Raw genomic sequence first — 111,703 nt, 5'->3', positions numbered from 1 at the left:
AGGTCGGCGACCGCGGCCTCGCGGTCCACCGCGCCGTGGCCGCCGGCGAGCTGCCAGTTGCCGCGGATGACGCGCGAGATGCGGTAGCCGGGGGCGAGATCGGCGGTCTGCATGGGGCCTATCCTCAAGTCTCGGGCGAGTCGCAGCGGGCGGGCAGGGGCACCGCCGTCGTCTCGGCATGGCTGAACGTCCGGGCGCGAAGCCGCGTGATGCGAAGGCGCGTCGCGCAGTTCGGGTCGGGGCAGGCGACCTCGGCGTCGGAGGTCATCCAGTCGTTCGCGTGGGTCCGCCGCTGCTTGGCGGCCAGCAGCGGCAGGACCGCGGCGAGCGAGTAGATCGAGAAGCCCTGGCCCTCGGGCAGGTGCAACATCTCGCCGCGCAGCTCGAAATGGTCGCCGGGCTCGGCGCCGCAGTAGACGGGGCCGTCCTCCGGCACCACGACCTCGACCCGAAGGTCGAAGAGCTCGAAACGGTCGTCGGTCCGGCTCACGGGCGGCTCTCCTCGGGAAAGGGCAGGCGCTCGCGCAGGAGGTCGAAGGCGCGGTTGATATCCGCGCCGACGGCCCGGCGGGCGGCGTCCGGGTCGGCGCGCTCCAGCGCCTCGACGATCTGCCAATGATGGTGCGTGGCGCTGAGGCCGTCGTCGCCGTCGTAGATCTCGGCGGCCGCCCGGATGAACGGGCCGGACTGCAGCCACAGGCTCTCGATGATCGGCAGGAGGACGCTCGACCCCGCCGTCCGGTAGATCGCGAAGTGGAAGGCGTGGTTGTAGGCGGCGCGGTCCGAATGGCTGCCGACCTTGGCCATCAGCCGGTCGTAGGCCTCGGTGATCCGCTTCAGCTCGTCGAGCGCGGCCCGGTCGATGCGGGCGCTGGCGATCGCCGCCGCCTCGCCCTCGACGAGGGCGCGGGCATGGGCGACCTCGTCGAGCCGCAGGCGGGTGAGGAGCGGCACGCGGATCGAGCGGTTCGGCAGGGCTTCCAGCGCCCGCTCCGAGACGAGCCGCCCCAGCGCCTCGCGCACCGGCATGGTGCTGACCTCCAGGCGCTGGGCGACGTCCTGGATGCGCAGCACCTCGCCGGCGTCGAAGGTGCCCTCGATCAGCGAGCGCCGCAGCGCCTCGTAGACGCGGTCGAAGACGGTTTCGCGGGCGATGCGCGGCAAGATGGCGAGCGGCGAGGCGACGAGGGCGGGCGCCGCCTCCAGGTCCTCCGTCTTCGCATCTGCACACTGCGTGGGCAAATTCGCACCTGCTCAATTATTCGCTTGTCTTCCGAAGATTAGGCACATAGCCTCGCCGCTGTAAAGTTTGATCACAAATCAAACATCACGAATTCCGGGACGCCGCGATGTCCGCTTCCGCCCCTTCCCCCTTGCCCGTGCCGCCGGGCGTGCCCGCCCTCGCGGTGGAGGATGTCGGCCGCTCCTTCGGCGGCGTCGTCGCGGTGGACGGGGTCGGCTTCACGCTTCGCGCCGGCGAGATCCTCGGCGTCATCGGGCCGAACGGCGCGGGCAAGTCGACGCTGTTCGGCCTCGTCGCCGGAAGCCTCGCGCCCGATCGCGGCACGATCCGCATCGAGGGCGTGGCGGTCGAGCGCGAGGGCGCGCACAAGCGCGTCGGCCGGGGCTTGGCGCGCACCTTCCAGATCCCGAAGCCCTTTCCCGAGATGAGCGTCCTCGACAACGTCGTCACCGCGGCGACGGGCCAGAGCGGCGAGCGCGTGCTCGCGAGCCTCCTCGCTCCCGGCCGCGTGCGGCGCGAGGAGGAGGCCGCGCGCGAGAAGGCCTACGCCCTCGTGCGCTTCCTCGCGCTCGACCACCTCGCCGACCGGCCGGCCAAGGTCCTCTCCGGCGGCCAGCGCAAGCTCCTGGAGCTCGCCCGCGCGCTGATGGCCGAGCCGCGCGTCCTTCTCCTCGACGAGCCGGCGGCGGGGGTGAACCCGGCGCTTCTCGACTTCATCATCGAGCGCATCGCCGAGATCAACGCGCGCGGCATCGCCGTCCTCCTGATCGAGCACAACATGGACATGATCCGCCGGCTCTGCCCGAGCGTCCTCGTCATGGCTTCGGGCCGGCCGCTGGCCTCCGGCACGCCCGACGCCGTGATGTCGGACCCGCGCGTCGTCGAGGCCTATCTCGGCGGGAGCGTCCATTGAGCGTTTCGCAGCGTCCATCGAGCGCGACGCCACCCATCCTGGAGGTGCGCGGCCTCGTCGCCGGCTATGAGGAAAGCCTGCCGATCGTGCGCGGGATCGACCTCGACGTTTCGCCCGGCGAGATCGTCGCGGTGCTCGGACCCAACGGCGCGGGCAAGTCGACCTTCGTGAAGGCCGTCGCCGGGGTCGTGCCGACCTTCGGGGGGCGCGTCTCGCTTCGCGGGCGCGACGTCACGGCCCGGCCCGCGCACCTGCGCGTCAGCGACGGCCTCGCCTTCGTGCCGCAAACGGAGAACATCTTCGCCTCGCTCACGATTCTCGAAAACCTGCGCCTGTGCGCCGGCATCCTGCCGGCCGCCCTGCGCCAGCCGCGCATCGACGCCGCCTTCGCCATGTTCCCCGATCTCGGAAGCCGCCCGAACCTCGTCGCGGGCGCCCTGTCGGGCGGGCAGCGGCAGATGCTGGCGACGGCGCGCGCGCTCATCGTCGACCCCGCCGTCCTGATCCTCGACGAGCCCTCGGCCGGCCTCTCGCCCAAGCTCGTCCACGACGTCTTCGAGACGCTGGAGCGGGTGCGGGAGACGGGCGTGGCGATCCTTCTCGTCGAGCAGAACGTGCGCGCCGCCTTGTCCATCGCCGACCGCGGCGTGGTGCTCGCCGAAGGGCGGCTGCGCCACGCCGCGCCCGCCGCGGAGCTGCGCGCCGACCCGAACCTCGGCGCCCTGTTCCTCGGCAGCTACGACCACGCGGAGGCGACCCCATGAACCCGCAATTCGTCGTCGACGGCCTCGTCGCGGGGGCCATGATCGGCCTCGGTGCGATCGGGGTGACGCTGACCTATTCGATCCTGCGTTTCGCCAACTTCGCCCACGGCGAGTTCATCACCGCCGGCGCCTACGCGGCCCTCGCGCTGTCCGGCCTTCTCGGTGCCTTCGTCGGCTCGGTGCCGGTCGGCGACTTCTCCTTCGGCTGGAACGTCCTTCTCGCCGTGCCCCTCGCGATCCTCGTCACCGGCGGGCTCGCCATCCTTCTCGACGCGATCCTGTTCGGCGTCCTTCGCGCCAAGGCCTCGGCGGTGATCATTCTCGTCATCGCCAGCTTCGGCGCCTCCATGGCGCTGCGCAGCCTCCTCGAATTCGTCTTCACCTCGCAGCCCGCCTACTTCACCAACGAGCTGCAGATCGCGGTCCGCTTCGGCTGGGGCCTTCGCGCGACGCCGGACCAGCTGTTGATGCTGGCCGCCACCTTGGTGCTCATCCTCGCCGTCCACCTCCTAATGACGAAGACGCAGGTCGGTCGGCGGATGCGGGCGGTGTCGGAGAACCCGGCCCTCGCCCGCCTCTCCGGCATCGACGTGCGCGGCGTCGTGCGCACCGCCTGGTTCCTCGGCGGCGGCTTGGCCGCGGCCGCCGGCATCATGGCCGGGCTCCTCGTCCAGATCCGCCCCTATATGGGCTTCGACCTCCTTTTGCCGCTCTTCGCCGCCGCGATCCTCGGGGGCATCGGCTCGGTGCCGGGCGCCGTGCTGGGCGGGATCGTGGTCGGGCTCTGCGAAGCGCTCGCCGTCCAGACGGTCGGCGCGGAATGGCGCGCCGCGGTCGCCTTCCTGATCCTCACCCTCGTCCTCCTCCTTCGCCCGCAGGGGCTTCTCGGGCGGGCCCGCTCATGATCGAAATCCTCGGCTACGCCGCCTTCTTCCTGACCATCGCTCTGAGCTACGCGGTGATCGCTCTCGGCCTCAACGTCCAGTGGGGCCAGACCGGCCTCTTCAACGTCGGCGTCGCCGGCTTCGTGGGCATCGGCGCCTATGCCTCGGCGATCCTCACCGCCCCGGACGCGGCGGACCGCATCGGCGGCTTCGCCCTGCCGATCCCCCTCGGCTGGGTGGCCGCCTTCGCGGCTGCCGCGCTCGCCTCGCTGGCGCTGGGCTGGCTGACGATCCGCCTGCGGGCCGACTACCTCGCCATCGCCACCTTCGGCTTCGCCGTGACCGTGCAGCTCGCGGCGCTGAACCTCGAGCCGCTGACCGGCGGCCCCTTCGGCCTCGGCTTCATTCCGCGGCCCTTCAACGGCTTCGCCGGAGACCCGCTGGTCTTCGGTCTTCTCAACCTCGCCCTCGTCGCCCTCGTCCTCGCCTTCGTCTGGTGGGTGCTGGAGCGGCTCGTGCGCTCGCCCTGGGGCCGCGTCCTGAAGGCCGTGCGCGAGGACGAGGAAGCGGCGCGCGCGCTCGGCAAGCCGGTGACGCGCTTCCGCCTCCAGGCCTTCGCCATCGGCGGCGGCATCATGGGGCTCGGCGGCGCGCTGCAGGCCCACTTCATCGGCTTCATCGCGCCGGAGAACTATCTGCCGACGCTGACCTTCCAGGTCTGGACGATGCTGGTCGTCGGCGGCGCCGGCAACAATCTCGGCGCCGTGGTCGGGTCGGTCGTGGTCTGGGGCCTCTGGTCGGGCTCGTCTTTCCTGATCGGCGCCGCCGTCGATCCCGCCGATCAGGCCCGTGCCGCCGCCCTCCAGATCGTCCTCATCGGCGTCGCGCTCTGCCTGATCCTGGTGCTTCGCCCCAAGGGCCTGCTCGCCGAGGTGCTGACGCATCACCGCCGCCCGGCGGGCGCCCAGGCGCAGGACCGCCCGGCGACGCGCTAAGCCGCCGGCAGCCCCGCCGCGCGGGCGGCGGCCGCCAGCTTGTGGCTCGCCTTGATCTCGCGCGTCGCGACGAAGGTGCGGGTGCGCTGGACGCCGGGCATGCGCGCCAGCTCCTCGCGAAGCGTGCGGTCGAGGCCCGCGATGTCCTTGGCGACGAGATGGACGAGGTAGTCGCCGTCGCCGGTCGTCGCGTGGCAGCGCCGCACGAAGGGGTGGCGCATCACCGCCGCCTCGAAGGCCGGCGCTTCCTCCGGCTTCAGGATGATCTGCACGAAGGCCTCGACGCCGAGGCCGAGGGCGGCGGGCGAGAGCGCCGCGTGGTAGCCGGTGAGGACACCCGCCTCCTCCAGCGCCTTCACCCGCTTCCAGCAGGGCGTCTTGCTCATGTTGAGGCCGGCGGCGAGGTCCGCGAAGGACAGTCGCGCATCCGCCTCCAGAGCCTCGGCGATCTCCAGGTCGATCCGATCCATTCGTTCTCCGAAATCATGGAATTCCTCGCCGAACGTTCTCACAAAACGGCGCTCGGGGAAATCGAGGGAACAATGTTCGGGCGGTTTCGTGAGACGCTCCGCGTCACAGCCAGATACAACCCGACGAACGAACGGGAGCCGCCTCCATGGACCGCGCCGCCTACCACGCCCTCATCGAGACGCCGAAGATGCTCGACTACGGCGTCTACCTCGATGTCGGGACGCTGCTGTCCTGTCAGAAGCCTCTGGCGGAGATGGTGAACGGCGACGAGCTGCAGTTCCAGATCGTCCATCAGGTCGAGGAGCTCTGGATGAAGCTCATCGCCTATACGCTGGTCGACGTGATGGACTTCATGCGTGCGGGCGACACGCACCGCGTCGTCACGCTGATGGGCCGCGTCCACCGCACCATGCGGCTGCTGACGGCGCAGCTCGAACTCCTGGAGACCATGTCGCCGCGCGAGTACCAGGAGGTGAGGAAGCAGCTCGGCAACGGCTCGGGCCAGGAATCGCCCGGCTTCCAGGTGCTCCTGCGCATGCCCTTCGATCTCTGGGAGGCTTATCGCGCCACCTATCTCGACGGGCGTAACAAGACCGTGGAACAGGTCTACGACAGCGCCTATGCCCACGACGATTCATACGTCGTGGCCGAGGCGCTGGTGGAATATGACGAGCTGTTCCAGAAGTTCCGGGCGCACCACGTCTACCTCATCCACCGCTCCATCGGGCTCGGCTCGAAGTCGCTGAAGGGCCGGCCGGTGGACATCCTCCAGGCCGGCGCCCGCCACCGCTTCTTTCCCGAGCTCTGGGACGTGCGCTGCGACATGACGGATGCCTGGGGCGCCAGCTACGGCGTGGTGCGCGACTCGATCTCCAAGCCGGGCGAGGAGGCCAAGGCCGCGGAGTAGGCGCCCCGGCGGCGGCGCGATCCCGCGCCGCCGCCGGGACCGAGGCTCAGGACGCGCTGGCCAGCCGGGCCGGGGCGCTCGGGCGCTCGGAGCCGGCGATGGTCTCGCCGAAGGGGCCGGTGTTCACCGTCGCGTCGCGCGAGGGGATCGGGTGGTCGAGCGGCAGGCGCGGCAGGACGAGCGCGCCGAAGCGATAGGCTTCTTCCAGGTGCGGGTAGCCCGACAGGATGAAGGTGTCGATGCCGAGCGAGCGGTACTCGTCGATGCGCGCCGCGACCGTGTCCGGATCGCCGACGAGCGCCGTGCCCGCGCCGCCCCGCACCAAGCCGACGCCGGCCCAAAGGTTCGGGCTGATCTCGAGCTTCGAGCGGTCGCCGCCGTGCAGCGCGCTCATCCGGCTCTGCCCGACCGAGTCCATGCGCGCGAAGACGGCCTGCGCCTTCTGGATGGTCTCGTCGTCGAGGCGCGAGATCAGGCTGTCGGCCGCGGCCCAGGCCTCCGCCTCGCTCTCGCGCACGATGACGTGGAGGCGGATGCCGAAGGAGACCTCGCGGCCGGCCTTCGCCGCGGCCTCGCGCACCACGGCGACCTTCTCGGCGACCTGCGCCGGCGGCTCGCCCCAGGTGAGGTACTTGTCCACCGTCTCGGCCGCGACCCTGATGCCGGCCTCCGACGATCCGCCGAAGTAGAGCGGCGGGTGCGGCGCCTGGAGCGGCGGGAACAGGAGCCGCCCGTCCTCGATGCGGATGTGCTCGCCCTGGTAGTTCACCGTCTCGCCGGCGAGCAGCGCCTTGTAGACGCGCAGGAACTCGTCGGTGACGGCGTAGCGCTCGGAATGGCTCAGGAAGATGCCGTCGCCGGCGTTCTCGGCCGGGTCGCCCCCGGTGACGACGTTGATCAGGAGCCGGCCGTTCGAGAAGCGGTCGAGCGTCGCGGTCATGCGCGCCGCGAGCGTCGGCGACTGGAGGCCGGGCCGCACCGCCACGAGGAAGCGGAGGTTCTTCGTCAGCGGGGTCAGCGCCGAGGCGGTGACCCAGGAATCCTCGCAGGAGCGCCCGGTGGGCAGGAGCGCGCCGTAATAGCCGAGCTGGTCGGCGGCCTGCGCGACCTGGGCGAGATAGGGCAGATCCACCGCCCGGCCGCCCTCGACCGTCCCGAGATAGCGGCTGTCGCCGTGGGTCGGCAGAAACCAGAGCACCTTGATCCGCTCGGGCGCGGCGGGGTGAAGGGCGGCGTCGACCATCGATGAGGCTCCCTGCGATCGTGTCGCGCGAAGCCTAGCGGCGCGTCGGGCGTGTCGCGAGGAAAAACCATCTACTTATGTCATGGATTTTGTGGGTTTGTGCTTCGGCGCACGCCGCGCCTCCGGCTAGCATTCCCCGCGACGCCGCCGAGTCCCGGAGCCCGCCCCATGCGCATCACCCGCCGCCTCTTCACCGCCGCGCTCGCCGGCGCGATGACGCTGACCACCGTTCCGCTCCTCGCCGGCTGGAGCCCGGCCGAGGCGCAGGAGAAGGTGCTGCGCATCGGCTACCAGAAATACGGAACGCTGGTCCTCCTGAAGGGCAAGGGCACGCTGGAGGAGAAGCTCTCGCCGCTCGGCTGGAGCGTCGAGTGGACCGAGTTTCCCGGCGGGCCGCAGCTCCTGGAGGCGTTGAACGTCGGGGCGATCGACTTCGGCTCGACGGGCGAGGCCCCGCCGATCTTCGCCCAGGCCGCGGGCGCGCCGCTCGTCTACGTCGCGCACGAGCCGCCCGCCCCGCGCGGCGAGGCGATCCTCGTTCCCAAGGGCAGCCCGATCCAATCGGTCGCCGACCTCAAGGGCAAGACCGTCGTCCTCAACAAGGGGTCGAACGTCCATTACCTCCTGGTCAAGGCGCTGGAGGAGGCGGGCGTCGCCTATGGCGACGTCACCGTGTCTTTCCTGCCGCCGGCCGACGGGCGCGCGGCCTTCGAGCAGGGCTCGGCCGACGCCTGGGCGATCTGGGACCCGTTCCAGGCCGCCGCGGAGGTCGCGACCGAGGCGCGCACCTTGCGCAACGGCGAAGGGATCGTCTCGAACCACCAGTTCTATCTCGGCGCCAAGCCCTTCGTGGACGCCAACGGCGAGGCGGTCGACGCGCTGATCGCGGCGATCGGCGAGGTCGACGAATGGACCAAGGCGAACCCGGCCGAGGCCGCGGCCGAGCTCGCGCCCTCCGTCGGCATTCCCGCCGACGTCCTGACGATCGCGCTGGAGCGCCAGTCCTACGGCGTGAAGCCGCTCGACGACGCGGTCGTCGCCGAGCAGCAGCGCATCGCCGACACCTTCCACGCCCTCGGCCTCATCCCCGCGCCGATCAGCATCGCCGAGGCCGTGCGCGGGGCCGGCTCGTGAGCGTCGAGGCCCTGGCCGAGGCCCCCCGGGCGCGGCGGCCCGATGTCGCCTGGCTCGGGCGCGCCCTCGCGCCCTGGGCGCTGCCGATCGCCCTTCTGATCGCCTGGGAGGTCGCGGCGCGCGCCGGGCTGGCCAATCCTCGCCTCCTGCCGGCGCCTTCGGCGGTCGCGCTCGCCGGCTGGCGTACCCTTCTCGACGGCACGCTCGCCGCCAACGCCCTCGCCTCCGGCCAGCGGGCGCTGGTCGGCCTCGTGATCGGCGGCGGCCTCGGCTTCGTTCTCGGGCTCGCCACGGGTCTCTGGCGCCCGGTCGAGACGCTTCTCGACTCCACCGTCCAGATGGTGCGCAACGTGCCGCACCTCGCCCTCATCCCGCTGGTGATCCTCTGGTTCGGCATCGGCGAGAGCGCGAAGATCTTCCTCGTCGTCCTCGGCGTGTTCTTTCCGGTCTACATCAACACCTTCCACGGGGTGCGCACCGTCGACCGGCAGCTCGTCGAGATGGCCGAGGTCTACGGCCTCGACCGGCGCGCCCGCCTCTGGCGCATCGTGCTTCCCGGCGCGATGCCCTCGATCCTGGTCGGCCTGCGCTACGCCCTCGGCCTGATGTGGCTGACCCTCATCGTCGCCGAGACCATCTCGGCCTCGTCCGGCCTCGGCTACATGACCATGAACGCCCGCGAGTTCTTCCAGACCGACGTCGTGATCCTCGGCATCCTCGTCTACGCGCTGCTCGGCAAGCTCGCGGACGCGGCGACGCGCGCCGTCGAGCGCCGGGCGCTCGCCTGGCATCCGGCCTGGCAGCCGAGCGGGGAGGACAGCCGATGAGCGCGCTTCTCGAAACCCGCGAGGGCGAGGCGACGGGCGGCCTGTCGGTCGCGTTGTCCGGCGTGTCGAAGAGCTTCGGCGAGACGTCGGTGCTGCGCGGCTTCGACCTGAAGGTGCGGCCGGGCGAGTTCCTGGCGGTGGTCGGGCGCTCGGGCGGCGGCAAGTCGACGCTCCTGCGCCTCGTCGCCGGCCTCGATCGGCCGAGCGGCGGGCGGGTCGAGATCGGCGGCCGGCCGGTCGCCGGCCTGAACCCGGCCGTGCGTCTCCTGTTCCAGGAAGCGCGGCTCGTGCCCTGGCAGAGCGTCGTCCAGAACGTCGGCATCGCGCGCGGCCCCGGCTGGCGCGAGGCGGCGGAGCGGGCGCTCGCCGATGTCGGGCTCGACGGGCGCGGCGGCGAATGGCCCTCCGTCCTGTCGGGCGGCCAGAAGCAGCGCGTCGCGCTCGCCCGCGCCCTCGTCAGCCGACCCGGCATCCTCCTTCTCGACGAGCCCTTCGGCGCGCTCGACGCGCTGACGCGCATCGAGATGCACCGCCTCCTCGACGGCATCTGGCGGGCGCGCGGCTTCACCACGATCCTGATCACCCACGACGTCGCGGAGGCCGTGGCGCTGGCCGACCGGGTGATCGTCCTGCGGGAAGGGCGCATCGCGCTCGACGTCGAGGTCGAGCTGGAGCGCCCGCGGGCGGAGCTTGCCGATCCGCGCGCGGCCGAGCTTCAGAAGCGCATCCTCGCGGCGGTTTGAGGCGCGACGCGCCGAGCGGACACGAAAGGCTCTGGGATGCCGAACGGGCAGATCGCGATCCGAAGCGAGGACGAGGCGAAGCGGCCGACCGACATCCTGTGGCCGCGGCTGCGGCGCGAAGCCGAGGAGATGCGCGAGGCGGAGCCGGCGCTCGCTCGCCTCGCCTCCTCCGCGGTGCTCGGCCAGGCCTCGATCGAGGCCGCGATGATCCATCGCCTGGCCTCGCGGCTCGGCGGGGACCTGTCGCCCGGCCTTCTCGCCCAGCTCTTCGCCCAGGCGATGGAGCGCGACGGGGCGCTCCGCCGCGCCTGGCGGCTCGACCTCGCCGCGGTTCTCGACCGCGACCCCGCCGCGGCGGCGGTCGCCGAGCCGATCCTCCACTTCAAGGGCTTCCAGGGGCTCCAGGCCCACCGCTTCGCCCACCGCTTCTGGCGCGAGGGCCGGCGCGACCTCGCCCTGTTTCTTGCCGACCGCGCCTCGGAAGTGCTGCAGGTCGACATCCACCCGGCCGCGCGGCTCGGCGCCGGCGTCTTCATCGACCACGCGACCGGCGTCGTGATCGGCGAGACCGCGGAGGTCGGGGACAATGTTTCGATCCTCCAGGGCGTCCTTCTCGGCGCGAACGGCGCGCTCCGGGACGCAAACGGCCGGCGCCATCCGCGGATCGGGCGCGGCGTCATGATCGGCGCCGGCGCCAAGATTCTCGGCCCCGTCGAGGTCGGGCGCTGCTCGCGCATCGGCGCGGGCTCCGTGGTCACCGGGCCCGTCGCCGCCAACACCACTGTCGCCGGCAGCCCCGCCCGCTTCCTCGGCCATTCCGGCTGCGCCGAGCCGGCCCGGGCGATGGACCAGATGGTGTTCGACGTCGGCCTTTGAGGGGGCCGGGAGCCGAACCGGCGAGGCCGGCGTTGAAGGACCGGCCCGTCGAGGCGCAGGGCGCGCTCGGCGCCGGCCGGACGGGATGCAGGACGAGGATGCTGGCCGCATGACCAACCGCAGACGCATGCTGAAGCTCGGCGCCTTCATGCGCCCGGTGAGCATCCATGCCGGCGCCTGGCGCTATCCCGGCGCCTGGCGCGACGCCAACTTCTCCTTCCCGCGCCTGTCCTATCTTGCCAGGAAGCTCGAGGCGGGACGCTTCGACGCCTTCTTCATGGCCGACCACCTCGCCGTCCTCAACATGGGCACGGAGGCGCTCCGGCGCAGCCATACGGTCACCTCGTTCGAGCCCTTCACCCTCCTCTCGGCGCTCGCGAGCGTCACCAGCCGCATCGGGCTCGTGGCGACGGGATCGACGAGCTTCGACGAGCCCTTCCACGTCGCGCGGCGCTTCGCCTCGCTCGACCACCTCAGCGAGGGGCGCGCCGGCTGGAACATCGTCACCACCTCCAACCCCGACGCCGCCCGCAACTTCGGCCTCGACGAGCACCTGGATCACGCCGAGCGCTACCGCCGGGCGCACGAATTCTTCGACGTCGTGACGGGCTTGTGGGACTCCTTCGCCGACGACGCCTTCCCGCGCGACGCGGCGAGCGGCACCTATCTCGACCCGTCGCGCATGCACGTCCTCGACCACCAGGGCGAGTTCTTCCGCGTGCGCGGGCCGCTCAACATCGCCCGGCCTGTCCAGGGCTGGCCGGTGATCGTCCAGGCCGGCGCCTCCGAGCCCGGCCGCCAGCTCGCCGCCGAAACCGCCGAGGTAGTCTTCGCCGCGCCCGGCGGGCTGGCCGACGGACAGGCGTTCTACGCCGACGTGAAGGGGCGCATGGCGCGGATCGGGCGCGATCCCGAGCACCTGAAGATCCTGCCCGGCGCCTTCGTGGTGGTGGGGGACAGCGAGGAGGAGGCGCGCGAGAAGCGGGCGCGTCTCGACGCCCTCGTCCACTACGACAACGCCATCGACTCCTTGTCGATCGCCCTCGGCCACGATGCGCGACGCTTCGATCCGGACGCGCCCCTGCCGGACATCCCGGACACCAACGCCTCGAAGAGCGGGCAGGCGCGGGCGCTCGCCATCGCTAGGGCGGAGAACCTGACGGTGCGCCAACTCGCCCAGCGCTTCGCCGGCTATGCCGGCCTCTCCTTCGTCGGCACGCCGGCGACGATCGCCGACGCCATGGAGGAATGGCTGGAAACCGGCGGCTCCGACGGCTTCAACGTCATGTTCCCCTATCTGCCGGGCGGGCTCGACGACTTCGTCGACAAGGTGGTGCCCGAGCTCCAGCGCCGCGGCCTGCTGCGCCGGGACTACGAGGGCACGACGCTGCGCGAGAACCTCGGCCTGCCCCGCCCCGCCAACCGCTTCTTCGCCGACGGAGCGCCTTGACCGGCTGACCGGTCCTACAGGGCGTCCGCGGCCGAAGCTCGGGCCGGCTCGGCGATGGGCGCGATTGCGGGGTCGGCGAGCGAGGCGAGGATCTCCGCCGCCACGGCCTCGGCGTGGCGCGACACTTCCGGCAGGCCCATCAGCTCGCCGAAGGTGCCGCGGGCCAGGGGGCCGGCGACGAAGAGGTCGGGCACCGGCGCGTTCGCGGCGTCGATCGCGCGGCTGCAAAGGCTCGTCGCGATGCCGAGCCCGTAAGGGTCCGGGCCGATGAAGCCGGCCGCCGCCAGGCTGCGCAGCGCCGGATTGCGGGCGAGCGCTTCGCCGTGGGCGGGGCCCGTCGTGTTGATCACCGCGTCGAAGGTCGCGGCCTCCTCCAGCGCCCGCCCGCGCGGCCGCCACGTGATGGCGATCCGGCCGCCCGGCGCCGGCGCGGCCGACAGGACGCGGCCGGCCTCCTGGCGAAGCGTGCCGTTCGCGACGCGCCCGTCGAGAACCGCCTCGACCTGGGGCGCGATGCGGAAGCGGTGGACGTCCCAGAACGGGCGCAGGCGCGAAACCAGCCGCGCCCGCTCGGCCGGCGGCAGGGCCGCCCAGATGGCGGAGCCCTGGTTGCGCAGCGCGTCGAAGACGGGGTGCCAGGACAGGCCCTCGGCGCGCGCGTTTGCCAGGGCCGTGCGGATCGAGGCGAGAAGGGCGGGCACGTCGCGCGCGGGCTCGCTCGAGAAGTCGCCGAAGGGCTCGGCCGGCCGGGGCGCGTGGCCGCGCGAGCGAAGGCCCCGGCGCGACAGCATGGTGATGGGCCCGCGATGACCGGCCGCGTCGAGGCTCGCCACCATGTCGGCCGCGGTCAGGCCCGAGCCGAGGATGAGCACCGAGGCGTTTCGGCCGATCCGCTCCAGCGCGCCGGCGGCATAGGGGTTGCCGACGAGCGCGTCGGAATCGTGGAGGGCGCCGAGCGCCCGCGGCAGGGCCGGCAGGGGATGGGTCGCGGCGAGGACGAGGCGCCCGGCCTCCACGGCCTCGCCGCTCGACGGCTCGATCCGCCATCCCGCGCGGTCGTCGAGCCGGCGGATCCGGCAGGCCAGCGCCTCGACGTGGCGCACCAGGCCGGTCCGCCGGAAGGGGGCGAGATGCTCGGCCACGTAGCGGCCGAAGACGGCGCGGCGCGGATAGGCGTCGCCGTTCGGCCGCAGCGCCTGCGCGTCGGAGCGAAGCGCCCCGGTGCGGGCCAGCCAGCGGACGAAGTGGTCGGGCTCGTCCGGCACGAGGCTCATCCGCGCGGCCGGCACGTTGATGCGGTGGCTGGGATCGGCGGTGGAATAGGCGAGGCCGCCGCCCAGCACCGGACGCGGCTCGATCACCACGCTCGGCTGCCCGGCGCGGGCAAGGTGGAACGCCACGGCTGCACCGGCGAAGCCGCCGCCGACGATCGCGACGATGTCGGCCGGGGCGATGCCCGACTTCTTCATGACGGCCATCTGGTTCATGCGGCCTCCCGTCCGTTCAGGAGGCCAGATTAATGCGACGGGATCGATGCCGCGAGCAAAATATGTCTATCAGGACAATAGATTTTGCGGAACCCGCGCGCCTCCGCGCCGATCCCGCGAAATGCTGGCGGCGTCGAGGATCCCTCGGCTCCAACCCGTCTAGACGGGGGACGGGGCGCTCCCGCGGCCTCCGGTCGGGGCGAGCCGATCCGTGAAGCCCGGTTCGTCCAGAGCCGTCAAGGCGTCGCGGCCGAGCCGCTTCAGCGCGTCGACCGACGACAGGCCCATCAGGGCGAGCGTGACGTCGATCTCCTCGGCCAGAAGCGCGATGACGCGCGCTGCGCCCGCCTCGCCGCCCGCCGCGACGCCCCAGGCATAGGCGCGGCCGAGAAGGACGCCGGACGCGCCGAGCGCGAGCGCCTTGACGACGTCCGTGCCGCGTCGCACGCCGCCGTCGAGGAGAACTTCCAGGCCCTCGGCCGCCCGGACGATGCCCGGCAGGGCGCTGATCGTGGAGCGCGCGCCGTCGAGCTGGCGACCGCCATGGTTGGATACGACGATGGCGTCGACCCCGGCCGCCTTCGCCCGCACGGCGTCCTGCGGGTGGAGGATGCCCTTGATGGTCATGCGCCCACGCCAGCGCTCGCGCAGCCAGTCGACGTCAGCCCAGGACAGGGTCGGGTCGATGAGGCGCGACAGGGTGGCGGCCTGCGCGAGGATGTTCGCGCCGAACTCCGCCCGGCCGCGCACCGCGCCGACGCCGGGCCGGCCGGCCCGCATCACGTCGAACGCCCAGGCCGGCCGCATGGCGAAGCCGAGGCCCATCCGCGGCCCGATCCGCACCGCGGCCCGGAAGCCGTTGCGCGCGTCGCGCTCGCGGATGCCGGTGACGGCCGTGTCGACCGTAAGGTGCAGCGTCTCGACCCCCGCGCGCTCGGCGGCCGCGAGGAACTCCGTCGCGAGGCCCCGGTCCTTCAGGACGTAGAGCTGGAAGTGCAGCGGCCCGTCGCAGCCGGCGCGCCGCAGATCGTCCAGCGAGGCGATCGAGAAGTTCGAGAGGCAGGCTGGGATGCCGGCCGCGTGCGCGGCGCGCGCGGCGAGAATCTCGCCCCGGCCGGCGAAGAGGCCGAGAAAGCCGACCGGGCCCAGCATGAAGGGCAGGCGCTGGCGCTGGCCGAGGTATTCGCTCGACAGGTCGCGCGGTGCAAGGCCGGCGAGGACGCGCTGGTGCAGCCTGAGGCGCGCGAAGTCGCCGGTGTTGGCTTCGAGCGTCGTCTCGGCCGAGGACCCGCCGTCGATGTAGTCGAAGAAGATCTTCGGCAGCCGGCGGCGCGCGATGCGGCGCGCGTCCTCCACGTTGGCGAAGTGCGCGGTCATGGGCTGCCCGTCGGCTTGTAGCGGCTGCCGAGCGAGTGGCGGCTGCCGGCGTAAACGAGGCGGTTCACGGTGGCGACCAGGAGCCCGGTCCAGGTCCGCCGGTGGAGGAGGAGGCACGGCTCGCCCGGCTCGAGATGGAGATGGCGGGCCATCGCCTCGTCGGCCGCGATGGCCGAGACAACGTGCTCGATCTCGGTCAGCGCCGTCACGCCCTGGAGGTAGTCGAGGGTCGAGATGCGGGTGAAGTCCTGCCGGTCGTAGTCCGGCGCGAGGTCCGGATTGACGAAGCGCTCCTCGAACTGGACGGGCACGTCGTCCTCGTAATGGACGATCCGCGAGTGGAAGACGTCTCGCGCCGCCTCGAACTCGAAGGAGGCGAGAACCGCGGCGGGGGGCGCGACGCGCTCCAGCGCGAGGACGTCGGCGCGGTGAGGGCGGCCTCGCGCGCCGATCTCGGCCGGGATGTTGGCGACCTCCACGAGGGCCGAGCGCGCCGGGGGCGCGGCGACGAAGGTGCCGACGCCGGCCACGCGCTTCAGGACGCCCTCGCGCGTCAGCTCGGTCAGAGCGCGGTTGACCGTCATGCGCGACACGCCGAGCGACTGGACGAGGTCGTTCTCGGAGGGCAGGCGCTGGTCGCGCGACCAGCGGCCGTCCGCGATGTGGCCGACGATGTAGGTTTTGACCCGCTCGTAGAGCGGCGAGGCCGCCTCGGGCAGCGCGCTCATGGAGCCCCGCCGTTCGGCCGGACGATCGTCTTCAGGTTCGTCGCTTCGCCGCGGACGAGCCGCGCATAGGTGTCCGGCAGGTCGTCGAGGGCGACCTCCGCCTCGACGAAGCGTTTGAGGGCCGGGGCCAGCTCCGGCAGGAGCCGCGCGGCCTCGTGCAGCTCGTCCGCGAAGGCGTGGCAGCCGAGAAGCGCGATCTCGGCCTCCACCAGCCGGTTCGGATCGAGGTCGAGCCGCTCGTGGAAGATGCCGACGAGGGCGATGCGCCCGCCGCCGCCGAGAAGGCCGAGCAGCGCGGACAGGACGGGAACCTGCCCCGTCGCCTCGACGGCGAAGCGCGGGGCCGCAGCGCTCAAGAGCGGATCGTCGAGGCTCGCCGGCCGGCCGCCCGCCACCTCGGCGACGGTGCGAAGGCGCGCCGCGTTGCGGTCGGCGAGAAGGACCGGGCCGTCGTGGCGCCGCGCCAGGAGAAGCGCGGCAAGGCCCCCGATCGGGCCGCAGCCGGCGATGAGCACCGCCTCGCCCGGCGGCGGGGCGAGGCGCGAGACGGCGTGGAGGGCGACGGCGAGCGGCTCCAGCATGGCGGCGACGAGCGGGTCGAGCGCGGGATCGAGCTTCACGAGGAGGCGCGCGGGCAGCACCACCTCTTCCGCGAAACCGCCGTCGCAGACCTCGCCGACGAAGCCGAGCCCGGCGCAGAGATGCCGGCGCCCGGCGCGGCAGGCCGGGCACGTCCCGCACCAAACGCGCGAGTCGGCGCCCGCGAGATCGCCGGGCGCGAAGCCCTCGACACCGGATCCGACCTCCAGGACGCGGCCGGCGAGCTCGTGCCCGGGAACGGCGATCCGCGGGCCCAGCCACTGGCCGGTCCGCCAGTTGTGAAGGTCCGAGCCGCAGATCCCCGCGGCCTCCACGCGAAGCCGCACCTCGCCGGGGCCGGGCGGCGGCGGGGACGGCAGCGTTTCGACGCGCAGGTCCCGGACGGCGTGGAGCCGCGCGGCCTTCATCGGCGGGGCCGCCCGAGGATCTCGTCGCGCACCTCGGATACGGCGTTCTCGTGCGAGGAGAAGCCCTCGTAGCGGGCCAGCCGGCGGGCATGGAGCGCGAGCTCGGGATAGCCGGTCGAGGTGACGTAGCCGATCGAGGAGCGCTTCAGGAAGTCGGTGACCGACAGGGGGCCGTAGGTCCGCGCCCAGCGGCTCGTCGGTAGGACGGCGTTGGGTCCGAGCACGAAGTTGCCGAGCGTCACCGGCGTGTGCGGCCCCATCAGGATCTCGGCGGCTTCGGTGATCCGGCCGAGATGGCGGAACGGCTCGGTCGAGAGGATTTCCAGGTGCTCGGGCGCGTAGTCGTTGATGAAGCGGTAGCTGTCCTCCAGCGACGCCGTCAGGACGATGCCACCATAGGCGCCCGTCAGCACCGCGCGGGAAAAGGCGGTGCGCTGCTCGGTCATGCGGGCCCAGTGTTCGGGCAGCGCCGCCATGGCTTCTTGCGCGACGCGGCGGTCGTGGGTCACGAGATAGGCCGAGGAGTCCGGCCCGTGCTCGGCCTCGATCAGGAGGTCGAGCGCCGCAAGCGCCCCGTCGACGGTCTCGTCCGCGAAGATCACGGCCTCGGACGGCCCCGCGGGCAGGCCCGTGTCGAGAACGCCGGACAGGAGGCTCTTCGCCGCGACGACGAAGGGCGAGCCGGGGCCGACGATCTTGATCTTGGGGCCGATCGTCTCGGTGCCGTAGGCCGCGGCGGCGACCGCCTGCGCCCCGCCGACCTTGTAGACCGTCTCGACGCCGGCGAGGCGGGCGGCGACCAGCGTCGCTGCGTCCACCGAGCCGTCGGCGGTCGGGGGCGTGAGGATGCACAGGTCCGGCACGCCCGCGACCACGGCCGGGACGCTCGTCATCATCGTGACCGAGGGGAAGGCGCCCTTGCCGCGCGGCACGTAGAGGGCGGCGGAGCCGATCGGCGTCCAGCGGTCGCCCGCGAAGACGCCGGGCCGCATCTCCTTGAACCACATGGGCTCGGGCTTCTGTTCCTCGTGGAAGCGGCGGATGTTGTCGATCCCGAAGCGGATGGCGTCCACCACCTCCGGCTCGACGGTGGCGAAGGCGGCGTCGAACTCCGCCTCGCTCGCCCGGAGGCCGCCCGCCGGAACGCTCGCCCCGTCGAAGTCGCGCGCGAAGCGCAGGAGCGCCGCGTCGCCCTCCGTGCGCACCGCCTCGATGATCGGCCGGACCGTCTCGACGAAGCTCGAAAGATCGGTCTCGGAGCGGCGCAGGAGGCGGGCGCGGGCCGCATCGTCGAGCGCGGCGAGGTCGTGGAAGGAGCAGGGAGCCGAGGAGAGAGAGGTCGAGGACATGGGGCGCCTCACTTCGATTTCAGGAAGATGTCGAGGCCGACGAGGCGGTCGAGCGCGAGGATCGCGAGCGCCGCGCAGGCGATGAAGACCACCGAGATCGCCGCGAGGTCCGGCGTGATGATCGAGCGGATGGAGTTGTAGATCTGGACGGGCAGCGTCACCGTGCGCGCGTCGACGAGGAGGAGGCTCACCAGGAACTCGTTGAGCGCCAGGATGAACATCAGGAGCGAGCCGGTGATGATGCCGGGCGCGACCGCCGGCACCGTGACGAGGAGGAAGGTCTGGAGCGGAGGCGCGCCGCAGCTCGCCGCGGCGAGCTCGAGGTCGGGGTCGAGCGCGCCGGCGCTCGCCGTCACCGCCCAGATCATGAAGGGCAGGTTGATCACGCAGGCCGCCAGGCCCACCGGCCAGAGCGAGCCGAGAACGCCCGCCTCGCCGAACAGGAGCATCAGCCCGATGCCCGAGCCGATCAGCGGGATGGTGAAGGGCAGGAGGAGGTAGACCTGCAGCGCGTTCGAAAAGCGCACCCGGTGCTTGGCGAGGGCGAGCCCGGCGAGCGTGCCGACGGGAACCGCGACGATCGTGCAGATCAGCGCCACCTGGAGCGAGCGCCAGAAGGCCTGGCGCAGGTCGCTCGCGCCCGCGACCTTCTCGTACCACTTGAGCGACAAGCCGTCCGGCGGGAAGGCGATGATGTTGCCGGCCGTGAACGACGCGCCGAGGACGACGAGGGTGGGGGCCGACAGGATCAGGAGCGACAGGGCGACGAGCGCCCCGATCACCAGCCGTTTGGCTCGCGCCTCTCTCATGGGCCGCGCCCGCGCAGCGAAAGCGTCCCCGCGCCGAAGAGCGCGAAGACGAGGCCGACCAGCGTCGAGCCGACGAGAACGAGCAGCACGGTCAGCGTCGCGCCCATGCCCTGGTCGGAGGTGCGGAAGAACTGGTCGTAGATGGCGTTGGCGATGAAGTCCTGCCCGCCGCCGCCGAGGATGGCGGGAATGGCGAAGTCGGTCAGCGTCAGCGTCAGCACCACGAGCCCCGCGCCGACGAAGCCGGGCTTGGCCATGGGAAAGACGACGTGGAGGAGCGTGCGGCCCCAGTTGGCGCCGAGCGACCCGGCCGCCGCCTCCACCTCTTCGGGAATGGCGGAGAGCGCGGGCGCGAGCATGAGGACGGCGAAGGGCAGCATGTACTGCACGAGGCCGAACAGCACCGCCCAGTAGTTGAAGAGGAGGCGATAGGGCCCGAGGCCGGCGAGGCCGAGGATCTCGTTGGCGAGACCCTGATTGCCGAGAAGGATCAGCCAGCCGTAGGCGCGCACGACCTGCCCGATGAAGAAGGGCAGGAAGAGCGCGATCAGGAGCGTCTTGCGCCAGGCGGCCGACGGTGTGCGCACCATGGCATAGGCATAAGGGAAGGCGAGGATCAGCGTCGCGAGCGTCACGAGCAGCGCGCCGCCGAGGCTGCGCAGACCCACCGCCAGCACGACCGGCTCGGAGAAGGCCCTGGCGTAGTTGGCGAGCGTGTGCTCCTCGGAGGGCAGGAACGTCGCCGTGTCGAGCGTGCGCAGGCTCGCATCGGCGATCTCGAACAGGCTGACGGCAAGGAGCCCGACGAGAAGGATCGCCGGCGCCAGCATGAGCCAGGGCACGCCGCGGGCGAAGCGCGCCGGCCAGACGCCGCGCGCCCCCGCCTCCAGCGCGTCGAGGACGCGCCAGGACAGGGGGTAGGCGGAGCGGGAGGGGCGAAGCGGCATGGGAACTGCTTTTCAGGTCGAAGGCCGGCGGCGGCGCGAAGAGCGGGACGCGAGGAGCGGGCGAAGCGCGCCGCGGCGGGTTCACCCGCGCCCCGCGCCCGCCGCCTCGTTCGAGCGGACAGGGGCGGGGACCGCCCCTGTTCCGTCCGGTCAGCCCTGCATGATCGCCTTGAACTTGCCGAACCAGTCGGCCTCGTTCTCGACCTGGATCTTGGAGGAGATCCGGATGAGGTGCTCGAAGTCCTCGGGCTTGGTCGGATAGGACGGGTCGCCGACGAGATCGGCGGGCGGCGTCAGGCCGGGCACGACGCCGGGAAGGCCGAGGCCGTCGAGCCAGACCTGCTGGCTCTCCTTGCCGATGGCCATGTCGATGTACTTCTTGGCCCAGTAGAGCTCGTTCTCGGGCAGGCCCTTGGGGATCCAGAGCCCGTCCGTGTCGAACTTCGCCCCTTCCTCCGGCACGACCCAGGCGACGTCGATGCCGTTCTTCTTGGCCTCGCGGGCATTGGTCGAGATGGTGCAGGCGAGGTCGATCTCGCCGTTCTGGAACCAGGTCGTGAAGTCCGGATCCTCGCCGAGAAGCGGCTCTTGCTCCTTGACCTTGGCGATGAAGTCCCAGGCCGGCTGCATGTTGGCCGGAATGTCCTCGAGCTTGCCGCCGCCGGCGACCTGCGCCGGGAAGTGGAAGCCGATGCCGTCGTTGTAGAGCGCGATGCGGCCCTTGAACTTGGGGTCCAGCATGGCCTTCCAGGAGGTCGGCGGGCCGTCGGGGAAGGCTTCCGGCCGGTAGGCGAGCACGTAGACGTAGCCGTAGGTGTCGACGATCGGATAGCCGTCGAGGCCGACGGGCTTGGCGAGGTCGGTCACGTGGGCGAGGTTGGGCAGGTCCGACAGGTCCTCGGTGACGCCGCGCAGCGCCGACTTCGTCGCGTTGGTGGTGGTGTCCCAGTTGACGTGGATCGGGGGCACGCGCTTCTGCGCGACGGCGGCCCAGACCTTGGGCTGGATCTCGTTGTCCTCGGTGAGGTCGTGGCGGACCGCGATGCCGGTCGCCTTCGTGAACGGATCGGACACGCCTGCTTTCAGCGCCTCGACCCAGGACCCGCCCCAGGCGCGCACGATGATCTCGGCCGGCTTTTCCGGCTCCTGCGCGAAGGCCGTGCGCAAGCCCAGCGCGGAGGCCGCACCGAGCGAGCCGGCTGCGGCGGCGCCTTGCAGGAAGCGGCGGCGGGAGAGTTGGAGGAAAAACGGCGTATCCGGCATGGGTGAGGCTCCTCTTGGGGCGGTCAATCGTTCGGAAAGACGATGAGGTCGCGGCGATTCCAGCCGAGGCGCACGGTGGCGCCGACGGGCTGGACGGCATGACCGAGCGGGTCGTGGTCGAAGACGCGCAGGGTCGCCTCCGGGCGGCCGGCGAGCCGCGCCTCGTAGACCACCCGCTCGCCCTCGAAGATGACGTCGACGATCTCGGCGGAGACGCTCGCGTCGAGTCCGCCCCGATCCTCGCCGCTCGGCGCGACGCGGATCTGCTCGGCGCGCAGCATGCCGGTCGCGGCCTCGCCGACGCGCGGGGAACGGCCGGCCGGCGCGCCCCACCGGCCCGCGCAGGGGCCGAAAGGGGTGTCGAGCGTCACCGCGTCGCCCTGCGCATCCGACAAGCGTCCCTCGATCCGGTTGGTGACGCCGATGAAGCTCGCGACGAAGGCGTTGGCCGGCTCGCGATAGGCCGAGATCGGATCGGCCATCTGCTGGATGCGCCCGCGATCCATCACGATCACCTCGTCCGACACGACGAGCGCCTCGCGCTGGTCGTGCGTGACGTTGATCGTGGTGATGCAGAGCTCCTTCTGGATGCGGCGGAACTCCAGCTGCATTTCCTCGCGCAGCTTGCGGTCGAGCGCGGCCAGCGGCTCGTCGAGGAGGAGAAGGTCGGGCTCGAAGACCAGCGCCCGCGCGATCGCCACGCGCTGCTGCTGGCCGCCGGACAGCTCGTGGATGCGCCGGTCGGCATAGGGGCCGAGATGGACGAGGTCGAGATAGCGCGCGACGCGGGCCGGGATCTCGCGCGCGTCGAAGCGGCGCATCTTCAGCGGAAAGGCGACGTTCTCCGCCGCCGTCATGTGCGGGAAGAGGGCGAGCTTCTGGAACACCATGCCGACGCGCCGCTTGTGCGGCGGCACCGCCGAGACCGGGCGCCCGTTGATGGCGATCTCGCCGCGCGTCGGCCGCTGGAAGCCGGCGATCATGCGAAGCAGCGTCGTCTTGCCCGAACCCGATGGCCCGAGGATCGTCAGGAACCGGCCGCTGGCCAGGTCGAAGGACGCGTCCGCGACGGCGGCCTGGCCGGAAAACACCATGGCGACGTCGCGCACCGACACGGCCGGAACAACGGGCGCCGCCGCGCGGTCCGGCGCCGAAGAATCGGCCGCCATCGCCCGCGCCGCCGCGCTCACGCCCGGCCTCGCTCACGCGAGTGGGGAACCTCGGTCGTCATGTCCGGTCCATACAAGTCCATACAACATGCTTGATCGAGCTGCAGGACGAGCGCAAGCCCAAATTGGCGGCACTTCGTCGTCGGCGACGGGCAAAGCCTCAGATCGAGGCCAGGAACCCGCCATCGATCGCGATGCACTGGCCGGTCATGTAGGCGGAAGCGTCGCTCGCCAGGAACTGCGCGGCGCCGGCGAGGTCGTCCAGCGCGCCGAAGCGGCCGAGCGGGATGCGGCCGAGCATGCGCTCCTGCCAGGCCGCGTTCTCGTAGAACACGTCGGTCATGGCGGTGCGGAAGTAGCCGGGCGCGATCGCGTTGACGCGGATGCCGAAGGGCGCCCATTCCACTGCCAGCGCCCGCGTCATGCCGAGAAGGCCGGACTTCGACGAGCCGTAGGGAACCGCCGTCGGCACGCCGACCATCGAGGTCAGCGAGGCCATGTTGACGATGCTCCCGCCCCCGCCCGCGCGCATGGCCTTTCCGGCCGCCTGCGCCGCGAAGAAGGCGCCCTTGAGGTTGGTGTCGAGGATGCGGTCCCAGAGCGCCTCGTCGACCTCGAAGCTCGGCCGGACCTCCTCGACGCCGGCATTGTTGAGGAGGACGTCGAGCCGGCCGAAGCGCTCGGTCGCGGCGCGGACGGCGTCCTCGATGGTCGGGATCGCCGTGACGTCCAGCGCGACCGGCAGGACCGCCGCGCCGGCCGCCGTCGCCGCTTCGGCCGTTTCTTCGAGATCCGCGATCTTGCGCGCGCCCAGAACCAGCGAGGCGCCCGCCTCCGCCATCGCGAGCGACAGGGCCGCACCGATGCCGCGGCTGGCCCCGGTGACCAGGACGGTCCGGCCGGACAGATCGAACCGCCGCATCCGCTCGCTGGCCTGCGTCATGTCTGCGTCCCCCTTGAAGTTCCGCGCGCGCGGAGCCCGCCGCCGCGTTGTCGGTGTGTCCGAAGAGCTCCGCCGGATCAAGCGCGCGAACCGTCCTGGCAGACATCCCGGAAGAGACCGCGCGCGATCGCGACGTCGCGGACGCGCCACGTCTGCTCGCGACGCCGAGGCCGCCAGCGCGCCCCTGCGCCGCAAGGCGTTTCGGCGAAGTTCCTGACCGACGAGGGGTCGGCTCCGCCGAACCGGGCTCTAGGCGGAGCCTCTCACCAGCAGACGAAGCCGCCGTCGACGACGAGGTCGTGGCCGGTGACGAAGGAGGCGGCGCGGCTCGACAGGAAGACGGCGGGGCCGACCATCTCGTCGACGGTCGCCATGCGGGCGAGCGGCGTCGTTTCCTCGAAGATCTTGCGCTGCTCGGCGACCTCGGGACGCAGGTTCATCGGGGTCAGCGTGTAGCCGGGGCTGATCGCGTTGACGCGGATGCCGCGCTCCGCCCATTCCATGGCGAGGCTCTTCGACAGGTGGATGACGCCTGCCTTGGAGGTGTTGTAGTGCGCCTGGAGGAGGCCCCGGTTGACGATCGAGCCGGACATCGAGGCGATGTTGACGATCGAGCCGCGGCCGTTCCGAAGCATCGCGCGCCCTTCCGCCTGGCAGCACAGGAAGAGGCCGGTGAGGTTGACGTCCAGCATGTGGCGCCACTGGTCCTCGCCCATCTCCTCGGCGGCGGTCGCGTTGGCGATGCCCGCGGCGTTGACGGCGAGGGTGAGGGGCCCGAGTTCGGACTCGGTGCGCTGGACGGCCGCCTCGACCTCCGCACCGTCGCGCACGTCGGCTTCGAGCGCGAGCGCCCGCCTGCCGGCGGCCTCGATCTGGGAGACGGTCTCGGACAGGCCGGGGGAGCCGGCGCGGTCGAGGCAGGCGACGTCGGCGCCGGCCTGCGCGAGGCCCACGGCGATGGCCTGGCCGATGCCCGAGCCGGCGCCGGTGACGAGGGCGGTCTCGCCCGACAGGTCGAAGAGCTTCATGGGATGAGTTCCGTTGAAAAGGGGGCGGCGCGCCAAGCGATCAGGTGGTGGCGCGTTCCATGATGGCGACGTGGGTGGCCTCGCCCCGGTCCAGGATGCCGCGGTTCTGCCCGCGCGACAGAACCATGACCCGGTGCGACAGGCCGATGACCTCTTCGAGGTCGGAGGACACGACGACGACGGCCATGCCGGCCTTGGCCAGCGCGACGATCGCCTCGTAGATCTGGGCGCGGGCGCCGACGTCGACGCCGCGGGTCGGCTCGTCCATGATGAAGAGCTTCGGAGAGCGCGCCAGCCACTTGGCGATCACGACCTTCTGCTGGTTGCCGCCCGACAGGCGCCCCGCGAGCTGTTCGGGCCGGCCCTTCACGCCCATGGAGGCGATGGCCTTTTTCGCCAGCTCCCGGGTGCGGCCCGGCCAGACCCAGCCGCTTTTGTCCATCAGGTCGAAGTTGCCGACGGCGACGTTCTCCTCGATCGTCTGTTCGAGGAGCAGTCCCTGTGCCTTGCGGTCCTCGGGGACGAGCACGATGCCGGCGTCGAGCGCGTCGCGCGGGCGGGTGAGCCGAAGGGGCTTCCCGTCGAGGCGGATCTCGCCGCCGCTCAGCGGGTCGGCGCCGGCGATGGCGCGCACCAGCTCGGTGCGCCCCGCCCCGACGATGCCGGCGATGCCGAGGATCTCGCCGGCCCGGACGCTGAAGGAAATGTCGCGGAAGGCGCCTTGGGCCGAGGTGAGGTTGGAGACGGCCAGCACCTCGCGCGCCTGGGGCGCCGCGAGCTCGGGAAACAGCCGGTCGACGGAGCGGCCGACCATCTCCTCGACGAGCCGGCGCACGGGAACGTCCGCGGTGTCGTGGACCGCGACGAGCCGCCCGTCGCGCAGGACCGCGATGCGGTCGGCGATGCGGGCGATCTCTTCCAGGCGGTGCGAGATGTAGACGGAGGAGACGCCCTCGGCCTTGAGGCGGTGGATCTGCTCGAAGAGGCGGTCGGTCTCCTCGCCGCCGAGCGCGGCGGTCGGCTCGTCGAAGATGATGAGGCGCGCGTCGAGGGTCAGGGCCTTGGCGATCTCGACCTGCTGCTGGGCGGCGACCTTCAGGGTGCCGACGCGCGTCGTCGCGGGAACGGACAGGCCGAGACGACGCAGCTGGACCTCGGCGCGGCGGTTCATCTCGGCGCGGTCGACCCGCCCGCCGCGCATCGGCATGCGCCCGACGAAGACGTTCTCGGCGATGGAGAGCTCGGGAAGGAGCCGCATCTCCTGGTGGATAAGACCGATGCCGGCCGACAGGGCTTCGGCCGGCGAGCGCGGGGCGTAAGCGCCGCCGTTCCAGCGCATGGTGCCGCCGGACGGGGGGACGACGCCGGCGATGATCGAGGAGAGCGTGGATTTGCCCGCGCCGTTCTCGCCGAGAAAGGCGAGGCATTCGCCGGGGCGGATGTCGAGGTCGATGCCGTCGAGGACGGTGATCGGCCCGTAGGCCTTGGAGACGCCGCGGATCGACAGGCCCTCGCGGGCAGTCTGTGCAGCCGGCGACGCGGCGAGGGCTTCGGCGGGCATGATGGGGTCTCCGGGGCGGATCAGGCGAAGAGGCGGGCCGGCGGCAGGGAGGTCCCGCCGGCCCGGAAAGGTCGGCCGGGGGCGAACCCCGGCCGCCCGGATCAGGGATGCTCGGTCAGGAAGGGCTCGACGTTCTCCTTGGTGGTGAGCGTCGCCGGCTGGAGCTGCATGGCCGGCACGCTCTCGCCGCTCGCGAGCTTGATCGCCGAGTCGAGCGCGAGGCGGCCCATGAGCTGGGTCTGCTGCGTCATGGTGGCGGTCAGCGTGCCGGACTGCACGGCCTCGAGCCCCGCCACGTCGCCGTCGAAGCCGACCACGACCACGTCGGTCAGGTTGCCGACCTTGGCCGCCTGCGCGGCGCCGAGCGCGAGCGCGTCGGCCTGGCCCCAGAAGATGGTGATCTCGGGGTCGCGCTGGATCATCGCCTGGGCGATGTTGAAGCCCTCGTCCTGGGCCCACTGGTTGCTCGCCTGCTTGGCGACCTCCTCGATGCCCGGGCAGTTGGCCATCGCCTTGGCGAAGCCCTCGTCGCGGTCGATCTGGGGCGTCGTGCCGATCTGGCCCTGGATCTCGGCGAGGCGGCCCTTGCCGCCGGTGGTCTTGCAGACGAAGTTGCCGAGCTCCTCGGCCGCCGCGACGCTGTCGGTGGCGATGAAGGTGTCGGCGGGGGCGTCCGGCGGGTTGCGGTCGACGGCGACCACCGGGATGTTGGCGGCCTTGGCGGCCTGGACGGGGACGCTCGCGGCGGTCGCGCCGGCCGGGATGTAGATGATGGCGTCGACGTCGCGGGTGATGAGGTCCTGGATCTGGCTGACCTGCGTGGCGGAATCGCCGCCCGCGTCCACCGTGATGACCTCGATGCCCTTGGCCTGTGCTTCCTTCTCCACCGACTGCTTGATCTGGTTGAAGAAGTCGGCCTGGAGGTTGGCGACGGCGAGGCCGATCGTCTTCGCTTCCTGCGCGGAAGCCGCGCCCGCGAAGAGGGCGGTGGAGACCGCGAGCGTCGCGGCGATCGTGGTGAGAGACTTGAGCATGTGGTTCCTCCCGTTGCTCAGTTGGACAAGGCGATGGTTGAGTGAACGGCGGGGCGCCTCGCCCCGCCGGACGGGGTTCACTTCCGATGGCGGCCGAGCGTGTCGAAGGCGACGGCGAGCGCGATCACCGAGCCGATGACCACCATCTGGAAGAAGGGCGAGACGCCGACGAGGTTGAGCCCGTTGCGCAGGACGCCGATGATGAGGACGCCGATCAGCGTGCCGGCGACCGAGCCGACGCCGCCGGCCAGACTCGCCCCGCCGATGACGACGGCCGCGATCGTGTCGAGCTCGATGCCGAGGCCGGCGCTCGGCTGCGAGGAGTTGAGGCGCGCCGCCATGGTGACGGCCGCGACGCCCGCGAGCGCTCCGGCCGCGACGTAGGTGAGGATCGTGTAGCGGCGCACGTCGATGCCGGCGAGGCGCGCGACCTCCGGATTGCCGCCGATGGCGAAGAGGTTCCGCCCCGTCGCGCGGTAGCGCAGGAAGACGCCGGCGATCACCATCAGGACGACGAAGACCGTCACCGTGACGGAAAAGAAGCCGAGGTGGCGGATGGTGGCGAGGTTGGTGAACCAGTCGGGATAGCCGACGATCTGGCGCCCGTCGGTGAGGATGTTGGCAAGGCCCCGCGTCACCGACATGACGGCGAGCGTCGCGATGAAGGGCGGCAGGCGCGCGAGCGTGACGAGGAGGCCCGAGACGAGGCCGCAGGCCGCGCCCGTGGCGACGCCGAGGATCATCGCGACCGGGAGCGGCAGGCCGGCGGTCTTGGCGAGCCAGCCCATCATCATCATCGAGAGCGCCAGCACCGAGCCGACCGACAGGTCGATGCCGCCGATGACGATCACCATGGTCATGCCGATGGCGAGGATGCCGAGCACCGTCACCTGATCGAGGATGTTCAGCGCGTTGCGCACCGACAGGAAGTATTCGGAGGCCAGTGCGAAGCCGATGCACAGGAGAACGAGGCCGATCAGCGGCCCGGCGACGCCGCCGAAGTCGATCCTGGGGACGCGTCGCTCAGCCGCGGGCTTCTCGGTGGTCGTGGTGCTCAAGGACGTGTCCTCCCGTTTCGCCGCCGTCAGGCTCAGCCCGCCGCCCGCAGGGGCGCGACGTTGCCGGCCGGCGACGCGGATTGGTTGATGCCGGCCGCCACTGCTACGGGGCGGAGCCGGGCGCGCGCCACCGCCCGCGCCCAGTCGGTGCGCGCGGCGAGGCGCCCGGCCTCGGGAGCCGCGGGACGGAAGGCGACGTGCCGGCGGTCGGTGGCCGCGAGCGCGGCGATGTCCCAGAAGCCGGCCGACAGGCCCGCCATGTGGGCGACGCCGAGCGCCGAAAGGCCGGCGACGGGCGCGCGCAGGACGGTGAGGCCGGCGAGGTCCGCCATCATCTGCATCAGCCGGTCGTTGGCCGAGGGGCCGCCGTCGGCGAAGAGCGACGCGACGCGGGCGCCCGTCGTTCGCTCCACCGAGGCGACGACATCGGCGACCTGGTGCGGGATCGACTCCACCGCGGCGCGGGCGAGCGCGGCGCGCGCCGTGCCGAGCTTGAAGCCGGTGATCACGCCTTCCGCCTCGTCGTCCCAGTAGGGCGCGCCGAGGCCGTTGAAGGCGGGAACGAGGTGGACGCCGGAGCCGGCCGGCGCGTCCAAGCCCTCGGTGACGAGGGCGTCGACCGACAGGCCGAAGAGGTCGGCGAGCCAGCGCAACGTGGCGCCGGCCGAGCGGATGTTGCCCTCGGCGGCGAGCGCCGGGGCCTCGCCCCCGATCTGCCAGCCGACGGTGAGGCAGGTGCCGGGGTCGAGCCGGTCGGTGTTCGAGCCGACGAGGCCCATGACCGAGGAGCCCGTGCCGAAGGTCGCCTTCACCGTGCCGGGCGAGAACCCGCCCTGGCCGAAGAGCGCTGCATGCGAGTCGCCCATGACGGAGAGGACGGGCGTTCCGTCGCGCAGGGGCGCGAGGCTCCGGATCGCGGGGAAGGGGCCGGTCGAGGGCAGGATCTGCGGCAGCGCCGCCATCGGCACGCCGAAGATCTCGCAGAGCTCGGGCGACCAGGTGCCGGCCGCGGTGTCGAGGAGCTGGGTGCGCGAGGCGTTGCCGATCTCGGTGACGTGGCCGCCACCGAGACGGAAGAGGATCCAGGAATCCACCGTGCCGAGCGCCAGCTCGCCGGCCGTCGAGCGGGTGCGGTCCGGATCGTGGGCGTCGAGGAGCCAGCGCGCCTTGAGGGCCGAGAACATCGGGTCGAGCGGCAGGCCGCTGATCCGGCGCACGGCCTCGCGAACGACCGGTGTCCCGATGTCCTGCGCCAGCGCCTTGGTGCGCTGGTCCTGCCAGGACAGGAGCGGCGAGACGGCATGTCCCGTTGCCTTGTCCCAGAGGAGCATCGATTCGCGCTGCGTCGAGAAGCCGACGCCGGCGACCCGCGCCGGATCGAGGCCACCCGCGAAGGTCGCGGCGACGGCCGCGGCGACGCTCGCCCAGATCGCCTCCGGATCCTGCTCGACCCAGCCCGGCCGCGGGCAGCTCTCGCCGAGCATGGCCGAGCCCTGCCCGACGACCGCGCCGGTCCGGTCCAGGACGAGGCACTTGGTCGAGCTGGTGCCCTGGTCGACGGCGAGGATCAGGTCGGGCGCGGCGCTCATGGCTGTCAGGCCGCCAGCTCGCGGGCCGCCGCGGCGATGCCGGCCGCGTTCAGCCCGAAATGGTCGAGAAGGAAGGATGCGTCGCCCGTCGGCGCGAAGCTGGTGACGCCGAGGATGCGCAGCTTCACCGGATGGTTCTGCCCGACGATCTCGGCGACGGCGCCGCCGAGCCCGCCCTGGGGCACGCCTTCCTCGGCGGTGACGATGCCGCGGGTTTCCTTCGCCGCGCGGATCAGGGCGTCCGCGTCGATGGGGCTGAGCGAGGACACGTTGAGGACGCGGGCCTCGATGCCGTCGGCCTTGAGGGCCTTCGCCGCCTCGACGGCGCGCGAAACCAGCGTGCCGGTAGCGACGATGGTGACGTCGGAGCCGGCATGCAGCTCGTCGGCCCGGCCGACCGCAAAGCCGGCGGCCTCGTCGGAGACGGCGGGAACCGCGTAGCGGCCGACGCGCATGAAGACGGGGCCGTCGGCCCTGGCCGCCCAGCGCACCGCTTCGCGGGTCTGGAACGGGTCGGCGGGGACGAGCACGGTCAGGTCGTGGATCGCCCGCATCCAGGGCAGGTCCTCGATCGAGTGGTGCGTCGGGCCCAGCTCGCCATAGGCCATGCCCGGGCTCATGCCGCAGAGCACGATGTGGTAGCCGTTATAGGCGGCGTCGACCTTCACCTGCTCCATGGCGCGGCCCGTCAGGAAGGGCGAGGCGCAGCAGACGAAGGGCACGAGGCCGGCATTGGCGAGGCCGGCGGACACGCCCACCATGTTCTGCTCGGCGATGCCGACATTGATCAGCCGGTCCGGAAATTCCTTCTGGAAGGCCTTGAGGTTGGACGAGCCGACCGAGTCGTTGACGACGGCGACGATGCGCGCGTCCTCGCGGGCGAGCTCCACGAGCGTCTCGGCGAAGGCCTTGCGGCAGTCGAAGAGGCCGGAGGCGACGGTTTTCTCGCTCATGCCGAGAGCTCCTTGAGGGCGGCCTCGATCTGGTCGGCGGTCGGCACGCCGTGATGCCACTCGACGCCGTGCTCCATGAAGGAGACGCCCTTGCCCTTCACGGTGCGGGCGAGGACGAAGACGGGCTTGCCGTCGCCCGGACGCGACAGCGCGTCGAGGAGAGCGGCGTGGTCGTGGCCGTCGATGTCGCGCACCTCCCAGCCGAAGGCGGCGAACTTCTCGCCGAGCGGCGACAGGTCGTTGGTGTCGGCGACCTTGGCGCCCTGCTGGAGGCCGTTGCGGTCGACGATGAGGGTGAGGTTCGAGAGCCTGCGGTGGCCGGCGAACATCGCGGCCTCCCAGTTCGAGCCTTCCTGCAGCTCGCCGTCGCCGGTGACGCAGAAGGCGCGGAAGGGCTGGCCGGACACGGCCGAGCCGAGCGCCGCGCCGAGTGCGATGGGCAGGCCGTGGCCGAGCGGGCCGGTGTTCGCCTCGACGCCCGGCACCTTGCGGCGGTTCGGGTGGCCGTTGAGGCGCGACATGGGCTTCATGAAGGTGTCGAGCTCGGCTTCGGGAAAGAAGCCGCGGCGGGCGAGCACGGTGTAGAGCGCGGCGGCGCAGTGGCCCTTGGACAGGACGAAGCGGTCGCGGTCGGCCTTGAGGGGATCGGCCGGATCGACCTTCAGGACGTTGAAGAACAGCGTCACGAGAATGTCGGTGACGGACAGGTCGCCGCCGACATGGCCGAGCCCGGCCTGGCCGATCGTGGTGATGATGCGCTTGCGGACCTCGGTCGCCTCGGCCGCGAGACGGGCCGGGTCGAGGGGCAGGTGGCGCGTTTGTCCCGGATCGGGCGCGACGGCTCGGGCAAGGCCCATGAGCTCAGCTCCGTGAATATTTATTCAGTGATGTATTGATATTCAGGCTATGGGCTGCTCTAAAGGGTGTCAAGTGCCGTTCTGTTGTGCATTGCATCCGACGGAAGAAGCCCGCTCGATGATCCTTTCGCCGCCCGATCCGGCCGCCGAGCCGCGCCTGCGCGCGGGCCGGGCGACTTTTGCCGGCGGCCGAGGACTGGTAGTCACGACAGCATCGTCGCGCGGCCCGGCCGGCGGGGCGGTGGCAGGCGAAGGGGGGCGGGGACTTGGCGCGCATCCACGATCTGAGGCTGATGGGGCGCGTCGCGCAGCTCTACTACCTGGAAAAGGCGACGCAGGCCGACATCTCCAAGCGCCTCGGCATCAGCCAGGCCTCGATCTCGCGCCTCCTGAAGCGGGCGCAGGAGGAGGACCTCGTGCGCATCACCATCCACGCCCCGCGCGGCACCTTCTTCGACCTCGAAGCGGCGCTTCGCGAGCGCTACGGCCTGTCGGAGGCCTTCGTGGTGGAGGCGGGCGAGAACTCCGAGGATTCGATCCTCACCGCCATCGGCGCGGCGACGGCCCATTTCGTCGAGACCTCGCTGCGGGAAGGGGAGGTGATCGGCCTGTCCTCCTGGAGCGCCTCGCTGCTGCGCACGGTGGAGAGCCTGCATCCGACCCGCGTCTCGGCGGCGCGCGTCATCCAGCTCCTCGGCGGCACGGGCAATCCGGGCGCGGAGAAGCACGCGACGCACCTGACGCTGCGCATGGCGCAGATCACCGGGGCCAAGCCCCAGCTTCTCGCGGCGCCCGGCCTCACCCAGTCGGCCGAGGCGCGCGCGATCCTGATCCAGGACCCGTTCGTGCGCGAGACGCTCTCGCAGTTCAAGGACGTGACGCTGGCGCTCGTCGGCATCGGGGCTCTGGAGCCCTCGCAGATGATCGCCGATTCCGGCAACCGGCTGCAGCCGGCCGAGCTGCGCGAGCTCGGCGAAGCGGGGGCGGTGGGCGACATGGGCCTGCGCTTCTTCGACCGCGAGGGCCGGCAGGTCCGCTCCTCCTGCGACGAGCGGATCATCGGCATCGACCTGCCCGAGATCGCGGCGATCCCGCGCGTCGTCGGCGTGGCCGGCGGCCAGCGCAAGGTCGAGGCGATCCGCGCCGCCATGCTCGGCGGCTTCGTCTCGATCCTCGTCACCGACAACCACACCGCCGCGGCACTCGTCGCGGACTGACGATCCATCCATCGCCGGACGCGGGGAGGCGGCGCGCTCGCGCCGTCCGCTTCCGCGCGCCCGCGACCCTTTCCCGACGCTCACACCGGAGGACATGATGAGCCGTTTCGAGAACAAGACCGTGGTGATCACCGGCGGCAGCCGCGGCATCGGCGCGGCGATCGCCAAGCGCTTCGCCCGCGAGGGCGCCAGCGTCATGGTCAGCGCCAACGAGGATGCGGGCGCGACCGTCGAGGCGATCCGCAGCGCGGGCGGACGGGCGGAAAGCTTCACTGCCGACGTCACCGACAAGGATCAGGTCGTCGCCCTCTACGACGCGGCGGAGCGCGCCTTCGGCGGCGTCGACATCTCCGTCCAGAACGCCGGCGTCATCACCATCGCCAAGGTCGAGGAGCTGACGATCGAGGAATGGCGGAAAGTGCTCGACGTCAACACCACGGGCGTCTTCCTGTGCTGCCAGGAGGCGATCGCGCGGATGCGCAGACAGGGGCGCGGCGGGCGCCTCGTCAACACGGCCTCGGGCCAGGCGCGCCAGGGCTTCATCTACACGCCGCACTACGCCGCCTCGAAGTTCGGCGTCGTCGGCATCACCCAGAGCCTCGCCAAGGAAGTCGCCAAGGAAGGCATCACCGTCAACGCCTTCTGCCCCGGCATCATCGAGACCGACATGTGGGCCTACAACGACGAGGCCTGGGGCAAGCTCCTCGGCAACTACGCGCCCGGCGAGCTGATGGCCGAATGGGTGCGCGGCATCCCGGCGGGGAGAGCGGGCAAGGGCGAGGACGTCGCCGGCCTCGTCGCCTTCCTCGCATCCGAGGACGCCAGCTACATCACCGGCCAGACGATCAACGTCGACGGCGGCCTGTTCATGTCGTGACCTGAGCCAGATCCCGGCGGCGTCCGCCGCCTTCGGCGACGCCTCGTCTTGGGTTCGCTCGGGACGATTTCAGTCCACCTGCCGCGCGACCGGGCCGATGCCCGGTCGGCTCACTCCGCCGGCTGGTTTTCGGCCGGCGCCTTCGCGAGCCCGGGCGAGCCCTGCAGCGCGAAATGATCGATGGCCATCCGGGCGCAGTCGGCGAAGCGGCTGCTCGGCCCTTCGTCGCCGCTGGCCTGCCGGCTGACGCGAGCGCCCTCCACCATCAGGCCGAGCGTGTCCGCCAGGCGATCCGCCTCGCGGATGCCGGCCTGCCGGCAGATGCCCGCCAGCCGCTCGCGCTGGGTGCGCTTGAAGCTCGCGATCGTGTCGCGCACGACGCTGCAGGCTTCCGGCAGCTCCACCGCCGCGTTCGAGAACTCGCATCCCCGGTCATGCTGCAGCCCGGCCTCGACGAGCCGGATCCAGGTGTCGAGCTGCCTGCGCGGCTCGCCCGGCGCCGAAGCTTCCACCGTCCGCCAGAGTTCCTCGGCGTCGCGCGCCGCGTCCTCCAGGCAGGCGACGATCAGCGCGTCCTTGGACTGGAAGTGCCGGTAGAGCGTCATCTTGTTGGTGCCGGCCGACTCCGCGATCGTGTCGACGCCCGTGCCGCGGATGCCGCACTTGCGGAACAAGGACCGGGCCGTTCCGAGGATCCGATCCTTCGGCCGACCGGTAGCTGGCACCGAACCCGACATCGCTCTTTTCGCACTCCCGCTTTCGTCGGCCCCTTGACGGAATGTTACCGACCTGTCACTTCAGGGCGGTACTGACCAGTAACACCCGACGCTCCGCGTTTCAAGACAAGTGGGATGTCGGGTGCTCTCGGAAAAGGGTCGGGACGATCAACCACCGCAGCGAAGAGGTGCCGCGATGCCGATCTGCACGCATTATGAGCCCACGATCGACGAAATTCTCGCCGACTCCGCGGTGAAGGCGCTGATGCGGGCCGACGGCGTCGATCCGAACCGCCTGCGCGACAAGCTCCTCAGGATCCAGGCGCGCCGGCTCGAAGCGGAGGCGCCGCCACCGCGCCGCCGACCGGCCGCCGCAGAAGCGTCGCCGCGCTTCGCCTGAGGGCGCGGCCGGGCGCCATAGACTTTCCAAGCACGTTCCCGATCGATCGGAATCGATATGGTAGACTTCTTCACGCGTCGGCCGATCTTCGCGTCCGCCATTGCCATCGTCATGGTTCTGGCGGGCGCCATCTGCTACTTCATCCTGCCCGTCTCGCAGTTCCCCGACATCACGCCCCCGCAGGTCGTCGTCAGCGCGCAATATCCGGGCGCGGGCGCCCAGGTCGTCGCCGACACGGTGACGACGCCGCTGGAGCAGTCGATCAACGGCGTCCAGGGCATGACCTACATGTCCTCGACGAGCTCCAACGACGGCTCGGCGACGATCACCGTCACCTTCGACATCGGCTATCCCATCGACATCGCCGCCGTCGACGTCCAGAACCGCGTCTCGCAAGCCGCCTCCGCCCTGCCGGCCATCGTGAACCAGGCCGGCGTCACGGTGAAGAAGCAGAACCCGAACTTCGCGCTGATCGTCAATCTCGTCTCGCCGGACGGCTCGCTCGATCCCGTCGCGCTGTCGAACTACGCCTTCCTGCAGGTCGCCGACCCCTTGAAGCGCGTGCCCGGCGTCGGCGACGTGCAGATCTTCGGCGAGCGGCGCTATTCCATGCGCATCTGGCTCGATCCCGACCGGATGGCCAATCTCGGCATCACCGCCGTCGACGTGAGCCAAGCCGTCGCCGAGCAGAACGTCCAGGTGGCGGCGGGCAAGATCGGCCAGTCGCCGGCCCCCGCCGGCACGCCCTTCGAGATGCAGGTCAACGCCGTCGGGCGCCTCAGCGAGCCGGAGGAGTTCGGCGAGATCATCGTGCGCGCCGACGCGGCCGCGGGCTCGGCCGTGCGCCTCAAGGACATCGCCCGCATCGAGCTCGGCTCGCTGCAATACGCCTCGACCGCTTATTTCGGCAACGATCCGACGGTCGTCCTCGGCATCTTCCAGAGCCCCGGCTCCAACGCGCTCGCCCTCCAGGAAAACGTCCAGGCCAAGATGGAGGAACTGTCGCAGCGCTTCCCCAGGGGCCTCGACTACGCCATGCACTACGACACGACGCGCTTCGTGTCGGCCTCCATGCACGACGTCCTCGTCACGCTCGGCGAGGCGCTCTTCCTCGTCGTGCTCGTCGTCTACGTCTTCCTCCAGAGCTGGCGCACGACGATCATCCCGGTGATCGCCATCCCCGTCTCGCTGGTCGCGACCCTCGTCGTCATGGCCATGCTCGGCTTCTCGCTCAACATGCTGAGCCTTCTCGGCATGGTGCTCGCCATCGGCCTCGTCGTCGACGACGCGATCGTGGTGGTGGAGAATGTCGAGCGCCAGCTGGAGGAGGGGCATCCGCCGCTGGAAGCGACGCGCCGGGCGATGAAGGAGGTCACCGGGCCGATCATCGCGACGACGGCCGTCCTGATGGCCGTGTTCATCCCCGTCGCCTTCATTCCGGGCGTCGCGGGCCGGCTCTACAACCAGTTCGCGCTCACCGTCGCGATCTCGGTCGGCATCTCCGCCTTCAACTCGCTGACGCTCAGCCCCGCGCTCAGCGCCGCCTTCCTGTCCCACCGCGCGGGGCGGCCCTTCATCCTGTTCCGCTGGTTCAACGCGGGCTTCGAGCGGCTGTCGAACGGCTATGCCGCGCTCGTCGGGGGCCTCATCCGCTGGCGCCTGACGGTGCTCGCGCTCTTCCTCGTGACGCTGGGGGCAACCTACGCCATCTGGCAGAAGCTGCCCTCGACCTTCCTGCCGGTCGAGGACCAGGGCTACTTCTTCGTCGTCGTCCAGCTTCCCGACGGGGCGTCGCTCGAGCGCACCGACGCGGTGGCGGCCAAGGTGCGCGGCGTCCTGGAAGCGACGCCGGGCGTCCAGACCGTCGGCTCGATCAGCGGGCTGAACTTCCTGACCAACGCCGCCCAGTCGAACGCGGCCGTGGAGTTCGCGATCCTCAAGCCCTGGGAGGAGCGCGGGCCGGAGGAGAGCGCCTCGAAGATCGTCGAGGCCGTGCGCGGCCCCCTGATGGGGATCCCCGAGGCGATCGTGCTTGCCTTCGACCCGCCCTCGATTCCGGGCTTGGGGGCCACCGGCGGCTTCGAGTTCCAGGTCGAGGACCTGTCGGGCCGCGGCTCCAAGGCGCTGAACGAGGCGGTGCAGGGGCTCCTCGCGGAGGCGCGCAAGCAGCCGGAGCTGAACGCCTTCCAGCTCTTCTCCTCCTTCTCCACCTCGACGCCGCAGTTCGACTTCGACCTCGACCGCAACAAGGCCAAGCTCCTCGGGCTCGACCTGCCGGACGTGTTCAACACGCTGCAGATCTTCTTCGGCTCGCTCTACGTGAACGACTTCAACCTGTTCGGCCGCACCTTCCGCGTGACGCTGCAGGCCGAGGAAGCGGCGCGCGCGGCGGCCTCCGACCTGTCGCGCCTCTACGTGCGCAACGCCGAAGGCGGCATGGTGCCGCTCTCGACGCTCGGCACGCTCAAGCCCATCGTCGGCCCGGAAACCGTGCCGCACTACAACAACTTTGCCTCGGCCCTCATCAATGGCGGCCCCGCGCCCGGCTTCTCCTCGGCCGACGCGGTGGTGGCCATGGAGCGGGCGGCGGCGACGGCGCTCCCGCGCGACTTCACCTTCGAATGGACGGGCATCACCTTCCAGGAGCTGAAGGCAGGCTCGCTCGCCAGCGTCATCTTCGCGCTCGCCATCGTCTTCGTCTTCCTGATCCTCGCCGCGCAGTACGAGAGCTGGGCCATGCCCTTCATGGTGCTGCTCGCCGTGCCGCTCGCGCTGTTCGGCGCGGTGGCGGCGCTGCAATGGCGGGGCCTGCAGATCGACGTCTACTCGCAGATCGGCTTCGTGATGCTGATCGGCTTGGCGGCCAAGAACGCGATCCTGATCGTCGAGTTCGCGCGGCGCCGGCGCGAGGACGGCCTCGACATCGTGGAGGCCGCCAAGGACGCGGCGCGCCTTCGCCTGCGGCCGATCCTGATGACGGCCTTCGCCTTCATCCTCGGCGTCGTGCCGCTGGTGCGGGCGGAAGGGGCAGGGGCGGCGAGCCGCCAGTCGATCGGCACCACCGTCTTCGGCGGCATGCTGGCGGCCACCGTCCTGACGCTGCTCTTCGTGCCGGTCTTCTACGCCGTGATCGAGCGCTGGCGCGAGCGCGCCGGCGCCGGCGCCCAGGCGCACACCCATTCCCATCCCGCTGGCGTGCCGGCGGAGTAGTTCCGGAGACCCTCTCCCATGAAGATCCTGAAGCTCGCCCTCATCCTCGGCGTGGCGGCGGTGGCCGGCCTCGGCGCCGACATGGCCTGGCAGCACCGCGACGCCCTTCGAGACGCCGCCGCCGTCGCCATCGCTTCCGCCGAGCCGGCGCCCGAGCCGGCCGCGGCGCCCCCGCCGGCCATGCCCGTGCCGACCGCACCCGTCGTCAAGAAGACGGTGCCCGTGGTCTTCGACTATGCCGCGCGCACCGAGGCGATCCGCGCCGTCGACCTCCAGGCCAAGGTCGGCGGATACGTCGCCGAGCAGCTCTTCCCCGACGGCGCCGACGTCGAGGCCGGGGCGCTCCTTTACCGCCTCGACGCCCGCGACTACGAGGCCGCGCTCATGCAGGCGCGCGCCGTTTCCGACCGCGAGGCGGCGGCGCTCGACTATGCCCGCGCCACCTCGGACCGCTCCGCCTCGCTGGTGCGCAGCGGCTCGCTCGCCAAGGACACGGCCGACCTTCGCGTCAGCACGCGCCGGCAGGCGGAAGCCGCGCTCGCCGTCAGCCGGGCCGCCATCCGCTCGGCCGAGCTGAACCTCGGCTACACCGAGATCCGCGCGCCCTTCGCCGGCCGCCTCAGCCGCGACCGCGCGCCCGTCGGGACGCTGATCGGCGCGGGCGGGGCGACGCTCAACAGGCTGGTGCAGCTCGATCCGATCTACGTCACCTTCAATCCCAGCGAGACCGAGCTCGCCGAGATCGCCAAGGCGCGTAGCCAGGGGCGGGTGAGCGTCGCCGTCTCGCTGCCGGGCGGCGGGGAGATGGAGGGCGAGCTGAGCTTCGTCGACAACGCCGTCGATCCGCGCACCGGCACCGTCTCGGCGCGCGCGACGATCCGCAACGAGGGCTTCCGCCTCCTGCCGGGCCAGTATGTCCGCGCGCGGCTCAAGCTGCGCGAGGAGCCCGGCGTCCTGATGGTGCCGAGCGCGGCCGTCGGGTCGGGGCAGCTCGGCAAGTACGTCTACGTCATCGGCCAGGGCGACACCGTCGAGCAGAAGACCGTGCGGCTCGGCCGCTCGGTTGGCGACCTCGTCGCGGCGGAGGGCGTGTCCGAGAGCGACCGGATCATCACCGGCAACCTCCAGAAGATCGGGGTCGGCATGCCGGTCGAGCCGCTGCCGCCGACCCTCGCCTCGAACTGACGCGGCGGCCGGCGACCTGCTAAGACGCGGGCGCCGCGCTAGATCCGTATCCCGGACCTGAATGCCGCGGCGACGCGCACCGGCCCGGCGGCCAAGCCGCCGCCGAGCCGGGCGGCACGGAGTTGATCGATGACCACGCTATCGTCCACGCTCGCACCGGTCCGCCGGGGCGCCGAACAGCAGTTGCTCGCCGACCTGAACGATTGGCTGATGACGCGAACGCATGACGAGCGCTTCATCGACAACATCTTCGTCGAGCTCTGCGCCCGGCTGCGGGCGGCCGGCGTGCCGGTCGCGCGGGCAACGCTCAACTTCCATATCCAGCATCCGCAGTTCATGGGGGCCAGCATCCTGTGGCGAACGGGGTTCGCCGAGGCCGAGCTGCGGACCTTCGAGCACGGCGCGCAGGATTCGTCCGCCTACGTCAACAGCCCGGTTCGCGAGATCCATCTCGGCGCCGAGCGCATCCGCCGGCGCCTGGCCGCCGGGCGGTCGGCGGAGAAGGGGGCGAACTACCCGATCTACGAGGAGCTGCGCGGCGAAGGGCTGACGGACTACGTGGCCTGGCCGATCAAGCACACGCTCGGCGGCCGCCACGTCGTGAGCTTCGCCGCCGACCGCGAGGCCGGCTTCCGGGAGGCGGAGATCGCGCTTCTCGCCGGGCTCGTGCCGGCCCTCTCCCTCGTCAGCGAGGTTCGACTCAAGAACCGGCTCGCCCGCACCCTCCTCGAAACCTATGTCGGCCCGCATGCCAGCGCCGAGATCCTCGCCGGCGCCATCACGCGCGGCAGCGGCACGACGGTCAGCGCCGCGATCCTCGTCTGCGATCTCCGGGACTTCACGAGCATCTCGGAGCTCTGGCCGCGCGACGACGTCATCGAGCTCCTCAACGGCTATTTCGACGCGGTGTGCGGGCCGGTGGAGGCCCATGGCGGCGAGATCCTGAAGTTCATCGGCGACGGGCTCCTCGCGATCTTTCCGCTCGACCGCCCGACGGCGGGCCGCGACCTCCTGATGGCCGTGTCGGAGGCCCAGGCTGCGATGGCACGCCTCAACGAAGGGCACGTGGCGCGGGGCCGGGCGCCGCTCGGCTACGGGATGGGGATCCACGTCGGCGACGTGATGTACGGCAATATCGGCACCCGGCGCCGGCTCGACTTCACCGTGATCGGCCCGGCGGTGAACGTCGCCTCGCGCCTCGAGGCACTGACCAAGGAGCTCGCGCGGCCCGTTCTCCTGTCGCGCGCCTTCGCCGACCTCGCGCGATGCCCGGCCGGGCTCGAGAGCCTCGGCTCCTATCCCTTGCGCGGGCTCGGCGAGCCCCTCGAAGTGCTCGCGCTGAACGACGTGCGCTGCGCGATGGAGTAGCGTGCGGGCCTCTCGTCGGCCCGCCGTCCGCGCCTTGATCGGGCAGGGCGGGCCGCGAACGCGTCGAATCCGGACCAGGGGGACCAGGATGGATGGAGGCTCGATCTCGGGCATCGCGGCCGATCTCGCCGCGCGGGGCTTGAACGGGGCGAGCGAGGCCGAGCTCCTGTCCGCCTTCTGCTCTGCCTGCCGCGCGGCGGGCCTGCCGCTCGACCGGGCCGTGGCGGTGATCGACACGCTCCATCCCGTCCACGAGGGCCGTGCCTTTCAGTGGGACAGCGAGGCGGGCGTCCCGCCGGAATCCGAATACGGGCCGACGAACGAAGGCGAGGCGCTCGCCAGCTGGCAGCGCTCGGCCTTCTACCGTCTCTGGTCGGGGACGGACACCGAGATCCGCCGCCGCCTGGGCTTCGGCGATCCGGCCGACTTCTCGATGCTGGACAAGCTGGCCGAGGCCGGCCACACGGATTTCATCGCCCTCGGCCACCGCTTCGCGCCGGACGGCACCATCGGCGAGATGGACTCCTTCCTGTCCTACTTCGCGACCCGCCATCCCGGCGGCTTCCGCGAGGGCGACGTCGAAGCGCTGCGGGTGCTCCTGCCGACGCTGGCGCTCGCGATCAAGTGCACCGCATTGGCGCGCATCGCCCGCACCATCGCCGAGGTCTATCTCGGCGAGGACGCGGCGGGGCAGGTGCTCTCCGGCAAGATCCGGCGCGGCCAGCCCGAGCGCATCTCGGCGGTGATCTGGTTCTCCGACCTCCTCGGCTACACCAAGCTGTCGGACAGCGCAGCCCCGGACGAGGTGCTGACCCTCCTCGACGACTACGGCGAGGCCGTGATCTCGGCGGTCCACGCGGAGGGCGGCAACGTCCTCAAGCTCGTCGGCGACGGGGTTCTGGCGATCTTCAAGGCCGACGCGCCGGACGATGCGAGCTGCGCGGCGCTCAGGGCCGAGCGGCGGCTCCGCGAGCGGCTGGCCGAGCTCAACGCCTCCCGCCGCGCCGAGAACCGGCCGACCACGGACGTCTATATCGGCCTCCACATCGGCGAGGTGTTCTACGGCAATATCGGCAGCGAGCAGCGCCTGGACTTTACCGTCATCGGCCCGGCCGTCAACGAGGTCAGCCGCATCGCCTCCATGTGCCGCTCGGTCGACGTCAACGTCCTGATGTCCACCGACTTCTTCGAGGCGCTGCCGGCCGAGCGGCGGGCCTCGCTCGCCTGCGTCGGCCGCTTCGCCCTGCGCGGCGTCCAGCGCATCCAGTCGCTCCACACGCTGGAAGCGGCGCGCCTCGCCGGCTATTCCGGTTGATGCCCGCCGATGTCTCGAAGGAACCCGCATGAGCCGCCTCGACAGCTTCATCCGTCGCCTGGAAGCCCAGCGCCTCCTTCTCAACACGACGCCGGACCTCGTCGCCGGCCGCGACGGGCTCATCCTGGAACTCGGCCTCGGCAACGGGCGGACCTGGGACCACCTGCGCGAGATCCATGGCGGGCGCCGCATCGTCGTCTTCGAGCGCCGGCCGAGCCTGCCGCCGCACCGGCTGCCGGCGGCAAGCGACCTCGTCGTCGGCGATCTCGGCGAAACGCTGGAGCCCTTCGCCGCGCGCGCCGGCGAGCCGATCCTCCTCGTCCACAGCGATCTCGGCTGCGGCGACCCGGCCATCGACGCGGCGCTCGGCGCCTGGCTCGGGCCCGTGCTCGCGCGGATCGTCGCGCCCGGCGGGCACGTCATCTCCGACCAGCCCCTCGCGACGCCGGGGCTCGATCCCCTGGAACTGCCGGAGGGCATCGGGCAGGGACGCTACCACCTTTATCGCCGCGCGGCGGCCGTTTAGAGCGTCTAACAGAACCTCGCGGGGTCGGTCTGGCGGGCCTTCGCCGCCACCACGTCCTCTCCACGGGGCGAGCCACGCGTCTCGCCCGTCCTTCGGACCTCGCCTATGCGCTGCATAGGCTGCGCTCGGCTCCTAGCGGTGACGTCAAATCCCTCGCCAGCCCTCCGCCCGGTGGTTCTGTTAGACGCTCTTAGGCTCGCCCGGTCATCCGCGATCGGCGAGGCCGTCGATCTCGAAAGCCGCAATGGGGCGCGCGAAGCCCTTGAGCGACAGGGCGCCGGCCGGGCGCGCGCCAAGGCCCGGCCCGGCGAGACGGCAGACCGCCTCGTCGGTCACGATCCGTCCGGCTTCGGCCCTCTCGCAGAGGCGCGCGGCGAGGTTCGGCACCGAGCCGATCACCGAATATTCCAGCCGGTTCTCGAAGCCGACGCTGCCGATCGTCGCCTCGCCCGTCGCGATGCCGATCCCGAGGCCGAGCGCGTGGCCCTCCGCCGCCCAGCCGCGGGCGAGCCCCGCCACCCGCTCGCGCAGCGCCAGCGCCAGCCGCACGCCCCGCAGCACGTGGTCGGCCTGGGGCAGGGGGTCGTTGAAGAGCACCAGGACGCCGTCCCCGACGAAGCGCTCGAGTGTTCCGTCGAGCGCGGCCGCCAGCTCGCCCACCGCGGCGTGGTAGGCGCGCAGCACCGCCATGACCGCGTCGGGCGGCGCCGCTTCCACGAAGGCGGTGAAGCCGCGAAGGTCGGCGAAGACCACGGTGACCGGCCCACGATGCGAGGCCAGCGGATCGCGGGCCCCGCCCTGGCCGGAGGCGAGGATCTCGGCGACCTGCGGCGGCAGGAAGCGGCGGAAGCGCTCGATGCGAGCGATGGTCGCGACCTGCTCGACGACGCGCTCCTCCAGCCGCGCGCTCCACTTCGCCAGCTCCTCGGTCTGTGTTTCCAGCGCCCGGGCCTGGCGCTGCGCCGTGTCGTGGAGTCCTTTCAGGCGGAGCATGGCGCGCACCCGCGCCATCAGCGCCGCGGCGTCGACGGGCTTGCCGAGATAATCGTCGGCGCCGGCGTCCAGGCCCTCGACGATGCTCCGCGGCTCGGCTCGGCCGGTCACCATGATGACCGGCGTGAAGGGCAGGCTCGCATCCGCCTTGATGGCCCGCACCACCTCGACGCCGGTGAGGCCGGGCAGGGCGTTGTCGAGGAGGACGAGGTCGGGCAGAAGCGCCCGGACCTTGTCGAGGGTCGCCGGTCCCGTGTCCGCGGTCGCCACGGCGTAGCCCGCGCCCGAGAGCTGGGCAGCGAGGGTGTCCAAGGTGTCCGGCTCGTCGTCGACCGCGAGGATGAGGGGTGGATTGCGCATGGGAGGGTTCCCCGGTCGTGCGTGACGCCTGGACCCCATGCTAGATCCCGGCTACGACCGGCGCCATGCAGGTTTGGACGGCAGGCGCGACGGGACGGATCGGGCGAAGGCGGCGGAGCCGCTCGCATGGCTGAAGCATCCGCCGAAACGACGCTTCGAAACGAACTCGACGCCTTCGCGCGCGCGGGGCGCCGCGTCCCGCTCTGGTGGCGCGACGACGACGCGGTCGAGCCGAGCGCCGCCCTCGACCGCCTTCTCCGTATCGCCCGTCGCCGCGGCCTGCCGCTCGCGCTGGCCGTGGTTCCGCTCGGCGCCCGAGAGGGCCTTGCCGCGCGGCTCGCCGACGAGCCGGCGGTGTCCTTCCTTCAGCACGGCTCGGCGCACCGGAACCACGCGGCGCCGGGCGGGCGGGCGGTGGAATGCGGCGGCGACCGGGCCGCGGACACGGTTCTCGCCGAGCTGAGCCGCGGCCGCGCGATCCTCGAGGACCTCTTTCCCGGGCGCTTCCTCCAGGTGATGGTGCCGCCCTGGAACCGGATCGAGCCGCGGATCGCCGACCGGCTGGCTGGGGAGGGCTGGCGCGGCCTCAGCACCTTCGGGCCGGTGGCCGAACCCCGCGACGACGGCCTCGCCGAGGTCAACGCCCATCTCGACATCCTGCGCTGGAAGGGCGGCGCGCACTTCGCCGGGCGCGACAAGCTCCTCCTCGACATGGCCGGCCAGCTCGCCGAGCGGCGAGCTGGCCGTTCGGACGAGCCCTTCGGCGTCCTGACACACCACCTCGACCACGACGAGGAGAGCTGGGCCTTCCTGGACGAGCTCCTCGGCCTCCTGGCGGCGCACCCGGCCGCGCGCTGGATCGGTGCGGCGAAGGCTTTCGGCCTGCCGGGCGTCGAGGAGGCGGGGCGATGAACCCGATCGTGCGGCCCGCGGGCGAGGCGGACATCGACGCGGTCGTTGAGCTCCTCCACACCCGCATGAACCCGAAGATCCCGCGCGCGCGCTGGCGGCGCATCCTCGACTATCCCTGGCGCCCGCCGGACGTCGAGCGCGGCTGGCTCGTCGAGGCGGAGGGCGAGGTCGTCGGCTTCATGGCGACGATCTACAGCGACCGGCCGACGCCGCTCGGCATCCGGCGCTTCTGCGACCTCGGCTCCTGGTACCTCCTGCGCGAGCATCGCGGCAGCGGCGTCGGCGACGCGCTGCTGCGCGCCGGCATGGCCCGGCCGGATGTCACCTACGCCACCATGACCGCGCGGGCGGCGACGGGCCGCAAGATCCGCGCCCTCGGCTTCCAGGTCCTCGACGACACCCGCAGCCTGTTCGAGCCCCGCCCGGGCGCGGCGTCCGGACTGACGGTCGAGCCGGCGACTCTGCAAGCCGTCGCCGTGATCGGGCCGGAGGCGGAGCGCATCGTCGCCGATCACGAAGGCCTGCCGGTCTCCCACGCGATCCTGCGGGAGGGCGACAAGGCCGTGCATCTCGCCTACCACGTCAAGCTCAAGGGCGAGGACATCGCTTATTGCGAAGTCCTCCACGTCGGCGATCCCGGTTTCCTCGCGCCCCGCGCGCAAGCCCTGGCCGACCGCCTCGCCCGGCCGGAGCGCGGCGTCCTGGCCGTCGACGCGCGCTTCATGCAGGGCGCCGTTGACAAGGGCCGGATCGAAGCGCTTCCCTTGGCGCGCTGGTTTCGTTCGCCGGACGTGGATCCGATCGCGGTCGACCATCTTTACTCCGAGATCGTGCTCCTCGACCTCAAGCTCCCATGACCTCGCCGCCGCCGCTTTCTTCAACCTGTCCGACGAAGCGGCGCGCGCGGCGGCCGGAGCCCCGCTCATCCTCCCGGTGCGGGCGATGAGCGACCTCCTCAGCGTCGAGGACCTGACGGTCGAGTTCTGGACCCCGGCCGGCACCATCCGGGCGGTCAACAAGCTGTCCTTCCGCATCCGCCGCGGCGAGGTCGTGGCGCTCGTCGGCGAATCGGGCTCGGGCAAGTCGGCGACGGGCCTTGCGCTTCTCGGTCTTCTGCCGCGCGTCGCCAAGATCCTGAGCGGGCGCATGCTGTTCCGGGACGGGGACGCGCCGCCGGTCGACCTCGCGAGCCTGCCGCCCCGCTCGCGGGCCTTCCGGGCTATCCGCGGCGACCGGATCTCCATGATCTTCCAGGAGCCGACGGTCGCCCTGTCGCCGCTCCACACCATCGGCAACCAGATCGGCGAGGCCCTGCGCCTCCACCGCGACGTCGACCGGGGGCAAGCGCATCGCGAGGTCGTCGCGGCGCTGGAGGCTGTGGGCTTCACGCGGCCCGAAGAGGCCGCGCACAAGTACCCGTTCGAGCTGTCCGGCGGCCTCAACCAGCGCGCGATGATCGCCATGGCGACCATCTGCCGGCCTGCCCTCCTGATCGCCGACGAGCCGACGACCGCGCTCGACGTCACGGTCCAGGCCGAGGTGATGCGCCTCCTCATGGATCTGAAGGAGCGCCACGGAACCGCGATCCTGCTCGTCGCCCACGACCTCGGCGTCGTCGCCAACATGGCCGACGAGATGGTGGTGATGCACCATGGCGAGGCCATGGAGCGGGGCACGGTCCGCGATCTCTTCCACGACCCGCGCCACCCCTATCTCAAGGGCCTGATCGGCGCCGTCCCGCGCCTCGGCATGGATCGGGCAACGCGCCTCCGGCCCTTGCGCGAGATTCCGGTCCCGCCGGTCCGCTCGCAGGCCCGTCCCGCGGCCGAGGCCGGGCGTCCGCTGCTGCGCGTCGACGACGTGTCCAAGGTCTTCCACCCGCGCCCCGGCGCCATGCTCGCGGCGACCCCGCGCGCCTCCACCTATGCCGTGCGGAACGTGTCCTTCGAGATCCGGCGCGGCGAATGCCTCGGCCTCGTCGGCGAGAGCGGCTGCGGGAAGACCACGCTGTCGAAGATCGTCGCCCGCTCGGAGAATGCCGACGAGGGCCGCATCGAGATGTTCGACGCTGACGGCGCCGGAACGAACGTCCTCGGCCTGACGGGCGAGGCGCTGCGCCGCTGGCGCCGGCGCGTGCAGTACGTCTTCCAGAATCCCTATTCCGCGCTCAACCCGCGCATGACGGTCGGCGGCATCGTCGCAGAGCCCCTGCTCGTCCACGGCATCGGCGACGAGCGCTCGCGAAAGGCCCGGGTGAAGGAGCTGATCCGCCTCGTCGGTCTCGACGAGAGCCACCTCAACCGCCATCCCAACAGCTTCTCCGGCGGGCAGCGCCAGCGCATCGGCATCGCGCGGGCGCTCGCCCTCGAACCCGAGCTCATCGTCTTCGACGAGCCGGTCTCGGCCCTCGACGTCTCGGTCCAGGCCCAGATCCTGAACCTCGTGCGCGACCTGAAGGACAGGCTCGGCCTCACCTGCCTGTTCATCTCGCACAACCTCGCGGTGGTCGACTACCTCGCCGACCGCATCATGGTCATGGCGGCCGGGCGTCTCGTCGAGATCGCGCCGCGCGAGGTCCTGTTCCGCGAGCCGCGCCACCCCTATACGCGCGCCCTGATCGCCGCGATCCCCGAGCCCGACCCGGACAATCGGCTCGACCTGTCGAAGCTTTCCGCCGGCCGTCGTTCCGACCCGGCGACCTGGCCCTGGCCCTATGGCGGCGGGGAGGGGGGCGCCGAGCCGGGCTTGATCGAGGTCGCGCCGGAGCATTTCGTGCGAAGCTTCGTTGCCGGAACGCCGGACGAGCCGAGAAGCGCGCGGCACGCGCCCGCGACGAGCGAGGGGCGCGTGCTGGAGCCGGCGGGCGCAGGAGGTGAGGCATGAGCATGACGCCGGGCGACGTGCGATCCGACCAGGCCGAGCGCGGCCGGCTCACGATTGCCGCCGCCGTTGTTCTCGCCGTTCTCGCCTGGCTGTGCGCCGCCCTGCCGGCGGGGGCTCAGGCTCAGGCTCAGGCCGAGCCGCCGATCCTGGCGCAGAGCGTCGCGGAGGGGCGGCTGCCGCCGATGCGCGAGCGCCTGCCGTCCGAGCCGCTGGTGACGGACCTCGCCGCCATGGACCGGGAGCCCGGAGTCTACGGCGGCACGCTGCGCATCCTGGAGGCGCAGGCGCGCGACACGCGGCGCATGGTGGTCTTCGGCTATGCGCGCCTTGCCGGCACCGTGCCGGACGGCAGCATCCAGCCCGACATCGCCCGGGCAATCGACGTCGAGGAGGGGCGGCGCTTCACCATCCACCTGCGCGCCGGCCACCGCTGGTCGGACGGCGAGCCCTTCACGGCGGAGGACTTCCGCTATTACTGGGAAGACGTCGTCAACGATCCCAAGCTCGGCAAGAACGGTCTGCCGCGCGAGCTTCTCGTCGACGGCAAGGGCCCGACCGTCACCTTCCTCGATCCGCTCACCATCCGCTACGAATGGGGCAAGCCGAACCCCCTGTTCCTGCCGGCCATGGCCGGCTCGCTGCCGCTCGAGATCTTCCGGCCCGCTCATTACCTGAAGCGCTTCCACGCAAAATACGCCGATCCGGCCGAGCTGGAGCGCCTCGTCGCCGAGGCCGGCCAGCGCAACTGGGTGGCGCTGCACTTCAAGCTCGACCAGTCCTACAAGAACACCAATCCGGAGCTGCCCTCGCTCCAGCCCTGGGTGCTCGCGACCGAGCCGCCGGCGGACCGCTACGTCTTCCGCCGCAACCCCTACTTCCACCGCGTCGACGCCGCCGGCCGGCAGCTGCCCTATATCGACGAGGTGGCGATGACGATCGCGGGCGCCGGGCTCATCCCCGCCAAGGTCGCCGGCGGCGAGGCCGACCTCCAGGCGAACTTCCTCAACTTCGGCAACTACGCCTTCATCAAGCGCGCCGCCGAGCGGCAGGACTACGAGGTCCGCCGTTGGCGCTCGGGCCGCGGATCGCGCGTCGCGCTCTATCCGAACCTCACCGTCGCCGATCCCGCCTGGCGCGCGATCCTGCGCGACGTGCGCTTCCGCCGCGCGCTCTCGCTGGCGATCAACCGCGAGGACATCAACCAGGTCGTCTATTACGGCCTCGCGCGACCCTCCAACGACACGGTCCTGGCCGGCACGCGGCTCTTCGAACCGGACCTTGCCACGCGCTGGGCCGGACACGATCCCGCCGCGGCCGACGCCCTCCTCGACGCGATGGGCCTCGGGACGCGCAACGGCGCCGGCATCCGCCTGCGCCCCGACGGCGAGCCGGTGACGATCGTCCTGGAAACGGCCGGCGAGGAGGCCGAGCAGAGCGACGTCCTGCAGCTCGTGACGGAGGACCTCGCCCGCGTCGGGATCGGCCTCATCGTCAAGCCGGTCGAGCGCGACACGCTGGAGCGCCGCCTCGCCGCGGGCTCGACGGTCATGGCCGTCGCGCCGGGCCTCGAAAACGGCGCGCCGGTGCCCTCCGACGCGCCGGACGAGCTGGCGCCGACCACCTCCGCCCAGTTCCAGTGGCCGGATTGGGGCCTCAACTTCGAGAGCGCCGGCCGCCTCGGCTCGGCCCCGGACCTGCCCTTCGCCGCCGAGCTCGTTCGGCTCGCGACGGCGTGGCGGGCAACGATCGACCCGGACGGACAGGCGGAGATCTGGCGGCGCATGCTCGAGATCAACGCCGACGAGATGGTCCGCATCGGCCTCGTCGCCGACGTCGACCAGGTGGTGGTGGTCTCGAACGCCTTGCGCAACGTGCCGGAAACCGCCCTTTTCAACTTCAATCCCGGCGCCTTCTTCGGCATGCACCGCCCCGACACCTTCTTCTTCGCGCCAGCCGACCAGGTGGCGGCGCGTGCGCCCGAGGCGCGGCCGTGAACTTCGCGCGCTTCCTCGGCCGCCGCTTCCTCACCATGGCGGTGACGCTTCTGGTCATCAGCCTTCTCGTCTTCATCATCATCCAGCTGCCGCCGGGCGACTACCTTTCCAGCTACATCGCGGAGCTGCGGGCCGAGGGCGACACGAACTTCGAGGAGAAGGTCGCCTTCCTGCGCGAGCTCTACGGCCTTGATCAGCCGCTGCCGGTGCAGTACCTGCAATGGGTCGGCGGCTTCTTCCGCGGCGATTTCGGCTATTCCTTCGAATACGGGCTGCCGGTCGCGGACGTCGTCGGGGACCGCCTGTTCCTGACGCTCCTCCTGAACTTCGCGACCGTTCTCTTCATCTACCTCGTCTCCTTTCCCGTCGGCCTCTACGTCGCCTCGCGCCAGTACGGCCTCGTCGATTACGGGCTGACCTTCCTCAGCTATCTCGGCCTCGCGATTCCCAACTTCCTCCTGGCGCTGATCCTCCTCTACGGCGCCAACGTCTTCTTCGGCGTCTCGATCGGCGGCCTGATGGACCCGGCCCTCGCGGACGAGCCCTGGAGCGGCGCCAAGGTCGCCTCGCTCCTCGCCCACCTCGTCGTGCCCGTCGTCGTCATCGGCATGTCCAGCACGGCCGCGATGATCCAGCGCGTGCGGGCGAACCTCCTCGACGAGCTCGGGCGCCCCTATGTCGTCGCGGCGCGCGCGCGCGGCGTGCCGGAGCGGCGCATCCTCCTGAAATACGCGCTGCGCTCGGCGATGAACCCCTTCGTGTCCGACATCGGCGATCTCCTTCCCAGCATCGTGTCGGGCTCGGTGATCGTGTCGGTCGTCATGTCGCTCCCCACCACCGGGCCGATGCTCCTGTCCTCGCTGCGCAGCCAGGACATGTATCTCGCGGGCTCGTTCCTGATGTTTCTCGCGATCCTGACGGTGATCGGCATGCTGGTCTCCGACATCCTCCTCGCGCTGGTCGATCCGCGCGTGCGCCTGTCGGGCGGAAAGCGGCGGCGATGAGCGCTCCGCTGGAGCACTGGGTCTCGACCGCGCCCTTCGATCCCGAGCGCACCACGAGCCTCCATTCCAAGCTCTCGGCCGAGCTCCTCGCCGCCTCGCAGGCACGGCTCTTCTGGTGGCGGCTGAAGCGGCACCGCATGGCGGTGCTCTCGCTCGTGGTCCTCGGGCTCGCCTATCTCGTCGCCGCCTTTGCCGAGTTCGTCGCGCCTTACGGCCTCTCCACCCGCGACACGCAACACATCTTCATGCCGCCTCAACGGCTCCACCTCGTCCACGACGGAGCCTTCGTCGGGCCCTTCGTCTACCCCATGGAGGGGACGCTCGACCTCGACACGCTGGAGCGGCAGTACGCCGAGGTGCGGACCGAGCCCCAGCCGATCCGCTTCCTGTGCCGGGGGGAGCCTTATCGCTTCTGGGGCATGGTCGAGGCCGACCTCCACCTCGTCTGCCCGCAGCCGGGCGGCACGCTGTTCCTGCTCGGCACCGACCGGCTCGGGCGCGACATGCTTTCGCGCCTGATCTATGGGGCGCGCATCTCGCTCACCATCGGCCTCGTCGGCGTCGGGCTGTCGCTGGTGCTGGCGCTCGTCTTCGGCGGGCTTGCCGGGTATCTCGGCGGGCGCACGGACTACTGGGTCCAGCGCGTGACGGAGGTCTTGCGCTCGCTGCCGCAGCTGCCGCTCTGGCTGGCGCTGGCGGCGGTGCTTCCCGCGACGCTCGACCCGCTCTTCGTCTACTTCGGCATCACGCTGATCCTGGCGCTCCTCGACTGGCCCTCGCTCGCGCGGGCCGTGCGCTCCAAGCTCTTCTCGCTGCGCGAGGAGGACTTCACGGCCGCCGCCGAGATGATGGGCGCGCGGCCGTCCCGCATCATCACGCGTCATCTCCTGCCGAACTTCGCCAGCCACATCATCGCCTCGGTCACGCTGTCGATCCCCGCCATGATCCTCGCCGAAACGGCGCTGAGCTTCCTGGGCCTCGGCCTTCGCCCGCCGATCACCAGCTGGGGCGTCCTCCTGACGGAAGCGCAGAACATCGAGGCGGTGGCGCTCTATCCCTGGCTGCTCCTGCCGATGGTGCCGGTGGTGGTCAGCGTCCTCGCCTTCTCCTTCCTCGGCGACGGTCTGCGCGACGCGGCCGATCCCTTCGCCGCGACCGCGGGATAGGGAGCAAGGCTCGGCGTCAGGTATCCGAGCGCAGGCCGAAGAGCTCCATCGGCTGCGCCATGCCGCGCAGGAGGTGCGGCCCGACGGAATGCCATTCCTCCGGCGTCAGCGAGGCGACGGCGTCGGAGGCGAGGATCGTCGCCGGCAGCACCTTGGTCATCTGCTCGATGCGCGTCACCTCGTTGACGGTCGAGCCCACCACCGAGAAGGTCAGGCGCTGGGCGAGGCCGATATTGCCGAAGCGCACGTCGCCGATGTGGAGCGCGATGCCGAAGCGGATCGCCGGCTCGCGCGCTCCCGAGCGCCGGGCGTTCAGCTGCTCGGCGGCGGCGCGCGCGGCCGCCGCCGCCCCGATGGCGGCGCGGGCCGTGCGCCCCGCGGCCTCCTCGTCCTCGGCATCGATCGGGAAGATCACGAGAACGGCGTCGCCGATGAAGGTGAGGATCTCGCCGCCCGCATCGACCGCCGGCCGCCCGACGCATTCGAAGTAGGCGTTGAGGAGGTTGAGGTAGTCGCTCTCGTCGAGGGTTTCGGAGAAGAAGGTCGAGTTGCGCAGGTCCGAATACCAGACGAGGGCGCGGGTGCGCGTGCCCGCTCCCAGCATGATCCGCCCGCCCAGCACCTCGCGCGCCACCGTCGGCCCGAGATAGGCGTCGGTGACGTTGATCATCAGCCGCGGATAGATCGCCGACTTGCAGGCGAGGCCGAGCGGGCGGAGGAGGTGCTGCAGCGTGTCGAGGTCCGCCGCGTCGAAGCCGCCCGGCCGGCGGCTGGCGAAGGTGACGTAGATCCCGAAGTTCTCGTTGCGCCAGCGGAAGCGCGAATGGCGGGGGAAGGTCGAGAGGTAGTACGCGACGAAGTCCGTATAGCCCTGCTCCTTCAGCTCCTGGAGGAGCGGAAAGCCGTCCGGCGCGAGGTCTTCCTCCAGCCGCTGGCGCAGCGAGGACACGTCGTTGTCGATCAGCCACTTGATCGGGCTGCGGCGCCATTCCTCGCTGTCGACGTCCTGGTGGGGAAAGCTGCCGACCTCGATGCCGTCCTCGATGCGCCAGCGCACGCTTTCGGCCTCGAACAGGGGATGGAGCGTCGGCCAGGACAGGCGCGAGCGGTCGACGGGAATGCCGAGGCGGATCAGGCGCTCGCAGAGCCCGGCCAGGAGGTCGCCGATGTCGCTCTCGTGGAGCGCCTCGTCGACCAGCCATTCGGACACCGCCAGAACGTCTTTCGATTCGAGCCCCATGATCCCGTCCGTTTCCTTGGCGATGCCGACGACTTGCGGGCGCCGGGCGCGCGTGTCCCGGTCGCGACGGTGTGGCGTGCCGGAGATCCGGGGCCGAAACAAGGTGGCGCGGACGCGGCGCTTGTCGTGGGCGGCGTCAGCTCTCCGCTTCGGCGCGCTGGCGGGCGAGCTCGGCCGTGGTGCGGTTCAGCCGCATGGCGATCTCGCGCAGCATCACCAGCGACATGGAGGGAAAGTGCTGGAGATGCTCGATGAGGCACTCCTTGCCGATCCGCAGCGTCTTCAGGTCCGACATGGCCCGCACCGTCGCCGAGCGCGGCACGTCGGCGAGGACGCCGATCTCGCCGACGAAGTCGGTCTCGCCGAGCCGGGCGATCTCGATCGCGCCGGCGGGGGTGTCGATCTCCACCGCCGCTTCGCCGGCGAGGATCACATAGGCGCTGTCGCTCGGGCTGCCCTGGCGAAAGATCACCTCCTGCGGCCGGAAGCGCATGGCGCTGGCGGTGAAGGCCAGGAGCTTCAGCTTCGGCGGGTCGAGACCCTGGAACAGGGGGACGCGGCGCAGCACTTCGACTTCAGTGGCGAGATGGCTCATAGACCTCTGTCTCCATCCGGTTCCGGCTCGCGGGATTCTCGGCTTTCCATCGGTTCAGGCGACCTGCGCTGGACGCTCGTCGGCGAGCGGCTCGGCGGCCGGCTCCTCGACGGTCCGTCCGTTGCGGAACCGGACGGTCCGGTCGAAGAGCGCCGCGTGATCCGAAACGTTAACGACCCAGAACGTTCCGAAGGGGCGTTTGGCCTCGCGGGCGCGCTCCAGCGTCGCCGCGATGATCTGGCCCTGCGTTTCCGCGTCGAGAACGGACAGGCTGCGATTGGCGATTAGATAGTCAGGCGACTTGAGGATCGCACGGGCAAGGCTCAGCTTCTGCTGCTGGCCGAGCGACAGGCGCTTGGCGCCCGAGCCGATCTCGAAGGACAGGCCGGCCTTCTGGACGAGCTCCGACAGGCCGAGCTCGTCGAGCGTCTGGAGGAGGCGCTCCTCCACCCGCTCGGTCGCGCCGGCGAACTCCTCCGAGATGCGGCCGAACAGGACGTTGTCCTGGATCGTGGCGAAGGGGTTGAAGGCGCCGCCCTCGTAGAAGGCGACGGCGCTCGTCACGTCCGGCGTGGCGTTTCTCTGGAAGAGCCGGCGCGCCTCGATGATGCGCGCCTGAAGCGCGGCGTCGACGAGGCCGAGCCGGTGGCGCGGCTCGATGTAGTTGAGCGCGAGGCGGAACAGGGCGACGCGGTCGGCTTCCGCCATCTCGGTAAGTGCGCGCCCCTCCGTGCGCATCAGGATCTGGCGGTAGTCGTCGAGCTCGTCGGAGCGCATGATGACGATCCGGCGCAGGAGCGGGCTGCCCGGCTCGAGGTCGCCGAAGATGTCGATCATCGTTTCCGCGATCTCGCGGCCGATGGCGAAGAGCGGCTCGCGAAGGCCGGCCTCGCCGATCACCGCCCGGGCGTGCCCGCCCATCAGCGTCCAGGCCGCTTCCATGTCGCCCATGCGCGACACGCCGAAGACGATGTTCTCCAGGATGCTGGCGTTCACCAGGAAGCGGTCGGGATCGAAGGGCTCGACGTAGCCCTCCATCCCTTCGCGGGCGAGAAGGCTTCGGAAGGCCCGCCGCGCCCGAAGGATCGGGTCGGCGACGCGCGACTGGTACTCGGTGGGAATGCGCGTGCGAAGGCCGAAGCGCTGGACGTCGCTGTCCAGCTGCACGATCCGCAACACCGCGGCGATCTCGCGCCCCAGCGCCTGCTCCGTCGCCGCGCCGACCGCGTCGTAGTCGATCCAGTCGTCGCGGGGGTCGAGCGTGGAGTTGCCGGAAACTTCCGTTTCCATCCGCGCGAGCCGTTCCCGCCGGCTCGCCTCGCGGCTCTCGGTGCGCGTCGGATAGCGCTTGAGCGGGTAGAGGAGGGCATCGCGCAAGGTGGACTGGGGATAGAAGGGGGCGGCGTCGGTGTAGGCGAGCCGCCGCCCGGTGACGGACTCGGGATAGCCCGACAGCGGCTGCCCGGCGAGGCGGACCTCGCCGCCGCTGGGGAGGCTGAGGCGCGCGAGGATCTCGGCGAGGTACTCGGCGCCCTGGCCGACCGCGCCGACGGCCGCGACCCTCTGCCCGAGCGGCAGGATGAGCGAGACGCCGTCGAGGAGCTGCGAGCCGAGCTCGTCGGCGAGCGACACGTCGTTCAGGTCGAAGTCGCCGGTCAGGCGCGGCACCGGCCCGGCGGTCGGCGCCTGGAGCGTTTCGGGCGCGATGTCGGCGACGTCGAACTGCTGGACGACCTGGTCGTACTTCACCGCGACGTCGAGCCGGGCGAGGTCCCAGTCGATGAGGTCCTTCAAGGGCGCGGGCAGCTCGCGATAGGCGGCGATGACGGCGACGAGCTGACCGATGTCGAGGCTGCCGCGGATGGCGAAGTAGCCGCCGAACATGTAAAAGATGAAGGGCGTCGCCTGCGACAGGAAGTTGTTGAGAAACTTGACGAAAAACTTCCAGCGGTAAATGTCGAAGCGGATCAGGAAGATCGTGCCGAGCTCCTTGGAGATGCTGGCGCGCTCGTAGTTCGACGTGTCGTTGGTGTGGACGCTGGTGATGCCGTCGATGATCTCGCCGATGCGGCCCGACAGGTGGCGCGCCGTCAGCTGGCGCTGGCGTCCGAGCACCAGGAGGCGCTGGCGCATCTTCGGGATCACCACCGCCTGGACCAGCGTGACGCCGAGCGCCACGAGCCCGAGCGGCACGCTCTGGACGAAGATGAAGATCATCGCCGTCAGCACCTGGCTCATCAGGTAGAGCGGCTGGACGATGGCGTCGCCGATGAAGCCGCCGACCGGCTCCAGCTCGTCCTTGATCATGCTCGCCACCTCGGGCGAGCGCAGCGAGCGGAACTGCTTCTGGGGGAAGCGAAGGAGGCGGTCCACCATCTCGAAGCGCAGGCGCCGCAGCATGCGCTCGCCGAGCCGGCCCTTGTAGATGTTGAGATAGAACTTGAACCCGCCGTTGAGGACGACGAGCGCCAGGAACAGGCTGGACAGGGCGAACAGCGCTTCCATCCGGTCGAGCTGGAAGCCGCCGAAGAGCTCGACGCCCTCGCCGCCGGTCAGGAAGCCGGGCAGCGCGAGGCGCAGGACCGCCAGGGTCGCATCGGCGTTCTCGAATCCCTCGCCCTGGATCGGGCCGTTGATGATCTGCTTGGGCAGGTCGAGCGAGACGTAGAGCGTCGGGATCGAGGCCAGAACCACGCACAGCATCCAGATCTGCTGGCGGCGGGTATGGCGCCAGACATATCTGTAGATCGGTTCGGCCATGGTCTCGCTTCGTTATGCTGTCAAACGGCGGGCAGGGGCATGACACGCCCGCCCGATCGAGGCCCCAAGGCCTATCACGGCTGAACGGTCCGGCGCGAGCCGGCCGGCTTGTCTGCGAGCCTGCCTCGGCATAAGCCTGTCCTTCGGGACCCGATCAGCCGCCGGGCCGCGTCCGGCGGACTCGGCGGCGGGGCCTCATAGGGGCATGAGCCATGTTGCACCACCCGACCCCGGGCGACCACCCCTTTCGCGCGCGTGGGCTCCGCGTTCTGATCTATAGCCACGACACCTTCGGTCTCGGACACCTGCGGCGCTGCCGGGCGATCGCCAACCGGCTGGTGACGGCCCACGAAGGCGCCTCGGTGGTGATCATCTCCGGCTCGCCGATCATCGGGCAGTTCGAGTTCGCCGACGGCGTCGACTACGTCCGGCTGCCGGGGGTGGTGAAGCTGCCGAACGGCGACTACACGACGTCGAGCCTGCGCCTGCCGCTGGACGAGACGGTCGCCATGCGCCAGGCGATCCTCCTGGAAACGGCGCGGACCCTCAAGCCCGACCTCGTGATCGTCGACAAGGAGCCGACCGGCTTTCGCGGCGAGATCCTGCCGGCCCTGCGCGAGCTGCGCCGCAACGGCGCCCGGATCGTTCTGGGCGTGCGCGACGTCCTCGACGAGGACGAGGTGCTCGCCGGCGAATGGGAGCGCAAAGGCGCCGTCGACGCGCTGGTCGAGTTCTACGACGACATCTGGGTCTACGGGCTGGAACGGGTCTACCGGCCGCTGGCGGGCCTGTCCCTGCCCCCCGAAACGCGCGAGCGGATCGTCTACACGGGATATTTGCGCCGCGAGCTACCGGAAAAGCCGCAGAGCGTGCGCTACCCGAAGGTCACCCGCGAGCCCTTCGTCCTGGTCACGGCGGGCGGCGGCGGGGACGGCGAGGAGATGATCGACTGGGTCGTGTCCGCCTACGAGGCCGACCCGGGATTGTCCGTCAACGCCCTCGTGGTGTTCGGCCCCTTCGTCGAGCGCACGCGCAGAGCGGCCTTCATGGAGCGCATGGCCCAGCTTCCGCGCATCGACGCGATCACCTTCGACGCCAAGATCGAGCACCTGATGAGCCGCTCGGTCGGGGTGGTGGCGATGGGCGGCTACAACACGTTCTGCGAGATCCTGTCGCTCGACAAGCGGGCGCTGATCGTGCCGCGGCGCGTGCCCCGGCTGGAGCAGACGCTGCGCGCCCGGCAGGCCGCGCGCCTCGGCCTCGTTTCCATGCTCGACGGCGCGCTGCTGGGGCCGGGCGCGCGCCGCGATCCCATGCTCATGGCCGAGGCCATCCGCCGCCTGCCGGAGCAGCCGCTGCCCTCCAGCGTGACCCTTCCCCACCTCCTCGACGGCCTCGACAGCATCGAGGCCCTGACGCGCCGGATCACCGCCGGCGAGCGGGCCGACCGGCCCGGCGCGGCGGCTCGCCGAGCCTGACGCTTCTTTTCGGAACCTGCATGACCGAGACACACCCGGCGGACGAGCGCGGCGCGGCCGCTTCGTCCGCGCTCCCGCCCCGCATCGCCATCCTGATGAAGGGCTATCCCCGCCTGTCCGAGACCTTCATCGCGCAGGAGATCCTGGCGCTGGAGCGGCTGGGCTTCCGCTTCGAGATCTGGGCCATGCGCCGGCCGACCGACGGCGCGGTCCATCCGATGCACCGGCAGATCGCCGCGCCCGTCCGCTACCTGCCGGAATATCTCTACAAGGGCGTCGGGCGGGTGCTCGCCGGTGCCTGGGACGCCCGGCGCCGGCCGGGCTTCAAGGCCTTCCTGTCGGCCGCCTGGGCGGATCTGCGGCGCGATCCGACAGCCGACCGGATGCGCCGGATCGGGCAGGCGCTGGTGATGGCGCACGAGCTCGGCGCCGAGGTGCCGCACATCCACGTCCACTTCCTCCACACGCCGGCATCGGTCGCCCGCTACGCCGCGCTCCTGACCGGGCGCCGCTTCACCTTCTCGGCCCATGCCAAGGACATCTGGACGACGACGGACTGGGACAAGCGCGAGAAGATCGCGGACAGCGCCTGGGGCGTCACCTGCACGCGAACCGGCCTCGACGAGCTGCGCCGCCTGTCGCCGGCAGAGGATCCCTCGCGCGTCGCGCTCGCCTATCACGGCCTCGACCTCGACCGCTTTCCCGCGCCGCCCGAGCGCGCGGAATTCAAGAACGGACGCGATCCGGCCAAGCCGGTGGAGATCGTCTCGGTCGGCCGGGCGGTGGCGAAGAAGGGCTATGACGACCTTCTCGCCGCCCTCGCCACCCTGCCGCCCGAGCGGCACTGGCGCCTGACCCATGTCGGGGCGGGCGAGCTCCTCGCGGAGCTCAAGGCCGAGGCCGAGCGGCTCGGCCTCGCCGGCCGGATCGACTGGCGCGGCGCGCTGCCCCAGGACGAGGTGGTGGCGGCGCTGCGGGCGGCCGACCTCTTCGTTCTCGCCTGCAAGGAGGGCGAGAAGGGCGACCGCGACGGCTTGCCCAACGTCATCATGGAGGCGGCCTCGCAGAAGCTGCCGATCGTCTCGACGCGCTTTGCCGGCGTGCCGGAATTCGTCGAGGAGGGGGCGAGCGGCCTTCTCGTTCCCCCGTCCGATCCGGCCGCCCTCGGCGCCGCGCTGGACCGGCTGATCGGCGACCCGCAGGCGCGCGAGCGGCTGGGCGAGGGGGCCCACGCCCGGCTGCGCTCGGCCTTCGCGCTGGACGCGGGCATCCGCGACCTCCAGGCCCGCTTCGCCCGCATCCTCGACGAGGCCGGCGCGCCTTCCGTCAGGCCTTGACGACGTTCGTCATGTCGGCGCCCGCGCGGGCGCAGGCATTGCGCGTGTCGACGACGAGCCGCGCATGGGACGCGACGAGGGCATAGTCGACCGCGTCGTGGTCGGTCGCGATCAGCACCGCGTCGAAGCCGGCCAGAATGTCCGCGTCGAGCGGCAGGGAGCTGCGGCCGGCGAGCCCCATGTGCTCGCGCGTCGGCGGGATGACGGGCACGTGCGGGTCGTGGAAGGCGACGCTGCCCCCACGCGCCTCGATCAGCTCCACGAGCCGGAGCGAGGCGCTCTCGCGCGTGTCGTCGACGTTCTTCTTGTAGGCGAGGCCGAGAACGAGCACCCGCGCGCCGTTGAGGCCGCGCCCGAAGCGCCGGTCCAGCGCCTCGGCGAGACGGGAGACGACGTGGCGGGGCATGGCCGTGTTGATCTCGCCGGCGAGCTCGATGAAGCGGGTTGCGATCTCGTATTCGCGCGCCTTCCAGGTGAGATAGAAGGGGTCGATCGGGATGCAGTGCCCCCCGAGGCCCGGGCCGGGATAGAAGGGCATGAAGCCGAAGGGCTTGGTCTTGGCCGCCTCGATCACCTCCCAGACGTCGATGCCCATGGCGTCGTAGATGAGCTTCAACTCGTTCACGAGCGCGATGTTGACCGAGCGGAAGATGTTCTCCGTCAGCTTCACCGCCTCGGCGGTGGCGAGCGAGCCGACCGGCACGCAGCGCTCCACCGCCGCGCCGTAGAGCGCCAGCGCCAGCTCCAGCGCCGCCGGCCCGTCGCCGCCGACGATCTTGGGGATGTCGCGCGTGCCGTAGTCGGCATTGCCCGGGTCCTCGCGTTCGGGCGAATAGGCGAGGAAGAGGGTCTCGCCGGAGCGCAGGCCCCCGGCTTCCAGGATCGGCCGGACGATCTCGGCGGTGGTGCCGGGCCAGGTGGTGGATTCGAGGACGACGAGCTGGTTCGGGCGCAGGGCCCGGGCGATCTGGTTCGCCGAGGCCGCGACGAAGGACAGATCCGGCTCGCGCTGTGCGGTGAGGGGGGTGGGCACGCAGATCAGGATCGCGTCCGGCTCGGCCAGCCGGTCGAAGTCGCCGGTGGCCTCGAAGCGCCCGGCCGCGATGGACTCGGCGAGCGGCGCGTCGGGGATGTGGCGAAGGCCCGTGCGCCCCTCGTTGAGGAGCGCGACGCGCGACGCGTTGATGTCGAAGCCGAGCACGGGAAAGCCGGCTTTCGCGAAGGCGAGCGCGAGCGGCAGCCCGACATAGCCGAGGCCGATGATGCCGACGACGGCGTCCCGGCTCCCGATGCGGGCGAGAAGGTCGGCGTGGGCGTTCGTCATGTCGGGTTCGCTGCGTTGGTTTCGGATGAAGGGGCGTCGAAGAGCGACGCGGCCGAGGCGAAGCGCACGGCCGGATGGCCGGCGACGCGCGTCAGGAGGGTTTCCAGGAAGCGCCAGGTCCATTCGTCGTGGACGAGGTGGTGGGTGAGAAGGCCGATCGGCTCGCCCGAGCCGAGGCGCGCCACCAATTCGTTGACCGAGGCGGCCGAAGCCTTCACGCCGCCGCGCCAGTCGATCGGGTCGACGTGGGTGTTGGCGATCGCCAGCCCATCGCGAACCGGCGCGCCCCGCGCGCCGAAGGTCGAAAGGCCCATGAAGCCGAGCGCGGAGAGGCGAGGGACGAGGTCCGGATCGATCCGATTCCAGGGCGGCACCAGGACGGGCCGCATCCGCGCGCCGAACAGGTCGGCAAGGCGCGGCAGGGCGCGGCGGAGGTCCTCGGCGAGATCGGGCAGGGGGCGGAAGCCGAGCTCCTGCTTCTTGCGGCCCTCGGGCGCGTTGTTGCGATGGGCGATGCCGTGGACGAGGACGGTGACGGACGCCTCGCCGCGCAGGCGCTCGGCGAGTTCCTCCGTCGCGAGATCCGGGCTGACGGCGAGCGAGAGCGGCACGCCGTGCCCGGCGGCGAGGTCCAGGAGCCGGTCGAGGGCCGGCGTCGGCCGCTCGGCGTCGTCGTCCCGCCACCAGAGGTCGACGTGCCGGCCGGCGCCGGCCAGAGCCTCGAGGCCGGCATCGAGCCGCGCCCAGGCGGCGCGCTCCTCGCGTGCTCGGGCCTCGGCGGCGCGGATCGCCGCGACGCTGCCGGCGACGCCGGTCGGCGCGAGCGCCGTCTCGCTCGCCCGGCCCCGCATGGCGGCCTCCTCCACGGCCGCGAGGAGCCGTTCCGGCGACAGGTCGTGCTCGCGAAGCGTGACGGCGAGGCCGCGCCGGCCGAACTGCTCGGCCCGCAGCGCCTGCTCGGCCTCCGAGCCCTCCTCGTAGGGGACGAGCACGGCCGGCGGGCCGGCGAGGGCCAGGTCCACCACGGTGTTGTAGCCGGCCTGGCTGACCGACACAGCCGCGCGCGCGAGGAGGTCGCGGAAGTCCGGCCGCGCCCATTCGACGACCGCGCCCGCGCCCGCCTCCGCGGCCAGGGCCTCGAAGTCGCCGGCCTCGACGCCGCGCCCGACGAGGATGCGCCAGGGGCGGCCGGAGCGGTCGAGCCTCGCCGCGCCGAGCGCCGCCCGGTAGAGCGGAAGGCTCGCCGCGCTGTTGCCGCCGGACACGAGAACCTCGCCCGCTCCCTCGCCGGCCGAGGGCACGGCCGGGGCGGAAGCCTCCGTGACATAGCCGGTATAGTGCAGGCGCTTCTCGATCGCGGGCGTCACCGGCCAGGAGATGGCGAGCGGGGCGATCGCCGCCTCGCCGTGGACGAGGGCGCCGTCGTAGTGCCGGCCGAACACCCGGCTCGCCTCCTCGCCCTTGGCCGGCCGCGAGGGCGGGTTCAGGATGTCGCGGACGGAGGCGAGAAGCGCCGGCCGGGACGGGTCCTCGTTCACCGCCGCGAGGAGGGCGCCGAACTCGGCGGCCAGCTGCCGCCGCCCGAAGGGATAGGTCTCCGTGACCACGACGCTCGGGCGCGAGCGGTGATAGGCCCCGAGGAGGGCGGCGATCCGCGCCTCGCGCGTCGCCTCGTCGAGCGGCCGGTCGCCGGTTGTCAGGAGATTGCTGAAATCGCCGCTGCGGCAGTGGACGGGCGGCAGCTGCACGAAGTCGAGGCCGGCGACGTCGACGAGCGGCGCGGGGCGCCCGCCGGAGACGAGCGACACCGGATGCCCGGCGGCGGCCAGCCCGCGCGCGATCGCCGCGGCGCGGGTCAGGTGGCCGACCCCGAGAAGGTGCGTGACGACGACGAGCACCGGAACGGCGGCTCCCGCTGGCGCGCTCACGAGGCGAGGCTCCGGGCGGGGCGCAGGGCGCCGAGTTCGCGGCGCAGGCTCAGCGCCGCCGCGGCGATCGAGTGGTGCGCGGCGACCCGCTCGGCCGCGCCGGCGCCGAGGCGCGCGAGAAGGCCGCGATCCGCCAGCAACCGCTCGACGGCCGCCGCGAAGGACCCGGCGTCGCCGGGCTCGGCGAGGAGGCCGCTCGTCTCGTGCGCGACCACCGAAGGCACCCCGCCGAAGCGGCCGGCCACCGCCGGGCATCCCTGCAGCGCCGCCTCGGGGAAAACCATGCCGATCGCCTCGTTCACCGCCGGCCAGAGCAGGAGGTCGGCCTCGGCATAAAGGCGCGCGAGGGCGTCGCGCCCGTCGATCCGGCCGAGGAAGCGCACCCGCTCGGACATGGAAGCGAAAAGCGCTTCGACCCGCGCCCTTGCCGGCCCGTCGCCGACGACGTCGAGGGTCCAGTCGCCGGCGACGGCGCCCAAGGCTTCGGCGAGAACGGCGTAGGAAGCGAGCTTGTCCCCGTCCCGCATCATGGCGACCGTCAGGAAGCGGGCCGCTCGGCCCTTCGCACGTCGCGAAGGGCCGAGCCGCGGCCAGGCTCCGTCGTCGACGAAGGGGGCGAGGTCCGCGATGCGCTGGCCGGGCCGTCGCGCGGCTTCGAGCGCCGGCCGGTCGCGCGGATTGAGGACGAGAAGAAGGTCCGCCCGGTTGAGCCCGGCGCCCGCCAGGGCGTGCCCCCGAGCCCAGGGCCCCGCGGCCTGCTTGGGCGCGCGCGAGCCTTCCGCGACGACGTAGGGGATGGCCAGCGCGTTCGTGATGCGGGGACCGAGGAGGTCCGGCGCCTTGTGGAACGAATGGTAGGTGAACCAGAGGTCGATCGGGGCCGAGGCGGGGCCTTCCGTCAGGATCCGCGCCGCTTCCGCGTCGGCTTCCGCTTCCAGCCTCTGCTGGATCGTCGCGTCGCCGGTCGCGTTGAAGCTGCCGGACGTGGACAGAACCACCGTCTGGCAGCCGGCGAGCGTCAAGGCGCGGAGCAAGAGGCGCGCGATCGTCCGGTCGCCGGAGGGGACGGGGTGGTCCGGATGCTTCATCGGGGCGTGGAAGCCGACCCGCAAAGGCCGGTCGGCGCCCGTGGCTGGCGCGGCGTCGCGCGGTGCGCCCGCCTGCCGCGGCGTCCTCGTCGCGCTCGATGCCATGGCGATCAACCGTCGTCCTCGTTCCGGTCCGGCGTCTTCGCCGACCCGCTCGGTTCTCCTCCCATAGCAAAACGGCGGGCGCCCGCCACCCGCCACCGGCCACCCGTCGGATGCCGGCCGACTCGGACCATGTCCCGTCTGCGCGCTTCCGGCGCCGGATCGCTGGTCAAGCGGCCTGCCGCCCGTCATGCTGGCGCCCGTCGAATCAAAGGGCCGGCACATGAGCTTCGTCGTCGGGGATGGCATTCTGTCGATGGCGCTGCTGCTTCTCGCCGTCCACTGGGTGGCGGACTATCCGCTGCAGGGCGACTTCCTGGCCAAGGCCAAGACCCAGGGGCCCATGCGGGCCTATCACCTGATCGCCCATGCCGGCATCCACGGCGCCGGCGTGCTTCTCGTGACCGGATCTGCCTGGATCGGCATCGCCGAGTGGATCGTCCACGCGATCATCGACGAGAGCAAGGTGCGCGGCAAGCTGTCCTTCGCGCAGGACCAGATCCTTCACATCGCCTGCAAGGCGCTGTGGATCGTCCTGATCTTCGCCGTCTGAAGGCGCGGCCGGCGCGGGCGGCTGCCCGCGCCGGCCGTTTTCGTCAGTTCGACTGCTGCGGCAGGCCGCTCGCCGACTCCGCGTCGTCGCCGGACTGCTGGTTGCACAGCGTGGCGCCGGCCGCGATCTGGGCGGCGTCGCAGTTCTGGGTGGCCATCGGCGCGGTGCCGGTCATCGCACCGGTGGCCGCGCCGTTGGTGGAGTTCGACTGCGCGTCGTCGCCGTTGCCGGAGATGCTGTCGGTGCGGAAGCTGCCGGTCGTGCCGGAATCGGTGCCCGACGCGCCGGGCGTCATCACGCCGGTGCCCGGTCCGGAATTGGACTGCGCGTCGTCGCCGTTGCCGCCGATGCTGCCGCTGGACGCCTGCGCGAAAGCGGTTGCCGAGGTTGCCGCAACGAGAGCCAGTCCGAGGGCGGCGGACAGGCGGAAACGGCGAAGAGAGGAGTTGTTGATCATGAGGCTGTTCTTTCTCTTGGTGAGTTGATCGGCCAAGATCTCTGCCGCGCCGTGCCGGGTCAGGGCGCCGGCGCGACTTGGTCGGTGCCGCCTCAACTGGATCGCGGCGCAGACAAAGCAAGTGGTGCCTTATTTTCATGTTTGGCAACGCAAACGCATGCCCCCGATCGGCCGAGCCTGCGGGCCGCCTCAGCCGGGGACGAACCGGAGGCTAACGCGCGAGCACGGCCGGCGGTTCGGTTCGCTCGTCACGGCATCTCGCTAGCGGGGCGGCGCCGGTCCGAAAAGGCCCCGAGAAGATCGCGGCTCCGGCCTCGCCAGCGCCGCTCCACCGTCGCTGCGGCGCGCATCGCCTGCGCCTGGACCGCGTGTGCCGCCACGCCCGCCGCGACGCCCCCGACGATCGCGAGGATCGTGAAGGCCGGCTCGGACAGGTGGGGCACCAGCGGCGGCATCAGGAGTTCCGGCACGAAGCGGTGGACGAGATAGATGTGGAAGCTCGCCGCCGCGAGGGGCAGCACCCAGCGGATCCCCCGGGCGGGCAGGCGGATACGCGGCAGGAACAGGAGCGCGGCCAGAACCGGAAGCTGAAGCGGGAACTTCACCCAGGCGCCCGTCCAGTTGCCGCCGAAATAGGCCATCAGCGGCAGGATCGTCGCGCCGATCCCGAGAAGAAGGAGCTTGCGCGCCGTCGTGTCGGCGCACGCCGCGCACCAGCCGAGAACGGCGAGGTAGAGGACCCAGGGCAGGGTGAAGATCTGCCGCCCGCCGAGCGGCCAGAGCGCCGGTCCGACGAAGCGCAGCGCGACCGCCGCCGCGAGCAGCGCCAGCCCGAAGCGGAACGGATCGCGCCCGGCGAACCGCCGCACCGGCGGCAGGAGGAACAGGCCCGTCCAGACGAGCAGCATCTGCACGTAGGCCTCCACGAACCAGTAGAGGAAGGGCAGCATCGTGCGCTCGGTGGGGTCGGCGAAGCCGAAATTGCCGACAAGGAGGACCGAGGCCCAGGGAACCTCGCCCCAGGCGAGAGCGTAGGCCGCCAGGATCAGGCCGTAGGGCAGGAGCACCGCGCTGAGGGGACGCAGCACCCGCCGCACGTCCGCCGCGAGAAGGGCGGCGGACCCGAAGCGCGCCAGCCCGTGGCCGACGAGCACGACCATGGTGGCGGCGCCGACCGGCACCGGCCAGAGCGTCGCGTGCTGCACCACGACGAGGAGGACGGCGAGGGCGCGCAGAACGAGGTCGGTTCCGATCCTTGCCGGCGCCTCGGCGGCCGTAGAGCCCGGCCGGGCCGAAAGATCCGCGATCGTGCGATCCTCCCAACCCGCCGGCAGTTCGCCGAGGAGGCGCTGGAGGCTCAAGGAGAGGCCGACATGGCGCAGCGAGTCGCCTCCCAGCGAGGCGAAGCTGTCGGAGGCCTCCACGCGGTGGGGGAAGAAGGCGTCCTCGAAGGCGGCGCGCACGCTCGCCCCCGCCGGCTCGGTCGCAGGCTCGGCGCGGCGAAGGCGCTGCCGCAGCCATTGGTAGTCGACCTTGCCGGAGGACAGGCGCGGCAGAGCGTCGAGGCGCTCCACGGCCAGATGCGGTCCCGGCAGGCCGCTCGCCTCCGCCAGCACCCGGCGCACGCGGGTCTCCGGATGGTCCGAGGCGTAGGCGGCGAGCAGCCGGCGGTCGTCACCCACCACGGCGGCGGCGATGCCCCGCTCCGCCAGCGCCCGCTCCACGGCGTCGTGGCCGATGCGCAGCCCGGCGATCTTCGACATGCGGCGCAAGCGCCCGGTGACCCGGAACAGGCCGTCGCCGCCGCGCACCCCGAGGTCACCGGTGTGCAGGGCCTCGATCTCGCCGGGCCTCGCCAGGTCCGCCCGCGCACCGGCATAGCCCATCATCACGTTGGGACCGCGATAAACAAGCTCGCCCTCGACGCCTGCCGCCTCGATCCGCCGGCCCGCCTCGTCGACGATCTCCAGCGTGCCGCCGGGAACGGGGACGCCGATCGCGTCGATGCCTCCGGGCAGGCGCTCGGGCGGCACGAAGGCCATGCGGGCCGTGGCCTCGGTCTGGCCGTACATCAGGACGAGCCGCGCGCCGCGCTCGGCGAGGTGGCGATGATAGCGCTCGGCGAGCGCCGGCGGCAGGCGTCCGCCGGCGCTGGTCATGAAGCGGAGGTCGGGCAGGGCCTCGCCGCGAAAGCCGATCCGCTCCAGGAGCTCGAAGGAATAGGGCACGCCGGCAAGGTTGGTGCAGCGTGCTCGGCGCACGCCTTTCGCGAAGCCCTCGTCGAGGATCGAGCCGCCGGGCAGGAACACGCCGGCCCCGACCGCGAGGTGCGAGTGGAGGACGGAGAGCCCGTAGGAATAGTGCAGCGGCAGGACGAGGGCCGCCCGGTCGCGGGGGCACAGGCCGAGATAGTCGGCGATGGCGCGGGCATTGCTGTCGAGATTACCGCGGGACAGCCGGACGAAGCGGCCGAGCCCCGTGCTGCCCGAGGTCGAGAGCAGAAGCGCAAGATCGGGATGAAGCGGCTCGGGCGAGGTCTCGGCGCGCCGTTCCAGGCGCCAGCGGGCATCGACCCGCCGGGCGCGGACATCCGGGCGGAAGGCCGCCTCGAAGCGCTCCGCCGCCTCGCCGCCGGGCGGCAGCATCGCGACCGCGTGGCCGCCGGAAAGGGCCGCGAGATAGGTGACGATCGCGTGCTCGGACCCGTCGACCTGCAGCGCGACGAGGCGCTTTTCCGCCCCGAGCGCCGCCGCCTCGCCGGCGACACGCGCGGCCAGCTCGCGATAGGTCAGCACCCAGTCGCCGGGAAACAGGAGGGCCGGGGCATCGCCCCAGCGCGCCAGATCCCGGACGAAGGCGGGAGCCGTCGATAGTGCCAGCATAGCCTTGCTCCCCGCAGCCCCGTACCGAAAGGCGACCGGCGGTTAGCAAAAGAGGAGCGTGCGGGTCAATTTATTGTCCGTCGGGGCTGCGCCCGGCGCGCGAAGGTCGCGATCGGCCACCGTCAGGCGGATGCGCGTTCGCGGCGCGCCAGGTGGATCTCCACGACCGTCCGGACGACGAGAGAGGCCAGGGCGACGAGAAGGGCGACCAGCCGCACCCGGTTCTCGTCCCGCGCCACGAGGACGCCCCGCGCGTCGAGCAGGGCGTGCTCGGCCTGCGTCACGGTGCCGATGACGCGGCGGATCTCGTCCATCGTCCCGCGCTCCATCATCTCGATCGCGCGGCCTCGCGCGGCTTCGAAGCCTCCGTCGTTGCGCAGCGCGATCGACGTCGCCAGCTCGTCGAGCTTCGCGTCGACGAGGCCGTCGAGCCTTTCGAGGCGGCCGATCTGCTCGGCATTGTCCGCCACGAGGCCGCGCAACGCGCCGCGCATCGAGCCGAGCCGCGCCAGGGCCTTGTCATAGGGGTCGAGAAAGCGCCGGTCGCCGCTCAGAAGATAGCCGCGCTCCCCCGTTTCCGCGTCGTCGAGCGCGATCAGGACGTCCTTGGTGGTGTCGATGACCCGATAGGTGTGAACCACGAGGTCCCGGTGGTCGCCGAGCAGGCTGTGGGTCCAGGTCGTCGCGACGACGCCGGCCAGGATCACGACCCCGACGGGCACCGAACGCAGGACGAGCGGGGTCGTCAGCCAGTGTCGCGGCAGGCGCGCCCAGGCAATCAGGCTCATCGCTTCGATCTCCCAAGACCTTGCCGCCCGTGGCCGGACTCCGGTCCGGCGGGCTCGCGGAACCGCGGCGCCGCCAAGCCATTGTTGGGCGGCCAATCTCTCGCGCAAGGGTCGCGCTGCCATGACGGTCGCATCAGCAGCAACGGGCTTCCCGAGCGGGAGCCCGCGCCTCGTCTCGGATCGATCCCTCGTCGGCTTGGCGGTTCTGAATTTCTTCCTCGCCGACGCGCGCGATGGCCTCGGACCCTTTCTCGACGCCTTTCTCGCCACGCAAGGCTGGTCGACGCTCACGCTCGGCTGGATCGCGACCGTCGGCGGCCTGATCGGCCTGATGGCGACGCCGCTCTGCGGCGCCCTCGTCGACGGCTCGACCTGGAAGCGGGCGCTGATCGCGGTGCCCGTGGTGCTCGTCACCGCCGCCGCGCTGGTCACGCTGCTCGTGCCGAGCGTTCCCTTCGTCTGGGGCGGACAGATCCTCACCGCCGTCGTCGGCGCGGTGATCGGCCCGGCCCTCGCCGGCCTCACCCTCGGCCTCGTCGGCGAGCGCCTGTTCGCGAGGCAGATCGCGCGCAACGAGATCTGGAACCACGCCGGCAACTTCGCCTCGCTCTTCGCCGTCTTCCTGATCGTTTCCGTTTTCGGACAAGCGGGCATCGTCTGGCTGATGGTCGCGACCGCGTTCGGCGCCCTCGCGGCCGTCGCCGCCATCGATCCCGCGCACATCGACCACAAGGTGGCCCGCGGACTGGACGACGGGGCGGGCAAGGAGGACGTCTCGGGCTTCGACGTTCTTCTCAAGAGCCGCGGCCTCGTGCTCCTGGCCCTCGTCCTCCTCATCTTCCACTTCGGCAACGCGCCGATGAGCCGCCTCATCGCCCAGCAGTTCTCGGTGGAGCTCGGAACGCCTTTCCGGACCACGGCGATCATCACGGGCGTCTCGCAGCTCGCGATGATCGTTGTCGCGGCCGCGACGCCCCTCCTGATCCGCCGCGTCGGGCTCTCGACCGTCTTTCTTGTCGGCCTCCTCGCGCTTCCCCTGCGCGGCCTTCTCGCCGGAACACTGGACGGCTTCTGGACGATCTACCCCGTTCAGGTTCTCGATGGCGTGGGCGCCGGCCTTCTCGGCATCGTCACGCCGGTGGCGGTCGAGCGGATCCTGAAAGGCAGCGGCCGGTTCACATCGGCTTCGCGGCCGTGATGACGGTGCAGGGCATCGGCGCCAGCCTGTCCAACGTAGTCGCCGGCTGGCTCGTCACCCGGGGTGGATACGAACTCTCGCATCTGGTCGGCGGCGGGGTCGCCCTCGTCGCGCTCGCCCTGTTTCTCGCCTTCCGCGCCCGGATCGTGCCGCCAGGACCGGGAGCGGCGGCACGTTGAGACCCGCCGATCCACGGCCCTCGACCCACGCGGGCGGGCGTCACGGCCAGACGGTCTCGATGCTGGCGAGAAAGGCGGCGAGGACGTCGCTGCCGCGGCGCGCCCGCGGCGTGTAGAGCTCGAACAGGCAGACATAGCCGACGTCGTCCGGGCGGATCCGGCGCATCCGGCCCGCCGCGACGTCCCCCTCGACCGCGTGGTGCGGCAGGAAGCCGATATAGCGTCCCGAGCGGATCAGCAGGAGCTCGGGCTCGATCTGCTGCACCGTCGCCTCGATGCGCCAGCGGATGCGGCGCATGCCGTCCTCGTCGCGCCAGTAGCCGCGATGAACGTAAGGAGCCTGCGCCAGCACCTCGTCGGTCAGCTCGCCGTCGGGCCGCGCGAAGAAGGGATGCGCCGACCCGCAGTAGAGGCCGTGGCTTTCCTCGTAGAGCGTCCGGTAGTCGATCCCCTCGACGCGCGAGCGGTGGCTGCCGATGCCGCAGTGATAGAGCCCTTCGGCGACCTTCGGCTGCATGTCCTGCGGGCGCTCCTGCACGAGCACCAGGCGGACGTCCGGCGCGATGCGGCCGAAGGCGGCGACGACCTCGGTCATGCGGTTGGACGGGTCGCTCGCGACCGAGTCGAGGATCGCGACGCGCAGCTCGCCCTTCAGCTCGCCCTTCAGCGCCGCGATCTCCGCGGCGAAGTCGCCGAGCGCCTGGTTGAGGCGCCGCGAGGCCTCGTGCACCGCCTGCCCGCGCTCCGTCAGGCGGAAGCCGCCGCGCCCGCGCTGGCAGAGGGTGAAGCCGATGCGCTCCTCCAGCGCCGTCATGTGGTTGCTGATGGTCGACTGGCCGATGTTGAGCTCGGCCTCGGCGCCGGAATAGCCGCCGCCGCGCACCACGGCCTCGAAGACCTGGAGGAGGCGCAGATCACTTCCCGAGACGCGCATCGAAACCGCCATTGCATGGATGATTATCAAGGTGAACCTTGATAGATTTCTATGGCGCCCCCGTCGATCCCCGGCCCATGGTCAACATGACGCCACATGGGAGGGCTGATCATTCCGCATGCATAGGCCGATGGTTTCGCAAGTGCCGCGCGTGGCATCCCGATGAGCCGGACGACGCGCCTCGCCAGGGTTTCGGTGCCGCCGATCGCGCAGGCGGGCCGGTGGGCTGCGCTCTATGACGGCCGCCACGGTCCCCTCGCGGATTGCAGCCAGGCCGTGCCCAACCGCCCGCCGCCGCCCGAACTCGCCGAGCGTCTCGCCCGCGCGGCTCTGGAGCCGGCGATCGCTCGCTACGGCGACATCCTCGGCGATCCGGCCCTTCGCGCCGCCTATGCGGCCCACGTCTCGGCCCGCTACGGCGCGCCGGTGGACCCGGCCCGCGTCGCGATCACCAGCGGCTGCAACCAGGCCTTCTTCGCGGCCATGCTGGCCCTGGCCGGCCCGGGCGACGCGGTGATCCTGCCGGCGCCCTGGTACTTCAACCATCAGATGACACTGGACATGCTGGGGGTGGACGCGCGCGCCCTGCCGCTCGACGCGGCATCCGGCTTCCTGCCGGACCCGGCGGCGCTCGACGCGCTGATCGACGAGCGCACCCGCGCCGTCGTGCTCGTCTCGCCCAACAATCCGACCGGCGCCGTCTACCCGGACGCGCTGCTCGCCGACATCCTCGCGCTCTGCGCCCGGCGCGGCGTCGTCCTGGTGCTCGACGAGACCTATCGCGACTTCCTGGCCGAGGAAGCCCGCCCGCATTCCTTGTTCGGGCGCCGGGAGGCCGAGGACCACCTCGTCGCGCTCTATTCCTTCTCCAAGACCTACGCGATCCCCGGCCACCGCGTCGGCGCGCTGATCGGCGGCGCCGCTTTGGTCGCGGAGCTGGAAAAGGCGATCGACTGCATCCAGATCTGCGCCCCGCGCCCGGCCCAGGCCGCGCTGCCCTGGGCGATCGAGGCGCTCGGCGACTTCCGCCGGGCGAGCGCGGCCGAGATCGGCCGGCGGGGGGAGGCGATCCGCGACGCCTTCGCGCCCCTTTCCGGCTGGCGCATCCGCCAGATCGGCGCCTATTTCGCCTATGTCGAGCATCCCTTCGGCGACGAGCCGTCTGCCGCGGTCGCGGCCCGCCTCGCCGAAGCGTTCGGTGTCGTCGTCCTGCCCGGCTCGTTCTTCGGTCCCGGCCAGGAGCGTTTCCTGCGCATCGCCTTCGCCAACGTCGAGGAGCCGGCGATCCGCGAGATCGCCCGCCGCCTCGCTCTCGCTTCCCCAGCCCTGGACGCATCCGCATGACCCTCGACCTCGAAGCCCTGCGCGCCCGCTTCGGCGGCGACAACGAACGGGTGATCCACGACGAGGGCTTCGCCCGCGTCGCCTCGCGCCTCTTCAACGCCAAGGGCACGCGCGTCGCCCCCTTCGCCGGCGTGCCGACGCTGCTCGACGCGCCGCACCGGCCGGTCGACTGGTCGGCGCCCGACCTGTCCGGCCTCGACGTCGCGCTTCTCGGCGTGCCGATGGATCTCGGCGTCACCAACCGCAACGGCAGCCGCTTCGGCCCGCGGGCGCTGCGCACCATCGAGCGCGTCGGGCCCTACGACCACGTCCTCAAGACCATGCCGGCGATCGACCTCTCCGTCGCCGACATCGGTGACGTGCCCTTCCGCTCGCGCTTCGACCTCGCAAGCTCCCACGAGGACATCGAGGCGACGATCGCCGCGATCGCGGCGGCCGGGGTGATCCCCTTGTCGGTCGGCGGCGACCATTCGATCTCGCATCCGATCCTGCGCGCGCTCGGCCGCGAACGCCCGCTCGCGATGATCCACATCGACGCTCATTGCGACACGAGCGGCCCCTATGAGGGCTGCAAGTTCCACCATGGCGGTCCCTTCCGGCAGGCGGTGCTCGACGGCGTGCTCGACCCGACGCGCACGATCCAGATCGGCATCCGCGGCTCGTCGGAATACCTGTGGGAGTTCTCGGCCGCTTCCGGCATGACCGTGGTCCATGCCGAAGAGATTCCCGACCTCGGGATCGCCCGCATCGTGGAGATGGCGAAGGCGACGGTGGGCGACGCGCCGGTCTACCTCTCCTTCGACATCGACAGCCTCGACCCGGCCTTCGCGCCCGGCACCGGCACGCCCGAGATCGGCGGCTTGACGACGCGCGAGGCGCAGGCGCTCCTGCGCGGGCTCGCCGGCATCCGCATCGTCGGCGGCGACCTCGTGGAGGTCGCCCCGCAATACGACGCCACCACCAACACCGCCCATGCCGGCGCGCAGATGCTGTTCGAGATCCTCAGCCTCGTGCCGTTCGCGCCCGGCCGTGCCCGCCCTCAGCCCTGACCCCCGATCGGAGACCCGCGACATGACGACGACCCTCATCGCCCATCCGACCCGCCGATCCGTGCTTCTGGGCGCGGCCGCCGGCGCCGCCGCGCTCGCCACGCCCGGCATCCTGCGCGCGCAGGACCGCTCGCTGAAGGTCGGCGTCTACGGCGGCTACTTCAAGGAAAGCTTCGACGAGAACGTCTTCCCCGCCTTCACGCAGGCGACGGGGATCGCGGTCGAGAGCATCGCCGAGCCGACGGGCGAGGCCTGGCTGGTGCAGCTGGAGCAGGCAGCGCGCGCGAACGTCGCGCCGGCCGACGTCTCGATGATCAGCCAGGTCGCCATGCGCAAGGGCCTGTCCACCGATCTCTGGGCGCCGCTCGACCTCGCCCGCGTCAAGAATGCCGGCGACATCCTGCCGCCCTTCATCGTGAAGTATCCGGACGAGCGCGTCGCCGGCGTCGGCGCCGTCGCCTGGTACATCAACCTCGTCACCAACACCGAGGCCTACCCGACCGCCCCGGACTCCTGGGCGGCCTTCTGGGATCCGGCCAACGAGGGCAAGCTCGGCCTCCTCGCGCTCGTCTCCAACTCGTTCCTGCTCGAAGTCACGGCCAAGACCTTCTTCGGCGGCACGCAGGTGCTCGACACCGACGACGGCATCCTCAAGGTCATGGACAAGCTGGCCGAGGTGAAGCCCAACGTGCAGCTCTGGTACCGCGACGAGGCGCAGTTCGAGGCCGCGCTGAAGTCGGGCGAGATCCCGATGGGCCAGTACTATCACGACGTCACCGGCCTTGCCGCCTCGAAGGGCGAGCCGGTGCGATCGACCTTCCCGAAGGAGGGCGGCCTCTCGGATTCGGGCTGCTGGGCCGTCAGCCGCGCCTCGCAGAAGCTCGACATCGCGCACGAGTTCATCGACTACATGACCCAGCCTGCGACGCAGGCGCTGCTGGCACGGAAGGTCGGCACCGCGCCGGTGATCGGGCGCTCGCTGCTCGACCTCACCGACGCCGAGTTCGCCGCGGTCTCCTCGACCGCCGAGCCGATCGTGCCGCGCTACGATCTCTACGTTTCCAAGGCCGACTGGCTGAACCAGAAGTGGACCGAGCTGATCGTCGGCTGACCGGCGACCCAAGCCATCGATCCGCATTCCGAGGAGGCCCAGCCCATGACCGCGCTCGTGCTCGACGGCGTCACCAAGCGCTACGGCGCGACGACGGCCGTCGATGCCGTCGACCTGACGATCCCGGACGGCACGCTGGTCTGCCTCCTCGGCCCGTCGGGATGCGGCAAGACCACGCTGATGCGCATGATCGCGGGGCTCGAGGCGCCCTCGGCCGGCGAGGTCCGCATGGGCTCGGAAACGATCACCGGCATTCCCGTCCACAAGCGCGGCTTCGGCATGGTGTTCCAGTCGCTGGCGCTGTTTCCGCACCTCTCCGTCGGCGACAACATCGCCTATCCCCTGCGCCTTCGCGGCGAGAGCCGGGGGACGATCGAGGCGCGGGTGCGCGAGCTGCTCGACCTCGTGCAACTGCCCGGCGTCGAGGGGCGCGCGATCACCCAGCTCTCGGGCGGGCAGCGCCAGCGCGTCGCCATCGCCCGGGCGCTCGCCGTCGCGCCGCGCCTGTTTCTTCTCGACGAGCCCTTGTCGGCCCTCGATGCCAAGCTGCGCGAAGCGATGCAGGTCGAGCTGCGCCTTCTCCAGGAGCGCCTCGGCATCACCACCATCGTCGTCACCCACGACCAGCGCGAGGCGATGACCATGGCCGATCAGGTCGTGGTGATGCGGGGCGGCCGGGTGCTCCAGATGGACCGGCCGATCGAAGTCTATCGCCGGCCGGCGACGCCCTTCGTCGCCGACTTCCTCGGCCAGACCAACCTCATCCAGGCCCGCCGCGAGGACGGCGGGGCGCGTCTGGCTTCCGGCGCCTTCCTGCCGGACCTCGCGCTTCCCTCGGAAACCGCCCTCCTGTCGATCCGCCCGGAGGACGTGATCCTCCTGCCGGAAGGCGAGGGGCCGATCGCGGCCGAGGTCGAGTTCGTGCGCGACATGGGCTCGGCGGTCGAGATCTATCTTCGCGCGGGCGAGGCCCGGATCGTCGCCCACCGCGAGGCCGGCGCCGCCGTCGCGCCGACGGGCGGGCGCGTGTCCCTCGGCATCAGGCCCGGCGCTCCTTCCGTCTTCCCCGCCGAGGCCGCATGAGCGCGGCGCCCTCCCGGCCTTCCGGCGGCCAGGCCGCCCTCGTCTTTCCCGGCCTGATGCTCGGCGCCTTCTTCGTCGTGCCCTTCGGCCTGATGATCGCCGTTTCCTTCTTCCAGCGCGTCCAGGGGGGCTTCTACGAGCCGGTGCTGACGGGAGCCAACTACGCGCGCTTCCTGTCGCTGTTCTTCGGCGAGATCCTCCTGTTCTCGCTCGGCCTCTCGGCGCTGGTGGCGCTCGTCTGCCTCCTGGTCGGCGCGCCCTTCACCTATCTTCTCACGCGCTTGTCGCGGCGCGCGCAGGTGCCCTGGCTGGTCGCGCTCCTCGCCATCCTGTCCTTGTCCGAGGTCATCATCGGCTTTTCCTGGTCGACGCTTCTGTCCCGCACGGCGGGCGTGTCGAACCTTCTCGTCGCCCTGGGGCTGATGGCCTCGCCCGCCGCCTTCACGCCGAGCTTCGCCGCCGTCCTTCTCGGCATGACCTACCAGGCGCTGCCCTATTGCGTCCTGGTGCTCTACCCCTCCTTCTCGCGCCTCGACCCCTCGCTCGGCGAGGCCGCGCAGACGCTCGGCGCCTCGCCGGCGCGCGCCTTCCTGACCGTCATCCTGCCGGCCCTGCGCGGCGCGCTCGCCGCCACCTTCGTGGTGGTCTTCGTGTTCGCGCTCGGCTCCTACCTCCTGCCGCAGCTTCTCGGCCGGCCGCAGCACTGGACGCTGTCGGTCCTCATCACCGATCAGGCGATCTACCAGTCCAACATGCCCTTCGCCGCGGCCATGGCCGTGTTCCTGGTGCTGGCGAGCCTGCTTCTCGTCTCGCTCGCCGCCCTGTTCGGCGCAAAGCGCGCGGGGGGCGCCGCGTGACGCGCCTGTTTCTCGCCCTGATCGGGCTCTTTCTCGCCGCGCCCGTCGCGATCATCGCCGGCGTGTCCTTGAACGCGCAGCAGAGCCTCGTCTTTCCGCCGAACGGCGTCTCGCTGCGCTGGTACGCGGCCATCGCCACGCAGGCCGACTGGCGGAACGCGCTCCTCACCTCCGTCTCGATCGCGGCCTTCGCGGCGGCCCTCGCCGTCGCGATAGCGCTGCCGATCGCCTACGCCCTGTGGCGCCGCACGACCGTCGTCGGGCGCGTGGTGCAGCTTCTCGGCGTCTCGCCCTTCGTGCTGCCGCCGGTGATCACCGCGCTCGGCGCGCTCGCCTTCTGGTCGACGGCCGGCTTCTACGGCTCGTCCTTCACCGTGGTGGTCAGCCACGCGATCTTCTTCACCAGCCTGCCGCTCGTCACGCTGACGCTCGGCTTTTCCTCGATCGACCGCGAGATCGTGGAGGCCGCGCGCACCATGGGCGCCGACGAGCGGGCGGTGCGCCGCACGATCCTCGCCCCGATGATCCGGCCCTACCTCGTTTCGGGCTTCGCCTTCGCCTTCGTCCTGTCGCTGAACGAATACATCATCGCCTACATGACGGTGGGCTTCACCATGGAAACGGTGCCGATCAAGATCTTCAACGCCCTGCGCTACGGCTACACGCCGGTGATGGCCTCGATCTCGGTGCTCTTCGTCGCGCTGGCCGCCCTCGTCTTCGGCCTCGTCGCGCGGTTCGGCGATCTGCCGAAGCTTCTCGGCGCCTGGGAGCGCCGCTGATGCGCCTCGCCCTCTTCCAGCTCGACGCGTCGAATGCTGCCGGCGGCGAGGCGGGTCTCGGCCGCATCGGCGCGCTCATGCGGGCCGCGCGCGAGGCGGGTGCCGGGCTCGCCCATCTGCCGGAGCTCGCGCTTCCCGGCTACGGTGCGGGTGCCGAGGCCCTGCGCGAGACGGCCATGCGCGCGCCGGAGATCCTGGCGCGCCTGGAGGATCTCGTCGCCGAGACCGGCGTCGCCCTGGCGCTCGGGCTGCCCGTTCTCGACGGCGGCGCGGTGCTGAATGCCGCGATTCTCCTGCGCCCGAACCGCGAGCGCGTCCTCTACGCCAAGCGCTTCCTGTACGGCGACTACGAGCGGGCCGCCTTCTCGGCCGGCGCCGCGGTCTCGCCGGTGGTCGAGGTCGCGGGCTTTCGCGTCGGCCTCCTCGTCTGCTTCGACGTCGAGTTCCCCGAGACCGTGCGGGAGCTGGCGCTGGCCGGCGCGGACCTCGTGCTCGTGCCGACGGCGCTTCCCGAAAGCGCGGGCGCGCGCTTCATCGCCCGCAGCCTCGTGCCGACCCGCGCCTTCGAGAACAGCCTGTTCCTGTCCTATGCCGACTGGTGCGGCGCGGACGCCGCCTTCCGCTACCAGGGCCTGTCCGCGATCGTCGGTCCCGACGGCATCCCGCTCGCCCAGGCGGGCGAGGCGGGCGCCGAGATGCTCCTCGCCGACCTCGATCCCGCGGCCTTCGAGGCCCCGCGCGCGGCCAACAACTACCTCGGCGAGCTGCTGGCGCGCCGGAGCGGGTAGGCACCCGGCTCCGGGCTCGGGGTCCGCTACCCACGATCCGTGACGGGCTTGAGCTTTCGGGGCGTTCGAGCCCGGAGGGCCTTCGTGCTGCCCGATGCGCTCAACAGGTCGGCCAAGGGCTCCGGGCGATGCAGATAGAAGCTCTGGCCGAAGCCGATCCCGCGCGCGCGCAGGAGTTCCACGGCTTGCGCGTCGGCGACGCGCTCGGCCACGACCTCGACGCCGAGTTCCGCCGCGATCGTGCCGACCGCCGCGCAGATCGCCTGATCCAGGCCGTTTTTCGCGACGTCCTGGACGAAGGCGCCGTCGATCTTGATGCAGTCCACCGGAAAGCGACGCAGATAGCCGAAGGAGGACAGCCCCGCGCCGAAATCGTCCAGGCTCACCCGGCAGCCGGCTCGGCGCGCATCCCGCACGAAGCGCTCGGCGACGGCGAAGTTGTTGACCGCCGCGGTCTCCGTGATCTCGAAGCAGAGCCGCTGGGCGGGCTGGCCCGTCTCGCTCAGCTGCGCTTCCACGAAGGACCAGAGGTCCGGATCGCTCAGCGACATGGCCGACAGGTTGATCGAGAGCACCGGCATCTCGCGGGCTGGTCCGAGGTGGGCGAGCAGGTCGAGCGAGCGGCGGATGACGCTTCGGTCGAAGGCGCCCATGAGGTCGAAGCGCTCGGCGGCCGGGATGAACGTCCCGGGCATGATCAGCTCGCCATCGGTTCCCGCGAGCCGCGCGAGCACCTCGATCCGGCGGGAGCGCCGGGTCGGGTCGGACAGGTCCCGGATCTCCTGCCCGTAGAGCGTGAGCCGGTTCTCCTTGAGGGCCTGCAGCAGCTCGGAGGCGGCCCGCACCTCCGCGAAGCCGCCGGGAACGGCGCTGCCTGCCGGATCGTGGAGCGAAACCTTGTTGCGGCCGCGCGATTTCGAGGCGTAGCAGGCCGCGTCGGCCAGGGAGAGCGCCGTCAGCGGATCGGCCTGCGCATCGGCGAGCAGGACGATGCCGATGCTCGCGCCGACGCCGTGGGACCCGCCGCCCCAGGCCAGCTGCTGCGCGCCGACGGCCCGCACGATGTCGCGGCCGGCGCGGTAGGCCGCGTCGGGCCCGGATGCCTCCATCAGAACCGCGAACTCGTCGCCGCCCAGGCGCGCGACCTGCGCATCCGTCGGCAGGACGGCCAGCATGGCCTTGGCCACGAGCTTCAGGAGCGAGTCGCCCGCAGCATGGCCCGCGGTGTCGTTGACCATCTTGAAGCGGTCGAGGTCGATGTAGAGCAGCGCCAGCCCGGCCCGCTTGGCCGGATCCTCGATCGCGCAGGCCAGGGCCTTATCGAACGCGGACCGGTTCAGGAGGTCGGTCAGGCCGTCGTGCCGGGCGAGATGCGCGAGTTCGCGCTGGCGCGCCCGCTCGCGCGTCACGTCCTGCACGATGAGCACCGTCCCCATCACCTCGCCGGCCGGATCGTAAAGCGGCGAGGCGATGTCGCGCATGATGCGCCGCTCGCCGTCGCGACGCTCGAAGACAGCCGGCTCGTCGCGCTCCATCGTGCGGCGCTCGGCGCAGGCGAGCGGTGCGGCCGGGGGGAGACGAAGGCCCGTCTGCTCCTGCCGGAGCGGCAGGACATCCGCCGTCTTCTGCCCGAGGAGGTCGGCCTGCCCGGTCAGGAGCAGCCGCTCGGCCGCTGGATTGGCGAAGGTGATGGCGTCCTCGGCGTCGGTCGCGATCACCGCGTCGCCGATCGAGCGCAGGATGACGCGCAGGCGCTCCTTTTCCGCGGCGAGCCTGTTCGACACCTCCACCTGTTCGGACACGTCCCAGATGCTTCCGACGACGAGGGGCGGCTGGTGCGGCTGGCGGACCAGCCGCGACAGGGCGAAGACGTGCCGCACGGCCCCGTCCGGCCGCACGATGCGGTAGGTCATGCGCACCGGCGTGCCCTCGGCGAGAAGGGCGCTCGCTGCCGCTTCCGCCGCCTCCGCGTCGTCCGGGTGCAGGCGCCCGTGCCAGGTGCCCTGGGGGACCTCCTCCGGGCCGTCGCCGAGCCCGTAGATCTCGCGCATCCGCGCGTCCCAGAAGGTACGCCCGGTCTCGATCTCGAAGCTCCAGAGCCCGATGCCGCTGGCGTCGAGGGCGAGTTCGATGCGCTGATTGAGGAGCGCCAGCCGTGCGGCGGCCTCCTTCTGGGTCGTGATGTCGGTCTGGATGCCGATCATGCGCGTCGGCCGCCCCGCCGCGTCGCGCGCCACGACCTTGCCGCGGTCGAGGACCCAGATCCAGCGCCCGCTGCGGTGGCGCAGGCGGAACTCGCACTCGACGCTTTGCGACTGGCCACCCAGGTGACTGTCGCCGCTGGCGAGCGCGCGGTCCCGGTCGTCGGGGTGGACGAAGTCGAGCCAAAGGTCGGGATGGTCGCGCAGCTCGTCCGCGCCGTAGCCGAGCATGCGCTTCCAGCTCGGCGAGTAGTAGCAGGTGTTGTTGACGAGATCGGCGTCCCAGACGCCGAGCTCCGCGCAATCGACGGCCACCGCGAGGCGCTTCTCGTCCGCAGCGCCGGCGTCCTTCCCGACAACGGGGCTATCCACGCCTCCGTCGTCGGATCGCGTCGAGCCGGTGCCGGAGGTTTCATGAGGGTCAGCGTTGCCGATCATCTGGCTCGTCACGGTCCCGGCAGGATGGGAATCTCCTTGTAGATAAGTATAGCTGACAAATTCTGAATCGGCGTCGATGCCCCGGCGGCATCCCGCGTCATCCATCGCACGATCCGTGACGAGAACGATGCGGTCGTCGCACTTCGCCCGAAGGCGAGCGTCGCTGTCGCGAACTATGCAATTGCATAACTTCTATCCGGATGCATAATCCACGCGGTCGGAGGCGGAAACGGGAGGAGCGGGAGGTGACGGCATCGTTCAGGCGCGCGCCCGATTTCGACCGGAAGGCCGACATGATCGAGGCGACCCTCGACTGCATCGCCGACGTCGGGATCCAGGCGACCACGGTGCGCGCCGTCGCGGCGCGCGCCGGCGTCAGCAACGGCCTGATCCGCCACCACTTCGAATCCAAGGACAAGCTGATCACCGCGGCCTACCGGCGCACCATCGAGATGATGTCCGAGCCGATGCTCGCGGTGATGAAGGGGCCGTCCCAGCCGCCGCACGCGCGCCTCGCGGGCTTCGTCGTCGCCTCGCTGAGCGGGCCGAACGCCGATCCGCGCCTCCTGTCGCTCTGGGCCACCTTCATCAGCCAGATCCACGCCAATCCGCACTTCGCTCAGGAACACCGCGTCGGCTACGCCGCCTACCGCGAGGCGACGGAGGAGCTGATCGCGGACGTGATGACGGCGGAAGGGCGGATCCCGTCGGTGCAGGAGCGCCGGCGCCTCGCCATCGCGATCAACGCGGTGATCGACGGCCTCTGGCTCGAAGGATGCCTCAGCGCCGACGAGATCGACGAGAGCCTGCAGATCTCGATCGGCCTTCGCTGCGTCGAGGCGCTTCTGGGTGTGGAACTGCCGGATGTCCGGCCGGAAGGGAAGGAATCCTGATGCGCTACGCGGCCATCACGGACCGCTTGGCCGACCTCGGCTCGGGCAAGTGGGAGGTGCACGCGCTCGGCCGCCGGCTGCGCGCCGAAGGCCATCCCGTCATCGAGCTGACGATCGGGGAGCCGGATGTCGCGCCCGACGCGCGCCTGCTGGACGCCTGCGAGGCGGGGATGCGGGCGGGGCGCACGCGCTATTCCAACGGCCGCGGCGAGGCGCCGCTTCTCGCCGCGCTGGCCGCGAAATACGCCGCGCGGACGGGCCGCGCCATCACCCCGGACAACGTGCTCTGCCTGCCCGGCACACAGACCGCCCTTTACGCCGTCATGATGGGTCTGGCCGAAGCGGGCGACAAGGTCCTGGTGCCCGATCCCTATTACGCGACCTACGAGGCGGTGGTGAGGGCGCCTGGCGCCGACGTCGTCCCGGTGCGCATGCGGGCCGAGGACGGCTTCCACCTGCGGCCGGAGGCGCTGGAGGCGGCGATCACGCCCGAATGCCGCGTGCTCCTGCTCAACAGCCCGCACAATCCGAGCGGCGCCGTCCTGTCGCGCGAGGAGATCGCCGCGATCGGCGCGATCTGCCGACGGCACGATCTCTGGATCGTCAGCGACGAGGTCTACGAGCAGCTGACCTTCGGCGCGTCCTTCGCGTCCCCCTTGGACGATCCGGCGCTCGCGGAGCGGACGATCGTCGTGTCCTCGATCTCGAAGTCCCACGCGGCGCCCGGCTTCCGCGCCGGCTGGGCCGTCGGTCCGGCCGAGTTCTGCGCGCGCCTCCTGCCGATCTCGGAATCCATGCTGTTCGGCGGCCCGCCCTTTATCGCCGACATGACCGCCTTCGCCCTGACGCACGACCTGCCGACCGCCGCGATCATGCGCGATCACTACGCCGCGCGGGCCGATCTCGTGATCCGCCGGCTCGGCCATGCGGGGATCCTGCGTCCGCTGCGCCCGGAAGCGGGGATGTTCGTGCTCGTCGACGTCACCGCCACAGGGCTCGACGGCCGCGCCTTCGCCGAGCGCCTTCTCGCCGAGCGGTTCGTGTCGGTCATGCCGGGAAGCTCCTTCGGCTCCGCCGCCGAGGGGTTCGTGCGCCTGAGCCTGACGGTCCCCGACGACGCGCTCGAGGAAGCCTGCGGCCGGATCGCCGACTTCGCGCTGTCGCTCGGCGGCCCCGCCGGAAGGCATGCGTCGTGAGCGGCTTTCCGACCGTCGGGCAGGAGCTCGTCCGGCTCCTCGAAACCTACGGCGTCGACGTCGTCTTCGGCATTCCGGGCGTTCACACGACCGAGCTCTACCGCGGGCTCGCGGGCTCGCGGATCCGCCACGTCACCCCGCGCCACGAGCTCGACGCGGGCTTCATGGCCGACGGTTACGCCCGCGCCTCCGGCAAGCCCGGCGTCTGCCTGCTGATCACCGGGCCCGGCCTCACCAACGCGATCACCGCGATGGCCCAGGCCCGCGCCGATTCGATCCCGATGCTGGTCATCTCGGGGGTCAACGCGGTCGCGACGCACGGCCTCTACCGGGGCTATCTCCACGAACTGCCGGACCAGTCCGCCACGCTGAAGACGATCGCGCTGTCGTCGGAGCGGCTGCTGCGGGCCGACGACCTCGCCGACGTGGTGGCGCGCGCCTTCGCCGCGATGCGCGCGGGCCGGCCGGGCCCGGTCCACATCGAGATCCCCACCGACCTGATGGAGGCGCCGGTCCGGACGCCCAGGGACCCGCCCGCGCCAGCGCCGGCTTCCCCGCGAGACGGTGCCGGCTTCGAAGCGGCCGCGGCGCTCTGCCGGGCGGCCGGGACACCGCTGATCCTGGCGGGCGGCGGCGCGGTCTGGGCCGACGACGCCTTGCGCGAACTGGCGGATCGCCTCGACGCGCCGGTCGTCACCACCACCAACGCGCGCGGCCTCCTCGCCGGCCACCTCTTGGCCGTTCCCGCGAGCCCGAGCCTGTCGGCGGTGCGCGAGCTGATCGCCGGGAGCGACCTCGTGATCGCCGTCGGCACCGAGTTCGGACCGACCGACTACGACGCCTATGGCGATGGCGGCTTCGTTCCGCCCGCCGACCTCGTGCGCGTCGACGTCGATCCCGAGGCAGCCGCCCGGAGCTATCCGGCCCGCGTCACGCTGTGCTGCGACGCGGCGCTCGCGGCCGGGGAGCTGGTGAAGCGGCTGCCGGCCCGTGCGCCGGGCGCCTCGACCGGTGAACGCCGTGCGGCGGATGCGCGCCGCGCCGCCCGCGCCGAGCTCAGCCCCAAGATGGCAGCGATGGTGGAGGTTCTGGCCGCGGTCCGCGACGCCGTTCCCGGCTGCACCATCGTCGGCGATTCCACGCAGGCCGCCTATGCCGGCAACCTCTACTGGGACGCGCCCGCGCCCCGCACCTGGTTCAATGCCGCCACCGGCTACGGCGCGCTCGGCTTCGGCCCGCCCGCCGCCATCGGCGCCGCCATCGCGCTCGGGGGCGCTCCGGTCGTCTGCGTCGTGGGCGACGGCGGCTTCCAGTTCTGCCTCGGCGCCCTGGGCGCTGCGGCCGACGAGCGGGTCCCGGTCGTGTTCCTGGTCTGGAACAATCGCGGCTACCAGGAAATCGAGGACTACATGATCGCGCGCGGCGTCGAGCCCGTCGGCGTGCGCCCCGGTGCGCCGGACTTCTGCCGGATCGCCGAAGCCTACGGCTTGCCGGGCGAGCGCATCCGCCTGACCGAGGGCACCGACCAGGCGGCGCTCGCCCCCGGACGTCTGGAGCTCGGCGAGCTCTCAGTCGCGCTCGGCCGCGCCGCCCGCGCGAACGGGCCGTTTCTGATCGAAATCGTGACGCCTTGAGCGTTTGGAAGGAGCGCAGATGAACTTCGGCCTGACCGATGAGCAGGAGATGATCGTCTCGACGGTGCGCCGCTTCGTCGAGAACGAGATCTATCCCCACGAGGATACCGTCGAGAAGCTCGGCACCGTGCCGGCGGAGCTGGCCGAGGAGATCAAGCGCAAGACGATCGAGATCGGCTTCTACGCCAGCAACTTTCCGGAATCAGCCGGCGGGCCCGGCCTGTCGCACCTGGACTTCGCCCTGGTCGAGCGCGAGCTCGGCCGCGGCTCGATGGCGCTGACGCACTTCTTCGGGCGGCCGCAGAACATCCTGATGGCCTGCCGGGGCGAGCAGGTCGAGCGCTACCTCCGGCCGGCCGTCCGGGGCGAGCGGATGGACGCGCTCGCCATGACCGAGCCCGATGCCGGCTCGGACGTGCGCGGCATGCGGGCCAATGCCCGGCGCCAGGGCGGCGACTGGGTGCTCAACGGCACCAAGCACTTCATCTCGGGCGCCGAACACGCCGATTTCGTGATCGTCTTTATGGCGACGGGCGAGGAGGCCACCTCCGCCGGGCCCAAGAAGACGATCACCACCTTTCTCGTCGATCGCGGCACGCCGGGCTTCACCATCCGCGAGGGCTACCGCTCCGTCAGCCACCGCGGCTACAAGAACATGATCCTCGAATTCGACGCGTGCCGCCTGCCGGACGCGCAGGTGCTCGGCGAGGTTGACGGCGGCTTCAAGGTGATGAACGAGTGGCTCTACGCCACCCGCATCACGGTCGCCGCCATGGCGGTCGGCCGCGCCCGGCGCGTCTTCGACATGATGCTGGCCTACGCGGCCGAGCGGAAGCAGTTCGGCCAGCCGATCGGCCGCTTCCAAGGTGTCGGCTTCCAGCTCGCCGACACCGTCACGGAGATCGACGCGGCCGACTGGCTGACGCTCGCCGCGGCCTGGCGGCTCGACCAGGGCCTGCCGGCCAACCGCGAGATCGCCTCGGCCAAGGTCTATGCCTCCGAGATGCTGGGGCGCGTCACCGACCGCGCGATCCAGGTCTATGGCGGCATGGGGCTCATGGACGACTTCCCCCTCGAGCGCTTCTGGCGCGATGCCCGGGTCGAGCGCATCTGGGACGGCACGAGCGAGATCCAGCGCCACATCATCGCGCGCGACCTCCTGCGCCCGCTCGGGGCCTGAGATGACCAAGGGGTCCTTGTCGCGCGTCCTGCGCCCGCGATCGATCGCCGTGTTCGGCGGCGGCTGGTCCAACGCGGTCCTGAAGCAGTGCCGCGCCTTCGGCTTCGAGGGCGATCTGTGGCCCGTCCATCCGAGCCGGGCGGAGGTCGAGGGCCTGTCCTGCTTCCGCAGCGTCGCCGACCTGCCCGGCGTGCCCGACCTGTCCTTTATCGGGGTGAACCGGGACGCGACGATCGACATCGTGCGCGAGCTTTCCGCCCGCGGCGCCGGGGGCGCCGTCTGCTTCGCGTCCGGCTTCAGCGAGGTCGCCGACGGCGCCGCGCGCAATGCGGCCCTTCTTTCGGCCGCCGGGGACATGCCGATCCTCGGGCCCAACTGCTACGGCTTCATCAACTATCTCGACGGGGCGCTTCTTTGGCCGGACCAGCACGGCGGCCGCCGCGTCGAGCGGGGCGCGGCGCTCGTCGTCCAGTCCTCGAACATCGCGATCAATCTCACGATGCAGAAGCGCGGCCTGCCGATCGCCTACGTTCTGACGGCCGGCAACCAGGCCCAGACCGGCCTGTCGGAACTCGTCGAAGCCGCGCTCGACGACGAGCGGGTCAGCGTTCTCGGCCTGCATATCGAGGGCTTCGACGACCTGCACCGGCTGGAAGGTGCCTTCCGCAAGGCCCGCGAGCGCCGGGTGCCCGTCGTCGTCATCAAGGTCGGGACCTCCGCGGCCGCCCAGGCGATGGCCCTCTCGCACACGGCCTCGCTCGCCGGCGCCGACCGGCTGGCCGACGCCTTCTTCGAGCGCTGCGGCGTCGCGCGGGCGAGAAGCATCGACGAGTTCGTGGAAACGCTGAAGCTCCTGCACGTTCTCGGACCATCCCCGGACGCGACGCTCGGCTCCATGAGCTGCTCGGGCGGCGAGGCCTCCCTCGTCGGCGACCTCGCCGAAGCCGCCGGGCTCGACCTGCGCGCCCTCGACGAGCGCGAGGCGACGGCGCTGCGTGCGACGCTGCCGGACATGGTCACCATCTCCAACCCGCTCGACTACCACACCTTCACCTGGAACGACCCGCCGGCGCTTGCCCGCACCTATCGCGCGATGCTGGACGGGGGCTTCGGCCTGACGATCCTGGTGCTCGACCAGCCGCGCCCCGACCGCTGCGCCGACAACGGCTCGGCCGGCGCGCTCCAGGCCGCCATCGACGCGCATGGGACGGGCGGCGGGCGGTTCGCGCTGGTGTCGAGCCTGCCGGAAAACATGAGCGAGGCCGAGGCCGATCGCCTCGTCGAAGCGGGCATCGCGCCGCTGATGGGGCTCTCCACCGCCCTTCTCGCCGCCGCGCACGCCGCCCGGATCGGGGCCGCCTGGGCGGGGCCACCCGCCCCGCCGCTCGCCCGCCAGGCCGCGCCCGCAGGCGCGGAGGCGAGGGCGCGCGACGAATGGGCCTCGAAGGCGATCCTGTCCGAGATCGGGATCGAGACGCCGGCCGGCGGCGTCGCCCGCTCCGCCGACGAGGCGGTGCGTCTCGCCGAGCGGATCGGCTTTCCCGTCGTCGTGAAGGGCGTCGGCGAGGCGCTCCTCCACAAGACGGAAGCCGCCGCCGTGAAGCTCGACCTGCGCGACGCGGCGGCCGTGCGCGGGGCGACCGCCTCGCTCGCCCATCTCGGCTGCGACGTCCTCGTCGAGCGGATGGTCACGGGCGGCCTGGCCGAGCTGATCCTGGGCATCGCCCGCGACCCGCAATTCGGCCTCTTCCTCACGATCGGGGCGGGCGGCGTCGCCGTGGAGCTGTGGAACGACACGCGCCCGCTGCTCCTGCCCGCCGACCGCGAAGCTATCCGCGCTGCGATCCTGTCCTTGAAGTCCGCGCCGCTCCTCCTGGGCTTCCGCGGCAGGCCGGCGGCGAACCTCGACGCGATCGTCGAGGCCGCCTTCCGCCTCGGCGAGTACGCGCTGGCCGAGGCGCACAGCCTCGAGGAGCTCGACGTCAATCCCCTGATCGCGACCGCCGAGGCCGCGATCGCAGCCGACGCGCTGATCCGCGCGAGGAGGTCCCCATGAGCGATGCGGTCAAGTTCACCCGCAACGGTGCGGTCGCCGAGATCGTCCTCGACCGGCCCAAGGCCAACGCCATCGACCGCCCGACCAGTCGGGCGCTCGGCGAGGTCTTCGCGGCGTTCCGCGACGATCCGGAGCTGCGCGTCGCGATCTTCACGGGCGGCGGCGCGAAGTTCTTCTCGGCGGGCTGGGACCTCAACGAGGCCGCCGCGACCGGCGGCGACGGCTACGTCGCCGATTACGGGCAGGGCGGCCTTTATGGCTTCTCCGAGCTGCCCGACCTCGAAAAGCCCGTGATCGCCGCCGTGAACGGCTATGCCATCGGCGCCGGCTTCGAGATCCTGCTGTGCGCCGACTTCGTGGTCGCGGCCGATCACGCCGCCTTCTGGCTGCCGGAAACCTCGCTCGGCGTCCTGCCCGACATCGGCTCCTTCCTGTTGCCCAAGCTCCTGCCCAAGGTCGTCGCCAACGAGGTGCTCTACGGCGGCCGGCGCTTCGACGCCGCCGACTGTCTGCGCTGGGGCCTGGTCAATGCCGTCGTGCCGCAGGCCGAGCTGATGGATGCGGCCCGGGCGCTCGCCGGACGCATCCTGCGCTCGGCGCCGCTCTCCGTCGCCGCCGCCAAGCAGACGACGCGCATGGCGCAGCACATGAGCCTCGCGGAAGGGTACGCGGCCATGCGCGCCGGCGACTTCCCGCTGTTCAAGCGGCTCATTGACAGCGAGGACGCGCTGGAAGGCCCGCGCGCCGCGCTGGAGAAGCGCGCGCCCGTGTGGAAGGGGCGCTGAGGTGAGCGAGATACCGCACGGCGTCGTCTCCACCCGCCGCGAGGGCGCGATCCTCGAGGTGACGCTGGACCGCCCCAAGGCCAACGCCATCGACCTGCCGACCTCGCGCGCCATGGGCCGTGTCTTCGCGGCGTTCCGCGACGATCCGGAGCTGCGCGTCGCCATCCTGAAGTCGGCGGGGAGCCGCTTCTTCTGCGCCGGATGGGACCTCAAGGCGGCGGCTGACGGCGCGCCGGTCGACGGCGATTACGGCGTCGGCGGCTTCGGCGGCATCCAGGAGCTGCGCGACCTCAACAAGCCGGTGATCGCCTGCGTCAGCGGCATGGCGGTCGGGGGCGGCTTCGAGCTGGCCCTGTCCTGCGACCTCATCTACGCGGCCGACCACTCGTCCTTCGCGCTGCCCGAAATCCGCTCCGGCACGATCGCCGACGCCGCGACGATCCGGCTGCCCAAGCGCATCCCCTACCACGTCGCCATGGAGCTCCTGTTCACCGGCCGCTGGATGGAGGCGGCCGAAGCCCAGCGCTGGGGCCTCGTCAACGAGGTGCTGCCGGAAGGCCAGCTCGAAACCCGGGTCTGGGCGGTCGCGCGCCTCCTCGCCGCCGGCCCGCCGCTCGTCTACGCCGCCATCAAGGAGACCGCGCGCGTAGCCGAGGGCGAGGACTTCCAGACCACCATGAACCGCGTCATGCGCCGGCAACTGCCGAGCGTCGATCGTCTCTACGCGTCCGAGGACATCCTGGAGGGGGCCAAGGCCTTCGCCGAGAAGCGCGATCCCGTCTGGAAGGGCCGATGACGATGAAGGTCCTCGTCGTGAGCGCCACGCCGGAGCCGCGATCCTTCGCCGCCGCCATGGGAAAAGCCTCCGTCGACACGATGCGCGAGCTCGGCCACGCGGTCGAGCATTCCGACCTCTACGCCATGAACTGGAACCCGGTGGCGAGCGCGGCCGACTTCGGGACGCGGCGCGATCCGGACTACCTGACCTACGCGCTCGAACAGCGCCACAACGTGACCGCCGGCACGCTGGCCCCGGACATTCGCGCCGAACTCGACAAGCTCGTCGCCGCCGACCTCCTGATCCTGAACTTCCCGATCTACTGGTTCTCGATGCCGGCCATCCTGAAGGGCTGGATCGACCGCGTCTTCGTGTCCGGCCTCTGCTACGGCGGCCGGCGGATCTTCGACCAGGGCGGACTCGCCGGAAAGCGCGCGCTCGTCGGCCTGACCATCGGGGGCCGGGAGACGATGTTCGGGCCGGAGGGCATCCACGGGCCGCTGGACCACCTCCTGCGGCCGATCCTCAAGGGAACGCTCGGCTATGTCGGCTACGACGTCCACGAGCCCTTCATCGGCTGGCACGTTCCCTACATCCCGGACGAGGCCCGCCGGGCGATCCTGGCGGACTATGTCGAATGCCTGCGCGGCCTCGACCGGCGGCCGATCCTGCCGATGCCGGCGATGGACGGGTTCAACGCCGATCTCAGCCCGAAACCCGCCGTCTGACGCGAAGCGCACCCGAACGGGCGGTCAGGTCGGCTCGCGGCGGCGCTCCAGGTCCATGGTGAAGACGAAGCGGTTGGCGGGGTGGACGGTGTAGGTGACGAGGAAGATCTTGCCGTCCGGCCCGGTATAGCGGCGGATCATGATGAGCGCCGGCGTGCCGGCCTCGATCTGCATCGGGCCGGCGAGGTCGTCGGTGATCTGGCCGGCGAAGATCTCGACGCGAGCATGGCCGATCCTGAGGCCGAAATACGTCTCGATCTGGCGGAAGGCCGGCTCGCCGGTCGGGTTCGGCAGGTCGAAGATCGCGGCATAGGTCGGCCGCACGAAGATGTCGGCGAAGGAGAAGGGCAGCTTGGAGCCGCGCGCGATGCGCACGGCCTGGAGGCGCGACCATTCCTCGCCGGCATTGCACAGGAGGAGGTGCGCCTGCTCGACGCTGGCCCGGATCGCCTGGCGCGAGAGCTCGACGCGCGACGTCTCGGCCGGATAGCGCAGGATCTCCGACATGGAGGTCAGCGACTGGATGAAGGCCTCGCGCGGCTCGCTGGCGACGACGAGGCTCCCGACGCCCGAGCGGCGCTCGATGAGGCCGGCCTCCTGCAGGCCCTTCAGCGCCTGGCGCACCGTGAAGCGCGAGGCGCCGAAGCGGGCGCAGAGCTCGTGCTCGGTCGGCAGGAGGCCGCCGATGGGAACGCGCCCGGCCTTCACGTCGGCCGCAAGCTCCGTCTGGATCTCCAGCCAGCGCGGCCGCCCGGCCGGCCCGCGGCGGGGCGCCGGGGGCTCGACGGGTTCGAGGTCGTTGATCGTGTCGGACATGGCGGCTCGCGAAGGTGGCGGGCCGCGCCGGCCGCGCCCTGCGCCGGCGGGGCGCCGCCGCCGCAGGCCGGACCCGGCCGCCGCGATCCCTGTGCGTCCCAGGATAGCGTTTCCCGGTCCCGTCAGTCGAGGCCGAGGAGCCGCCGGGCGTTTCCGGCGAGCACCTTGGCCTTGTCCGCGGCGGGAACGTCGAGCCCCTCCATCACCGCGACGCCGTCGTACTGGCCCATGTCGTAAGGGTAGTCCGAGCCGAGAAGGACGCGGTCGGCGCCGGCGAAATCGACGAGGAACTTCAACGGCTCGGGGCCGTGGAGGATGGTGTCGAAGAGGAGGCGGCGCAGCGATGCCTCCGGCGAGACGGCGAGCTTCGCCTTGGACTCCTCCCGCTCGCCCCAGCCGTGCACGAAGCGGTGGTGCTGGAAGGGGATGAAGCCGCCGCCGTGGGAGAGATAGACCTTGAGGCCGGGATGGCGCTCCAGGACACCGCCGAAGACGAGGCTCGCCGCCGCGATCGTCGTGTCGAGCGGGTTCCCGATGAAGTTGCGGAAGTAGTAGTTCTTCAGCCGCTCGCCCGCCGCCGTCATGGTCGGGTGGATGAAGATGAAGGCCCCCAATTCCTCGGCCGCAGCCCAGACCGGCTCCAGCGCCGGATCGTCGAAATCGCGGCCGGCGACGTTCGAGCCGGTCATGATGCCCTTGAGCCCGAGCTCGCTCATGCAGCGGCGCAGCTCCCGCGCGGCCTCTTCCGGCGCCTGCATCGGCACGGTGCCGAGGCCGATGAAGCGGTCGGGCCGGGCGCGCACGAGCGCGGCGATCGCCTCGTTCTGGATCTGCGAGAGAGCGAGGCCGAGGCTGGCCTCCTCCTCGTAGGCGACGGTCTGCGGCAGGATCGAGAGCACCTGCCGGTCGAAGCGCGCCCGTTCCATGTCGGCGAGGCGCTTCTCGACGTCCCAGCCGCCGCGCGGGAACTTGGCATAGGTCTGCGCGCCGGTGTCCAGCGTGCCGAAATCGCCGGATACGTCGCGGATGGCGAGCCTGTAGCCCGGCGCCTCGCGGTTGATGCGGGCGAGCGTGTCGAGCGTCAGGATGTGGGCGTGGACGTCGATGGTCCGGGGTTCGGCCATGGGCTTTGCGTCTCCTTGTGGGGCGGGGATGGCGGAAGCAGCGAGCGGCGGCGCAACTCGGCGATGACGGCGGCGTTGTCGGCCTCGCCCTCGCCGGCAGCGATGCAGCCGGCCATGAGGTCGCCGTAGAGGGCGGCGAGGGGGAGGTGCCGGCCGGCGCCTGCCGCCGCGTCGCGGATCAGCGCGAAGTCCTTGGCGGACTGGCGCACGCGGCCTTCCGGCGCGAAGTCGCCGGACACCATCTTGCCCCCCTTCACGTCCATGACCTGCGACTGCGCGGCCGAGCCGCGGGCGACGTCGAGAAAGGCGTCGAGGGGCAGGCCGAGGGCTTGCGCGAAGACGAGACCTTCGGCGAGCGCCGCGCGGTTGAGGCCGAGGATGAGGTTGATCGCGAGCTTCGCCCGGTTGCCGTTGCCGGCGGGACCGAGCCGGAAGCGCCGGGGCGCGAGAACGGCGAGAACGTCGTCGACCGCCGCGACGTCGGCATCGGCGCCCGCGACGAGGCCGGCGGCGGTGCCCGCCGCGACCTGGCCGCTGCTGCCCGACAGCGGACATTCGACGAGGCCGACGCCGCGGGCCGCCAGCCGCCCGGCGAGGCGCTCGATGCGGAGGGGATCGCAGGTCGAGACGCAGATCGCGATCGGCACCGGGCCCGGCGAGAGGGCCCAGCCGGCGGCGAGGCCGTCGCCACCCTCGGTCACCGACTCGACCTGATCCGTGTCGAACACCGCGACGATCGTCCGGCGGGCGGCGCGGGCAACCGCTTCGGGCGAGGGCGCTAGGATCGCGCCCCAGGTGGCAAGGGCGTTCGCCTTGGCCGCGTCCGGGTCGAAGACGTGGACCGGGAAGCCGGCGGCGAGGAGGCGGCGGGCGAGCGCCGTGCCGATGAGACCTGCGCCGAGGAGCCCGACGGGTGCGTTGCTCATCGTGCCGCCTGGCCTTCAGCCGCGAGGAGCGCCTCGACGTGCTCGTAGAGCCGCGTGAAGTCCTCGTCACCCAGGCCCTCGTCGACGGCGCGCGACAGGAGCGCCGACGTCAGCGGCCCGTAGAGCGCCGGCGCGCCGATCTCGCGCAGGAAGCGCTCCGCGAGGCCGAGATCCTTGGCGAAGGTCGAGACGAAGGAGCGGCCGTCGAAGCGGCCGGACAGGATGTGGTCGGGAAAGCGCCGCTCGGTGACGAAGGAGCGGGCGTTGCCGGCGTTGAAGACCTCGATCGTGGTGGCGAGGTCGATGCCGGCGCGCGTCGCCGCCCGCGCGCCCTCGCAGGTCGCGAGGAAGACCGTGTGCAGCACCATGTTGTGGATGAGCTTCAGCGCGTGGCCGGCGCCGCTCGGGCCGACATGGACGACGCGGGCGGCGATGACGCCGAGGACGGGTCGAACCCGGGCGAGCGCCTCCGCCTCGCCGCCGGCCATCAGCGTCAGCGTGCCGGCCGCCGCGCCCTTGGCGCCGCCCGTCATGCCGCAGTCGATGTAGGCACGGCCGGCTTCGCGCACCCGCTCCGCGACGCGGCGGGTGTCGCCGGGATGCGAGGTCGTGAGATCGACGAGGATCTGGCCGGGGCGCTCGGTGGCGAGGAGGCCGTCCGGACCGGCGAGGCACGCCTCGATCTCCGGCGTCGCGGGCAGTGCGAAGAGGACGGTGTCGCAGGTCTCGCCCATCGCGGCGGGGGAGGCGTCCTGCACGGCAGGCGACAGCTCGGCCGCGGCGAAGGCGCCGGGCGCGACGTCGAAGGCCGCGGCGAGGAGGCCGGCCCGGTCGAGATTGGCGGCGATGCCCCGTCCCATCTGGCCGAGCCCGATCACGCCGACGCGGAAAGCATGCGCGCTCACCGGCCCGCCTCCGGACGGTGACAAGCTGGCGGAGAAAATGTACGGACATTTAGAGGCGAGTGGAGGAGCCAGGGATGGCGCAGACGGTGATCCGCATGGGCGGCTATCAGGGAGAGGCTTCGGTCCATACGCGCGCCGGCCGCCGGCTCGCGGCCGTGCTGGACGAGGCGACGAACGGCGCCGCGCGACTGGAGCTGGTGCCGGACGTCACCGCCCTCGGGCGCCCGGCGACCGACCTCTTCGCCATGGTGGAGGGCGACGAGCTCGACCTCTGCTATTTCGCGGCGAGCTACCTGGCGCACCGCGTGCCGGACCTCGCGGGTTTCGACCTGCCGTTCCAGGTACGCGACCGGACGGCGGTCAACGCCGCGCTCGACGGGGCGCTGGGCGCCGCGCTCGCCGCGCGGGTCGCTGCCCGCACCGGTTTCGCGCTCGTCGCCGCCTGGGACAACGGCTTTCGCCACTTCACCAACGCGCACCGCCCGCTCGTCGCGCCGGCGGACTGCCGGTCCTTGCGCATCCGCACCATGGACAGTGCGCTTCACCAAGTGGGCTTTGCCGCGCTCGGCTTCGAGCCGGTCTATATCGACGTGAAGGACTATCCCGCGGCGGTGCGCTCGGGCGCCGTCGACGCGCAGGAGAACCCGCTGACGAACACGGTCAACTTCGGCGTCCAGGCGGTGCATCCCCATCTCACTCTGTCCGGTCATTTCTTCGGGTTGACGCTGGTTCTCGCCAATCGCGCCTGGCTGGAGGCCCTGCCGCTCGCCATCCGCGCGGGCCTCGAGGCGGCGCTCATTGATGCCACCGCCGCGCAGCGGAGCTTCGCGGTGGAGGCCGACCGCTCCTGCCGGGCGGTGATCGAGGCGGCGGGGGTCTCGATCGTGGAAGCGGACGGCTTCGACCGCGCCGCCTTCGAGGCGGCGACCGCCGGCGTCGTCTCCGCCGCGGCCGCCTCGCTGGATCCGGAGATCCTCCGGCTCCTGCGGGCCTGAGCCCACGTCACTCGCCGAGCGCCGGGCTGGTCTGCGGGTTTCCGTCCGCGGCGGCGGCCTCGTTCTCGCGCATGCGCCGGCGCATGCGCACCTGCTGGACGATGCCGTAGCCGAGGAGGAAGATCGCCACCGACATGATCGCGAGGGTGATCGGCCGCGAGAAGAACTCGATCCAGCTCTGGTCGTGGAACTGGAGGCCGATGCGCAGGTTGCGCTCGAATTCCCGGCCGAGGAAGACGGCGAGCGCCGCCGCCGCGACCGAATAGCCGTAGCGCATCATGAAGTAGCCGATGACGCCGAAGACGAAGGCGACCGCGACGTCGAGGATGCGGTTGTTGAGGGCGTAGGTGCCGAGCACCGTCATGGCGAGCGCCAGGACGATGATGACCTGCCGGTTGAGAAGCACCGCCTTCAGCATCAGCGTCGCCATGCGCCAGCCGACGAAGACGAGGATCAGCGTCGAGGCGAGGAGGCCGGCGACCGTGGCGAAGAGCAGTTCCGGCGCGCGGGCGACCATCAGGGGCCCGGGCACGAAGCCCTGGACGGTGAGGGCGCTGAGGAGCAGCACCATCGAGCCGGAGACGGGCAGGCCGAGGCCGAGCGTCGGGATCAGCTCGCCGGAGTTCGATGCGTTCTGGGCAGCCTCGTTGGCGCCGATGCCCTCGATCGAGCCGCGGCCGAACTCTTCCGGCTTCTTCGAGATCATCTGCGCCTGCTGGTAGGACACCATGGCCGCGACGGTGGCGCCGGCGCCCGGAATCGCGCCGACGATCGTGCCGACCGCCGTGCCGCCGATCATGGCGGGCACGGCCGGCTTCCAGCGCTTGAAGGCGGGAAAGCGGGTGCTGGCCTTCAACTCGCCGGTGATGTCCTCCCAATTGAACACCTGGCGGGTCTGGCGGATGAGTTCCGAGATCGCGAGGAGCCCGATCACCACCGCCACCTCGTCGAGCCCCGAGCGAACCTGGCGGAAGCCGAAGTCGAAGCGCGTCATCAGGTTCATCGGGTCGAGGCCGACCATGCCGATGCCGATGCCGAAGGCGGCGGACATCAGACCCTTGACGATGTTGCCGCCGGCCAGGCTGATCAGCGCCACCATGCCGATGACGTAGAGCGAGAAGATCTCGGGGTAGGAGAAGTAGTAGGCGAGGTTCATCAAGGGCACGACCAGCATGATGAACATGATGATCGAGACGAACTGCCCGCCGAGCGCCGCCACGAAGGCGACGCCGAGGGCGAGGCCGCTCTCGCCGCGCTTGTGCAGCGTGAAGCCGTCGAGCACCGTCAGGATCGCCGCCGGGTTGCCGGGAATGCCCATGAGGATGGCGGGGATCGAGTTGCCGTACTGGACGCCGACGCTGATCGCCATGAGGAAGGCGACGCCGTGGATCGGCGCCATGGCAAAGGTGAAGGGCAGGACGAGGCCGTAGGCGAGCGTCGTGCCGATGCCGGGCATGGCGCCGCAGGCAACGCCGTAGAGCGTGCCGACGACGACGAGGAGCCAGAGGAACGGGTCGGTCAGGAGCGAGACGCCGCCGACCAGAGGCGTGAAGAATTCGGCCATCATGGGCGTTCAGGTCCTCAAAGAATGATCCAGCCGAGATCTCGGAACAGCGTCGTGAAGGGGCCGACCGGCAGCCAGACGCCGAGCCCTTGGGCGAAGACGACGTAGAAGAAGAGCGTGAAGCCGAGGGCGAGGGCGGCGTTGAACAGCCAGTTGCGTTGGCGGAGCACGCGAAGGCAGGCCAGGATGTAGAGGGGTGTCGCGATCAGGAAGCCGAGCGGCACCAGCGTCAGCGTGTAGGCGAGGCTGAGCCCGGCGATCGTGGCGGCCCGCCCGAAGGAGGCGGGGTGGCCTTCCTCGTCGGCGACACCTTCCATCGGCACCATGTGGCCGGGGCTCGCCCGCCAGCCGCGCAGGCGCTGGGCGATGTTGAAGAGGCCGCCGGCGACGAAGATCGCGCCGCAGCCGTAGAAGAAGGCGCGCGGGCCGATCGGGTCGGTGTAGAGGCCGGCCTTGATCGTGGTGGCCTCGGCGATCACGAAGAGGCCGAAGAAAACGAAGATCGCCGAGATGGCGACGTCGATGCGCCGGTCCATGGGCTTTGTTCCGCTGGCGATGGATGGAGGAGGGGGCGGCCGCGCCCGGTGGCTTGGGGAGGGGCGCGGCCGCCCGCGGAAGGGAGCGGCTTTCCTACTGCGCGTCGGCCCAGTAGATGCCCTTCTCCTGGTAGATCGGCTTGACCGTCTCGATCGCCGTTTCGGCGAGCTGGTTCAGCCCGTCATGGTCGAGGTCCATGATCTGGAGGCCGCTGATCTGCTCGCGCTTGCGGCGGTAGTCGGGGTCCTGCATGGCGAGGCGGTAGAGGTCGTTCAGCCATTGCCGGTGCTCGGCCGGAACGTCCGGCGAGCCGGCGACGGCGCGCACCTGGCCGAAGGGGTCGTCGGTCCAGCCGAGGCTCCCTTGCGCGCTCGGCAGCTTGTCCCAGGGCGGCGGCAGGTCCTTGCCGGACACCATCAGCGGCACGACGCGGCCGGCATCCATGTGCGGCTGGAAGACGTCGACCGGCGAGGTGTTGATGTCGCCCTCGCCGGAGGCGACGGCGAGCGCCCGCTCGGCCGGCGTGCCGCCGATGATGTCGTTGACCTGGATCCCGAGGCGCCGGACCCAGGCCTGCATGGTGGCGTCGTGGCCGCTGCCGGGGCCGCCCGAGATGTGGCGCACCTTGGCGGGGTTCTCCTTGGCATAGGCGACGAGCCCGTCCAGCGTGTCGCCCCAGGGCGCGCCGGTGCGCTGGATCATGACGATGGGCACGCGCTCGGCACCGACGATACCGTTGAGGTCGTCCAGGCCGACGCCCACCTGGCTCTCGATGTCGATCGCCAGGAGATCGATCGTCGCGTCGGGGAGCGTGTAGATGAAGCTGATGTAGCCCTGCGAGGCGATGTCGCCCTGGTCCTTCACCCAGGCGAGGGCCTCCCAGGTGCCGAAGTTGGTGAAGTCGATGCGGTGCTCGACCACCACCGGCTGGGGCGAGATTTTCGAGGCGGCCTCCGCGAGCTGGCTGGCGAAGACGCTGTCGGTGGAGCCCGGCTCGTCGACGACGAGGAGCACGATCTGCCGGCTCGGGAAGCCGTCGGCGAGCGCCGGCAGCTTGCCGTCGGTGAGCTGGGGCAGGGGAGCGGGGGCGGGCGCGGCGGCCTCCTGGGCGAGGGCCGGCAGGCCGGCGAGCGCCATCGCCGCCGCGGAGGCGGCGCAAAGGATGCGGCGCCGGTTCATCGAAACGGTTCTCATTGCAGTTCCTCCCATTCGTCGTGGCGTTGGTCGTGGCCGCTCGCGGCCGGACCTCCGACCGGCCGCGGGAGGCGTTTGCGTCATGCGGCTCGGGTCGCCGAGGCATCCGTCCCGGCGGTGGCGAAGCGTTCGAGGCCGAAGAGCGCGACGGCGTTGGTGCCGAGGATCGCCTGCTTCTCGCCCGCCGAAAGGCTGTCGCAGCTCTCGATCCAGTCGACCGGCCGCGGCTCGCCCATGTCGGCGGGATAGTCGCTTCCGAGGACGACCTGGCCGGCGCCGACGGTGTCGACGAGGTAGCGGAGCGCCCGCTCGTTGTGGGTGATGGTGTCGAACCAGCAGCGGCGGACGTAGTCCGAAGGCATGGCGGCGATGCCCGTCGCTTCGGGCCGGACCTCGTGGCCGTGGTCGAGCCGGCCGACGCCCAGCACCCCGTAGCCGCCGGCATGGGCGAAGCAGGTCTTGAGGTCCGGGAGCTTGTCGAAGACGCCGCCGAAGATCAGGCAGGCCAATGCCGTCGCCGTTTCCAGCGGGTTCCCGATGAGGTTGGAGAGGTGGTACTTCGACAGCCAGCGGTCGGCCCGGCCGCGCGCGGGGTGGAAGTAGACCACCGCGCCGAGCGCCTGCGCCGCCTCCAGCACCGGCATGAGCGCCGGATCGTCCCAGTCGCGGCCGTTGACGTTGGTGCCGACCATGACGCCGGGCATGCCCAGCCGGCCCACGCAGCGCTCCAGTTCGGCCACAGCCCCTTTCGGATCCTGCAGCGACAGGTAGCCGAGGCCGACATAGCGGTCCGGATGGGACGAGACGATTCCCGCGAGGTCGTCATTGGTCGTCCGGGCAAAGCTGCGGGCATCCGCCTCGCCGAGCCCGTACCAGTAGAGCGTCGGGCTGATCGAGATGAGGTGGACGTCGACGCGCCGGTCGTCGAGCGAGGCGATCCGCGCGTCCGGCGTCTCGATCGGCATCGGCCAAGGCACCTCCTGCGACACGTCGCCGACGGTCGAGGTGATCTTGCCGCGGGCGTTGCGGCCGAACTGGATGCCGTGCCAGCGCTCCCCCGCCATGGCGGGGCCGAGCGCGCTCGGGGGCAGGAAATGGGTGTGCGTGTCCACCACCAGCCCATGGGGCCGGCGCGGTGTCACCGGCGTCGGTTCCGTCATCCGTCTCCTCCGGGCCTCTGGTCGGCCCATCGCCGGGGGCCCGCATCGAAGCGGCAGGCCCGGCGGCCGGGGCGGCATCCTTGTCCGCGCCCGCTCCCTCGTGTCGGCGGTTGGTCCGCCGTTGGTCTTGTGAGGGCAAGCAAGACACATGTCCGGACAATTCGCAAGCCTGAGCAAATCCGCGAAGGCGCTGCGTCGACAAGGGCGAGGGGGTTGCAGGCCGGCGGAGGGTGAGCATCCCCGATGCGCCATCGACGAGGAGAAGCGCCGTTCAAAGACCGGGGGATTCCGCCGCCCGGTTGGATCGGGACGCATGTGGCCGCTCCCGAAAAGGGCAGGAAGATCGAACCTTATCAGCTTGTTGCCCGATATGAGCGGGGGGCGCGGCGCGCGACTGCATGGAGAGCCGGCCGACCCTGCCGCGGCGGTTCGCCGGCGGCGTCTGGAGCGAGGGCGCGAGTCGCGCTTCCGTGGCCGCAAGTCGATCGGCGGCTGACGAGCTTCGGGAATCAAATATTCTGATCCCCATCATCAGATCATATCGGTATTTGTGCGGTCTTTCTCTTGCCTACCACTGACGGATGCCGGTGCCGCGCCCGCGCGCCGGCTGTCTTTTGGGAGGAGGACGACAGGAATGAGCGCCAAGAACCGCCGCGAGATCGGCCTCGCCGTCATCGGCTGCGGCACGATCGGCCGCATCCGCGCAATGATCGCCCACGACTATCCCGGCATCGGCTGGATCGGGTTGTGCGACGTGCGCGAGGATGTCGGGCGAAAGCTCGCGGAGGACTGCGGCGCCGATTTCTTCACCACCGATCTCGAGGAACTGGTCGCCCGCCCCGAGGTGAACGCGGTGATCGTCGCCACCGACGAGAACAACCACGTGCGCCCGACGCTCGCCGCCGCCGAACGCGGGCACGCGCTGTTCACCGAGAAGCCGCTGGCGACCGACGCTTCGGAGTCGGCCTCGATCCTCGGCGCCATCGAGGCGGCCGGCGTCGACGCCGTGGTCGGCTACACCCAGCGCTTCCGCCGGCGCTTCCTGGCGGTCAAGGAGCGGCTCCAGACCGGCCAGATCGGCGAGGTCCATTCGGTCGTCACCCGCGCCTTCATGAACCGCATGGTGCCGATCGCGACCTTGCGCAACACCAACAACCGCGCCAGCCTGACGCCGATGGTGGTGTCCGGCACCCACAGCCTCGACATGTCGCTCTGGCTGATGGAGGGCAAAAAGCCGGTCTCGGTCTATGCGCGCTCTACCGACAAGGTGCTCGGCGCCATCGGCACCAAGGATTCGACCTTCGGCATCTTCGAGTTCGACGACGGCACGATCTGGAGCATGAACATCTCCTGGGGCCTGCCGGAGATCTGGCCGGGCTCGGTCTACGGGCTGGAGATCGGCATCGTCGGCACGAAGGGCGTCATCGACATCGAGGACACCCACCGCGACCTCGTCCTCGCTTCGGAGATCGCGCAAGGGGCGGGCTACAGTCCGGACGGCTGGTCGCCAGGTCAGCCGCGCCACGTCGACTTCCTGACGAGCTATCCGCCCGGCGACCTCCATCTCGGCCAGCTCTGGGGGCCGATGCGCGAGGAGACCGTGTCCTGGTATCAGCGGCTCTGCACCGGCCAGAAGACGCCGCATGCGAGCGCCGCGGACGGCCACCGCAACCTCCTCCTTACCATGGCCATGGACCTGTCCGCCCGCACGGGCCGCCCGGTCCCGCTGCCGGTCTCGGCGGAGGATCTGCGCCAGGGATGATACCGCCGCGCCGATGCTTTGACCTGTTCCATCCCCATCTCAGGATCGTCCTCCCGGGCTTGGCCCGGGATGACGAAGCTGAAAGGAAGACGGATCGAAACAATGGCGCGGGGGTATGAGATCCCAGCATCCCGGCCCTGTCATCAGGGCCGGGATGCGCGGCGATCAGCTCGCTTCGCGCAGGCCTTCCCGGAGGTCGGCGATGGTCGCGAGCGACTGGTTGGAGAGGGGCAGGTCCACGGGCTCGTTGATCGCGGCCGACAGGTCCGCGGCCAAGTAGGACTGCATCACCATGCGCGCGTGCTCGGGCGCCACCATCACGGGGCGGTCGAGGAGGCAGGATTCGAGGAAATGGATGGTTTCCGGCCCCATCTGCCCGGCGAAGACGTGGTCCACCTGCTCGCCCGGCATGGTGGACATGGGAAAGCGCGTGCCCTCCGACACCGTGCTCAGCCAGTTGTCGCGCTGCGTGTCGTCGAGGATCAGCGCGCCCTCCGTGCCGGTGATCTCGATCCAGGTGCCGCAATAGTTCGGATAGGCCGGCGGCAGGTTCCAGCCGCCGCCGACCACGACGAGCATGCCGTTGTCCATCGTCACCGTCGTCCACATGCAGTCGTAGGAGCCGTTGACCTCCTGCATGTAGCCGTAGGAGCCCTGGCTGTAGACGCGCACGGGCTTGGCCGGCTCCAGGAGCCAGAACACGAAGTCGAGGTCGTGGGTCGACTCCATCGCGGCGGGCGAGAGCTTGACGCGCTGGGCGATCTTCTTGCCGAGGCTGCGCGACAGGTGTCGGCTGACCATGACGTTGACGACGCGCCCGAGGGTTCCGTCCTGGATCTTCTTCTTGGCGTAGGCGATCTTGGTGTTGAAGCGCTGGGAATAGCCGATGGTGAACTTCACGCCTTGGCGCTTGGCGGTCTGGATCAGCTCGTCCGCTTCCCAGAGCTCCATGGCGATCGGCTTTTCCAGGAGGACGTGCTTGCCGGCCCGCAGGCAGTCGCGCGCGATCGGGAAGTGCGTCGATTCCGGCGTCGTCGAGATATACACCACCTCGATCGCGTCGTTGCGCAGAATGTCCTGATAATCGGTCGTGGCGCTCGCCGGATTGACGAGGGCGCGGACCTCGGCGAGGCGCTCCTTGCGGATCTCGCAGATGTGCAGCTTGTCGACGAGGGCCGAGCGCGACAGCGTTTCGGCACGGATCCCGCCGCACCAGCCCGTTCCGATCACGGCAACTTCCACGGAGCGCATGAGACTTCCCTTTCGTTCGAACAGAGCTGCGATCGGCAAAATGTCCGGACATAATGGAGGAGACGGGTCGCGCTGTCCAGCCGCGCGGGCACGCGCCGCGGCCGCGACGAGCCGTCGCCGGCATGGTGGGAAGGAGCCGCGTTTCAGGTGGAAGCGGCGTCGGAGGAGGTGACGACGACGCTCGACCGGCGCGGGGCGGGAGTATGCCGGCTGAGCGGGGCCGCCGCTTCGGTCCTGGTCAGGCGGTGCTCGAAGCGGAAGCGCTCCGCCTTGTAATAGGCGCGCGAGCAGTCGGTCGGCTGGCCGGAGGCGAGATAGGCGATGCGCTCCACGAGGATCAGCGGATGCCCGGGCTCGACGCCGAGCATGTCGGCGCGAAACGCGTCGGCGACGATGAACTCGATGATCTCGTCGGCGCCGACGGCCGCGAGCCCGAAGCTGTCCTCGAGGATCGCGTGCATCGGCCGGGCGAGGTCCATGGCGAGGAGCCTGGGCGCCAGCGCGGCCGGAACGAAGGTCGTCCGGTAGGCTGCCCGGTCCTCGCCGGCGGGCGTCAGTACCTTGCGGATCTTGAAGACCTCGGCGCCCGGATCGAGGCCGAGCTTGGCGGCCAGCCAGTCCGGCGCGGGCACGCTGTCCGTGCCGACGACGGCGATCTGCCCGCCCGGCGCCGCGTCGAAGCCGCTCTGGAGGAAGTGGCCGGCGCCGACGAGGTTTTCCGCCAGCCGCGGTGCCAGGACGAAGGTGCCCCGACCCTGCCGCTTGTGCAGGAGGCCCTCGTCCACGAGCGAGGCCACGGCCTGGCGGACCGTGATCCGCGACACGCCGTAATGCTCGCCGATCTCCGTCTCGGAGGGGATCTGGTCGCCGGGCTTGAGGTGAAAGGTCGCCAGATCGCGCAGCGCATGCTTGAGCTGGAGCCAGAGCGGGGCGCCGATCGCCGTTCGCAGAGGGGGAAGGTCGCGCGCCTGCATCCTGCTACCAGTCCTTCGCCCGCGCTCCGCCCCTGATCGGGAGGACGAGCGACGTCATCCCGCTTCCTTCTGCACGACGAGAGGCTCGATGCGAAGGCGCCCGGCCAGCGCCTGCAGGTCGGCGAGGAGCGGCGCGGGGATCGGAATGCCGTTCCGGCCGCGCTCGCGCACCCGCCGCTCGCGGTCCGAGCCGGGAAGCCGGATCACGTCGACGCCCGGCATCCGCTGCGAGGCCTTGAGGCCCTGGAGGTCCCGGTCGACGGCCTCGCCGAAGGCGGCGAGCGGCATGAAGCGGGACACGTCGAGCGCCAGGATGAAGTGGCCTGTGTTGGTCTCGCTGGAGGCGTCGGCGTTGAAGTCGACGACGTTTCGGCCGAAGGCGGCGCCGTTCAGGGTGCCGGCGAGAAGGCCGAGAACGAGGGCGAGGCCGCTGCCCTTGTAGCCGCCGACCGGCTGCAGGATGCCCTCGGAGCTGCGCTTGGGATCGAGCAGCGGCTCGCCGGTCGCGCGCTCGATGAGCCAGCCCGGCGGCAGCGTCCGGCTGTTCAGCGCGTAGTTCTTGATCGTGCCGTAGGAAACGACGGTAGTCGCGATGTCGAGGACCACTGGCGGCTCGGACAGGGCGGGAATGGCGACCGCCAGCGGGTTGGTGCCGAGCAGCGGCTCGGATCCGCCCCAGACCGCCATGTGGTTGGCGCTGGCCACCGCGCTGTAGAGGCCGATCATGCCGGCCGCCAGGGGCATCGAGGCGTAGAGGGCAGCCGGGCCGGCATGGTTGGAGCGCCGCGCGCCGACCCAGGCGACGCCCGTCTCGCGCGCCATCTCGATCGCCGTCTCGGCCGCCCGCTTCATCACGAGGTGGCCCATGCCGTTGTCGCCGTCGACGAGCGCCGTCGCCGGGGCCGTCCGGCTCACGCGGATCGCGGGGCGCGGATTGACGCCGCCGGCCTCCAGGCGTCGGACATATTGCGGCAGTCGGAAGATGCCGTGGGCGTCCGCGCCGGTCAGGTCGGCTTGCGTCATCAGCTCGGCGACGGCCGCGGCGTCCTCGCCCGGCAAGCCGCAGCGATCGAGGGCGCGGGCGACGAAGGCGGCGAGGTCGGAGGCGGATACGCCCGCGGGGTCGCTCATGCCCCGCGCTCCCCACGCATCCTCTCGTTCGCCCGTTCGGCGAGGGGATCGGCATGCGCCTCGACGGCGTTGGCGCCGATGGCCGCTGGTGCGGTCATGGAGAACTCCGATGGTGTGGACGGGCCGCGCTTCGCTTTGACGCGCAGCGGCGGCCTTGCCGTTGATCAACGGCAGCACGATGACGTCTTATGACGTCTTGATCAACAGGTGCGCTCCATCGTCTCCTCATGGCAGTCGGCGGCGGACGAGAGCGGCGCGTGGATAATAGTAAGCCGGCATCGAGATTTTACCGAAGCGCGGTGACATCGGCCGAAACGACGGGACGAGGTCTCTCGCGTCGCTGCCGACCAAAAGGCACCTCGTCGATCGAGGGCGGCAGGTTCTGCCGCCCCCTCGCGAGCCTCAAGCTGCCGCGGCCGTCCCGCTCGCGGCCGAGCCCGGCATGGCGACGTTGGCGCCGGACAGGGCCTCCTGCAGGCGCTTCTCCTGGTCCGGGGAGAGCGAGGAGCGGATCACCTTGCCTTTGAAGCGCGACACCTCGCTGAGCACCTTGTCCGGCTGAACCTTGCGCAGGAGAACGAACAGGGCCGACGAGTTGGGCTGCAGCGTTTCCCCGAGCGAGCGGATGAAGTCGTCGTTGATGCCGAAATCCGCGAGCTTGCCCGACAAGGCGCCGGCTCCCGCTCCGAGAGCTGCGCCGGTGGCGAGGCCCAGGAGCGGGTTGAGGAAGAGGAGGCCCACCACCGAGCCCCACATGGCGCCCCACAGGCCGCCCGAGGCCGCGCCGGCCCCGATGAGATCGACGCTCTGCTTGAGCCGCACCTTGCCGCCCTCGTCGCGGATGGCGACGACCGCGTCCTCCAGGTCGACGAGATATTCCTTCTGAAGGCGCGTCAGCTCGGTCAAGGCGCGATCGGCTTCGCCGGGGTCGTCGAACGCCACTACAACAAGTTCCGTCATGGTCCAGTCCCTTTTCTTTCAACCACGCAGAGAGAGGGAAGCAGATAATGCCGTCCAGCTCGATGATCAGGCAAGACGTGGTGGTTCAAGCCTGTTCAAGGGCGCGGGATGTCGTTGGTGACGACTGAACGCTGACGAGCAGGGCGTTTCAGAGGATTGGTAAATGAATGAGGGGCGAAGTAACGCCAAGATAATCATTCGCGACCGCGCGCCGAAATGCTTTGGATCGTGACGCGGGCCCGCGTCTCGGTCAGCCGTCCGCCCGCGCCATCCGGCTCCAGTCGATCTCGGCCGGATCGAGCCGGTGGTCGGCGATGTAGTAGAGGACGCGGCCCGGTCCTACCGCGGCCGAGTCCGCGCAGTTCAGGTCGACCGCTCCCGCGTCGGACAGGCCGACGAGGGTCACCTTCTGGTCGCGCTTGAGGCCGGCCAGCACGTCGCCGTAGCGCAGGGGAGGCGCGTCGGCGGGAACGCGCATCGAGAACACGGTGTCGCGCCGGGCGGGCGAGAACAGGAGCGAGGCCACGACCGAGGCGCCCGGATCGTGCGCCGCGCGCACGAGGAGCTCCGAGGACATGGAGGCGATCGCTTCGATGCGCGGCTCCTGCCGACGCAGCATGGCGGCCGTGCGCTCGTCCTGGAAGTAGGTGACGATGTGGGTGGTCTCGTTGCAATGGGCGGCGACCAGCGCGGCGGCGAGTGTTTCGTCGTCGTTCTGCCCGCGCACCACCAGCGCCCGGGCCCGGCGCGCGCCGCTGCGCGCGAGCGCTTCCGGGCTCGCCAGCCGGTCCGTGCGCACGAAGTCGGTCAGCTCGGGCAGCGGGTTGCGCTCCAGCGCCTTGGCGACGAGGACGGTCGGCGGCGTGCCGGGCATGCGCTCGCTGGCGAGCATTTCGACGAGGCGGTGGGTGAAGTCGTCGTGCCAGCCGAGCACGACGAAGTGGCCGGCCCGGTCGCCGTAGTCGTTCAGTCCCATCATCCGCCGCCTCCAGAGCTGGCCGATCCCCGTGAGCATCTTGCCGAGAACGGCCGTGAAGAGCGCGATGCCGCCCGGCAGAACGAAAAGGACGCCGACGAGCCGGCCCGCCTGGGTGACGGGCGCCAAGTCCCCGTAGCCCGTCGTGGTGGCCGAGACGAGATAATAGTAGAGGAAGCTGACGCCGTCGCCGGCGAGCTTCTCCTCCCCGGCCCAGCTCATCAGCGCCCACGAGAGAAGGGCGTGGCCGAGCGCCATCAAGGCCAGGGCGGACCAGGTCAGTTCGGCGACTGCAAGGTAGGAACGCCGCAGCAGCGCGAACACGATCTGCAAGAAACGCTCCCCCGACGCCGCCTCTCCCTGCGGCATGCGACCAGATTCACGCCGCGAAGGCAATGCTTCGTCGCCGAAGGGCCGGTCGTGCGCGGCGGGCTGGGCGGCAAGGCCCCGGCGGGTATCGCGCCGGTCGCCCCATCGGCGGCCTCTAGCTGGACGCTGCCTCTTGCATCAAACCCATGTAAATGCTGGGCCATCGGGGGAACTGAAGAGGTCAACCCCACTTCCAGCCCCACTTCAAGGAAGTGCATCATGGGGTTCGCTCCGTTGGAAGGCGATCCTCTTCCAAATCGTTCGTGTCTCCGGTCGCCATGGTCTTCGACCAGCCGAGGGAGGGCTCGAAGTCCGGATCGCCGTCGATCTCGTCCACAAGTTCGATCATGAACTCGATCCTCTCGACCAAGCGCTTCCGGAAGGCTGCCAGCGCCTCGCGCTTCGCCTGCCGGTCCGGTATCGTACGGGGGCGGCTGTAGGAAATAACCTCACCCATCAGCGCGGCCCTCGCAGTTCGGGAACAAACCACTCGCCGAGAGCGCGGAAGCCATCAGCGACGATACCTGCCGACGTGCGAACCAGGATCGCCATGGAGACGCAGGAGAAGGCCAGCGGGAGGCGGATGAAGTACGGGACGGGCGGGATCATTCGCCCGCCTCCTCAAGCTGGTGCTCGGCATAGTCACGCATGACGATCAGGAGGGCGTCCAACTGCTCGGCGTCGATCGCCTTCATGTGGTAGCCGGGGCCGAAGTCAGACGTGCTCGTTCGGGTCATGTTGCTGGTGGACATCCAGCTCGCGAGGTCGAGAAGGCGGGTGACGTTGCTGAGCACGGTGGCGAGGTCGAGCTTGTGGTTCGCCATGGTCAGCCTCCTAGGTGCACGATGTCGGCGCGGAGGGCGCACAGGCCCTCCAGCAAGAGGCGTTCGTCGGCGTCCATGTTCTCGCCGGCTGTCGACGCGTAGCGGATCAGCACGTCCAGTTTGTCGCGCAGGCAGGAAAGGTACGGCGCGCGGAAGGTGACGACGGATCGGGCGAGGTCGCACCGCTTGGCGTCGTCGGCTTCCCAGGCGCGCTGTTCCTCGCCGGGCACGGTGTTCGGCAAGCCGGCATCCGCGATGCGCCAGGTGCGGAATAGGTCGTGGAACTCCTTGGAAGCGGCAATCTCTTCGGGGGTCGGAAAGTCGGCCATCGGTCAGCCCTCCCCGCCGGTCATGGACGAAAGGAGCGTCGCAATCATGCTGCCCTGGCCGCCGAAGACGCGAGCCGACACGAGGTAACAGGCGCGATCCTGCGCATCCTTGAGGCTACGGGGCCGCTCGGCCAGCAGCGCCTTGAGGGCAGCCTTCTCCCAATCGGAAGCGTGGTCGATCGCCTGCTCGGCCTCCAGGAGCCACCAGGGCGGGTTATCACGATCAATGACGCTGGATGCGTCTTCCAGGGCGTCCAGTTCGCGGCGGGCGCGGTTGAGGGCTGCGGTCGCCTCGCGGTGCGCCTCGATCTTCAACTGCATCCACGTTGGGATCGCGGCGAGGACGGGATCGGCGATCAGCGCGGCGAGCGCCGAGTTGGCCGAGACGAAGACGGAACGGGTGGCGGCGTTGCTCATCGTCGCCCCCTCAAGCCTGAACCGCATGGCGGGCGCGGATGCTGGCCTCGGCCGCAGCGGCGCTCATGTGGAAGGGTAGGTACTTCACCGCATCGATGGCGGCCTCCAGCGGCGTCAGTTCGGGAGCTGCTGCCTGCTCAGCCACGATCTGAGCTTCGAGCTTGGCAGAGTACCAGGCGTTGCGAAGCGCCATGGCGAACATGGGGCGCGAGAAGGCAGCGCCGGGGATGGTCATGAGGTGGTAGTTGCGCCAGGCGCGCTTCATCACTTCGCGTGCGGACACACGGGTGCTATTGGCGTGGGTAGCCATTCGAGGATCTCCGTAGGATCGTCGTTTCGGTTAGGGCCGGTGCGGAGGTTGGCGCTTCCTACCGGCCTGCTTTTCTGTTATCGTCAAATGATGGAGCTGTCAATTACTGATAACGGAAAATCCCGAGGGCGCCCGGAGACGGGCATCGGCCGTCCTGTCGGATTGCGGCTTTATCCGCATCTAGAGCAGGCGCTGGACGCCTACTGCGAGGACCAGCTTGACGGCCCTGGCCGTCCAGAAGCGATCCGGCGCATCCTCACGGCTTGGCTGAAAGAGAACGGCTATCTTCCAAGATAATCCTCTTTTAGATTAATAATCGCCGCGAGAACGCACAAAACAGCTCCAAATGGACTACAATGTCAAAGTATTCGTTCTCTCTTGAGGAGCGCTGGGCTGTATTCACAGCCCACGAAAGTCGGTGCTACCTTTGCTATCGACCTATCAACCTGAAGACAATGCAGATTGATCACGTCGTTCCAGAGCACTTATTAGAAAAACCGGAAGAACTAAAATCGTACCTTGAGGATTTAGGTCTCCCTGCCGACTTCAAATTGAATTCGTACGAGAACTGGCTGCCATCCTGCGCCAATTGCAATAACGCCAAACGCGGCAGCAAGTTCAAGCCCGCACCGATCTATCTTGCCAGCCTCGAACGGGCGAGCAAGAAAGCCGATAAGTGCAGAAAAATCGCAGCCGCAACGGTTCGAGATGCTGATATAGCAAAAGCTCTGAGCTATTTAGAGCGTGCAGCAGCATCTGAGACCAACTTCGATTACAGCCTTTTGAAGCCGTTGTTCATGGCGTTCTGTGAGGCAAACCCCGAAGCAATGCGAGCGATGCACAAGCGCACCGATCCAGGTAAAATCGAGTTCATTACACATCTGGAGCAGCCTCCGGAACTCGCAATCGCGCCGAACCTTACTGTTCGCTTCGGCGACGGTATTCATATCGTAACCACTCCTCTTGGCACTGGATACGTGCCGAAACATGAGACGCCACATTCAAGCTTTTACTGCGGAAGCTGTGGCTCTTTAGGGCCATGGAATGGCGCGCGCTGCTTGAGTTGCGGCATGCTGAATGACGACTAGCATCATGGCCCCTCGGCGATGCCAATCAGGAGCGATCTGGCGGTCAAATGAACAAATGTTCTTGATCAATGAATAATTCTAAAGAGCCGCTTTGGAGTTTCGGTAAAGGCTTGCTCATATCCGTGATGAGCATCACTTTATTTGTGTCTGGTTATGCACTGCTTTCCACGTATCTTCCAGGCTGGACTGCTTTTAAAATACCTATCGCACTAAGCACTACTGACTGGGCAACTTTGATCTCGGGGTTTGGGGGCGCAGTGGTTGGTGGCGTTATTGCTTACGTGATTGCTCGACAAGGGTCGAAAGAGGCAAGACGCCGCGAAATTACCTCAGCATCCGAGGCGAAGCAGCGAGAAGACGAGCGCCGGCTGTCAGAGGAAAAGACTGCTGCACTCAGATTGATGCAGAAGCTTAGCTCACTAACAAACAATTTTTCAACTCTCGTAGCACATATCGAGCGCCCCCTCGATGAGGTTCATAAAAGGGGAGAAGCAATAGGTGATCTTTGGATGCTTGTTCGGCCTACGGCATCGATGAGCCATCGAAGAGTACATTTTGAAATCAGTGATTTTCTACCGCTTATGTCAGCAAACAAATGGGAGCTAATCAACCGATCCACCGAAATATCCGATTGGTGGACAGAACTCAGCCTGTCATTCGACAACTACAGCAAGCTTCGCAGGGAGATGGAAGAGGTATTAGACCCATTTGCGCATGTTGATCCGGCAACGGGCGAAATCGTAACTATTATCCCAGCGGAGGCAAGGAAGTCACTGCGCAAGCGAGAATATGTTCTCGAAAACCTCATAAGAGAAATATACGATTTTAGCAGTGAATACCTCGGAAAATCTAAGATCCTTGGTGATAATGTATCCGAGGAGTTCCTTAAGATGTATGGAAACGAGTTCCCCCTCATAAAATCAAGGCATGCGAATGCATGACTTATTCATCGTCGTGGCCGGGTTGCTGCAGATGCCCCCATTTGCGCAAGCCTCATCTGCTGCGCCTTGATCTGACGTTGCACCATCGTTCGCCTGCGGTGAAAGTCTACCTTCGCCTGCACCGACGCTTGCTCCTGCGCCTGCCTCACCAACACTGGCAACGCAATTTTTGGTGGGCGGCCGATCGCGCCAGTTGACCGCCAGTCAGAACGTCTGGTTCCCTCCTCAACCTCAAGAGAGGGGATCATGCGCGTAAAAGCACTCATGTTGGCATCGCTCGCCTTCATTGCGTCCGCGCCGTTGAATGCATCAGCGCAAAGCCTCTGCGAGCTGCTAAGTGGAGCTGCAGTGATAGCCCGTGATGGAACGTACTTGGGCGAGATATCGTCCGAGTTTTCCTCAAACTCCATCCTCAATGAGTTTGGCAGTCATGGTAGTGAATTCGCATCTGATAGCATTTGGAACGAGTTTGGGCAGCATGGCGGTGAGTTTTCGCAGTACTCCCCATTCAATCCGTACACATCCACTCCGCCTATCATCGTGAAGGGTGGCCAGGCCGTTGCCTTGCTGTCAGTCAATGGCGCTCCGGAAGCTGTAAATCCATATGCTTTGAAGACCTGCCAGTAGCGGCCATTGATCGACTTACCTCAACCATCATCACCTACGGCGTAGGGCTCGGCCACGCTCGCTTACGCGGGCGGCGATCCCCTCGCGGCTGTTCGGGACGAGGAAGCTTCCGACCGGACCGACATTGCCGACGCCGGGCAGGAGCGTAGCGGGGTCGGTGAAGTTCGAAGGCGGAGGCGCCGGCAGCGGAACGCTGTAATTGCCATATCGCCCCGTACGTCCGGGGTTGGCGAGGCCGCGAGGCACCACAGGCTCGGGGACCTCCTCGCCCTGCATCATGAAGTCTCGGATGCCCATGCTCTCGTTGGCTTCGAGCCCTTCGCGGATCTGCGCCCGTCGAGCCTCGGCCGTGCTCCTGATCTGCTCGTCCGTGATGGCCCAGGTGCCAGGGACCATCTCGGAGACCGGGATGCCGTCGACCTTCGTATCGACAAGCACCTGGTAGCGGGGCCGCCGTCCGGCTCGCCAATCCTCCGCCGTGAGGTTCCGCCTCTGGCCGTCGAAGACCGGGGCAAGGGTGATGTTCTCTACCTCCACGCCCTCGCCAAGGAACTCGCGGGCCATCTGCATGGCATCGTCGCGAAGGTAGTCGTGGCTGCCGTCCAGGGGAGGGTATTTGCCCTCGGGCGGAAACTGCATGAGCTGCGCCGATCCGGAGACGGAGGAGACGCCCCAGTTGCGCTTCAGGATGCGAAGGGCCTGCTCCGTCGCTATGTCGGTGTTGCCGTTGGCCTCGATGAACTCCTCCTCGAATATCTCGCGGAACTGCGTGATCATGAGGTTCTGAGTGCGGTTATCGGCGCCGATGCCGGGCTCGTCGCCTGGCTGCCACGTGTCGAAGCTGGACGTCACCGTGCTCGCGTCGATCTCGGCCGCCGCCTTTTTGGCCTCGCCCTCCCAGACCTTCTTCGAGGTCTGATACCGCCCAGCCTATGAATTGACCTCTTCTATCCAGGGATAGAGGCAGAGGGATCGAATGCGCCTGGGATCGTCTGTGGCGGCGTTCCAGGCTTGGCAGCAGGCGTCGATGATGTGCTCACGACCC

At 70.6% G+C, this 111,703-nt stretch carries 101 protein-coding genes and 1 pseudogene (1 of these 102 cut by a window edge); 47 read left to right on the top strand and 55 right to left on the bottom strand.

Annotation, left to right across the window (positions count from 1 at the left end; all coding sequences use genetic code 11):
• The 3 genes in view from FZN60_RS05980 to FZN60_RS05970 are tightly spaced (at most 11 nt apart) and all read right to left on the bottom strand, a layout consistent with a single transcriptional unit that may run on beyond the window.
• On the bottom strand, positions 1–113 hold the start of the coding sequence (locus FZN60_RS05980; protein WP_158872123.1) for an aldo/keto reductase. Its footprint begins 937 nt before the window's first position; the window shows 113 of its 1,050 coding nt (coding positions 1–113); its start codon is at positions 111–113; the stop codon falls past the left edge of the window.
• Positions 114–124: 11 nt separating this feature from the next.
• A complete protein-coding gene (locus FZN60_RS05975) occupies positions 125–490 on the bottom strand; it encodes a TIGR04076 family protein (protein WP_158872121.1) in 366 nt (121 codons plus the stop codon).
• Entirely contained in the window at positions 487–1,242 is a 756-nt protein-coding gene (locus FZN60_RS05970; protein ID WP_158872119.1) for a GntR family transcriptional regulator, read from the bottom strand. The genes FZN60_RS05975 and FZN60_RS05970 overlap by 4 nt, the downstream gene beginning before the upstream one ends.
• Positions 1,243–1,349: 107 nt before the next feature.
• Here FZN60_RS05970 and FZN60_RS05965 point away from each other — a divergent pair, with 107 nt between their 5' ends.
• The 4 genes from FZN60_RS05965 to FZN60_RS05950 are packed head-to-tail and all read left to right on the top strand — an operon-like array spanning position 1,350 to position 4,799.
• Positions 1,350–2,156: an ABC transporter ATP-binding protein gene (locus tag FZN60_RS05965; protein WP_158872117.1), complete on the top strand. Its 807-nt coding sequence runs from the start codon at positions 1,350–1,352 to the stop codon at positions 2,154–2,156.
• Positions 2,153–2,920, top strand: a complete 768-nt coding sequence (locus tag FZN60_RS05960; protein ID WP_246726615.1) for an ABC transporter ATP-binding protein — start codon at positions 2,153–2,155, stop codon at positions 2,918–2,920. Before FZN60_RS05965 ends, FZN60_RS05960 begins: the two co-directional genes overlap by 4 nt.
• On the top strand, positions 2,917–3,825 hold the full coding sequence (locus FZN60_RS05955; protein WP_158872114.1) for a branched-chain amino acid ABC transporter permease: 909 nt from the start codon (positions 2,917–2,919) through the stop codon (positions 3,823–3,825). Before FZN60_RS05960 ends, FZN60_RS05955 begins: the two co-directional genes overlap by 4 nt.
• On the top strand, positions 3,822–4,799 hold the full coding sequence (locus FZN60_RS05950; RefSeq protein ID WP_158872112.1) for a branched-chain amino acid ABC transporter permease: 978 nt from the start codon (positions 3,822–3,824) through the stop codon (positions 4,797–4,799). The genes FZN60_RS05955 and FZN60_RS05950 overlap by 4 nt, the downstream gene beginning before the upstream one ends.
• On the opposite strand, the gene FZN60_RS05945 is transcribed toward FZN60_RS05950, so the two are convergent.
• The gene (locus tag FZN60_RS05945) at positions 4,796–5,269 is read right to left on the bottom strand and encodes an Lrp/AsnC family transcriptional regulator (protein WP_158872110.1); all 474 of its coding nucleotides are present in this window, start codon (positions 5,267–5,269) and stop codon (positions 4,796–4,798) included. The genes FZN60_RS05950 and FZN60_RS05945 overlap by 4 nt on opposite strands.
• A 146-nt stretch (positions 5,270–5,415) precedes the next feature.
• Between FZN60_RS05945 and FZN60_RS05940 the strand changes: the two genes are divergently transcribed.
• Positions 5,416–6,177, top strand: coding sequence for a tryptophan 2,3-dioxygenase family protein (locus FZN60_RS05940; RefSeq protein WP_158872108.1), 762 nt, complete (start codon positions 5,416–5,418; stop codon positions 6,175–6,177).
• A 46-nt stretch (positions 6,178–6,223) separates the two neighbouring features.
• Here the strand turns inward: FZN60_RS05940 and ssuD are convergent, their stop codons facing one another.
• Positions 6,224–7,420 (bottom strand): FMNH2-dependent alkanesulfonate monooxygenase, encoded by a 1,197-nt coding sequence (ssuD, locus tag FZN60_RS05935; protein ID WP_158872106.1) that lies wholly within the window; start codon positions 7,418–7,420, stop codon positions 6,224–6,226.
• Positions 7,421–7,588: 168 nt separating this feature from the next.
• Between ssuD and FZN60_RS05930 the strand changes: the two genes are divergently transcribed.
• From FZN60_RS05930 to FZN60_RS05910, 5 genes are all read left to right on the top strand, one after another.
• The gene (locus FZN60_RS05930; RefSeq protein ID WP_158872104.1) at positions 7,589–8,554 is read left to right on the top strand and encodes a sulfonate ABC transporter substrate-binding protein; all 966 of its coding nucleotides are present in this window, start codon (positions 7,589–7,591) and stop codon (positions 8,552–8,554) included.
• Complete coding sequence (locus FZN60_RS05925) at positions 8,551–9,381, top strand: ABC transporter permease subunit (RefSeq protein ID WP_158872102.1); 831 nt, start codon at positions 8,551–8,553, stop codon at positions 9,379–9,381. The genes FZN60_RS05930 and FZN60_RS05925 overlap by 4 nt, the downstream gene beginning before the upstream one ends.
• Positions 9,378–10,124, top strand: a complete 747-nt coding sequence (locus FZN60_RS05920; RefSeq protein ID WP_158872100.1) for an ABC transporter ATP-binding protein — start codon at positions 9,378–9,380, stop codon at positions 10,122–10,124. Before FZN60_RS05925 ends, FZN60_RS05920 begins: the two co-directional genes overlap by 4 nt.
• Before the next feature lie 36 nt (positions 10,125–10,160).
• Positions 10,161–11,000 carry a serine O-acetyltransferase EpsC gene (epsC, locus tag FZN60_RS05915; protein WP_158872098.1) on the top strand — a complete coding sequence of 280 codons (840 nt, stop codon included), beginning with the start codon at positions 10,161–10,163 and terminating at the stop codon, positions 10,998–11,000.
• A 109-nt stretch (positions 11,001–11,109) separates the two neighbouring features.
• Positions 11,110–12,450, top strand: a complete 1,341-nt coding sequence (locus tag FZN60_RS05910) for an LLM class flavin-dependent oxidoreductase (protein ID WP_158872096.1) — start codon at positions 11,110–11,112, stop codon at positions 12,448–12,450.
• Between the two features lie 14 nt (positions 12,451–12,464).
• On the opposite strand, the gene FZN60_RS05905 is transcribed toward FZN60_RS05910, so the two are convergent.
• From FZN60_RS05905 to FZN60_RS05825, 17 genes are all read right to left on the bottom strand, one after another.
• Entirely contained in the window at positions 12,465–13,937 is a 1,473-nt protein-coding gene (locus FZN60_RS05905; protein WP_158872094.1) for an FAD/NAD(P)-binding protein, read from the bottom strand.
• A gap of 159 nt (positions 13,938–14,096) precedes the next feature.
• Complete coding sequence (locus FZN60_RS05900; protein WP_158872092.1) at positions 14,097–15,314, bottom strand: alpha-hydroxy acid oxidase; 1,218 nt, start codon at positions 15,312–15,314, stop codon at positions 14,097–14,099.
• Positions 15,311–16,042, bottom strand: coding sequence for a histidine utilization transcriptional repressor HutC (hutC, locus tag FZN60_RS05895; protein WP_158872090.1), 732 nt, complete (start codon positions 16,040–16,042; stop codon positions 15,311–15,313). Before hutC ends, FZN60_RS05900 begins: the two co-directional genes overlap by 4 nt.
• Positions 16,039–17,049, bottom strand: a complete 1,011-nt coding sequence (locus FZN60_RS05890) for a zinc-dependent alcohol dehydrogenase (protein WP_158872088.1) — start codon at positions 17,047–17,049, stop codon at positions 16,039–16,041. The genes hutC and FZN60_RS05890 overlap by 4 nt, the downstream gene beginning before the upstream one ends.
• Entirely contained in the window at positions 17,046–18,398 is a 1,353-nt protein-coding gene (gene hisD, locus FZN60_RS05885) for a histidinol dehydrogenase (RefSeq protein WP_158872086.1), read from the bottom strand. Before hisD ends, FZN60_RS05890 begins: the two co-directional genes overlap by 4 nt.
• Before the next feature lie 8 nt (positions 18,399–18,406).
• Positions 18,407–19,207: an ABC transporter permease gene (locus FZN60_RS05880; RefSeq protein ID WP_158872084.1), complete on the bottom strand. Its 801-nt coding sequence runs from the start codon at positions 19,205–19,207 to the stop codon at positions 18,407–18,409.
• The gene (locus FZN60_RS05875; RefSeq protein WP_158872082.1) at positions 19,204–20,154 is read right to left on the bottom strand and encodes an ABC transporter permease; all 951 of its coding nucleotides are present in this window, start codon (positions 20,152–20,154) and stop codon (positions 19,204–19,206) included. The genes FZN60_RS05880 and FZN60_RS05875 overlap by 4 nt, the downstream gene beginning before the upstream one ends.
• A gap of 150 nt (positions 20,155–20,304) precedes the next feature.
• Positions 20,305–21,417 (bottom strand): ABC transporter substrate-binding protein, encoded by a 1,113-nt coding sequence (locus FZN60_RS05870; protein WP_158872080.1) that lies wholly within the window; start codon positions 21,415–21,417, stop codon positions 20,305–20,307.
• A gap of 23 nt (positions 21,418–21,440) precedes the next feature.
• Positions 21,441–22,586: an ABC transporter ATP-binding protein gene (locus FZN60_RS05865; protein WP_158872518.1), complete on the bottom strand. Its 1,146-nt coding sequence runs from the start codon at positions 22,584–22,586 to the stop codon at positions 21,441–21,443.
• A 160-nt stretch (positions 22,587–22,746) separates the two neighbouring features.
• Positions 22,747–23,529, bottom strand: coding sequence for an SDR family NAD(P)-dependent oxidoreductase (locus tag FZN60_RS05860; RefSeq protein ID WP_422570081.1), 783 nt, complete (start codon positions 23,527–23,529; stop codon positions 22,747–22,749).
• 263 nt (positions 23,530–23,792) lie between these two features.
• Positions 23,793–24,557, bottom strand: a complete 765-nt coding sequence (locus tag FZN60_RS05855; protein WP_158872078.1) for an SDR family oxidoreductase — start codon at positions 24,555–24,557, stop codon at positions 23,793–23,795.
• Between the two features lie 40 nt (positions 24,558–24,597).
• On the bottom strand, positions 24,598–26,118 hold the full coding sequence (locus FZN60_RS05850; RefSeq protein WP_158872076.1) for a sugar ABC transporter ATP-binding protein: 1,521 nt from the start codon (positions 26,116–26,118) through the stop codon (positions 24,598–24,600).
• Positions 26,119–26,219: 101 nt separating this feature from the next.
• A complete protein-coding gene (locus FZN60_RS05845) occupies positions 26,220–27,152 on the bottom strand; it encodes a substrate-binding domain-containing protein (protein WP_158872074.1) in 933 nt (310 codons plus the stop codon).
• Positions 27,153–27,229: 77 nt separating this feature from the next.
• Positions 27,230–28,210 (bottom strand): ABC transporter permease, encoded by a 981-nt coding sequence (locus FZN60_RS05840; RefSeq protein WP_158872072.1) that lies wholly within the window; start codon positions 28,208–28,210, stop codon positions 27,230–27,232.
• 32 nt (positions 28,211–28,242) lie between these two features.
• Entirely contained in the window at positions 28,243–29,799 is a 1,557-nt protein-coding gene (locus tag FZN60_RS05835) for an FGGY family carbohydrate kinase (protein ID WP_158872070.1), read from the bottom strand.
• A gap of 5 nt (positions 29,800–29,804) precedes the next feature.
• Positions 29,805–30,752, bottom strand: coding sequence for a transketolase family protein (locus tag FZN60_RS05830; protein ID WP_158872068.1), 948 nt, complete (start codon positions 30,750–30,752; stop codon positions 29,805–29,807).
• Entirely contained in the window at positions 30,749–31,609 is an 861-nt protein-coding gene (locus tag FZN60_RS05825; protein WP_158872066.1) for a transketolase, read from the bottom strand. The genes FZN60_RS05830 and FZN60_RS05825 overlap by 4 nt, the downstream gene beginning before the upstream one ends.
• 266 nt (positions 31,610–31,875) lie before the next feature.
• Here FZN60_RS05825 and FZN60_RS05820 point away from each other — a divergent pair, with 266 nt between their 5' ends.
• Together FZN60_RS05820 and FZN60_RS05815 are read left to right on the top strand one after the other, a co-directional pair.
• A complete protein-coding gene (locus FZN60_RS05820; protein ID WP_158872064.1) occupies positions 31,876–32,826 on the top strand; it encodes a sugar-binding transcriptional regulator in 951 nt (316 codons plus the stop codon).
• A gap of 97 nt (positions 32,827–32,923) precedes the next feature.
• Positions 32,924–33,703 carry an SDR family oxidoreductase gene (locus FZN60_RS05815; RefSeq protein WP_158872062.1) on the top strand — a complete coding sequence of 260 codons (780 nt, stop codon included), beginning with the start codon at positions 32,924–32,926 and terminating at the stop codon, positions 33,701–33,703.
• 110 nt (positions 33,704–33,813) lie between these two features.
• Here FZN60_RS05815 and FZN60_RS05810 read toward each other — a convergent pair whose 3' ends face one another.
• The gene (locus FZN60_RS05810) at positions 33,814–34,440 is read right to left on the bottom strand and encodes a TetR/AcrR family transcriptional regulator (RefSeq protein WP_158872060.1); all 627 of its coding nucleotides are present in this window, start codon (positions 34,438–34,440) and stop codon (positions 33,814–33,816) included.
• Positions 34,441–34,561: 121 nt separating this feature from the next.
• Between FZN60_RS05810 and FZN60_RS05805 the strand changes: the two genes are divergently transcribed.
• From FZN60_RS05805 to FZN60_RS05780, 6 genes are all read left to right on the top strand, one after another.
• The gene (locus FZN60_RS05805; protein WP_158872058.1) at positions 34,562–34,819 is read left to right on the top strand and encodes a hypothetical protein; all 258 of its coding nucleotides are present in this window, start codon (positions 34,562–34,564) and stop codon (positions 34,817–34,819) included.
• A gap of 57 nt (positions 34,820–34,876) precedes the next feature.
• Positions 34,877–38,029: an efflux RND transporter permease subunit gene (locus tag FZN60_RS05800; RefSeq protein ID WP_158872056.1), complete on the top strand. Its 3,153-nt coding sequence runs from the start codon at positions 34,877–34,879 to the stop codon at positions 38,027–38,029.
• Positions 38,030–38,047: 18 nt separating this feature from the next.
• Positions 38,048–39,214 carry an efflux RND transporter periplasmic adaptor subunit gene (locus FZN60_RS05795; RefSeq protein ID WP_158872054.1) on the top strand — a complete coding sequence of 389 codons (1,167 nt, stop codon included), beginning with the start codon at positions 38,048–38,050 and terminating at the stop codon, positions 39,212–39,214.
• Between the two features lie 210 nt (positions 39,215–39,424).
• Complete coding sequence (locus FZN60_RS05790) at positions 39,425–40,582, top strand: adenylate/guanylate cyclase domain-containing protein (RefSeq protein ID WP_422570315.1); 1,158 nt, start codon at positions 39,425–39,427, stop codon at positions 40,580–40,582.
• 88 nt (positions 40,583–40,670) lie between these two features.
• The gene (locus tag FZN60_RS05785) at positions 40,671–41,897 is read left to right on the top strand and encodes an adenylate/guanylate cyclase domain-containing protein (RefSeq protein WP_158872050.1); all 1,227 of its coding nucleotides are present in this window, start codon (positions 40,671–40,673) and stop codon (positions 41,895–41,897) included.
• Between the two features lie 28 nt (positions 41,898–41,925).
• Positions 41,926–42,423 carry a class I SAM-dependent methyltransferase gene (locus FZN60_RS05780; protein WP_158872048.1) on the top strand — a complete coding sequence of 166 codons (498 nt, stop codon included), beginning with the start codon at positions 41,926–41,928 and terminating at the stop codon, positions 42,421–42,423.
• A 204-nt stretch (positions 42,424–42,627) separates the two neighbouring features.
• Here FZN60_RS05780 and FZN60_RS05775 read toward each other — a convergent pair whose 3' ends face one another.
• Complete coding sequence (locus FZN60_RS05775) at positions 42,628–43,776, bottom strand: adenylate/guanylate cyclase domain-containing protein (protein WP_158872046.1); 1,149 nt, start codon at positions 43,774–43,776, stop codon at positions 42,628–42,630.
• A gap of 126 nt (positions 43,777–43,902) precedes the next feature.
• Here FZN60_RS05775 and FZN60_RS05770 point away from each other — a divergent pair, with 126 nt between their 5' ends.
• The 6 genes from FZN60_RS05770 (at position 43,903) to FZN60_RS05745 (ending at position 51,735) form a co-directional block, all read left to right on the top strand.
• Complete coding sequence (locus FZN60_RS05770; protein WP_158872044.1) at positions 43,903–44,688, top strand: polysaccharide deacetylase family protein; 786 nt, start codon at positions 43,903–43,905, stop codon at positions 44,686–44,688.
• Positions 44,685–45,545: a GNAT family N-acetyltransferase gene (locus FZN60_RS05765; protein WP_158872042.1), complete on the top strand. Its 861-nt coding sequence runs from the start codon at positions 44,685–44,687 to the stop codon at positions 45,543–45,545. Before FZN60_RS05770 ends, FZN60_RS05765 begins: the two co-directional genes overlap by 4 nt.
• Before the next feature lie 85 nt (positions 45,546–45,630).
• The gene (locus tag FZN60_RS05760) at positions 45,631–47,571 is read left to right on the top strand and encodes a dipeptide ABC transporter ATP-binding protein (RefSeq protein ID WP_158872040.1); all 1,941 of its coding nucleotides are present in this window, start codon (positions 45,631–45,633) and stop codon (positions 47,569–47,571) included.
• A complete protein-coding gene (locus FZN60_RS05755; protein WP_199266495.1) occupies positions 47,568–49,565 on the top strand; it encodes an ABC transporter substrate-binding protein in 1,998 nt (665 codons plus the stop codon). Before FZN60_RS05760 ends, FZN60_RS05755 begins: the two co-directional genes overlap by 4 nt.
• Positions 49,562–50,569 (top strand): ABC transporter permease, encoded by a 1,008-nt coding sequence (locus tag FZN60_RS05750; RefSeq protein ID WP_255475887.1) that lies wholly within the window; start codon positions 49,562–49,564, stop codon positions 50,567–50,569. Before FZN60_RS05755 ends, FZN60_RS05750 begins: the two co-directional genes overlap by 4 nt.
• On the top strand, positions 50,566–51,735 hold the full coding sequence (locus FZN60_RS05745) for an ABC transporter permease (RefSeq protein ID WP_158872038.1): 1,170 nt from the start codon (positions 50,566–50,568) through the stop codon (positions 51,733–51,735). The genes FZN60_RS05750 and FZN60_RS05745 overlap by 4 nt, the downstream gene beginning before the upstream one ends.
• Positions 51,736–51,751: 16 nt before the next feature.
• On the opposite strand, the gene FZN60_RS05740 is transcribed toward FZN60_RS05745, so the two are convergent.
• The 3 genes from FZN60_RS05740 to FZN60_RS05730 all read right to left on the bottom strand — a co-directional run bounded on the left by FZN60_RS05740 (position 51,752) and on the right by FZN60_RS05730 (position 56,330).
• The gene (locus FZN60_RS05740; RefSeq protein ID WP_158872036.1) at positions 51,752–52,975 is read right to left on the bottom strand and encodes an adenylate/guanylate cyclase domain-containing protein; all 1,224 of its coding nucleotides are present in this window, start codon (positions 52,973–52,975) and stop codon (positions 51,752–51,754) included.
• A 136-nt stretch (positions 52,976–53,111) separates the two neighbouring features.
• Positions 53,112–53,570: a cyclic nucleotide-binding domain-containing protein gene (locus tag FZN60_RS05735; protein ID WP_158872034.1), complete on the bottom strand. Its 459-nt coding sequence runs from the start codon at positions 53,568–53,570 to the stop codon at positions 53,112–53,114.
• Between the two features lie 54 nt (positions 53,571–53,624).
• Positions 53,625–56,330: an ABC transporter transmembrane domain-containing protein gene (locus tag FZN60_RS05730; protein ID WP_158872032.1), complete on the bottom strand. Its 2,706-nt coding sequence runs from the start codon at positions 56,328–56,330 to the stop codon at positions 53,625–53,627.
• A gap of 212 nt (positions 56,331–56,542) precedes the next feature.
• Here FZN60_RS05730 and FZN60_RS05725 point away from each other — a divergent pair, with 212 nt between their 5' ends.
• Both FZN60_RS05725 and FZN60_RS05720 read left to right on the top strand, forming a co-directional pair.
• Positions 56,543–57,808, top strand: a complete 1,266-nt coding sequence (locus tag FZN60_RS05725; protein WP_158872030.1) for a glycosyltransferase family protein — start codon at positions 56,543–56,545, stop codon at positions 57,806–57,808.
• 20 nt (positions 57,809–57,828) lie between these two features.
• Positions 57,829–59,145, top strand: coding sequence for a glycosyltransferase family 4 protein (locus FZN60_RS05720; protein ID WP_158872028.1), 1,317 nt, complete (start codon positions 57,829–57,831; stop codon positions 59,143–59,145).
• Here the strand turns inward: FZN60_RS05720 and FZN60_RS05715 are convergent.
• The 3 genes from FZN60_RS05715 to FZN60_RS05705 are packed head-to-tail and all read right to left on the bottom strand — an operon-like array spanning position 59,135 to position 63,590.
• Positions 59,135–60,469 (bottom strand): nucleotide sugar dehydrogenase, encoded by a 1,335-nt coding sequence (locus FZN60_RS05715; RefSeq protein WP_158872026.1) that lies wholly within the window; start codon positions 60,467–60,469, stop codon positions 59,135–59,137. The genes FZN60_RS05720 and FZN60_RS05715 overlap by 11 nt on opposite strands.
• On the bottom strand, positions 60,466–62,397 hold the full coding sequence (locus FZN60_RS05710) for a glycosyltransferase (RefSeq protein WP_158872024.1): 1,932 nt from the start codon (positions 62,395–62,397) through the stop codon (positions 60,466–60,468). Before FZN60_RS05710 ends, FZN60_RS05715 begins: the two co-directional genes overlap by 4 nt.
• Positions 62,394–63,590 carry a glycosyltransferase family 4 protein gene (locus FZN60_RS05705; protein ID WP_158872022.1) on the bottom strand — a complete coding sequence of 399 codons (1,197 nt, stop codon included), beginning with the start codon at positions 63,588–63,590 and terminating at the stop codon, positions 62,394–62,396. Before FZN60_RS05705 ends, FZN60_RS05710 begins: the two co-directional genes overlap by 4 nt.
• A 220-nt stretch (positions 63,591–63,810) precedes the next feature.
• On the opposite strand from FZN60_RS05705, the gene FZN60_RS05700 reads away from it, so the two are divergent.
• On the top strand, positions 63,811–64,140 hold the full coding sequence (locus tag FZN60_RS05700; protein WP_246726613.1) for a DUF3307 domain-containing protein: 330 nt from the start codon (positions 63,811–63,813) through the stop codon (positions 64,138–64,140).
• Between the two features lie 43 nt (positions 64,141–64,183).
• Here the strand turns inward: FZN60_RS05700 and FZN60_RS05695 are convergent, their stop codons facing one another.
• From FZN60_RS05695 to FZN60_RS05685, 3 genes are all read right to left on the bottom strand, one after another.
• Complete coding sequence (locus tag FZN60_RS05695) at positions 64,184–64,597, bottom strand: hypothetical protein (RefSeq protein ID WP_158872020.1); 414 nt, start codon at positions 64,595–64,597, stop codon at positions 64,184–64,186.
• 248 nt (positions 64,598–64,845) lie between these two features.
• On the bottom strand, positions 64,846–67,479 hold the full coding sequence (locus tag FZN60_RS05690) for an AMP-binding protein (protein WP_158872018.1): 2,634 nt from the start codon (positions 67,477–67,479) through the stop codon (positions 64,846–64,848).
• Between the two features lie 122 nt (positions 67,480–67,601).
• On the bottom strand, positions 67,602–68,267 hold the full coding sequence (locus tag FZN60_RS05685) for a CHASE3 domain-containing protein (protein WP_158872016.1): 666 nt from the start codon (positions 68,265–68,267) through the stop codon (positions 67,602–67,604).
• Between the two features lie 121 nt (positions 68,268–68,388).
• Here FZN60_RS05685 and FZN60_RS05680 point away from each other — a divergent pair.
• Positions 68,389–69,644 (top strand): annotated as a pseudogene (locus FZN60_RS05680) (MFS transporter).
• Positions 69,645–69,684: 40 nt separating this feature from the next.
• On the opposite strand, the gene FZN60_RS05675 reads toward FZN60_RS05680, so the two are convergent.
• Positions 69,685–70,578 carry a LysR family transcriptional regulator gene (locus FZN60_RS05675; protein WP_246726612.1) on the bottom strand — a complete coding sequence of 298 codons (894 nt, stop codon included), beginning with the start codon at positions 70,576–70,578 and terminating at the stop codon, positions 69,685–69,687.
• A 162-nt stretch (positions 70,579–70,740) separates the two neighbouring features.
• On the opposite strand from FZN60_RS05675, the gene FZN60_RS05670 reads away from it, so the two are divergent.
• Genes FZN60_RS05670 through FZN60_RS05640 form a run of 7 tightly spaced genes read left to right on the top strand, consistent with a single transcriptional unit; the run spans position 70,741 to position 77,589 of the window.
• Positions 70,741–71,922 (top strand): aminotransferase, encoded by a 1,182-nt coding sequence (locus tag FZN60_RS05670; protein ID WP_158872014.1) that lies wholly within the window; start codon positions 70,741–70,743, stop codon positions 71,920–71,922.
• Positions 71,919–72,971: an agmatinase gene (gene speB, locus FZN60_RS05665; RefSeq protein ID WP_158872012.1), complete on the top strand. Its 1,053-nt coding sequence runs from the start codon at positions 71,919–71,921 to the stop codon at positions 72,969–72,971. The genes FZN60_RS05670 and speB overlap by 4 nt, the downstream gene beginning before the upstream one ends.
• Before the next feature lie 22 nt (positions 72,972–72,993).
• Positions 72,994–74,082, top strand: coding sequence for an ABC transporter substrate-binding protein (locus FZN60_RS05660; RefSeq protein WP_158872010.1), 1,089 nt, complete (start codon positions 72,994–72,996; stop codon positions 74,080–74,082).
• A gap of 45 nt (positions 74,083–74,127) precedes the next feature.
• Entirely contained in the window at positions 74,128–75,165 is a 1,038-nt protein-coding gene (locus tag FZN60_RS05655) for an ABC transporter ATP-binding protein (protein ID WP_158872008.1), read from the top strand.
• Entirely contained in the window at positions 75,162–76,022 is an 861-nt protein-coding gene (locus tag FZN60_RS05650) for an ABC transporter permease (RefSeq protein WP_158872006.1), read from the top strand. The genes FZN60_RS05655 and FZN60_RS05650 overlap by 4 nt, the downstream gene beginning before the upstream one ends.
• Positions 76,019–76,801 (top strand): ABC transporter permease, encoded by a 783-nt coding sequence (locus FZN60_RS05645; RefSeq protein WP_158872004.1) that lies wholly within the window; start codon positions 76,019–76,021, stop codon positions 76,799–76,801. The genes FZN60_RS05650 and FZN60_RS05645 overlap by 4 nt, the downstream gene beginning before the upstream one ends.
• Entirely contained in the window at positions 76,801–77,589 is a 789-nt protein-coding gene (locus FZN60_RS05640; RefSeq protein ID WP_158872002.1) for a nitrilase-related carbon-nitrogen hydrolase, read from the top strand. Before FZN60_RS05645 ends, FZN60_RS05640 begins: the two co-directional genes overlap by 1 nt.
• A gap of 26 nt (positions 77,590–77,615) precedes the next feature.
• Here the strand turns inward: FZN60_RS05640 and FZN60_RS05635 are convergent, their stop codons facing one another.
• A complete protein-coding gene (locus tag FZN60_RS05635) occupies positions 77,616–80,162 on the bottom strand; it encodes an EAL domain-containing protein (RefSeq protein ID WP_158872000.1) in 2,547 nt (848 codons plus the stop codon).
• Positions 80,163–80,473: 311 nt separating this feature from the next.
• On the opposite strand from FZN60_RS05635, the gene FZN60_RS05630 reads away from it, so the two are divergent.
• The 8 genes from FZN60_RS05630 to FZN60_RS05595 are packed head-to-tail and all read left to right on the top strand — an operon-like array spanning position 80,474 to position 89,478.
• Entirely contained in the window at positions 80,474–81,121 is a 648-nt protein-coding gene (locus FZN60_RS05630) for a TetR family transcriptional regulator C-terminal domain-containing protein (RefSeq protein ID WP_158871998.1), read from the top strand.
• On the top strand, positions 81,121–82,317 hold the full coding sequence (locus FZN60_RS05625; RefSeq protein WP_158871996.1) for a pyridoxal phosphate-dependent aminotransferase: 1,197 nt from the start codon (positions 81,121–81,123) through the stop codon (positions 82,315–82,317). The genes FZN60_RS05630 and FZN60_RS05625 overlap by 1 nt, the downstream gene beginning before the upstream one ends.
• Entirely contained in the window at positions 82,314–83,951 is a 1,638-nt protein-coding gene (locus FZN60_RS05620; protein ID WP_158871994.1) for a 5-guanidino-2-oxopentanoate decarboxylase, read from the top strand. The genes FZN60_RS05625 and FZN60_RS05620 overlap by 4 nt, the downstream gene beginning before the upstream one ends.
• Before the next feature lie 19 nt (positions 83,952–83,970).
• On the top strand, positions 83,971–85,131 hold the full coding sequence (locus FZN60_RS05615) for an acyl-CoA dehydrogenase family protein (protein ID WP_158871992.1): 1,161 nt from the start codon (positions 83,971–83,973) through the stop codon (positions 85,129–85,131).
• A 1-nt stretch (position 85,132) separates the two neighbouring features.
• Positions 85,133–87,187 (top strand): acetate--CoA ligase family protein, encoded by a 2,055-nt coding sequence (locus FZN60_RS05610; RefSeq protein ID WP_158871990.1) that lies wholly within the window; start codon positions 85,133–85,135, stop codon positions 87,185–87,187.
• The gene (locus tag FZN60_RS05605; protein WP_158871988.1) at positions 87,184–87,972 is read left to right on the top strand and encodes an enoyl-CoA hydratase-related protein; all 789 of its coding nucleotides are present in this window, start codon (positions 87,184–87,186) and stop codon (positions 87,970–87,972) included. The genes FZN60_RS05610 and FZN60_RS05605 overlap by 4 nt, the downstream gene beginning before the upstream one ends.
• Positions 87,973–87,982: 10 nt before the next feature.
• Positions 87,983–88,768, top strand: a complete 786-nt coding sequence (locus tag FZN60_RS05600; protein WP_158872505.1) for a carnitinyl-CoA dehydratase — start codon at positions 87,983–87,985, stop codon at positions 88,766–88,768.
• Positions 88,765–89,478, top strand: a complete 714-nt coding sequence (locus tag FZN60_RS05595) for an NAD(P)H-dependent oxidoreductase (protein ID WP_199266494.1) — start codon at positions 88,765–88,767, stop codon at positions 89,476–89,478. Before FZN60_RS05600 ends, FZN60_RS05595 begins: the two co-directional genes overlap by 4 nt.
• Before the next feature lie 24 nt (positions 89,479–89,502).
• Here the strand turns inward: FZN60_RS05595 and FZN60_RS05590 are convergent, their stop codons facing one another.
• The 4 genes from FZN60_RS05590 to FZN60_RS05575 form a co-directional block, all read right to left on the bottom strand.
• Positions 89,503–90,294: a GntR family transcriptional regulator gene (locus FZN60_RS05590; RefSeq protein WP_158871986.1), complete on the bottom strand. Its 792-nt coding sequence runs from the start codon at positions 90,292–90,294 to the stop codon at positions 89,503–89,505.
• Between the two features lie 122 nt (positions 90,295–90,416).
• Complete coding sequence (locus FZN60_RS05585) at positions 90,417–91,418, bottom strand: amidohydrolase family protein (RefSeq protein ID WP_158871984.1); 1,002 nt, start codon at positions 91,416–91,418, stop codon at positions 90,417–90,419.
• Positions 91,376–92,344, bottom strand: a complete 969-nt coding sequence (locus tag FZN60_RS05580; protein WP_158871982.1) for an NAD(P)-dependent oxidoreductase — start codon at positions 92,342–92,344, stop codon at positions 91,376–91,378. The genes FZN60_RS05585 and FZN60_RS05580 overlap by 43 nt, the downstream gene beginning before the upstream one ends.
• Complete coding sequence (locus FZN60_RS05575; RefSeq protein ID WP_158871981.1) at positions 92,341–93,249, bottom strand: NAD(P)-dependent oxidoreductase; 909 nt, start codon at positions 93,247–93,249, stop codon at positions 92,341–92,343. The genes FZN60_RS05580 and FZN60_RS05575 overlap by 4 nt, the downstream gene beginning before the upstream one ends.
• Positions 93,250–93,323: 74 nt before the next feature.
• Here FZN60_RS05575 and FZN60_RS05570 point away from each other — a divergent pair, with 74 nt between their 5' ends.
• Complete coding sequence (locus FZN60_RS05570) at positions 93,324–94,244, top strand: TRAP transporter substrate-binding protein (RefSeq protein WP_158871978.1); 921 nt, start codon at positions 93,324–93,326, stop codon at positions 94,242–94,244.
• Positions 94,245–94,251: 7 nt separating this feature from the next.
• Here FZN60_RS05570 and FZN60_RS05565 read toward each other — a convergent pair whose 3' ends face one another.
• The 4 genes from FZN60_RS05565 to FZN60_RS05550 all read right to left on the bottom strand — a co-directional run bounded on the left by FZN60_RS05565 (position 94,252) and on the right by FZN60_RS05550 (position 98,699).
• Positions 94,252–95,811, bottom strand: coding sequence for a tripartite tricarboxylate transporter permease (locus FZN60_RS05565; protein WP_158871976.1), 1,560 nt, complete (start codon positions 95,809–95,811; stop codon positions 94,252–94,254).
• A 14-nt stretch (positions 95,812–95,825) separates the two neighbouring features.
• Complete coding sequence (locus FZN60_RS05560; protein WP_158871975.1) at positions 95,826–96,344, bottom strand: tripartite tricarboxylate transporter TctB family protein; 519 nt, start codon at positions 96,342–96,344, stop codon at positions 95,826–95,828.
• Positions 96,345–96,438: 94 nt separating this feature from the next.
• Positions 96,439–97,539, bottom strand: a complete 1,101-nt coding sequence (locus tag FZN60_RS05555) for a Bug family tripartite tricarboxylate transporter substrate binding protein (protein ID WP_158871973.1) — start codon at positions 97,537–97,539, stop codon at positions 96,439–96,441.
• A gap of 80 nt (positions 97,540–97,619) precedes the next feature.
• Entirely contained in the window at positions 97,620–98,699 is a 1,080-nt protein-coding gene (locus FZN60_RS05550) for an amidohydrolase family protein (RefSeq protein WP_158871971.1), read from the bottom strand.
• Positions 98,700–99,333: 634 nt separating this feature from the next.
• Between FZN60_RS05550 and FZN60_RS05545 the strand changes: the two genes are divergently transcribed.
• Positions 99,334–100,461: a Gfo/Idh/MocA family protein gene (locus tag FZN60_RS05545; RefSeq protein WP_158871969.1), complete on the top strand. Its 1,128-nt coding sequence runs from the start codon at positions 99,334–99,336 to the stop codon at positions 100,459–100,461.
• Positions 100,462–100,626: 165 nt separating this feature from the next.
• Here the strand turns inward: FZN60_RS05545 and FZN60_RS05540 are convergent, their stop codons facing one another.
• From FZN60_RS05540 to FZN60_RS05490, 11 genes are all read right to left on the bottom strand, one after another.
• On the bottom strand, positions 100,627–101,712 hold the full coding sequence (locus tag FZN60_RS05540) for a Gfo/Idh/MocA family protein (protein WP_158871967.1): 1,086 nt from the start codon (positions 101,710–101,712) through the stop codon (positions 100,627–100,629).
• 143 nt (positions 101,713–101,855) lie between these two features.
• Positions 101,856–102,686 carry a GntR family transcriptional regulator gene (locus FZN60_RS05535; RefSeq protein WP_158871965.1) on the bottom strand — a complete coding sequence of 277 codons (831 nt, stop codon included), beginning with the start codon at positions 102,684–102,686 and terminating at the stop codon, positions 101,856–101,858.
• A 54-nt stretch (positions 102,687–102,740) separates the two neighbouring features.
• A complete protein-coding gene (locus tag FZN60_RS05530) occupies positions 102,741–103,817 on the bottom strand; it encodes an Ldh family oxidoreductase (RefSeq protein WP_158871963.1) in 1,077 nt (358 codons plus the stop codon).
• A 402-nt stretch (positions 103,818–104,219) separates the two neighbouring features.
• Entirely contained in the window at positions 104,220–104,777 is a 558-nt protein-coding gene (locus FZN60_RS05525) for a DUF1269 domain-containing protein (protein WP_158871961.1), read from the bottom strand.
• 250 nt (positions 104,778–105,027) lie between these two features.
• Positions 105,028–106,086, bottom strand: a complete 1,059-nt coding sequence (locus FZN60_RS05520) for a potassium channel family protein (RefSeq protein ID WP_158871959.1) — start codon at positions 106,084–106,086, stop codon at positions 105,028–105,030.
• Positions 106,087–106,339: 253 nt separating this feature from the next.
• Positions 106,340–106,579 (bottom strand): hypothetical protein, encoded by a 240-nt coding sequence (locus FZN60_RS05515; RefSeq protein WP_158871958.1) that lies wholly within the window; start codon positions 106,577–106,579, stop codon positions 106,340–106,342.
• Entirely contained in the window at positions 106,579–106,731 is a 153-nt protein-coding gene (locus tag FZN60_RS05510; RefSeq protein ID WP_158871956.1) for a hypothetical protein, read from the bottom strand. Before FZN60_RS05510 ends, FZN60_RS05515 begins: the two co-directional genes overlap by 1 nt.
• A complete protein-coding gene (locus tag FZN60_RS05505) occupies positions 106,728–106,946 on the bottom strand; it encodes a hypothetical protein (RefSeq protein WP_158871954.1) in 219 nt (72 codons plus the stop codon). Before FZN60_RS05505 ends, FZN60_RS05510 begins: the two co-directional genes overlap by 4 nt.
• A gap of 2 nt (positions 106,947–106,948) precedes the next feature.
• Positions 106,949–107,275 carry a hypothetical protein gene (locus FZN60_RS05500; RefSeq protein WP_158871952.1) on the bottom strand — a complete coding sequence of 109 codons (327 nt, stop codon included), beginning with the start codon at positions 107,273–107,275 and terminating at the stop codon, positions 106,949–106,951.
• Positions 107,276–107,278: 3 nt separating this feature from the next.
• On the bottom strand, positions 107,279–107,692 hold the full coding sequence (locus FZN60_RS05495; RefSeq protein ID WP_158871950.1) for a hypothetical protein: 414 nt from the start codon (positions 107,690–107,692) through the stop codon (positions 107,279–107,281).
• Positions 107,693–107,702: 10 nt separating this feature from the next.
• A complete protein-coding gene (locus FZN60_RS05490) occupies positions 107,703–108,002 on the bottom strand; it encodes a hypothetical protein (RefSeq protein WP_158871948.1) in 300 nt (99 codons plus the stop codon).
• Between the two features lie 455 nt (positions 108,003–108,457).
• Here FZN60_RS05490 and FZN60_RS05485 point away from each other — a divergent pair, with 455 nt between their 5' ends.
• Both FZN60_RS05485 and FZN60_RS05480 read left to right on the top strand, forming a co-directional pair.
• Positions 108,458–109,090, top strand: coding sequence for a hypothetical protein (locus FZN60_RS05485; protein WP_158871946.1), 633 nt, complete (start codon positions 108,458–108,460; stop codon positions 109,088–109,090).
• A 122-nt stretch (positions 109,091–109,212) separates the two neighbouring features.
• Positions 109,213–110,031 carry a hypothetical protein gene (locus FZN60_RS05480; protein WP_158871944.1) on the top strand — a complete coding sequence of 273 codons (819 nt, stop codon included), beginning with the start codon at positions 109,213–109,215 and terminating at the stop codon, positions 110,029–110,031.
• Positions 110,032–110,688: 657 nt separating this feature from the next.
• Here the strand turns inward: FZN60_RS05480 and FZN60_RS05475 are convergent.
• Complete coding sequence (locus FZN60_RS05475; protein ID WP_158871942.1) at positions 110,689–111,510, bottom strand: hypothetical protein; 822 nt, start codon at positions 111,508–111,510, stop codon at positions 110,689–110,691.
• Positions 111,511–111,703: the final 193 nt, after the last annotated feature.

The sequence above is a fragment of the Antarcticirhabdus aurantiaca genome, assembly GCF_009765365.1.
GTDB lineage: Bacteria > Pseudomonadota > Alphaproteobacteria > Rhizobiales > Rhizobiaceae > Antarcticirhabdus > Antarcticirhabdus aurantiaca.
The sequence above is the reverse complement of the archived record's forward strand: the minus strand, read 5'-3'. Positions and strand labels throughout refer to the sequence as shown.

What these genes read in the sequence shown, in the direction of transcription:
- FZN60_RS05495 (WP_158871950.1), bottom strand. Translation starts at nt 107,692, where the DNA reads ATGAGCAACGCCGCCACCCGTTCCGTCTTCGTCTCGGCCAACTCGGCG.
- FZN60_RS05610 (WP_158871990.1), top strand. Translation starts at nt 85,133, where the DNA reads ATGACCAAGGGGTCCTTGTCGCGCGTCCTGCGCCCGCGATCGATCGCC.
- FZN60_RS05570 (WP_158871978.1), top strand. Translation starts at nt 93,324, where the DNA reads ATGGCGCAGACGGTGATCCGCATGGGCGGCTATCAGGGAGAGGCTTCG.
- FZN60_RS05555 (WP_158871973.1), bottom strand. Translation starts at nt 97,539, where the DNA reads ATGAGAACCGTTTCGATGAACCGGCGCCGCATCCTTTGCGCCGCCTCC.
- FZN60_RS05505 (WP_158871954.1), bottom strand. Translation starts at nt 106,946, where the DNA reads ATGGCGAACCACAAGCTCGACCTCGCCACCGTGCTCAGCAACGTCACC.
- FZN60_RS05955 (WP_158872114.1), top strand. Translation starts at nt 2,917, where the DNA reads ATGAACCCGCAATTCGTCGTCGACGGCCTCGTCGCGGGGGCCATGATC.
- FZN60_RS05485 (WP_158871946.1), top strand. Translation starts at nt 108,458, where the DNA reads ATGCAGATTGATCACGTCGTTCCAGAGCACTTATTAGAAAAACCGGAA.
- FZN60_RS05695 (WP_158872020.1), bottom strand. Translation starts at nt 64,597, where the DNA reads ATGATCAACAACTCCTCTCTTCGCCGTTTCCGCCTGTCCGCCGCCCTC.
- FZN60_RS05735 (WP_158872034.1), bottom strand. Translation starts at nt 53,570, where the DNA reads ATGAGCCATCTCGCCACTGAAGTCGAAGTGCTGCGCCGCGTCCCCCTG.
- FZN60_RS05905 (WP_158872094.1), bottom strand. Translation starts at nt 13,937, where the DNA reads ATGAACCAGATGGCCGTCATGAAGAAGTCGGGCATCGCCCCGGCCGAC.
- FZN60_RS05615 (WP_158871992.1), top strand. Translation starts at nt 83,971, where the DNA reads ATGAACTTCGGCCTGACCGATGAGCAGGAGATGATCGTCTCGACGGTG.
- FZN60_RS05560 (WP_158871975.1), bottom strand. Translation starts at nt 96,344, where the DNA reads ATGGACCGGCGCATCGACGTCGCCATCTCGGCGATCTTCGTTTTCTTC.
- FZN60_RS05890 (WP_158872088.1), bottom strand. Translation starts at nt 17,049, where the DNA reads ATGAAGGCCGCGCGGCTCCACGCCGTCCGGGACCTGCGCGTCGAAACG.
- FZN60_RS05545 (WP_158871969.1), top strand. Translation starts at nt 99,334, where the DNA reads ATGAGCGCCAAGAACCGCCGCGAGATCGGCCTCGCCGTCATCGGCTGC.
- FZN60_RS05930 (WP_158872104.1), top strand. Translation starts at nt 7,589, where the DNA reads ATGCGCATCACCCGCCGCCTCTTCACCGCCGCGCTCGCCGGCGCGATG.
- FZN60_RS05800 (WP_158872056.1), top strand. Translation starts at nt 34,877, where the DNA reads ATGGTAGACTTCTTCACGCGTCGGCCGATCTTCGCGTCCGCCATTGCC.
- FZN60_RS05670 (WP_158872014.1), top strand. Translation starts at nt 70,741, where the DNA reads ATGAGCCGGACGACGCGCCTCGCCAGGGTTTCGGTGCCGCCGATCGCG.
- FZN60_RS05940 (WP_158872108.1), top strand. Translation starts at nt 5,416, where the DNA reads ATGGACCGCGCCGCCTACCACGCCCTCATCGAGACGCCGAAGATGCTC.
- ssuD (WP_158872106.1), bottom strand. Translation starts at nt 7,420, where the DNA reads ATGGTCGACGCCGCCCTTCACCCCGCCGCGCCCGAGCGGATCAAGGTG.
- FZN60_RS05625 (WP_158871996.1), top strand. Translation starts at nt 81,121, where the DNA reads ATGCGCTACGCGGCCATCACGGACCGCTTGGCCGACCTCGGCTCGGGC.
- FZN60_RS05730 (WP_158872032.1), bottom strand. Translation starts at nt 56,330, where the DNA reads ATGGCCGAACCGATCTACAGATATGTCTGGCGCCATACCCGCCGCCAG.
- FZN60_RS05705 (WP_158872022.1), bottom strand. Translation starts at nt 63,590, where the DNA reads ATGGCATCGAGCGCGACGAGGACGCCGCGGCAGGCGGGCGCACCGCGC.
- FZN60_RS05525 (WP_158871961.1), bottom strand. Translation starts at nt 104,777, where the DNA reads ATGACGGAACTTGTTGTAGTGGCGTTCGACGACCCCGGCGAAGCCGAT.
- FZN60_RS05740 (WP_158872036.1), bottom strand. Translation starts at nt 52,975, where the DNA reads ATGGGGCTCGAATCGAAAGACGTTCTGGCGGTGTCCGAATGGCTGGTC.
- FZN60_RS05550 (WP_158871971.1), bottom strand. Translation starts at nt 98,699, where the DNA reads ATGACGGAACCGACGCCGGTGACACCGCGCCGGCCCCATGGGCTGGTG.
- FZN60_RS05655 (WP_158872008.1), top strand. Translation starts at nt 74,128, where the DNA reads ATGACCGCGCTCGTGCTCGACGGCGTCACCAAGCGCTACGGCGCGACG.
- FZN60_RS05530 (WP_158871963.1), bottom strand. Translation starts at nt 103,817, where the DNA reads ATGAGCGACCCCGCGGGCGTATCCGCCTCCGACCTCGCCGCCTTCGTC.
- FZN60_RS05590 (WP_158871986.1), bottom strand. Translation starts at nt 90,294, where the DNA reads ATGTCCGACACGATCAACGACCTCGAACCCGTCGAGCCCCCGGCGCCC.
- FZN60_RS05720 (WP_158872028.1), top strand. Translation starts at nt 57,829, where the DNA reads ATGACCGAGACACACCCGGCGGACGAGCGCGGCGCGGCCGCTTCGTCC.
- FZN60_RS05605 (WP_158871988.1), top strand. Translation starts at nt 87,184, where the DNA reads ATGAGCGATGCGGTCAAGTTCACCCGCAACGGTGCGGTCGCCGAGATC.
- FZN60_RS05685 (WP_158872016.1), bottom strand. Translation starts at nt 68,267, where the DNA reads ATGAGCCTGATTGCCTGGGCGCGCCTGCCGCGACACTGGCTGACGACC.
- FZN60_RS05515 (WP_158871958.1), bottom strand. Translation starts at nt 106,579, where the DNA reads ATGGGTGAGGTTATTTCCTACAGCCGCCCCCGTACGATACCGGACCGG.
- FZN60_RS05780 (WP_158872048.1), top strand. Translation starts at nt 41,926, where the DNA reads ATGAGCCGCCTCGACAGCTTCATCCGTCGCCTGGAAGCCCAGCGCCTC.
- FZN60_RS05675 (WP_246726612.1), bottom strand. Translation starts at nt 70,578, where the DNA reads ATGCGCGTCTCGGGAAGTGATCTGCGCCTCCTCCAGGTCTTCGAGGCC.
- FZN60_RS05850 (WP_158872076.1), bottom strand. Translation starts at nt 26,118, where the DNA reads ATGCCCGCCGAAGCCCTCGCCGCGTCGCCGGCTGCACAGACTGCCCGC.
- FZN60_RS05835 (WP_158872070.1), bottom strand. Translation starts at nt 29,799, where the DNA reads ATGAGCGCCGCGCCCGACCTGATCCTCGCCGTCGACCAGGGCACCAGC.
- FZN60_RS05870 (WP_158872080.1), bottom strand. Translation starts at nt 21,417, where the DNA reads ATGCCGGATACGCCGTTTTTCCTCCAACTCTCCCGCCGCCGCTTCCTG.
- FZN60_RS05650 (WP_158872006.1), top strand. Translation starts at nt 75,162, where the DNA reads ATGAGCGCGGCGCCCTCCCGGCCTTCCGGCGGCCAGGCCGCCCTCGTC.
- FZN60_RS05540 (WP_158871967.1), bottom strand. Translation starts at nt 101,712, where the DNA reads ATGCGCTCCGTGGAAGTTGCCGTGATCGGAACGGGCTGGTGCGGCGGG.
- FZN60_RS05810 (WP_158872060.1), bottom strand. Translation starts at nt 34,440, where the DNA reads ATGTCGGGTTCGGTGCCAGCTACCGGTCGGCCGAAGGATCGGATCCTC.
- FZN60_RS05815 (WP_158872062.1), top strand. Translation starts at nt 32,924, where the DNA reads ATGAGCCGTTTCGAGAACAAGACCGTGGTGATCACCGGCGGCAGCCGC.
- FZN60_RS05765 (WP_158872042.1), top strand. Translation starts at nt 44,685, where the DNA reads ATGAACCCGATCGTGCGGCCCGCGGGCGAGGCGGACATCGACGCGGTC.
- FZN60_RS05510 (WP_158871956.1), bottom strand. Translation starts at nt 106,731, where the DNA reads ATGATCCCGCCCGTCCCGTACTTCATCCGCCTCCCGCTGGCCTTCTCC.
- FZN60_RS05755 (WP_199266495.1), top strand. Translation starts at nt 47,568, where the DNA reads ATGAGCATGACGCCGGGCGACGTGCGATCCGACCAGGCCGAGCGCGGC.
- FZN60_RS05595 (WP_199266494.1), top strand. Translation starts at nt 88,765, where the DNA reads ATGACGATGAAGGTCCTCGTCGTGAGCGCCACGCCGGAGCCGCGATCC.
- FZN60_RS05950 (WP_158872112.1), top strand. Translation starts at nt 3,822, where the DNA reads ATGATCGAAATCCTCGGCTACGCCGCCTTCTTCCTGACCATCGCTCTG.
- FZN60_RS05845 (WP_158872074.1), bottom strand. Translation starts at nt 27,152, where the DNA reads ATGCTCAAGTCTCTCACCACGATCGCCGCGACGCTCGCGGTCTCCACC.
- FZN60_RS05535 (WP_158871965.1), bottom strand. Translation starts at nt 102,686, where the DNA reads ATGCAGGCGCGCGACCTTCCCCCTCTGCGAACGGCGATCGGCGCCCCG.
- FZN60_RS05760 (WP_158872040.1), top strand. Translation starts at nt 45,631, where the DNA reads ATGAGCGACCTCCTCAGCGTCGAGGACCTGACGGTCGAGTTCTGGACC.
- FZN60_RS05775 (WP_158872046.1), bottom strand. Translation starts at nt 43,776, where the DNA reads ATGCGCAATCCACCCCTCATCCTCGCGGTCGACGACGAGCCGGACACC.
- FZN60_RS05830 (WP_158872068.1), bottom strand. Translation starts at nt 30,752, where the DNA reads ATGAGCGAGAAAACCGTCGCCTCCGGCCTCTTCGACTGCCGCAAGGCC.
- FZN60_RS05690 (WP_158872018.1), bottom strand. Translation starts at nt 67,479, where the DNA reads ATGCTGGCACTATCGACGGCTCCCGCCTTCGTCCGGGATCTGGCGCGC.
- FZN60_RS05785 (WP_158872050.1), top strand. Translation starts at nt 40,671, where the DNA reads ATGGATGGAGGCTCGATCTCGGGCATCGCGGCCGATCTCGCCGCGCGG.
- FZN60_RS05900 (WP_158872092.1), bottom strand. Translation starts at nt 15,314, where the DNA reads ATGACCGCGCACTTCGCCAACGTGGAGGACGCGCGCCGCATCGCGCGC.
- FZN60_RS05795 (WP_158872054.1), top strand. Translation starts at nt 38,048, where the DNA reads ATGAAGATCCTGAAGCTCGCCCTCATCCTCGGCGTGGCGGCGGTGGCC.
- FZN60_RS05490 (WP_158871948.1), bottom strand. Translation starts at nt 108,002, where the DNA reads ATGGCTACCCACGCCAATAGCACCCGTGTGTCCGCACGCGAAGTGATG.
- FZN60_RS05865 (WP_158872518.1), bottom strand. Translation starts at nt 22,586, where the DNA reads ATGGCGGCCGATTCTTCGGCGCCGGACCGCGCGGCGGCGCCCGTTGTT.
- FZN60_RS05745 (WP_158872038.1), top strand. Translation starts at nt 50,566, where the DNA reads ATGAGCGCTCCGCTGGAGCACTGGGTCTCGACCGCGCCCTTCGATCCC.
- FZN60_RS05945 (WP_158872110.1), bottom strand. Translation starts at nt 5,269, where the DNA reads ATGGATCGGATCGACCTGGAGATCGCCGAGGCTCTGGAGGCGGATGCG.
- FZN60_RS05910 (WP_158872096.1), top strand. Translation starts at nt 11,110, where the DNA reads ATGACCAACCGCAGACGCATGCTGAAGCTCGGCGCCTTCATGCGCCCG.
- FZN60_RS05880 (WP_158872084.1), bottom strand. Translation starts at nt 19,207, where the DNA reads ATGAGAGAGGCGCGAGCCAAACGGCTGGTGATCGGGGCGCTCGTCGCC.
- FZN60_RS05580 (WP_158871982.1), bottom strand. Translation starts at nt 92,344, where the DNA reads ATGAGCAACGCACCCGTCGGGCTCCTCGGCGCAGGTCTCATCGGCACG.
- FZN60_RS05860 (WP_422570081.1), bottom strand. Translation starts at nt 23,529, where the DNA reads ATGACGCAGGCCAGCGAGCGGATGCGGCGGTTCGATCTGTCCGGCCGG.
- FZN60_RS05825 (WP_158872066.1), bottom strand. Translation starts at nt 31,609, where the DNA reads ATGGGCCTTGCCCGAGCCGTCGCGCCCGATCCGGGACAAACGCGCCAC.
- FZN60_RS05640 (WP_158872002.1), top strand. Translation starts at nt 76,801, where the DNA reads ATGCGCCTCGCCCTCTTCCAGCTCGACGCGTCGAATGCTGCCGGCGGC.
- FZN60_RS05725 (WP_158872030.1), top strand. Translation starts at nt 56,543, where the DNA reads ATGTTGCACCACCCGACCCCGGGCGACCACCCCTTTCGCGCGCGTGGG.
- FZN60_RS05660 (WP_158872010.1), top strand. Translation starts at nt 72,994, where the DNA reads ATGACGACGACCCTCATCGCCCATCCGACCCGCCGATCCGTGCTTCTG.
- FZN60_RS05585 (WP_158871984.1), bottom strand. Translation starts at nt 91,418, where the DNA reads ATGGCCGAACCCCGGACCATCGACGTCCACGCCCACATCCTGACGCTC.
- speB (WP_158872012.1), top strand. Translation starts at nt 71,919, where the DNA reads ATGACCCTCGACCTCGAAGCCCTGCGCGCCCGCTTCGGCGGCGACAAC.
- hisD (WP_158872086.1), bottom strand. Translation starts at nt 18,398, where the DNA reads ATGTCCTCGACCTCTCTCTCCTCGGCTCCCTGCTCCTTCCACGACCTC.
- epsC (WP_158872098.1), top strand. Translation starts at nt 10,161, where the DNA reads ATGCCGAACGGGCAGATCGCGATCCGAAGCGAGGACGAGGCGAAGCGG.
- FZN60_RS05920 (WP_158872100.1), top strand. Translation starts at nt 9,378, where the DNA reads ATGAGCGCGCTTCTCGAAACCCGCGAGGGCGAGGCGACGGGCGGCCTG.
- FZN60_RS05790 (WP_422570315.1), top strand. Translation starts at nt 39,425, where the DNA reads ATGACGCGAACGCATGACGAGCGCTTCATCGACAACATCTTCGTCGAG.
- FZN60_RS05855 (WP_158872078.1), bottom strand. Translation starts at nt 24,557, where the DNA reads ATGAAGCTCTTCGACCTGTCGGGCGAGACCGCCCTCGTCACCGGCGCC.
- FZN60_RS05965 (WP_158872117.1), top strand. Translation starts at nt 1,350, where the DNA reads ATGTCCGCTTCCGCCCCTTCCCCCTTGCCCGTGCCGCCGGGCGTGCCC.
- FZN60_RS05565 (WP_158871976.1), bottom strand. Translation starts at nt 95,811, where the DNA reads ATGATGGCCGAATTCTTCACGCCTCTGGTCGGCGGCGTCTCGCTCCTG.
- FZN60_RS05770 (WP_158872044.1), top strand. Translation starts at nt 43,903, where the DNA reads ATGGCTGAAGCATCCGCCGAAACGACGCTTCGAAACGAACTCGACGCC.
- FZN60_RS05875 (WP_158872082.1), bottom strand. Translation starts at nt 20,154, where the DNA reads ATGCCGCTTCGCCCCTCCCGCTCCGCCTACCCCCTGTCCTGGCGCGTC.
- hutC (WP_158872090.1), bottom strand. Translation starts at nt 16,042, where the DNA reads ATGAGCGCGCTGCCCGAGGCGGCCTCGCCGCTCTACGAGCGGGTCAAA.
- FZN60_RS05715 (WP_158872026.1), bottom strand. Translation starts at nt 60,469, where the DNA reads ATGACGAACGCCCACGCCGACCTTCTCGCCCGCATCGGGAGCCGGGAC.
- FZN60_RS05500 (WP_158871952.1), bottom strand. Translation starts at nt 107,275, where the DNA reads ATGGCCGACTTTCCGACCCCCGAAGAGATTGCCGCTTCCAAGGAGTTC.
- FZN60_RS05700 (WP_246726613.1), top strand. Translation starts at nt 63,811, where the DNA reads ATGAGCTTCGTCGTCGGGGATGGCATTCTGTCGATGGCGCTGCTGCTT.